The organism is Stenotrophomonas sp. CS3K5 (assembly GCF_059515225.1).
The window spans coordinates 56,782-172,124 of record NZ_JCAKRX010000003.1 but is presented as its reverse complement, the minus strand read 5'-3'; the positions used below and the strand labels follow the sequence as shown (position 1 = coordinate 172,124).

94 protein-coding genes, 1 tRNA gene and 1 pseudogene (2 of these 96 only partly in view) are annotated in these 115,343 nt (G+C 64.8%); 62 read left to right on the top strand and 34 right to left on the bottom strand.

The features are described 5' to 3' along the window. Together AC5YGJ_RS05825 and ykgO are read right to left on the bottom strand one after the other, a co-directional pair. Positions 1 to 73, bottom strand: partial view of a hypothetical protein gene (locus AC5YGJ_RS05825; RefSeq protein WP_249844266.1) — the 5' portion only. It extends 257 nt beyond the left edge of the window; only the first 73 of its 330 coding nucleotides appear in the window; it begins with the start codon at positions 71 to 73; its stop codon lies beyond the left edge, outside the window. A 145-nt stretch (positions 74 to 218) separates the two neighbouring features. Continuing rightward, complete coding sequence (gene ykgO, locus AC5YGJ_RS05820) at positions 219 to 344, bottom strand: type B 50S ribosomal protein L36 (RefSeq protein ID WP_005409283.1); 126 nt, start codon at positions 342 to 344, stop codon at positions 219 to 221. Between the two features lie 197 nt (positions 345 to 541). On the opposite strand from ykgO, the gene cmk reads away from it, so the two are divergent. The 8 genes from cmk (at position 542) to galU (ending at position 8,828) form a co-directional block, all read left to right on the top strand. Next, a complete protein-coding gene (gene cmk, locus AC5YGJ_RS05815) occupies positions 542 to 1,219 on the top strand; it encodes a (d)CMP kinase (protein WP_496186040.1) in 678 nt (225 codons plus the stop codon). A 198-nt stretch (positions 1,220 to 1,417) separates the two neighbouring features. After that, positions 1,418 to 3,103 (top strand): 30S ribosomal protein S1, encoded by a 1,686-nt coding sequence (gene rpsA, locus AC5YGJ_RS05810; RefSeq protein WP_057498113.1) that lies wholly within the window; start codon positions 1,418 to 1,420, stop codon positions 3,101 to 3,103. Between the two features lie 89 nt (positions 3,104 to 3,192). Beyond that, complete coding sequence (locus tag AC5YGJ_RS05805) at positions 3,193 to 3,498, top strand: integration host factor subunit beta (RefSeq protein ID WP_005409286.1); 306 nt, start codon at positions 3,193 to 3,195, stop codon at positions 3,496 to 3,498. Positions 3,499 to 3,573: 75 nt separating this feature from the next. Further along, positions 3,574 to 3,858 carry a LapA family protein gene (locus AC5YGJ_RS05800; protein ID WP_249844264.1) on the top strand — a complete coding sequence of 95 codons (285 nt, stop codon included), beginning with the start codon at positions 3,574 to 3,576 and terminating at the stop codon, positions 3,856 to 3,858. Positions 3,859 to 3,864: 6 nt separating this feature from the next. Beyond that, the gene (gene lapB / locus AC5YGJ_RS05795; protein WP_057498115.1) at positions 3,865 to 5,043 is read left to right on the top strand and encodes a lipopolysaccharide assembly protein LapB; all 1,179 of its coding nucleotides are present in this window, start codon (positions 3,865 to 3,867) and stop codon (positions 5,041 to 5,043) included. 3 nt (positions 5,044 to 5,046) lie between these two features. Further along, positions 5,047 to 6,036, top strand: a complete 990-nt coding sequence (locus AC5YGJ_RS05790; RefSeq protein ID WP_496186039.1) for an MraY family glycosyltransferase — start codon at positions 5,047 to 5,049, stop codon at positions 6,034 to 6,036. A gap of 3 nt (positions 6,037 to 6,039) precedes the next feature. Beyond that, entirely contained in the window at positions 6,040 to 7,953 is a 1,914-nt protein-coding gene (locus AC5YGJ_RS05785; protein WP_249844262.1) for a polysaccharide biosynthesis protein, read from the top strand. Beyond that, the gene (gene galU, locus AC5YGJ_RS05780; protein ID WP_496186038.1) at positions 7,950 to 8,828 is read left to right on the top strand and encodes a UTP--glucose-1-phosphate uridylyltransferase GalU; all 879 of its coding nucleotides are present in this window, start codon (positions 7,950 to 7,952) and stop codon (positions 8,826 to 8,828) included. The genes AC5YGJ_RS05785 and galU overlap by 4 nt, the downstream gene beginning before the upstream one ends. Before the next feature lie 478 nt (positions 8,829 to 9,306). Here galU and AC5YGJ_RS05775 read toward each other — a convergent pair whose 3' ends face one another. The 3 genes from AC5YGJ_RS05775 to AC5YGJ_RS05765 form a co-directional block, all read right to left on the bottom strand. Further along, complete coding sequence (locus AC5YGJ_RS05775; RefSeq protein WP_496186037.1) at positions 9,307 to 10,515, bottom strand: acetyl-CoA C-acyltransferase; 1,209 nt, start codon at positions 10,513 to 10,515, stop codon at positions 9,307 to 9,309. 69 nt (positions 10,516 to 10,584) lie between these two features. Continuing rightward, on the bottom strand, positions 10,585 to 12,957 hold the full coding sequence (locus tag AC5YGJ_RS05770; RefSeq protein WP_496186036.1) for a 3-hydroxyacyl-CoA dehydrogenase/enoyl-CoA hydratase family protein: 2,373 nt from the start codon (positions 12,955 to 12,957) through the stop codon (positions 10,585 to 10,587). 53 nt (positions 12,958 to 13,010) lie between these two features. Continuing rightward, positions 13,011 to 13,664, bottom strand: a complete 654-nt coding sequence (locus tag AC5YGJ_RS05765) for a TetR/AcrR family transcriptional regulator (protein ID WP_107232306.1) — start codon at positions 13,662 to 13,664, stop codon at positions 13,011 to 13,013. Between the two features lie 317 nt (positions 13,665 to 13,981). Between AC5YGJ_RS05765 and ndk the strand changes: the two genes are divergently transcribed. From ndk to AC5YGJ_RS05670, 19 genes are all read left to right on the top strand, one after another. Next, positions 13,982 to 14,407, top strand: a complete 426-nt coding sequence (ndk, locus tag AC5YGJ_RS05760; RefSeq protein ID WP_008265389.1) for a nucleoside-diphosphate kinase — start codon at positions 13,982 to 13,984, stop codon at positions 14,405 to 14,407. A gap of 10 nt (positions 14,408 to 14,417) precedes the next feature. Next, a complete protein-coding gene (gene rlmN / locus AC5YGJ_RS05755; protein WP_107232307.1) occupies positions 14,418 to 15,623 on the top strand; it encodes a dual-specificity RNA methyltransferase RlmN in 1,206 nt (401 codons plus the stop codon). Continuing rightward, positions 15,610 to 16,395 (top strand): type IV pilus biogenesis/stability protein PilW, encoded by a 786-nt coding sequence (gene pilW, locus AC5YGJ_RS05750; protein ID WP_107232308.1) that lies wholly within the window; start codon positions 15,610 to 15,612, stop codon positions 16,393 to 16,395. Before rlmN ends, pilW begins: the two co-directional genes overlap by 14 nt. 18 nt (positions 16,396 to 16,413) lie before the next feature. Then, on the top strand, positions 16,414 to 17,286 hold the full coding sequence (locus AC5YGJ_RS05745; RefSeq protein WP_249844258.1) for a RodZ domain-containing protein: 873 nt from the start codon (positions 16,414 to 16,416) through the stop codon (positions 17,284 to 17,286). 65 nt (positions 17,287 to 17,351) lie between these two features. Continuing rightward, on the top strand, positions 17,352 to 17,990 hold the full coding sequence (locus AC5YGJ_RS05740) for a YfgM family protein (RefSeq protein ID WP_496186035.1): 639 nt from the start codon (positions 17,352 to 17,354) through the stop codon (positions 17,988 to 17,990). After that, positions 17,990 to 19,198 carry an outer membrane protein assembly factor BamB gene (gene bamB / locus AC5YGJ_RS05735; RefSeq protein ID WP_249844257.1) on the top strand — a complete coding sequence of 403 codons (1,209 nt, stop codon included), beginning with the start codon at positions 17,990 to 17,992 and terminating at the stop codon, positions 19,196 to 19,198. Before AC5YGJ_RS05740 ends, bamB begins: the two co-directional genes overlap by 1 nt. A 17-nt stretch (positions 19,199 to 19,215) precedes the next feature. Then, positions 19,216 to 20,613: a ribosome biogenesis GTPase Der gene (gene der, locus AC5YGJ_RS05730; protein WP_107232312.1), complete on the top strand. Its 1,398-nt coding sequence runs from the start codon at positions 19,216 to 19,218 to the stop codon at positions 20,611 to 20,613. Between the two features lie 173 nt (positions 20,614 to 20,786). Further along, entirely contained in the window at positions 20,787 to 21,923 is a 1,137-nt protein-coding gene (gene moeB / locus AC5YGJ_RS05725; RefSeq protein WP_496186034.1) for a molybdopterin-synthase adenylyltransferase MoeB, read from the top strand. 249 nt (positions 21,924 to 22,172) lie between these two features. Next, positions 22,173 to 24,002, top strand: a complete 1,830-nt coding sequence (locus tag AC5YGJ_RS05720) for a monovalent cation:proton antiporter-2 (CPA2) family protein (RefSeq protein WP_496186033.1) — start codon at positions 22,173 to 22,175, stop codon at positions 24,000 to 24,002. 195 nt (positions 24,003 to 24,197) lie between these two features. Then, positions 24,198 to 25,076, top strand: a complete 879-nt coding sequence (gene folD, locus AC5YGJ_RS05715; protein ID WP_049402332.1) for a bifunctional methylenetetrahydrofolate dehydrogenase/methenyltetrahydrofolate cyclohydrolase FolD — start codon at positions 24,198 to 24,200, stop codon at positions 25,074 to 25,076. 201 nt (positions 25,077 to 25,277) lie between these two features. Beyond that, entirely contained in the window at positions 25,278 to 26,735 is a 1,458-nt protein-coding gene (gene guaB, locus AC5YGJ_RS05710) for an IMP dehydrogenase (RefSeq protein ID WP_005409308.1), read from the top strand. A gap of 107 nt (positions 26,736 to 26,842) precedes the next feature. Next, positions 26,843 to 27,322, top strand: a complete 480-nt coding sequence (locus AC5YGJ_RS05705) for a hypothetical protein (RefSeq protein WP_496186160.1) — start codon at positions 26,843 to 26,845, stop codon at positions 27,320 to 27,322. Beyond that, entirely contained in the window at positions 27,319 to 28,884 is a 1,566-nt protein-coding gene (guaA, locus tag AC5YGJ_RS05700; RefSeq protein WP_005413109.1) for a glutamine-hydrolyzing GMP synthase, read from the top strand. The genes AC5YGJ_RS05705 and guaA overlap by 4 nt, the downstream gene beginning before the upstream one ends. A gap of 774 nt (positions 28,885 to 29,658) precedes the next feature. After that, positions 29,659 to 32,496, top strand: coding sequence for a class I SAM-dependent DNA methyltransferase (locus tag AC5YGJ_RS05695; RefSeq protein WP_496186032.1), 2,838 nt, complete (start codon positions 29,659 to 29,661; stop codon positions 32,494 to 32,496). Then, the gene (locus tag AC5YGJ_RS05690; protein ID WP_496186031.1) at positions 32,493 to 32,963 is read left to right on the top strand and encodes a hypothetical protein; all 471 of its coding nucleotides are present in this window, start codon (positions 32,493 to 32,495) and stop codon (positions 32,961 to 32,963) included. Before AC5YGJ_RS05695 ends, AC5YGJ_RS05690 begins: the two co-directional genes overlap by 4 nt. Positions 32,964 to 33,006: 43 nt before the next feature. After that, positions 33,007 to 33,771, top strand: coding sequence for a hypothetical protein (locus tag AC5YGJ_RS05685; protein WP_496186030.1), 765 nt, complete (start codon positions 33,007 to 33,009; stop codon positions 33,769 to 33,771). Between the two features lie 542 nt (positions 33,772 to 34,313). After that, positions 34,314 to 36,623, top strand: coding sequence for an AAA family ATPase (locus tag AC5YGJ_RS05680; protein WP_496186029.1), 2,310 nt, complete (start codon positions 34,314 to 34,316; stop codon positions 36,621 to 36,623). Then, on the top strand, positions 36,620 to 38,569 hold the full coding sequence (locus AC5YGJ_RS05675; RefSeq protein ID WP_496186028.1) for a UvrD-helicase domain-containing protein: 1,950 nt from the start codon (positions 36,620 to 36,622) through the stop codon (positions 38,567 to 38,569). The genes AC5YGJ_RS05680 and AC5YGJ_RS05675 overlap by 4 nt, the downstream gene beginning before the upstream one ends. A 219-nt stretch (positions 38,570 to 38,788) precedes the next feature. After that, complete coding sequence (locus tag AC5YGJ_RS05670; RefSeq protein WP_496186027.1) at positions 38,789 to 39,352, top strand: hypothetical protein; 564 nt, start codon at positions 38,789 to 38,791, stop codon at positions 39,350 to 39,352. Between the two features lie 266 nt (positions 39,353 to 39,618). Here the strand turns inward: AC5YGJ_RS05670 and AC5YGJ_RS05665 are convergent, their stop codons facing one another. Next, complete coding sequence (locus AC5YGJ_RS05665; RefSeq protein WP_496186026.1) at positions 39,619 to 39,975, bottom strand: hypothetical protein; 357 nt, start codon at positions 39,973 to 39,975, stop codon at positions 39,619 to 39,621. A gap of 554 nt (positions 39,976 to 40,529) precedes the next feature. After that, entirely contained in the window at positions 40,530 to 41,453 is a 924-nt protein-coding gene (locus AC5YGJ_RS05660; RefSeq protein ID WP_496186025.1) for a LysR family transcriptional regulator, read from the bottom strand. Positions 41,454 to 41,550: 97 nt separating this feature from the next. Between AC5YGJ_RS05660 and AC5YGJ_RS05655 the strand changes: the two genes are divergently transcribed. The 3 genes from AC5YGJ_RS05655 to AC5YGJ_RS05645 all read left to right on the top strand — a co-directional run bounded on the left by AC5YGJ_RS05655 (position 41,551) and on the right by AC5YGJ_RS05645 (position 43,791). After that, complete coding sequence (locus AC5YGJ_RS05655; protein ID WP_496186024.1) at positions 41,551 to 42,390, top strand: type 1 glutamine amidotransferase domain-containing protein; 840 nt, start codon at positions 41,551 to 41,553, stop codon at positions 42,388 to 42,390. A gap of 98 nt (positions 42,391 to 42,488) precedes the next feature. Next, on the top strand, positions 42,489 to 43,226 hold the full coding sequence (locus AC5YGJ_RS05650) for a hypothetical protein (RefSeq protein WP_496186023.1): 738 nt from the start codon (positions 42,489 to 42,491) through the stop codon (positions 43,224 to 43,226). Between the two features lie 85 nt (positions 43,227 to 43,311). Beyond that, positions 43,312 to 43,791 (top strand): hypothetical protein, encoded by a 480-nt coding sequence (locus tag AC5YGJ_RS05645; protein ID WP_496186022.1) that lies wholly within the window; start codon positions 43,312 to 43,314, stop codon positions 43,789 to 43,791. A gap of 127 nt (positions 43,792 to 43,918) precedes the next feature. Here the strand turns inward: AC5YGJ_RS05645 and AC5YGJ_RS05640 are convergent, their stop codons facing one another. Further along, positions 43,919 to 45,295 (bottom strand): M1 aminopeptidase family protein, encoded by a 1,377-nt coding sequence (locus AC5YGJ_RS05640; RefSeq protein ID WP_496186021.1) that lies wholly within the window; start codon positions 45,293 to 45,295, stop codon positions 43,919 to 43,921. A gap of 127 nt (positions 45,296 to 45,422) precedes the next feature. Between AC5YGJ_RS05640 and AC5YGJ_RS05635 the strand changes: the two genes are divergently transcribed. Next, positions 45,423 to 46,205, top strand: coding sequence for a 3-hydroxybutyrate dehydrogenase (locus AC5YGJ_RS05635; RefSeq protein WP_496186020.1), 783 nt, complete (start codon positions 45,423 to 45,425; stop codon positions 46,203 to 46,205). Here AC5YGJ_RS05635 and AC5YGJ_RS05630 read toward each other — a convergent pair. The 7 genes from AC5YGJ_RS05630 to AC5YGJ_RS05600 all read right to left on the bottom strand — a co-directional run bounded on the left by AC5YGJ_RS05630 (position 46,202) and on the right by AC5YGJ_RS05600 (position 50,102). Further along, positions 46,202 to 46,966, bottom strand: coding sequence for a COG4705 family protein (locus tag AC5YGJ_RS05630; protein ID WP_496186019.1), 765 nt, complete (start codon positions 46,964 to 46,966; stop codon positions 46,202 to 46,204). The two genes, AC5YGJ_RS05635 and AC5YGJ_RS05630, sit on opposite strands and share 4 nt — an antisense overlap. A gap of 97 nt (positions 46,967 to 47,063) precedes the next feature. After that, a complete protein-coding gene (locus AC5YGJ_RS05625) occupies positions 47,064 to 47,441 on the bottom strand; it encodes a DUF4180 domain-containing protein (RefSeq protein WP_496186018.1) in 378 nt (125 codons plus the stop codon). Further along, complete coding sequence (locus AC5YGJ_RS05620) at positions 47,434 to 48,300, bottom strand: alpha/beta fold hydrolase (protein WP_496186017.1); 867 nt, start codon at positions 48,298 to 48,300, stop codon at positions 47,434 to 47,436. The genes AC5YGJ_RS05625 and AC5YGJ_RS05620 overlap by 8 nt, the downstream gene beginning before the upstream one ends. Beyond that, entirely contained in the window at positions 48,297 to 48,716 is a 420-nt protein-coding gene (locus tag AC5YGJ_RS05615; RefSeq protein ID WP_496186016.1) for a helix-turn-helix domain-containing protein, read from the bottom strand. The genes AC5YGJ_RS05620 and AC5YGJ_RS05615 overlap by 4 nt, the downstream gene beginning before the upstream one ends. 143 nt (positions 48,717 to 48,859) lie before the next feature. After that, positions 48,860 to 49,318 carry an SRPBCC family protein gene (locus tag AC5YGJ_RS05610; RefSeq protein ID WP_049436314.1) on the bottom strand — a complete coding sequence of 153 codons (459 nt, stop codon included), beginning with the start codon at positions 49,316 to 49,318 and terminating at the stop codon, positions 48,860 to 48,862. A gap of 2 nt (positions 49,319 to 49,320) precedes the next feature. Further along, the gene (locus AC5YGJ_RS05605) at positions 49,321 to 49,635 is read right to left on the bottom strand and encodes an ArsR/SmtB family transcription factor (protein WP_010484635.1); all 315 of its coding nucleotides are present in this window, start codon (positions 49,633 to 49,635) and stop codon (positions 49,321 to 49,323) included. Between the two features lie 11 nt (positions 49,636 to 49,646). Next, the gene (locus AC5YGJ_RS05600; protein ID WP_496186015.1) at positions 49,647 to 50,102 is read right to left on the bottom strand and encodes an SRPBCC family protein; all 456 of its coding nucleotides are present in this window, start codon (positions 50,100 to 50,102) and stop codon (positions 49,647 to 49,649) included. A 206-nt stretch (positions 50,103 to 50,308) separates the two neighbouring features. Here AC5YGJ_RS05600 and AC5YGJ_RS05595 point away from each other — a divergent pair, with 206 nt between their 5' ends. Next, positions 50,309 to 52,078 carry an oleate hydratase gene (locus AC5YGJ_RS05595; RefSeq protein ID WP_496186014.1) on the top strand — a complete coding sequence of 590 codons (1,770 nt, stop codon included), beginning with the start codon at positions 50,309 to 50,311 and terminating at the stop codon, positions 52,076 to 52,078. 57 nt (positions 52,079 to 52,135) lie between these two features. Here the strand turns inward: AC5YGJ_RS05595 and AC5YGJ_RS05590 are convergent, their stop codons facing one another. Together AC5YGJ_RS05590 and ftrA are read right to left on the bottom strand one after the other, a co-directional pair. After that, entirely contained in the window at positions 52,136 to 53,380 is a 1,245-nt protein-coding gene (locus tag AC5YGJ_RS05590) for a hypothetical protein (protein ID WP_496186013.1), read from the bottom strand. Between the two features lie 78 nt (positions 53,381 to 53,458). Then, complete coding sequence (gene ftrA, locus AC5YGJ_RS05585; RefSeq protein WP_496186012.1) at positions 53,459 to 54,460, bottom strand: transcriptional regulator FtrA; 1,002 nt, start codon at positions 54,458 to 54,460, stop codon at positions 53,459 to 53,461. Positions 54,461 to 54,807: 347 nt separating this feature from the next. Here ftrA and AC5YGJ_RS05580 point away from each other — a divergent pair, with 347 nt between their 5' ends. From AC5YGJ_RS05580 to AC5YGJ_RS05540, 9 genes are all read left to right on the top strand, one after another. Then, the gene (locus tag AC5YGJ_RS05580; RefSeq protein WP_496186011.1) at positions 54,808 to 57,384 is read left to right on the top strand and encodes a TonB-dependent receptor plug domain-containing protein; all 2,577 of its coding nucleotides are present in this window, start codon (positions 54,808 to 54,810) and stop codon (positions 57,382 to 57,384) included. A 52-nt stretch (positions 57,385 to 57,436) separates the two neighbouring features. Next, a complete protein-coding gene (gene msuE / locus AC5YGJ_RS05575) occupies positions 57,437 to 58,018 on the top strand; it encodes an FMN reductase (RefSeq protein WP_496186010.1) in 582 nt (193 codons plus the stop codon). 156 nt (positions 58,019 to 58,174) lie between these two features. Then, positions 58,175 to 58,537 (top strand): DUF3088 family protein, encoded by a 363-nt coding sequence (locus tag AC5YGJ_RS05570; protein WP_107232341.1) that lies wholly within the window; start codon positions 58,175 to 58,177, stop codon positions 58,535 to 58,537. A gap of 14 nt (positions 58,538 to 58,551) precedes the next feature. Continuing rightward, positions 58,552 to 59,529: an MsnO8 family LLM class oxidoreductase gene (locus tag AC5YGJ_RS05565; RefSeq protein WP_496186009.1), complete on the top strand. Its 978-nt coding sequence runs from the start codon at positions 58,552 to 58,554 to the stop codon at positions 59,527 to 59,529. 18 nt (positions 59,530 to 59,547) lie between these two features. Next, the gene (locus AC5YGJ_RS05560) at positions 59,548 to 60,891 is read left to right on the top strand and encodes an LLM class flavin-dependent oxidoreductase (protein WP_496186008.1); all 1,344 of its coding nucleotides are present in this window, start codon (positions 59,548 to 59,550) and stop codon (positions 60,889 to 60,891) included. Between the two features lie 4 nt (positions 60,892 to 60,895). After that, on the top strand, positions 60,896 to 62,116 hold the full coding sequence (locus AC5YGJ_RS05555; protein WP_496186007.1) for a M20 aminoacylase family protein: 1,221 nt from the start codon (positions 60,896 to 60,898) through the stop codon (positions 62,114 to 62,116). Continuing rightward, complete coding sequence (locus AC5YGJ_RS05550) at positions 62,113 to 62,664, top strand: GNAT family N-acetyltransferase (protein ID WP_107232345.1); 552 nt, start codon at positions 62,113 to 62,115, stop codon at positions 62,662 to 62,664. The genes AC5YGJ_RS05555 and AC5YGJ_RS05550 overlap by 4 nt, the downstream gene beginning before the upstream one ends. Beyond that, complete coding sequence (locus AC5YGJ_RS05545) at positions 62,661 to 64,406, top strand: amino acid ABC transporter permease/ATP-binding protein (protein ID WP_496186006.1); 1,746 nt, start codon at positions 62,661 to 62,663, stop codon at positions 64,404 to 64,406. Before AC5YGJ_RS05550 ends, AC5YGJ_RS05545 begins: the two co-directional genes overlap by 4 nt. Before the next feature lie 15 nt (positions 64,407 to 64,421). Then, positions 64,422 to 65,399, top strand: coding sequence for an ABC transporter substrate-binding protein (locus tag AC5YGJ_RS05540; RefSeq protein ID WP_496186005.1), 978 nt, complete (start codon positions 64,422 to 64,424; stop codon positions 65,397 to 65,399). Between the two features lie 59 nt (positions 65,400 to 65,458). Here the strand turns inward: AC5YGJ_RS05540 and AC5YGJ_RS05535 are convergent, their stop codons facing one another. Next, positions 65,459 to 68,578 (bottom strand): galactose-binding domain-containing protein, encoded by a 3,120-nt coding sequence (locus tag AC5YGJ_RS05535; protein ID WP_496186004.1) that lies wholly within the window; start codon positions 68,576 to 68,578, stop codon positions 65,459 to 65,461. A gap of 520 nt (positions 68,579 to 69,098) precedes the next feature. Between AC5YGJ_RS05535 and AC5YGJ_RS05530 the strand changes: the two genes are divergently transcribed. Further along, the gene (locus AC5YGJ_RS05530; protein WP_496186159.1) at positions 69,099 to 69,596 is read left to right on the top strand and encodes a helix-turn-helix transcriptional regulator; all 498 of its coding nucleotides are present in this window, start codon (positions 69,099 to 69,101) and stop codon (positions 69,594 to 69,596) included. Between the two features lie 38 nt (positions 69,597 to 69,634). Here AC5YGJ_RS05530 and AC5YGJ_RS05525 read toward each other — a convergent pair whose 3' ends face one another. Next, the gene (locus AC5YGJ_RS05525; protein WP_496186003.1) at positions 69,635 to 70,711 is read right to left on the bottom strand and encodes an MBL fold metallo-hydrolase; all 1,077 of its coding nucleotides are present in this window, start codon (positions 70,709 to 70,711) and stop codon (positions 69,635 to 69,637) included. Between the two features lie 105 nt (positions 70,712 to 70,816). Here AC5YGJ_RS05525 and AC5YGJ_RS05520 point away from each other — a divergent pair, with 105 nt between their 5' ends. Then, positions 70,817 to 71,428 carry a TetR/AcrR family transcriptional regulator gene (locus AC5YGJ_RS05520; protein WP_229557921.1) on the top strand — a complete coding sequence of 204 codons (612 nt, stop codon included), beginning with the start codon at positions 70,817 to 70,819 and terminating at the stop codon, positions 71,426 to 71,428. 10 nt (positions 71,429 to 71,438) lie between these two features. On the opposite strand, the gene AC5YGJ_RS05515 is transcribed toward AC5YGJ_RS05520, so the two are convergent. Continuing rightward, complete coding sequence (locus tag AC5YGJ_RS05515; protein ID WP_496186002.1) at positions 71,439 to 73,385, bottom strand: EAL domain-containing protein; 1,947 nt, start codon at positions 73,383 to 73,385, stop codon at positions 71,439 to 71,441. 96 nt (positions 73,386 to 73,481) lie between these two features. Then, positions 73,482 to 74,198 carry an SDR family NAD(P)-dependent oxidoreductase gene (locus AC5YGJ_RS05510; protein WP_496186001.1) on the bottom strand — a complete coding sequence of 239 codons (717 nt, stop codon included), beginning with the start codon at positions 74,196 to 74,198 and terminating at the stop codon, positions 73,482 to 73,484. Positions 74,199 to 74,427: 229 nt separating this feature from the next. Between AC5YGJ_RS05510 and AC5YGJ_RS05505 the strand changes: the two genes are divergently transcribed. The 4 genes from AC5YGJ_RS05505 (at position 74,428) to AC5YGJ_RS05490 (ending at position 78,008) form a co-directional block, all read left to right on the top strand. Further along, positions 74,428 to 75,201 carry an APH(3')-II family aminoglycoside O-phosphotransferase gene (locus AC5YGJ_RS05505; protein ID WP_409461437.1) on the top strand — a complete coding sequence of 258 codons (774 nt, stop codon included), beginning with the start codon at positions 74,428 to 74,430 and terminating at the stop codon, positions 75,199 to 75,201. 81 nt (positions 75,202 to 75,282) lie between these two features. Then, positions 75,283 to 75,873 (top strand): TetR/AcrR family transcriptional regulator, encoded by a 591-nt coding sequence (locus tag AC5YGJ_RS05500; protein WP_496186158.1) that lies wholly within the window; start codon positions 75,283 to 75,285, stop codon positions 75,871 to 75,873. After that, positions 75,870 to 76,934 carry a DUF418 domain-containing protein gene (locus tag AC5YGJ_RS05495; RefSeq protein ID WP_496186000.1) on the top strand — a complete coding sequence of 355 codons (1,065 nt, stop codon included), beginning with the start codon at positions 75,870 to 75,872 and terminating at the stop codon, positions 76,932 to 76,934. The genes AC5YGJ_RS05500 and AC5YGJ_RS05495 overlap by 4 nt, the downstream gene beginning before the upstream one ends. 69 nt (positions 76,935 to 77,003) lie before the next feature. Then, on the top strand, positions 77,004 to 78,008 hold the full coding sequence (locus AC5YGJ_RS05490; RefSeq protein WP_496185999.1) for a phosphotransferase: 1,005 nt from the start codon (positions 77,004 to 77,006) through the stop codon (positions 78,006 to 78,008). A 63-nt stretch (positions 78,009 to 78,071) separates the two neighbouring features. Here AC5YGJ_RS05490 and AC5YGJ_RS05485 read toward each other — a convergent pair whose 3' ends face one another. The 7 genes from AC5YGJ_RS05485 to amaB form a co-directional block, all read right to left on the bottom strand. After that, positions 78,072 to 78,959, bottom strand: a complete 888-nt coding sequence (locus AC5YGJ_RS05485) for a DMT family transporter (protein WP_309338650.1) — start codon at positions 78,957 to 78,959, stop codon at positions 78,072 to 78,074. A 32-nt stretch (positions 78,960 to 78,991) separates the two neighbouring features. Further along, complete coding sequence (murB, locus tag AC5YGJ_RS05480) at positions 78,992 to 80,053, bottom strand: UDP-N-acetylmuramate dehydrogenase (RefSeq protein ID WP_496185998.1); 1,062 nt, start codon at positions 80,051 to 80,053, stop codon at positions 78,992 to 78,994. Between the two features lie 8 nt (positions 80,054 to 80,061). After that, complete coding sequence (locus AC5YGJ_RS05475; RefSeq protein WP_496185997.1) at positions 80,062 to 81,117, bottom strand: quinone-dependent dihydroorotate dehydrogenase; 1,056 nt, start codon at positions 81,115 to 81,117, stop codon at positions 80,062 to 80,064. An 8-nt stretch (positions 81,118 to 81,125) separates the two neighbouring features. Continuing rightward, positions 81,126 to 81,896, bottom strand: coding sequence for a class I SAM-dependent methyltransferase (locus AC5YGJ_RS05470; RefSeq protein WP_496185996.1), 771 nt, complete (start codon positions 81,894 to 81,896; stop codon positions 81,126 to 81,128). Between the two features lie 7 nt (positions 81,897 to 81,903). After that, on the bottom strand, positions 81,904 to 82,188 hold the full coding sequence (locus AC5YGJ_RS05465; protein WP_107232363.1) for a DUF4190 domain-containing protein: 285 nt from the start codon (positions 82,186 to 82,188) through the stop codon (positions 81,904 to 81,906). A gap of 137 nt (positions 82,189 to 82,325) precedes the next feature. Continuing rightward, positions 82,326 to 83,165, bottom strand: a complete 840-nt coding sequence (locus AC5YGJ_RS05460) for an SDR family NAD(P)-dependent oxidoreductase (RefSeq protein ID WP_496185995.1) — start codon at positions 83,163 to 83,165, stop codon at positions 82,326 to 82,328. Beyond that, positions 83,165 to 84,697, bottom strand: coding sequence for an L-piperidine-6-carboxylate dehydrogenase (gene amaB, locus AC5YGJ_RS05455; RefSeq protein WP_249844222.1), 1,533 nt, complete (start codon positions 84,695 to 84,697; stop codon positions 83,165 to 83,167). Before amaB ends, AC5YGJ_RS05460 begins: the two co-directional genes overlap by 1 nt. 430 nt (positions 84,698 to 85,127) lie before the next feature. Here amaB and AC5YGJ_RS05450 point away from each other — a divergent pair, with 430 nt between their 5' ends. The 11 genes from AC5YGJ_RS05450 (at position 85,128) to AC5YGJ_RS05400 (ending at position 98,645) form a co-directional block, all read left to right on the top strand. Next, the gene (locus AC5YGJ_RS05450) at positions 85,128 to 86,585 is read left to right on the top strand and encodes an undecaprenyl-phosphate glucose phosphotransferase (RefSeq protein ID WP_496185994.1); all 1,458 of its coding nucleotides are present in this window, start codon (positions 85,128 to 85,130) and stop codon (positions 86,583 to 86,585) included. 153 nt (positions 86,586 to 86,738) lie between these two features. Then, positions 86,739 to 87,173 (top strand): low molecular weight protein-tyrosine-phosphatase, encoded by a 435-nt coding sequence (locus tag AC5YGJ_RS05445; RefSeq protein WP_496185993.1) that lies wholly within the window; start codon positions 86,739 to 86,741, stop codon positions 87,171 to 87,173. Between the two features lie 57 nt (positions 87,174 to 87,230). Beyond that, positions 87,231 to 89,441: a polysaccharide biosynthesis tyrosine autokinase gene (locus tag AC5YGJ_RS05440; RefSeq protein WP_496185992.1), complete on the top strand. Its 2,211-nt coding sequence runs from the start codon at positions 87,231 to 87,233 to the stop codon at positions 89,439 to 89,441. Positions 89,442 to 89,547: 106 nt separating this feature from the next. Continuing rightward, positions 89,548 to 90,681 (top strand): NAD-dependent epimerase/dehydratase family protein, encoded by a 1,134-nt coding sequence (locus AC5YGJ_RS05435; RefSeq protein WP_496185991.1) that lies wholly within the window; start codon positions 89,548 to 89,550, stop codon positions 90,679 to 90,681. Positions 90,682 to 90,710: 29 nt separating this feature from the next. Beyond that, positions 90,711 to 91,751, top strand: a complete 1,041-nt coding sequence (locus AC5YGJ_RS05430; RefSeq protein ID WP_496185990.1) for a WaaS/CpsH family glycosyltransferase — start codon at positions 90,711 to 90,713, stop codon at positions 91,749 to 91,751. Continuing rightward, positions 91,748 to 93,067: a hypothetical protein gene (locus AC5YGJ_RS05425; protein ID WP_496185989.1), complete on the top strand. Its 1,320-nt coding sequence runs from the start codon at positions 91,748 to 91,750 to the stop codon at positions 93,065 to 93,067. The genes AC5YGJ_RS05430 and AC5YGJ_RS05425 overlap by 4 nt, the downstream gene beginning before the upstream one ends. After that, entirely contained in the window at positions 93,064 to 95,613 is a 2,550-nt protein-coding gene (locus tag AC5YGJ_RS05420; RefSeq protein ID WP_496185988.1) for a lipopolysaccharide biosynthesis protein, read from the top strand. Before AC5YGJ_RS05425 ends, AC5YGJ_RS05420 begins: the two co-directional genes overlap by 4 nt. Before the next feature lie 4 nt (positions 95,614 to 95,617). Beyond that, positions 95,618 to 96,178, top strand: a complete 561-nt coding sequence (locus AC5YGJ_RS05415) for an acyltransferase (protein ID WP_496185987.1) — start codon at positions 95,618 to 95,620, stop codon at positions 96,176 to 96,178. 48 nt (positions 96,179 to 96,226) lie between these two features. After that, complete coding sequence (kdsA, locus tag AC5YGJ_RS05410) at positions 96,227 to 97,072, top strand: 3-deoxy-8-phosphooctulonate synthase (protein ID WP_329841134.1); 846 nt, start codon at positions 96,227 to 96,229, stop codon at positions 97,070 to 97,072. Between the two features lies 1 nt (position 97,073). Then, complete coding sequence (locus tag AC5YGJ_RS05405; protein ID WP_475286235.1) at positions 97,074 to 97,625, top strand: KdsC family phosphatase; 552 nt, start codon at positions 97,074 to 97,076, stop codon at positions 97,623 to 97,625. Positions 97,626 to 97,697: 72 nt separating this feature from the next. After that, on the top strand, positions 97,698 to 98,645 hold the full coding sequence (locus AC5YGJ_RS05400) for a KpsF/GutQ family sugar-phosphate isomerase (RefSeq protein WP_249844211.1): 948 nt from the start codon (positions 97,698 to 97,700) through the stop codon (positions 98,643 to 98,645). A 45-nt stretch (positions 98,646 to 98,690) separates the two neighbouring features. Here the strand turns inward: AC5YGJ_RS05400 and AC5YGJ_RS05395 are convergent, their stop codons facing one another. From AC5YGJ_RS05395 to AC5YGJ_RS05370, 6 genes are all read right to left on the bottom strand, one after another. Beyond that, positions 98,691 to 100,832, bottom strand: coding sequence for a YjbH domain-containing protein (locus AC5YGJ_RS05395; RefSeq protein WP_496185986.1), 2,142 nt, complete (start codon positions 100,830 to 100,832; stop codon positions 98,691 to 98,693). Next, complete coding sequence (locus AC5YGJ_RS05390; RefSeq protein WP_496185985.1) at positions 100,832 to 101,605, bottom strand: capsule biosynthesis GfcC family protein; 774 nt, start codon at positions 101,603 to 101,605, stop codon at positions 100,832 to 100,834. The genes AC5YGJ_RS05395 and AC5YGJ_RS05390 overlap by 1 nt, the downstream gene beginning before the upstream one ends. After that, a complete protein-coding gene (locus AC5YGJ_RS05385) occupies positions 101,602 to 102,261 on the bottom strand; it encodes a YjbF family lipoprotein (protein WP_496185984.1) in 660 nt (219 codons plus the stop codon). Before AC5YGJ_RS05385 ends, AC5YGJ_RS05390 begins: the two co-directional genes overlap by 4 nt. Before the next feature lie 38 nt (positions 102,262 to 102,299). Next, a complete protein-coding gene (locus AC5YGJ_RS05380; RefSeq protein WP_458242306.1) occupies positions 102,300 to 103,328 on the bottom strand; it encodes a polysaccharide biosynthesis/export family protein in 1,029 nt (342 codons plus the stop codon). A 167-nt stretch (positions 103,329 to 103,495) separates the two neighbouring features. Beyond that, the gene (locus AC5YGJ_RS05375) at positions 103,496 to 103,801 is read right to left on the bottom strand and encodes a hypothetical protein (protein ID WP_249844206.1); all 306 of its coding nucleotides are present in this window, start codon (positions 103,799 to 103,801) and stop codon (positions 103,496 to 103,498) included. A gap of 109 nt (positions 103,802 to 103,910) precedes the next feature. Beyond that, the gene (locus AC5YGJ_RS05370; RefSeq protein WP_496185983.1) at positions 103,911 to 104,501 is read right to left on the bottom strand and encodes a phosphatase PAP2 family protein; all 591 of its coding nucleotides are present in this window, start codon (positions 104,499 to 104,501) and stop codon (positions 103,911 to 103,913) included. Between the two features lie 112 nt (positions 104,502 to 104,613). Between AC5YGJ_RS05370 and AC5YGJ_RS05365 the strand changes: the two genes are divergently transcribed. The 4 genes and pseudogenes from AC5YGJ_RS05365 to AC5YGJ_RS05350 all read left to right on the top strand — a co-directional run. Then, positions 104,614 to 104,690 (top strand) — tRNA-Arg (locus tag AC5YGJ_RS05365). 292 nt (positions 104,691 to 104,982) lie between these two features. Further along, a pseudogene (locus AC5YGJ_RS05360) lies at positions 104,983 to 105,228 on the top strand (TetR/AcrR family transcriptional regulator); the annotation flags it as partial. Between the two features lie 442 nt (positions 105,229 to 105,670). Then, the gene (locus AC5YGJ_RS05355) at positions 105,671 to 111,751 is read left to right on the top strand and encodes a CshA/CshB family fibrillar adhesin-related protein (protein ID WP_496185982.1); all 6,081 of its coding nucleotides are present in this window, start codon (positions 105,671 to 105,673) and stop codon (positions 111,749 to 111,751) included. Next, a protein-coding gene (locus AC5YGJ_RS05350) for a TonB-dependent receptor (protein WP_496185981.1) crosses the window boundary here: on the top strand, positions 111,748 to 115,343 show its 5' portion. Its footprint extends 94 nt past the window's final position; 3,596 of the gene's 3,690 nt are visible here — the first part of the coding sequence; it begins with the start codon at positions 111,748 to 111,750; the stop codon falls past the right edge of the window. Before AC5YGJ_RS05355 ends, AC5YGJ_RS05350 begins: the two co-directional genes overlap by 4 nt.

The following is a 115,343-nucleotide window of genomic DNA, read 5'->3' as shown; positions in this document are numbered from 1 at the left end:
GGGTATCGGCCAGCGCCGGCGTGGCGGTGGCCAGGGTGGCCAGGACGGCCAATGCGGACAGGTAACGCTTCATCTCGATCTACTCCCCAGTGGTCAAGAAAGGCGATTACAGCAAAAACGGCAGGAAAAAGCCGCATAAACAAAAAACCGCCCGAAGGCGGTTTCTTGCATCGGGTCGGCCCCGCGCAGGGCCAGCCGCAGCCGGAAGGCTGTGAGGCTTAGCGCTGACGCGCCTTGAAACGCGGGTTCGACTTGCAGATGACGAAGATCTTGCCACGACGACGCACGACCTTGCAGTCACGGTGACGGGCCTTCGCCGACTTCAGGGAGGACAGGACTTTCATGGCATACCTCGGCGTAAACAGTAGTTGTTCGGGTGGAGCGTGGCCGCGATATGCGAAAGACAATCGGCAGTTGACGCTCGTTCAAGCCCGCCATTCTACCGGGCTTTTCCTCGTGGTTTCAAGTGGTTGCACAAAAGATCCCGTTGGGGGCGTCTGGCAGGGGCTAGAATGACCCCTTCACACGCTCTGGGACCCCCATGAATCCACTCGCTCCCGTCCTGACCATCGACGGCCCATCCGGGGCCGGCAAGGGTACCATCAGCCGCATTGTCGCGCGCCGGATGGGCTGGCATTACCTGGATTCGGGCGCGCTGTACCGGGCGGTGGGCGTGGCCGCCAGCTGGGCCGACATCGATACCTCCGACGCCTCGGCGCTGGTCCGCTGCACCTTCGACACCCACGTTCAGTTTGTCGAGCAGGGCGATGCCATGCGGGTCATGGTCAACGGCTCCGATGCCACCGACGAACTGCGCCTGGAGACCACCGGCGCCCTGGCCTCGGCCATTGCCGCCATTCCGGAGGTCCGGGCCGCCCTGAAAGAGCGCCAGCGCGTATTCAGGGAGATGCCGGGCCTGGTCGCCGACGGCCGCGACATGGGTACGGTGATCTTCCCGGACGCCCCCTACAAGGTGTTCCTGACCGCCAGTGCCGAGGAGCGCGCCGAGCGCCGGCATAAGCAGTTGAAAGACAAGGGGGTTTCTGTTAACTTTGATGACCTCCTGCGCGAGATCATGGCCCGCGACGCCCGTGATGCTCAGCGTACCGTGGCGCCCCTGAAGCCGGCAGACGATGCTGTCCTCATCGACACCACAGGCATCGGCATCGCAGATGTCGTTGCCAGAGTGATGGATCTGCTTCCGGTTCCGGCTGCCTGATCCGTTCGCGCAGGAGCACTGCCAGCAACACCGGTGGTGGTCGCGCACTGCAGTGCTGTACAAGCTCCGTCGCGCAATGATGCGTGGCGGTTTTCCTACTACACACGACCTGCGTTTCCGGGGTCGACCAACAGGCGGGCGGTCGCCATTCCCCTGAAGGGGACGCCACCGACCCATGTGTCCAACAGAGTAAATCTAATGACCGAATCATTTGCCGAACTGTTTGAAGCCAGCCAGGCCAATCTGGCCAAGCTGAAGCCGGGCGCCATCGTCAGCGGTACCGTTGTTGAAGTCCGCGGCGACGTCGTGGTGATCAACGCTGGCCTGAAGTCCGAAGGCATCGTGCCGATCGAACAGTTCCGTAACGACGCTGGCGAAATCGACGTCGCCGAAGGCGACATCGTCAAGGTCGCCCTCGACTCGATCGAGAACGGCTTCGGCGAAACCGTCCTGTCGCGCGAGAAGGCCAAGCGCGCGATGGTGTGGGACGAGCTGGAAGAAGCGTTGGAAAAGAACGAAACCATCACCGGCCGCATCAGCGGCAAGGTCAAGGGTGGTTTCACCGTGGACATCAAGGATGTCCGCGCCTTCCTGCCGGGTTCCCTGGTCGATGTGCGCCCGGTGCGCGATCCGGCCTACCTGGAAGGCAAGGAACTCGAGTTCAAGCTCATCAAGCTGGACCGCAAGCGTAACAACGTCGTGGTCTCGCGCCGCGCTGTCGTCGAAAGCGAGCACTCGGAAGAGCGCGAGCAGCTGATGGACAAGCTGCAGGAAGGCGCGATCCTGAAGGGTGTCGTCAAGAACCTGACCGACTACGGCGCGTTCGTGGACCTGGGCGGTATCGACGGCCTGCTGCACATCACCGACATGGCATGGAAGCGCGTGCGCCATCCGTCCGAAGTGGTCAACGTCGGCGACGAGCTGGACGTGCGCGTGCTGAAGTTCGACCGCGAGCGCAACCGCGTTTCGCTGGGCCTGAAGCAGCTGGGCGAAGATCCGTGGGATAACATCGCCCGTCGTTACCCGGCCAACAGCCGCGTCTTCGGCAAGGTCTCCAACGTCACCGATTACGGCGCGTTCGTTGAGATCGAGCCGGGCGTCGAAGGCCTGGTGCACGTCTCGGAGATGGATTGGACCAACAAGAACGTCAACCCGTCCAAGGTTGTGCAGGTGGGTGACGAAGTCGAAGTGATGGTGCTGGACGTCGATGAAGAGCGTCGCCGCATCTCGCTGGGCATGAAGCAGGTTGCCGCCAATCCGTGGGAAACCTTCGCTGCCACCCACAAGAAGGGTGACAAGGTGTCGGGCCAGATCAAGTCGATCACCGACTTCGGCATCTTCATCGGCCTGGACGGCGGCATCGACGGCCTGGTCCACCTGTCCGACATCAGCTGGAACACCACCGGCGAAGACGTCGTTCGCAACTTCAAGAAGGGCGACACCCTGGACGCCGTTGTCCTGGCCGTCGATCCGGAACGCGAGCGCATCTCCCTGGGCGTGAAGCAGCTGGAGCAGGATCCGTTCGGCCAGTACATGGCTGCCAATCCGAAGGGCTCCAAGGTCGAAGGCGTGGTGAAGGAAGTCGACGCCAAGGGCGCGATCATCGAGCTCGCTGACGGCATCGAAGGTTACGTCTCGGCACGCGACATCGCCAACGAGCGCGTTGACGACGCCACCCAGCACCTGAAGGTCGGCGACAAGGTCGAAGCCAAGTTCGTGGGCATGGACCGCAAGGGCCGCACCCTGCAGCTGTCGATCAAGGCCAAGGACGACGCTGAAATGCGCGAAGTGCTGGAGGAATACCAGTCCTCTTCGGCTTCCAGCGGCACCACCCAGCTGGGCGCGCTGCTGCGTGCACAGCTGAACGGCAACAAGTCCGAGTAATATCGGCCTGTAGCTGTTCGTTGTTTCCTGGACGGCCCGGGCATTGCCCGGGCCGTTTCAGGCTGAGTGACCCCTGATGTGAGCCGGCGATGACCAAATCCGAACTGATCGAAATCCTCGCGCGCCGCCAGGCGCACCTGAAGGCCGATGATGTCGATCTGGCGGTAAAGTCGTTGCTGGAAATGATGGGCGGTTCGCTGTCCGCCGGGGATCGCATCGAAATCCGTGGTTTTGGCAGCTTCTCGCTGCACTACCGGCCGCCGCGCCTGGGTCGCAACCCGAAGACCGGCGAATCGGTCGCCCTGCCGGGCAAGCACGTTCCCCATTTCAAGCCGGGCAAGGAACTGCGCGAGCGGGTCAGCAGCGTGCTGCCGCTGGACGCCGATCCGGCCTGAGCCCCGTCGCGCCACCGCGTGCGAATCCAGCCGCGAGTCGGATAAGCTACGGACTCCTGCCACTGGAGCTCTCGCATGAAGGTCTTTCGTCTGCTGGTCCTGCTGGCGGTGCTGATCCTTGGATTGATCATCGGTGCGGTCAACATGACCGCGATGTCGATCAACCTGCTGTTTACCCAATTGAATACCTCCGTTGGTGTGGCGCTGATTGCGGCCCTGCTGATCGGTGTCATCGTCGGTGCCGGCCTGGTGCTGGTGAGCGTGGTCATTCCGCTGTACAGCCAGCTGCGCCGCGCCAACAAGTCCGCTGCCGCCTCGCCGGCACCGGTTGCCTCCCCCCAATCCTTTGATGGACGCTGATCGAAGATGGATTTCGTCACCGAGTGGTTCTGGTTCTTCCTGTTCGTCCCGCTGGCCGCTCTGGCCGGATGGGTGATCGGACGGCGTGGCGGTCAGCGCCACGGTGACAACCAGGTCAGCCGCCTGTCCAGCACCTACTTCCGCGGCCTGAACTACCTGCTCAACGAGCAACCGGACAAGGCCATCGAGCTGTTCCTGCATATCGCCGAGCTGGACAAGGAAACCTTCGAGACCCAGGTCGCGCTGGGCCATCTGTTCCGCCGCCGCGGCGAAGTCGATCGTGCCATCCGCCTGCACCAGGGCCTGGTCAACCGCAGCGACCTCAGTGACGCGCAGCGTGTGCAGGCCCTGCTGGCGCTGGGCGAGGACTACATGAAGTCCGGTCTGCTGGATCGGGCCGAGACGGTCTTCACCGAACTGGCCCAGCTTGACCAGCGCGCACCGCAGGCGCTCAAGCATCTGATCGGCATCTACCAGGCCGAGCGTGACTGGGAAAAGGCGATCGACAACGCCACCCGTTTCGAAGACGTCACCGGCGAGCCGATGGGCAAGCTGATCGGGCAGTTCGAGTGCGAGCTGGCCGAGCGCTTCCGTGGCGCCGGCAAGCTGGAAGAGGCGAGGGCGGCCATCGCCCGCGCCTACCAGGCCGATGCGATGTCGGTGCGTGCCGGCATCATCGAAGGCCGCCTGGAAACCGATGCCGGTAATTCCGAAGCGGCCGTGCGCGCGTTCGAGCGTGCCGCCCGCAACGACCCCGAATACCTGCCCGAGCTGCTGCCGGCGCTGATGCAGAACTACCGCAAGGTGGGCGACCTGGCGGGCGCGCGTGCGTTCCTGTCGGAAATGACCGAGCACTACCGTGGCATCGCCCCGGTGCTGGCACTCACCCGCCTGATGGAAGAGCAGGAGGGCGTGGCGCCGGCACGGGCCTATCTCGGCCGCCAGTTGAAGGACCGCCCCTCGGTGCGCGGCGAGTCGGCGCTGATCGACCTGACCCTGGCCGAAGGTGCCGATTCCACGGCCACCCTGCACGACCTCAAGCACATCACCGACCAGCTGCTGGTACGCAACCCGGCTTACCGTTGCACGCGCTGCGGCTTCGGTGCGCGCACCCATCACTGGCAGTGCCCGAGCTGCAAGGAATGGGGTACGGTCAAGCCGCTGCTGAACTACGCGGTGCTCTGATCCATGCCGTGGCTTGTGATGGCGGCGCTGCTGGCGCTTGCGCTGCTCAGCGCGGCGCTGACCTGGGCGGCGCGCGGTTACGCCCTGCGCCGGCAGTTGCTGGACCAGCCCGGCGAGCGCCGCAGCCATAGCGTTGCCACGCCCCGCGGTGGCGGCATTGCCATTGTCATCAGCCTGCTGGTGGCCGCGGGCGCGGCCATGTGGGCCTGGCCGCAGGCCACGCCCAGCCTGCTGGTGGCCAGCCTCGGGCTGGTGCTGGTTGCCGGCATTGGTTGGTGGGATGACCACAGGCCGCTGCCGGCGATGCGCCGGCTGATGGTGCACTTCATCGCCGCCGCGCTGCTGGCGGGGCTGGTCAAGGTGCACGGCGGCAGCTGGCTGCTGGCGGTGCTGGTGCTGCTGTTCACCGCCTCGCTGATCAACATCTGGAACTTCATGGACGGCATCAACGGTATCGCCGCCAGCCAGGCAGTGGTGGCCACGCTGGGCCTGGCGCCGGTGCTGCCGTGGCCGTACTCGCTGGCGGCCATCGCTCTGGGCCTGGCCTGCCTGGGTTTCCTGCCGTTCAACTTCCCCCGGGCCCGGATCTTCATGGGCGATGTCGGTAGTGGCGCGCTCGGCTATGCGGTCGCCGTGGTGCTGGCCATCGCCAGCGTGCGTACCGACATCCACTGGATCCTGCTGCTGGTGCCCATTTCGCCGTTCCTCGTGGACGCAGGCTTCACACTGCTGGCGCGCATCATTTCCGGACAACGCTGGATGGAACCCCATACCCAGCACGTCTACCAGCGCGCGGTGCAGGCAGGAGCCAGTCACCCCCAGGTGACAGGGATGTACTTTGCTTTGGGCCTATTCAGTATTACAGTGTTCAATGTCTGCTCGAATCTGCAGCCGAGGTGGGAGGCTGTCGTGGCGGTCGCGTGGTTCATCGCGCTGACTGTCCTTTGGCTCCTCCTGCGCAATGGAATGCGCCATCGACAAGGAACTACCTGACTTATGGCTTCACCCTGGCGGGACAGAATTCTCGGCCTGATGCCGCGTTCGGCCATCGTCTGCCATGACCTGTTCATGGTCTGGGCATGCTGGCAGTTGCTCCATGCAGGTCGCTACTCGATCCTGCCCAACGCGCCTGCGTTGCCGCTCTGGAATGTCGATACCACCCTGGTGCTGCTGCTGCAGGGCCTGGTGTTCTGGCGGGTGGGCCTGTATCGCGGGCTGTGGCGTTTCGCCAGCGTCAGCGACCTGCTGAACATCTTCAAGGCCAGCTTCATCGGCATGGTCGCCATCGTCCTGGTGCTGATGTGGAAGCGCTTCGACGGCGTGCCGATGTCGGTGCTGGTGATCTATCCGTTCGCGCTGTCGGCGCTGCTGGGCGCACCGCGCCTGTTGTACCGGGCCTGGAAGGATTACCAGGCACTGCAGTCCGATTCCAGCGCGCGCCGGGTACTGATCCTGGGCGCCGGCCAGGCGGCCGAAACCCTGGTACGCGACCTGCGCCGCTCCGGCAATTTCGAGCCGGTCGGCCTGCTCGACGACGCCCCGCACCTGCGTGGGGCCAAGCTGCAGGGTCTGCCGATCCTGGGCACGCTGGACGATGCGCCGACCGTGGTGCGCGAAACCGCGGCCAAGCTGCTGGTCATCGCCATTCCATCGCTGGATGCCGCTGGCATGCAGCGGGTGGTCGCCATCTGTGAAAGCACCGGCGTGCCGTTCCGCACCGTGCCCAAGCTCAGCGACATCCTGCAGGGCCAGTCGTTGCCGGGCCAGCTGAAGGAAGTGGCGATCGAAGACCTGCTGGGGCGCAAGCCGATCATGCCGGACTGGAACCTGATCCGGGGCTGGCTGGGCGGACGCACCGTGATGGTGACCGGCGCCGGTGGCTCGATCGGCTCCGAGCTGTGCCGGCAGTGCGCACGACATGGGGCCGGCCGCATCATCCTGCTGGAAATCAGCGAGCTGCTGCTGTTGACCATCGAAGGCGAGCTGCGCCGCAGCTTTCCCGATGTCGAGATCGAGGCCGTACTCGGCGATTGCGGCGACCCGGCGGTGATCCGCCACGCGTTGTCGCTGCATCCGGTCGATACCGCCTTCCACGCCGCCGCCTACAAGCACGTGCCCGTGCTGGAGCGGCAGCTGCGCGAAGCGGTGCGCAACAACATCCTGGCGACCGAGAACGTGGCCCGCGCGTGCCTGGAGGCACGGGTGGAGCATTTCGTGTTCATCTCCACCGACAAGGCGGTCGATCCGGTCAATGCGCTGGGTGCGAGCAAGCGCTACGCCGAGATGATCTGCCAGAGCCTGGACCAGAAGTCCACGCACACCCGTTTCGTCACGGTCCGCTTCGGCAACGTGCTGGCCTCGGCCGGCAGCGTGGTGCCGCTGTTCCGCGAACAGATCCTGCGGGGTGGTCCGATCACCGTCACCGACCCGGAAGTCAGCCGGTACTTCATGACCATCCCCGAGGCCTGCCAGCTGATCCTGCAGGCAGCCGCCTCGGCGTCGCATGGCGCCATCTATACGCTGGACATGGGCGAGCCGGTGCCGATCCGCGTGCTGGCCGAGCAGATGATCCGTCTGACCGGCAAGCAGCCGTACAAGGACATCCAGATCATCTACACCGGCCTGCGCCCCGGCGAGAAGCTGCACGAGACGCTGTTCTATTCGGACGAGGATTATCGTTCGACCGCGCATCCAAAGATTCTCGAGGCCGGCGTGCGCGCGTTCTCGCGCGACCTGGTGCTGGGCAACGTGCCGCGTCTGCGCGAGGCGATCGCCAGCTACGACACCGCCAGCATCCAGGAAATTCTGTTCACGACGATGCCGGAATTCTCGCCGATCGAACAGGACGCTTACATTTCATCCGCTAAAGTCGTGCCTTTCCCGGCACGTGAGGCCAACAGGCACCAATGAGCAAGCGAATTCGCAAGGCGGTATTTCCCGTGGCAGGGCTGGGCACGCGTTTTCTGCCCGCAACCAAGACCGTGCCGAAGGAGATGCTGCCCATCATTGATCGTCCGCTGATCCAGTACGCGGTGGACGAAGCGATTGAAGCGGGCTGCGACACGCTGGTGTTCATCACCAACCGCTACAAGCACGCGGTGGCCGACTATTTCGACAAGGCCTACGAGCTGGAGCAGAAGCTCGAGCGCGCTGGCAAGCAGGAACAGCTGGAGATGATCCGCCACGTGCTGCCCAACGGCGTGCGCGCGATCTTCGTCACCCAGGCCGAAGCCCTCGGCCTGGGCCATGCGGTGCTCTGCGCCAAGGCGGTCATCGGCGACGAGCCCTTTGCCGTGCTGCTGCCGGACGACCTGATCTGGAACCGTGGCGACGGCGCGTTGAAGCAGATGGCCGATCTCAACGAAGCCAGTGGCGCCAGCGTGATCGCGGTGGAAGACGTGCCGCATGACAAGACCGCCAGCTATGGCATCGTCGCCACCGAGGCGTTCGATGGCCGCAAGGGACGCATCTCGCAGATCGTGGAGAAGCCCAAGCCGGAGGACGCGCCGAGTGATCTGGCCGTGGTCGGCCGCTATGTGCTGAGCCCGAAGATCTTCGAACTGCTGGAGCAGACCGGCAGCGGTGCCGGTGGCGAGATTCAGCTGACCGATGCGATCGCGCAGCTGCTGAAGACCGAACAGGTCGACGCCTATCGGTTCGAGGGCATCCGTTTCGACTGCGGTACGCACCTGGGTCTGGTCGAAGCGACGATCCGCTTCGCGCTGGACAACCCGAAGCTGGCCGGCCCGGCGCGGGAGAAGCTGGCGGCGATGCTGGCGGAGTAAGGTTTATCAAGCGCTCCGTGCAGCGCCTTGTTTGATACGCGGGGGAGGGGGCGGATGGCCCTCTCCAAAACACGCCAAAGCCCTTCCATGGTGCTCGATGGCGCCATCCATGGCGCCAACGGTTTTGGAGAGGGCCATCCGCCCCCTCTCGACAGTTTCCGTGTGGCGCGGACGGGAAGGGCGGAATCAAAGGCAGAAGCACACGCAAAAAAGGCAGCCATAGGCTGCCTTTTTTGCGTGTTGGGGTCAGATCCCTTTGCATCGCAAAGGGCTCTGATCCCGGCCTTTGACCCTGCCTTTGCTCATCCCTCCGCCGCGCGGAATGTTGGGTGGCGCGGGTGGGTGAGGCTGACTGGGACCGTTGGCGCCATGGATGGCGCCATCGAGCCCCCAGGGACGGGTTCACGGCGTGTCCCGGGCAACCTCACCCACCCGGGCCCCACAGCCAACCAATAATCAGCCGGCAACGCTTTGAAACTTACAGCGTCTCGAAAATACCCGCCGCGCCCATGCCGGTGCCGATGCACATGGTCACCATGCCGTACTTCTGCTGGCGACGACGCAGGCCGTGCAGCAGGGTGGCGGTACGGATCGCGCCGGTCGCACCCAGCGGGTGGCCCAGGGCGATCGCGCCGCCCAGCGGGTTGACCTTGCTCGGGTCCAGGCCGCAATCGCGGATCACCGCCAGCGACTGCGCGGCGAAGGCTTCGTTCAATTCGATCCAGTCCAGCTGATCCTGGGTCAGGCCGGCCTGCTTCAGCGCCTTCGGAATCGCGGCGATCGGGCCAATGCCCATCACTTCCGGACGCACGCCGGCCACCGAGAAGCTGACGAAGCGGGCCAGCGGGGTCAGGCCGTAATCCTTGATCGCCTGTTCCGAGGCCAGCAGCACCGCGCCGGCACCGTCGCTCATCTGCGAGGAGTTGCCGGCGGTGACGGTGCCACCGAACTGGCCGTTGCGGAACACCGGGCGCAGCTTGGCCAGGCCTTCAGCCGAGGAATCCGGGCGCGGGCCTTCGTCGGTGTCGGCCACCTTGTTGCGGGTGATGATGCGCTTGCCGTCGGCCAGGTCCGGCAGGTGCGAGACGATCTCGTACGGGCTGATCTCATCCTTGAACTCGCCGTTCTGGATCGCGGCCATGGCCTTCTGGTGCGAGGCCAGGGCGAACGCGTCCTGGTCTTCGCGCGAGACCTTCCACTCTTCGGCCACCTTCTCGGCGGTGATGCCCATGCCGTAGGCGATGGCCACGTGGTCGTTGTCGAACACGCTCGGTGCCATCGCGATCTTGTTGCCCATCATCGGCACCATCGACATCGACTCGGTGCCGCCGGCCAGCATCAGGTCGGCGTTGCCCAGGCGGATCGCATCGGCAGCCTGCGCCACCGCCTGCAGGCCGGAGGAACAGAAGCGGTTCACGGTCTGTGCGGCGATGGTGTTGGGCAGGCCGGCCAGCAGCACGCCGATGCGCGCCACGTTCATGCCCTGCTCGGCTTCCGGCATGGCGCAGCCGATGATCGCGTCATCGATGCGGTTGACGTCCACGCCCGGCGCCTGTGCGACGACGCTGCGCAGCACGTGCGCAAGCATGTCGTCGGGGCGGGTGTTGCGGAACATGCCCTTGGGCGCCTTGCCAACCGGGGTACGGGTGGCGGCGACGATGTAGGCGTCCTGGATTTGCTTGGTCATTGCAGTGATCTCTTGAATAGGGTTTGGAAGAGGTTGCCGGCCAGCGGCCGGCACTACCGATGTCTTCCGTCAGTTCCGCAGCGGCTTGCCGGTCTTGAGCATGTGCGCGATGCGGGCCTGGGTCTTTTCCTGCTGGGCCAGTTCAACGAAATGCTTGCGCTCCAGGGTCAGCAGCCACTCTTCGTCCACCAGAGTGCCGCGATCGACCTTGCCGCCGCACAGCACGGTGGCGATGCGCTCGGCGATCTCGTAGTCGTACGGGCTGATGAAACGGCCTTCCAGCATGTTGACCAGCATCATCTTGAAGGTGGCGATGCCCACGTCACCGGCCACCTGGATGCGGCGTGCCGGCAGCGGCGGGCGGTAACCGGCTTCGGCCAGTGCACGCGCTTCGGCCTTGGCGATGTACAGCGCCTCGTAGCTGTTGAACACTACCTTGTCGGTGCTGCGCAGCAGGCCCAGTTCCTGGGCATTGACTGCCGAGTTGGACACCTTGGCCATGGCCACGGTCTCGAAGGTCTTCTTCAGTTCGGCGAACACATCACCGCCCGGACCGGCAGCCTGCGAGGCGCGCACGGCCAGTTCCTTCAGGCCACCACCGGCCGGCAGCAGGCCGACGCCGGCCTCGACCAGGCCGATGTAGCTTTCCAGGAAGGCCACGGTCTTGGCGCTGTGCATCTGGAACTCGCAGCCGCCACCCAGGGCCAGGCCACGCACCGCGGCCACCACTGGCACCAGCGAGTACTTGATGCGCTGGCTGGTGCGCTGGAAGTTGGCGACCATTTCTTCGAACTGGTCGACCTTGCCGGCCTGCAGCAGGCCCAGCGCACCGGCCAGGTCGGCACCAGCGGAGAAGGGTTCCTTCTGTTGCCAGATCACCAGGCCCTGGAAGTCCTTCTCGGCGCGGCTGACGCATTCCTGCAGGCCATCCAGCACCTGGTCGGACACAGTGTTCATCTTGGTTTTGAAGCTGACCACGGCGATGCCATCGCCGTCATGCCACATGCGCAGGCCGTCGTTCTCGAACACCGTCTCGCCCGGCGCGAACTTCTCGCCCAGCAGCGGATCGGGGAAACGCTGGCGCTGGTACACCGGCAGCGACGAGCGCGGCAGCTTGGCGTTGCGCGACGGGCTGTAGCTGCCCTCGGCGGCGTGCACGCCGTCGCGGCCATCGAACACCCAGTCCGGCAGCGGGGCGTTGCTCATGCTCTTGCCGGCCACGATGTCATCGGCAATCCACTGCGCGACCTGCTTCCAGCCGGCAGCCTGCCAGGTTTCGAACGGGCCCAGCGACCAGCCGTAGCCCCAGCGGATGGCCAGGTCGACGTCACGCGCGGTCTCGGCGATATCGGCCAGGTGGTAGGCGCTGTAGTGGAACAGGTCGCGGAAGGTCGCCCACAGGAACTGCGCCTGCGGGTGCTGGCTCTCGCGCAGCTTGGCGAACTTCTCGGCCGGGTTCCTGATCTTCAGGATCTCGACCACTTCCGGTGCAGCGGTGCGGTCAGCCGGACGGTAGTCCTGCTTCTCCAGGTCCAGCACCACGATGTCCTTGCCGACCTTGCGGAAGATGCCGGCGCCGGTTTTCTGGCCCAGCGCGCCCTTGGCAATCAGCGCGTCCAGCCACTTCGGCGACTTGAAGAATTCATGCCACGGGTCGTTGGGCAGGGTGTCGCCCATGGTCTTGATGACGTGGGCCATGGTGTCCAGGCCGACCACGTCGGAGGTGCGGTAGGTGGCCGACTTCGGGCGGCCCACCAGCGGGCCGGTCAGGCCGTCCACTTCATCAAAGCCCAGGCCGAACTGCTGGGTATGGTGGATGGTGGACAGGATCGAGAACACGCCGATGCGGTTGCCGATGAAGTTCGGGGTGTCCTTGGCGTACACCACGCCCTTGCCCAGGGTGGTGACCAGGAACGCTTCCAGGCCTTCCAGCACGGCCTTGTCGGTGGTGGTGGCCGGAATCAGTTCGGCCAGGTGCATGTAGCGCGGCGGGTTGAAGAAGTGCACGCCGCAGAAGCGGTGGCGCAGCTGCTCGGGCAGCACGTCGGCCAGCTTGTTGATGCCCAGGCCGGAGGTGTTGGAGGCCAGCACCGCGTGATCGGCCACGAACGGGCCGATCTTCTTGTACAGGTCCTGCTTCCAGTCCATGCGCTCGGCGATGGCCTCGATGATCAGGTCGCAGTCCTTCAGCTGCTCCAGGCCGGACTCGTAGTTGGCCGGGGTGATGGCTTCGGCCAGCGACTTGCTGGCCAGCGGCGCCGGGCTCAGCTTGCCCAGGTTGGCGATCGCCTTCAGCACGATGCCGTCGGCCGGACCTTCCTTGGCGGGCAGGTCGAACAGCACGGTGTCGACGCCAGCGTTGGTGAGGTGGGCGGCGATCTGGGCACCCATGACGCCGGCACCCAGCACGGCGGCGCGGCGGACTAGCAGGGAATTGGACATGGTGTAGGGCCTTTGTTGGTCAGCAGTTACGGGGTGGGTCGCACCCGATGGAATTACGGAGAAGCGGGCAGGGCGCTGGCGCGTGCGGCGGCGCGGAACCCGGCTTCGGCGAAATGGATCAGTTCGTGGGCGGCATGGGCACGATGCGCCGCTTCGGTGACACCGGCGGGACGCTTGATCAGCCCGAAGTCGGCCATCGCATAGGTCAGCGAGCCGGCCAGGAAGTCCAGGCGCCAGTACAACTCTTCCTTGCTCAGGTCGGGAATGCACTCGCCGATGGCCTTGCCGAACGCACGCAGCACATGGCCGTAGTGGTCGGACAGGAACTTGCGCAGGTTGTCGTTCTTCTCGGCGTAGGCGCGGGCGATCACGCGCACGAAGGCGCCGCCGTTCTGGCGGTCCTGGGCCAGTGCCAGCGCCGGCTCGACGAAGGCGGCCAGCACCGGGCGCAGCTGGCCGGGGTGTTCGGCACGGGCGCGCTCGAGCTGTGACAGGCGGGCACCGGTCATCTCGTCCATGCGACGGCGGAACACCTCGTTGACCAGGTTTTCCTTGGAGCCGAAGTGGTAGTTGACCGCCGCGATGTTGACGTCGGCCTGGCTGGTGACCTGGCGCAGCGAGGTGCCGGCGAAGCCGTGCTGGGCGAACAGCTCCTCGGCGGCACCGAGGATCCGGTCCTTGGTCGAGAAGTGGGCGGGCTTGGCCATCGGCGGGCGGACCTTAATCAAACGATTGTTTGATACTAGAACCAGACGGTAGCGTATGGCATTTTGCAGTGCAGCAGAAATGCCCGGGGCGGTCAGAATCCGCTCAGGTGGGTGAATGGGCGCGGTGGGGTCGGATCCGCGCAGGGGCTCCGCCCCCTGGCGGCCACGGGTTGCCAGCCGGCGGCCGGCACTACCACGGCGCCGCTTTATCTTTTACAATTCGCCTACGTTTATCAGGCTAAGCCCGCGTCCCGACGCGGGTTTTTTTCATGTTACCCTTCGGGCCATCAGCGGCCCGATTCCATTGGAGACATCCCATGGCGCTGGAGCGCACCCTTTCGATCATCAAGCCGGACGCCGTTGCCAAGAACGTCATCGGCGAAATCTACGCCCGCTTCGAGAAGGCCGGCCTGAAGGTCGTGGCCGCCAAGTACAAGCAGCTGTCGCGCCGCGAAGCCGAAGGCTTCTACGCCGTGCACCGCGAGCGTCCGTTCTTCAACGCGCTGGTCGAGTTCATGATCTCCGGCCCGGTGATGATCCAGGCCCTGGAAGGCGAGAACGCCGTCCTGGCCCACCGCGACCTGCTGGGCGCCACCAACCCGAAGGAAGCCGCCGCCGGTACCATCCGCGCCGACTTCGCCGAATCCATCGATGCCAACGCCGCTCACGGCTCGGACTCGGTCGAGAATGCAGCGATTGAAATCGCCTACTTCTTCGCCGCCACCGAAGTCGTTTCGCGCTGAGAGTAATGCCGTGAACGAGGTCGTACAGTCCCCCGCCATCCAGCCGCTGCCCAAGTCGGCACCCACGGCTGGCAAGCAGAACCTGCTCGACCTCGATCGCGCGGGCCTGGAACAGTTTTTCGTCGAAAAACTCGGCGAAAAGAAGTTCCGTGCCCATCAGGTGATGAAGTGGATCCACCATCGCTACGTCACCGATTTCGATGAAATGACCGATCTCGGCAAGGTCCTGCGCGCCAAGCTGCAGGCCCATGCCGAGGTCGTTGTCCCCAACATCGTGTTCGACAAGCCCTCCGCCGACGGCACCCACAAGTGGCTGCTGGCGATGGGCGTGGATGGCAAGAACGCCATCGAGACCGTGTACATCCCGGACAAGACGCGCGGTACGCTGTGCGTGTCCTCGCAGGTCGGCTGCGGCCTGAACTGCACGTTCTGCTCCACCGCCACCCAGGGCTTCAACCGCAACCTGACCACCGCCGAGATCATCGGCCAGGTGTGGGTCGCCGCGCGCCACCTGGGCAACGTGCCGCACCAGATGCGCCGCCTCACCAACGTGGTGATGATGGGCATGGGCGAGCCGCTGATGAATTTCGACAACGTCGTGCGCGCCATGAGCGTGATGCGCGACGATCTGGGCTACGGCCTGGCCAACAAGCGCGTGACCCTGTCGACCTCCGGCCTGGTGCCGCAGATCGATCGCCTGTCCGCCGAAAGCGACGTGTCGCTGGCCGTTTCCCTGCATGCGCCGAATGACGCGCTGCGCGAAACGCTGGTGCCGTTGAACAAGAAGTACCCGATCGCTGAGCTGATGGCCTCGTGCGCACGCTACCTGCGCGCCAACAAGCGCCGCGAATCGGTCACCTTCGAGTACACCCTGATGAAGGGCATCAACGACAAGCCCGAGCATGCCCGCGAGCTGGCCCGGCTGATGCACCAGTTCGACAACGCGGTACAGGCCAGGGACTCGGGCAAGGTCAACCTGATTCCGTTCAACCCGTTCCCGGGCACCCGCTACGAGCGCTCCGAAGAGGCGCATATCCGCGCCTTCCAGAAGATCCTGCTCGACAGCAACGTGCTGACCATGGTCCGCCGCACCCGTGGCGACGACATCGACGCCGCCTGTGGCCAGCTCAAGGGCCAGGTGATGGACCGCACCCGCCGCCAGGCCGAGTTCAACAAGACGCTGCAGGCGGGGAAGGGGAGCGATGCCGCGGCCTGACCGCCTCTGGCTGGTCCTGTTCGCAGGCACGCTGGCCCTCGCGGTCGGCGGCTGCAAATCCCATCCCAAGGCCAGGCTCGGACCGAGCGAGGCGCCGGTGTATTCGGTGCGCGACCCGGACGGGGTGCGCCGCCAGGTGCGCCTGAACGACCTGCTCACGCTGGCGGCCCGCGACATGCAGGTCGGCAATCTCGACGGTGCCGAACGCAAGGCACGCGAAGCCATGAAACTGGCCCCGGGCGAACCGGACGCGCTGGTGCTGCTGGCCGGCATCGATGAGCGGCGTGGCCGTACCGTGCAGGCCGGCGAGGGCTTCCGTCGGGCCGCCGAGCTGGCCCCGACCCGGGGTGACGTGCTCAACAACTATGGCGCCTGGCTTTGCCAGCAGGGACGCCCGGCCGAATCGCTGGCGTGGTTCGACCGCGCCCTGCAGGCACCGGGCTATCCCACGCCGGCCGAAGCCCAGGCCAACGCCGGGGGCTGTGCGCTGGATGCCGGGCAGTTCGAGCGTGCCGAACGCGACCTGCGCGCCGCGCTGGCGACGGTGCCCGGCAACCCGGTTGCACTGGAGGCGATGGCACAACTGAGCTTCCGCCAGGGCCGCTACATGGAGGCTCGCGCCTTCGCCGAGCGCCGTATGGCGGCTGCACCGGCAACACGTTCCGTGTTACAACTTGCCTCTCAAATCGAAGCGCGGCTGGGCGATCGGGCGGCATCTGATCGCTATCTGCAGCGGATTCGACAGGAATTTCCGCAGGATGCGGGCTCCTAACTCCAGGGTTGATGCATTGTGATTGATGACCAGACTGTGAGCGCTCTCGAGACTGCGGCCGGCTGTGGCACCCGCCTTCGCCAGGCCCGTGAGGCGGCCGGACTGACCCTTGAAGACGTTGGCTCGCGCCTGCGCATGCCCGTCCAGGTGGTGAAGTCCCTGGAAGAAGAACAATGGCAGAAACTGGGGGCGCCGGTGTTCGTGCGCGGCCAGCTGCGCAGCTATGCGCGCCTGCTGAACGTGGATATCAGCCAGCTGCTCGAGCAGGCCCAGGTCGGGCCGGTAGTGCCGCCGACGCTGGTCAGCCATACCCATACCCCGCGCGCGCGCCGCATTGCCGAGAACCTTGGCCGGCGCGTGCTGTATGTCGGCATCACCGCGGTGCTGGCGGTGCCGGTGTGGTTCGCCACCCGCGGCCATTTCGATGGCAGTGCCAGCTCCTCGCCGAGCACCGCATCGCTGGATGCGATTCCGGCGGCGGTGCCAGTGGCCCCGTCCGCGGCCGGTGTCGAGCCTGCCGCGCCGGCCGATGCCGGCAGCGCGCCGGCCAGCAAGCCGGCAGCCACCCCGTACGTGGCCTCGCTGGCCCCGGTGCCGCGTCCTGCGCCGGCCCCGGCGGCGGCCGGCAACACGCTGGAGATGCAGTTCAGCGGCGACAGCTGGGTCGATATCGGTGGCCCGGACGGCGGCACCGTCGAGAAGGCACTGATCAAGTCCGGCGAGAGCCGCAGCTTCACCCCCGGCCAGGTGGCCCGGGTGACCCTGGGCAATGCCTCGGCGGTCCAGGTTCAGCAGAATGGCGCTATCGTCGATCTGACCCCCTACCAGCGAGCCAACGTGGCACGCTTTCAGGTATCCTCTGAAGGCTCCGTAGTCCCGGTTTCGCACTGAGGCGCGGTTTCACCACCTTCGATTAAACCCAATGGTCCCTCCCGATGGGCGGGGCGAGAGTACGCATGGCGATCGACGATCTGCTCGACGAGCACGAACAAAGTGAACGCGTCCGCAGCTGGCTGCGGAAGAATGGCGCCAGCATCCTCGGTGGCGTGGTCATCGCCATCGGTGCCATTGCCGGCTGGCAGTGGTACCAGAAGGATCAGGGCGGCAAGCTGGCCTCGGCCAACGTCGAGTACCAGAAGGCGCTCGAAGGCCTGCAGCAGAACAAGCTCGACGATGCCGCCAAGGCGGTCAAGGCGCTTGAGGCCGGCCCGTCCAGCATCTACGGCGACCTCGCGGCGCTGCAGCTGGCCAAGGCCCAGGTCGATGCCGGCAAGAACGAAGAAGCCCTGGCGACCCTGCGCGCGGTGAAGGTTGAAGGCGACCTGCAGCGCGTGGTCGACCAGCGCGTGGCGCGCCTGCTGGTGGCCACCGGCAAGAGCGATGAGGCGATCAAGCTGCTGGGCAGCGCCACCGACAGCAGCAGCCTGGAAATCCATGGCGATGCGCTGCTGGCGCAGGGCAAGCGTGATGACGCCCGTGCACAGTACGAAAAGGCGCTGAAGTCGCTGGACGTGGCAGCGCCGCAGCGGCGCGTGCTGGAAACCAAGGTTATGGACGCCGGCGGCACCGTCGCCGCCCCTGCGGAGTCGGTTTGATGAGTCAGAAGGTCATGATCACCCGCGTCGCCACCGTGCTCCTGATGGGCATGGCCCTGACCGGCTGCAGCACCATGAAGGGCTGGTTCGCCGGCAAGGACGCGGCAGCGAAGAAGGCGCAGGAGCCGGCTGAACTGGTCAAGTTCGAGCCGACCGTGAAGGTCAACAAGATCTGGTCGGTCAACCTGGGCAAGGGCGAGCGCCGTATCGGCGTGCGCCAGGGCCCGGCGGTGGCCAACGGCCACGTGTTCGCTGCGGCGATCACCGGTGGCGTGCATGCCATCGACCTGGAGACCGGCAAGAAGGCCTGGACCTGGGAGCCGAAGAAGGAAAAGAAGAAGGCCAAGCTGCGCCTGTCCGGCGGCCCGGGTGTCGGTGAGAACCTGGTCGTGGTCGGCACCCTGGATGGCCAGGTCATCGCCCTGGACATCAACGACGGCAGCGAGAAGTGGCGCGCCCGTGTTCCGGGTGAAGTCATTGCCGCACCGGCCGTGGCCCAGGGCCTGGTCTACGTGCGCAGCAACGATGGCCGCGTGACTGCCTTCGACGCCGGCAACGGCACCCAGAAGTGGTTCAACCCCAGCGAGCTGCCGGCGCTGACCGTGCGTGGCAACGCGCCGGTGGTGACCGGCCCGGGCGTGCTGTTCATCGGCAAGGACGAGGGTTCGGTTGCAGCCCTGGCCCAGCAGGATGGGCGTACCCTGTGGGAGCAGAACCTCGGCAACGGCGAAGGCCGTACCGAGCTGGAGCGCATGGCCGACGTCGACGGCGCGCCGGTGCTCGAGGGCAACACCCTGTATGTGAGCAGCTTCAAGAACCAGACCATGGCCATCGAAGGCCCGACCGGTCGCCCGCTGTGGGCGCGCGACCATGGCGGTGCCGGTGGCGTGGCGGTGTCGTCGGGCAATGTGTTCGTCACCGACAACAAGGGCGGCGTGTTCGGCCTGGACAAGGCCAGCGGCGCGGCCATGTGGTCGCAGACCGAGCTGGCGCGTCGTTCGCTGACCGGTCCGGCGCTGCACGGTGACTACGTGGTGGTCGGCGACTACAAGGGATACGTGCACTGGCTGCGCACCTCCGATGGTGCCATGGCGGCACGGGCCAAGAGCGGTGGCGATGCCCTGCTGGCCCAGCCGGTCGTGGCGGATGGGGTGCTGCTGGTGCAGAACGTGGATGGCAAGCTGACCGCCTTCCGGTTGGCAAACTAAAAATTGGAGTAATCGCGATGCTGCCTTTGGTCGCCCTGGTTGGACGGCCGAATGTCGGCAAGTCGACTATTTTCAATGCGCTTACGCGCACCCGTGACGCGCTGGTCCATGACCAGCCCGGCGTCACCCGTGACCGCAACTACGGCGTCTGCCGCCTCGACGAGGACAACCATTTCCTCGTCGTGGATACCGGCGGTATTGCCGGTGAGGACGAAGGCCTGGCCGGTGCCACTACGCGCCAGGCGCGGGCGGCTGCCGCCGAAGCCGATCTGATCCTGTTCGTCGTCGATGCCCGCGAGGGCACCTCGGCGCTGGACGACGAGATCCTGGCTTGGCTGCGCAAGCTGTCGCGCCCGACGCTGCTGCTGATCAACAAGATCGACGGCACCGACGAGGACAGCGTGCGTTCGGAGTTTGCCCGCTACGGCTTCGGCGAGATGCTGACCGTCTCGGCCGCCCATCGCCAGGGTCTGGACGACCTGCTGGACGAAGTGATCCAGCGCCTGCCCGAAGAAGGCAGCGGCGAAGAGCTGGACAACGATCCGAACCGCATCCGCATCGCCTTCGTCGGCCGCCCGAACGTGGGCAAGTCGACGCTGGTCAACCGCATCCTCGGCGAGGAGCGCATGATCGCCTCCGATGTGCCGGGCACCACCCGCGATTCGATCGCGGTGGACCTGGAGCGTGACGGCCGCGAATACCGCCTGATCGATACCGCCGGCCTGCGCCGCCGTTCGCGCGTGGACGAGGTCGTCGAGAAGTTCTCGGTGGTCAAGACCATGCAGTCGATCGAGCAGTGCCAGGTGGCGGTGCTGATGCTGGATGCCACCGAAGGCGTGACCGACCAGGACGCCACCGTGCTCGGTGCCGTGCTGGATGCCGGCCGCGCGCTGGTGATCGCCATCAACAAGTGGGATGGCCTGACCGAGTACCAGCGCGAGCAGGCCGAAACCATGCTGTCGCTGAAGCTCGGCTTCGTGCCGTGGGCCGAATCGGTGCGCATCTCGGCCAAGCATGGCTCAGGCCTGCGTGAGCTGTTCCGTGCCGTGCACCGCGCGCACGAATCGGCGAACAAGACCTTCACCACCAGCGAAGTGAACAAGGCGCTGGAAGTGGCGTACGAGACCAACCCGCCGCCGACCATCCGCGGCCATGTCTCCAAGCTGCGTTACGTGCACCCGGCCGGCGCCAACCCGCCGACCTTCATCGTGCACGGCACGCGCCTGAAGGAGCTGCAGGAATCGTACAAGCGCTACCTGGAGAACTTCTTCCGCAAGCGCTTCAAGCTGATCGGCACGCCGGTGAGCTTCATCTTCCGCGAGGGTGCCAACCCGTACGAGGGCAAGAAGAACGTCCTCACCGAGCGGCAGGTCAAGGCCAAGCGGCGCTTGATGAAGCACGTCAAGGGCAAGTGATTCACGAAACGGCGGCCGCAGGGCCGCCTTTTTCGTTTGTGGTAGTGCCGGCCGCTGGCCGGCAACCTCGCATCGTCTGATGTGTTGATGGCGTTGCCGGCCAGCGGCCGGCACTACCCCCTCGGAAACCCCGGGGCAGTCCCGCGCACAGCGTCTGCGCGATAATGCGGCCCATGAGCATCCAAGAGCTTTCCCCCGCGCAGGCACGAGAGCGCCTGGCCCATGGCGCCGTGCTGATCGATGTGCGCGAGGCGCACGAACGGGCCGGCGGCATGGCCGAGGGCGCGCGTGGCGTGGCCAAGGGCGAGTTGCAGGCCGACCCGGCGGCGCATCTGCCGCGGCACGACCAGGAAGTCCTGCTGATCTGCCAGAGCGGCAAGCGCTCGGCCGATGCGGCGCAGGTGCTGCTGGATGCGGGCTACACCAACGTGAGCTCGGTTGCTGGCGGCACCGTCGCCTGGCGCGAGCAGTCGCTGCCGCTGGTGCAGCCGCTTTCCAGCGCCGCCGACCGTGACTTCTACGATCGTTATTCGCGCCACCTGCTGCTGCCTCAAGTCGGCGAAGCCGGGCAGCGCCGGCTGCAGCAATCACGCGTGCTGGTGCTGGGGGCGGGCGGGTTGGGCGCGCCGGCTGGCTTCTATCTGGCGGCCGCTGGGGTAGGGCATCTGCGCTTTGCCGACCACGACCGCGTCGAGCGCAGCAACCTGCACCGGCAGATCGTGCACACCGAGGCCAGCGTCGGCCAGCTCAAGGTCGATTCGGCGCGCGAGCGGCTGCTGGCGCTGAACCCCTCCATCGAGGTCGAGGCGGTGCCCGAGCGGGTGACCTCCGAGAACGTGGATGCCCTGCTCGAGGGCGTGGACGTGGTGCTGGATGGCTCGGACAACTTCCCGCTGCGCTACCTGCTCAACGATGCCTGCATCAAGCACGCCAAGCCGCTGGTGTATGCCGCCATCGAGCGCTTTGATGGCCAGGTAAGCGTGTTTGACGCCGGCCGTCAGCGTGGCGTGGCGCCGTGCTACCGCTGCCTGTTCCCGGAGCCGCCGCCGCCGGAGTTCGCGCCGAACTGTTCCGAGGCCGGCGTGCTGGGCGTGCTTCCTGGCCTGGCCGGCGTGCTGCAGGCCACCGAAGTGCTGAAGCTGCTGCTGGGCATCGGTGAGCCGCTGGTGGGGCGGCTGCTGCGCTTCGACGCGCTGGGCATGCGCTTCCGCGAGACCGGCATCCGGCCCGACCCGCAGTGTCCGGTGTGCGCGCCGGGCGTGCCGTTCCCGGGGTATATCGATTACGCCGCGTTTTGCCGGGGTGGGTGAACCCGATCGGGGTGCGCATTGGTAGATGCCGACCTTGGTCGGCGCTCTTGTGCCAACCAAGGTTGGCACCTACCGGGGCGGGTGCATGGTTGGAAACGCCAAAGCGGATGCATGGTTTCGGGATGATGCTCGGGGTCACTACGGGCATCGTTCCACTTCCAAGACAATCCGGCGCAACATGCGTGCTATTGCCGTCATCGGCATTGCTCTATTGTTGAACCCGATTCTGGATCTTGGGGAAAACGCCGCATGGCGGTAGAAGCAGCGACCAGCGAGCTGGTCAAGGTCGTAGCCCTGCTGGGCGCGGCGGTGGTGATGGTGCCCCTGTTCCGCCGGGCCGGCCTGGGCTCGGTGCTGGGCTACTTCGCCGCCGGCCTGGCGATCGGGCCGTTCGGGCTGGGCTGGTTCTCCGACCCGCAGGCGATCCTGCATACCGCCGAGCTCGGTGTGGTGATGTTCCTGTTCGTGATCGGCCTGGAAATGCGGCCCTCGCACCTGTGGAGCCTGCGCAAGGAAATCTTCGGGCTGGGCACGCTGCAGATCGTCACCTGTGCGCTGGTGCTGACCAGCATCGCCAAGCTGTTCGGCCTGCCATGGCAGGTGGCCTTCATCGGCGCCACCGGTTTCGTGCTCACCTCCACTGCGGTGGTGATGCAGCTGCTGGCCGAGCGCGGCGACATCGCGCTGCCGTCGGGGCAGAAGATCGTCTCCATCCTGCTGTTCGAAGACCTGCTGATCGTGCCGTTGCTGGCGCTGGTGGCGTGGATGGGCCCGAGCGCGGGCAGCGCCGATGGCGAAGGCTCGCGCTGGCTGTCGGTGGCAATCGGCGTGGGTGCCATCGTCGGCCTGGTGCTGGTCGGCCGCTTCCTGCTCAATCCGCTGTTCCGCGTGCTGGCCGAATCGAAGGCGCGCGAGGTGATGACCGCCGCCGCACTGCTGGTGGTGCTGGGCGCGGCGCTGCTGATGCAGCTGTCCGGCCTGTCGATGGCGATGGGCGCGTTCCTGGCCGGTGTGCTGCTGAGCGAATCGACCTTTCGCCACCAGATCGAAGCGGACATCGAACCGTTCCGCGGCATCCTGCTCGGCCTGTTCTTCCTCAGCGTGGGCATGGCGCTGGACCTGGGCGTGGTGGCCGGCAACTGGCAGCTGATCCTCGGCCTGGTGCTGGCGTTGATGGCAGCCAAGGCGCTGTGCATCTACGTGGTGGCGCGTATCATGGGCAGCGATCACGCGCAGGCGCTGGACCGTGGCGTGCTGATGGCGCAGGGCGGCGAGTTCGCCTTCGTGCTGTTCTCCGCCGCCGCATCGGCCGGCGTGATCAACCTGGAGATCAATGCCAACTTCACCGCCGTGGTGGTGCTGTCGATGGCGCTGACTCCGCTGGTGGTGCTGCTCTACAAGCGCATCGCACCGAAGCCGACGGTCAACCTGGACGGCGTGGACGAGGCCGAGGGCCTGTCCGGCAGCGTGCTGCTGATCGGCTTCGGCCGCTTCGGCCAGGTCGCCAGCCAGTCGCTGCTGGCGCGCGACGTGGACGTGACCATCATCGACAACGATGTGGAGATGATCCAGAGCGCGGCGCGGTTCGGTTTCAAGATCTACTACGGCGACGGCACGCGGTTGGATGTGCTGCATGCCTCCGGCGCAGCCACTGCGCGCGCGATTGCGGTGTGCGTGGACAAGGCCGAGGCCGCCGACCGCATCGTTGAACTGGTGGCGCATGAGTTCCCGCAGGCCAAGCTGATGGTGCGTTCGTTCGACCGTGAGCATTCGCTGCGGTTGATTCATGCCGGCGTCGATTTCCAGATCCGCGAGACGTTTGAATCGGCGGTGCTGTTCGGCCAGGCCGCGCTGGTGGAACTGGGTGCGGATGAGGACGATGCGGTGGAGATTGCCGCCGAGATCCGTCGCCGCGACGCCGAGCGCTTCGAGCTGGAGATTGCCGGTGGGGGTTTGAATGCCGGCGCGCGGATGATTTACGGCAACAGCCCGCAGGGGGTACCGACGCCGACGCCGTTCACCGCGCCGAAGCGGGAGAGCAAGACGCTGAACCCGCAGGATGTGCCGGAAGAGGAATAGCGCCCGGTAGTGCCGGCCGCTGGCCGGCAGATACGGAAACGCTTCGACGTCGTGAGGTTGCCGGCCAGCGGCCGGCACTACCGGTGGGGAATTGCCGAAGCCGGCACTACCGGGTGGGGATTACCCAAGTTGGCGGTGGGCGAGGGCGCGTGAATCGGGGACAATAGCGTCCCCGCCGCCCCACGCCTGCTCCCGATGACCGATTCCGCCCCCCAGCATCCTGCCCGCATCCTTGATGGCCGCCGTATCGCCGAGGACCTGCTCGACAGCCTGAAGGTGCGCGTCGACGCCCGCGTGGCCGCCGGCGGCAGCCGTCCGGGCCTGGCCGTGGTGCTGGTCGGCGGCGACCCGGCCTCGACCGTGTACGTGCGCAACAAGCGCCGTGCCGCCGAGAAGGTCGGCATCGAGGCGCATGACTACGATCTGCCGGCCGGTACCACCGAGGCCGAGCTGCTTGACCTGATCGACCAGCTCAATGCCGACCCCAAGATCAACGGCATCCTGATCCAGCTGCCGCTGCCGGGCATTCCGGATGCTCGCCGGCTGATCCAGCGCATCGACCCGCGCAAGGACGTGGACGGCTTCCATCCGGAAAACGTCGGCCACCTGGCCCTGCGCGAGTTCGGCCTGCGCCCGTGCACCCCGCGCGGCATCACCACGCTGCTGGGCCACACCGACCAGCCGGTACGCGGCCGCAACGCCACCATCGTGGGCGTGAGCAACCACGTCGGCCGCCCGATGGGCCTGGAACTGCTGATTGCCGGCTGCACCGTGACCAGCTGCCACAAGTTCACCCCCAAGGACGTGCTGGAACAGGCCGTGCGCAACGCCGACATCCTGGTGGTGGCCGTGGGCCGCCCGGGCATCGTGCCGGGCGAGTGGGTGAAGCCGGGCGCGGTGGTGATCGACGTGGGTATCAACCGCTTGGATGACGGCCGCCTGGTGGGCGATGTTGGGTTTGAGGCCGCTGCGCAGCGGGCCAGCTGGATCACCCCGGTGCCGGGTGGCGTGGGCCCGATGACCGTGGCCACGTTGATGCAGAACACGTTGGAAGCGGCGGAAGCGCTGAGCTGACTGGTAGTGCCGGCCGCTGGCCGGCAATCCGGTAAGCCTTCCGAGGGTGCATGAGGTTGCCGGCCAGCGGCCGGCACTACCTGCTGTGGTGTGGCCCCTGAATGGATCACCGCCCGCGCGACACTGCGTCGCATCTACCCCCTGCCACGCGGCGCGAAAACAGGGTAAAATGTCGCGCTTCCCCACATCTCGGGTATGCCGATGCTGCGCATCCAGGCTGAAGCACTCACTTACGACGACGTCTCGCTCGTCCCCGCCCACTCGACCATCCTGCCCAAGGACGTCAACCTCGAAACGCGGTTGACTCGCGACCTGAAGCTCAAGCTTCCGATCCTGTCCGCAGCCATGGATACCGTCACCGAAGCCCGCCTGGCCATCGCCATGGCCCAGCTCGGCGGCATGGGCATCATCCACAAGAATCTCAGCCTGGAACAGCAGGCCGCGGAAGTGGCCAAGGTCAAGAAGTTCGAGGCCGGTGTCATCCGCGACCCGATCACCGTCGGCCCGGAAACCACCATCCGCGACGTGCTGGCCCTGACCCAGGCGCACAACATCTCCGGCGTGCCGGTGGTGGGCAGCGACGGCCTGCTGGCCGGCATCGTGACCCACCGCGACATGCGCTTCGAGACCGAGCTGGATGATCCGGTCCGCCACATCATGACCAAGAAGGATCGCCTGATCACGGTCAAGGAAGGCGCCGCGTCTGATGAAGTGCTGCAGCTGCTGCACCGCAACCGCATCGAAAAGGTGCTGGTGGTCAACGATTCGTTCGAACTGCGTGGCCTGATCACCGTCAAGGACATCCAGAAGAACACCGACTTCCCCAACGCTGCCAAGGATCTGTCGACCCGCCTGCTGGTCGGCGCTGCAGTCGGCGTGGGTGGCGATACCGATCGCCGCGTGGAAGCGCTGGTCGCCGCCGGCGTGGACGTGATCGTGGTCGATACCGCGCACGGCCACTCGCAGGGCGTGCTGGACCGCGTCAGCTGGGTCAAGAAGAACTTCCCGAACGTGCAGGTCATCGGTGGCAACATCTGCACCGGCGAAGCCGCACTGGCGCTGCTGGACAGCGGCGCGGACGCAGTCAAGGTCGGCATCGGCCCGGGCTCGATCTGCACCACCCGCGTCGTCGCCGGCGTCGGCGTGCCGCAGGTCACCGCGATCGACCTGGTGGCCGAAGCGCTGCAGGACCGCATCCCGCTGATCGCCGACGGTGGCATCCGCTACTCGGGCGACATCGGCAAGGCGCTGGCCGCCGGTGCCTCGACCATCATGGTCGGTGGCCTGCTCGCCGGTACCGAGGAATCGCCGGGCGAGACCGAGCTGTACCAAGGCCGTTCGTACAAGAGCTACCGCGGCATGGGTTCGCTGGCTGCGATGGAGAAGGGGTCGAAGGACCGCTACTTCCAGGACGCCGCCACCGCCGACAAGCTGGTGCCGGAAGGCATCGAAGGCCGCGTGCCGTACCGCGGCCCGGTGGGCGGCATCATCCACCAGCTGATGGGCGGCCTGCGCGCCACCATGGGCTATGTAGGTTGCGCCACCATTGAAGACATGCGCAGCAAGCCCAAGTTCGTGAAGATCAGCGGCGCCGGCCAGCGTGAGAGCCACGTCCACGACGTGACCATCACCAAAGAGCCGCCGAACTACCGCGCCTGATGCGCTTGCGAACTGCTCTTGCGATTACGGGCAGCCTGCTGATGGCAGGCTGTTCGTTGTCCGAACCGCCGCCGCGCTCCGGGTCTCCGGGCGCGGCGGTTTCGCAATTGCAGGACGTACAGGCGTGCCAGAACGCGTTCTCGCTGCCGAAGGGCTGGCAGGTGCAGGCCGCTGGCGAACAGCGCTGGCTGCTGAAGGGCACCGGCGAGCGCCCGCTGCAGGTCATCCTGCGGTGCGTTACCGATCTGGGTGACAGGCTTGAAGATCCTGTGGTCATCGCCGAGCTGGGGCCGCTGGAGCCGAAACGGATGAGCGCGCAGTCCGCGTTCTGGGGCAACGCCGTGGATTCCGGTTACCCGATGCACGCCATGCAACGGCGCATCGTGCCCGGCACCGAAGTGCAGGAAATCGCCGAACTGCCGCGCGCTGACCGCGCCAACCCCAACGCGCCGCACGGCCTGCTGATGCTGCGCTGGGATGAGGAAGACCCCTCACATATTCAACAACGCGAGGCGTTCATCGCCACGCTGACGCAGAGCCTTGAAGCGCCGGGCGCTGCGAAAAACACCACTGGAACGGCACCATGACCAACATCCATAACGACAAGATCCTCATCCTCGATTTCGGCGCGCAGTACACGCAGCTGATCGCCCGCCGCATCCGCGAGCTGGGCGTCTACTGCGAAATCTGGGCGTGGGACCACAACCCGGCCGAGATCGCCGCGTTTGGCGCCAAGGGCATCATCCTGTCCGGTGGCCCGGAATCGACCACGCTGCCGGGTGCCCCGGCCGCGCCGCAGGAAGTGTTCGACAGCGGCCTGCCGATCTTCGGCATTTGCTACGGCATGCAGACCCTGGCCGCGCAGCTGGGCGGTGCCACCGAAGCGGCGGATCAGCGCGAATTCGGCCACGCCGAAGTGAACGTGATCAACCCGGATGCACTGTTCAAGGGCCTGAGCGACCACGGCGGCGAGCCGAAGCTGAATGTCTGGATGAGCCACGGCGACCATGTCTCCGTTGCACCGCCGGGCTTCACCATCACCGCCACCACCGACCGCATTCCGGTGGCCGCCATGGCCAATGAAGAGAAGCGCTGGTACGGCGTGCAGTTCCACCCGGAAGTGACCCACACCCTGCAGGGCCAGGCGCTGCTGCGCCGCTTCGTGGTGGATGTGTGCGGCTGCCAGACCCTGTGGACCGCCGCCAACATCATCGACGACCAGATCGCCCGCGTGCGCGAACAGGTGGGCGATGACGAAGTGATCCTGGGTCTGTCCGGCGGCGTCGATTCGTCCGTGGTGGCCGCGCTGCTGCACAAGGCCATCGGCGAGAAGCTGACCTGCGTGTTCGTGGATACCGGCCTGCTGCGCTGGCAGGAAGGCGACCAGGTGATGGCGATGTTCGCCGAGCACATGGGCGTAAAGGTCGTGCGCGTGAATGCCGCCGACCGTTACTTTGCTGCGCTGGAAGGCGTGAGCGACCCGGAAGCCAAGCGCAAGATCATCGGCAACCTGTTCGTTGAGATCTTCGACGAAGAATCGAACAAGCTGAAGAATGCCAAGTGGCTGGCGCAGGGCACCATCTACCCGGACGTGATCGAGTCGGCTGGCAGCAAGACCGGCAAGGCACATGTGATCAAGAGCCACCACAACGTGGGCGGCCTGCCGGAGCACATGAAGCTGGGCCTGGTGGAGCCGCTGCGCGAGCTGTTCAAGGACGAAGTGCGCCGCCTGGGCGTCGAGCTGGGCCTGCCGCGCACCATGGTCTACCGCCACCCGTTCCCGGGCCCGGGCCTGGGCGTGCGTATCTTGGGTGAAGTGAAGCGCGAATACGCCGAGCTGCTGGCCAAGGCCGATGCCATCTTCATTGATGAGCTGCGCAAGGCGGATCTGTACGACAAGACCAGCCAGGCGTTTGCCGTGTTCCTGCCGGTGAAGTCGGTGGGCGTGGTGGGCGACGCGCGGGCTTATGAATGGGTGATTGCGCTGCGTGCGGTTGAGACGATTGATTTCATGACCGCGCATTGGGCCCATCTGCCGTATGAGTTCCTGGGTACGGTGAGCAACCGGATCATCAATGAGTTGCGGGGGGTGTCGCGGGTGGTCTATGACATCTCGGGGAAGCCGCCGGCGACCATTGAGTGGGAGTGAGTTGAAAGAACGAGGGCGCCGAGAGGCGCCCTTGTTGTTTGCGGATTCTACTCACACGTTCCCGTTGCGAGCCTTCTGGCGCATCGTACTGAACTTGTATCAGCCATAGGGGCTTTGCGTCGTTGAACGAGTTGTGGGTAGATCATCTGCTGGGCTGGGATGATTTAGCGCTGGCCTTGTGTGTAAGCGCTTTGGCCATTAATTGTTAGATACTTACGTGCTGTCGGATGTGGAAAGAATAGGGTGGGCGCACAAATGGTTGGGGTGAGTTCGATCATAATCTCCGTGCGAATGTGTCCTTGCACGTACCTGGCGAGGCACCGCTTTTTCGGCCACGCTCATCCTATGCATCTAAGGGGGAAGATGGCTGCTTGACACCGAGACGACATTCGGCGCTGAAAAGTAGATCTTTGTTGCTCGATGGCGCGCAAGACGCCTTATCGAGCTTGACCTAACGAGTGCAATGTTCAGGCGAGTGTTAAGGCTATACGATGGGCCACATAGGCTTGTTCCGTTCCCTGCGGATACCTACCCTGCTCCGTCGGAGTTCACTCTGTCGTGATGACGAGTAAGCCCTTGCACATGTCGCCGCGCAAGGTAATTCAGGAGCGGCCGCATGCTTCCTAGCGTCCACAGGCGGCCCTCTGGTTGGTAGTTGAGGGCCGGCAGGGTCCTTAGAGTATGGGCCATTGGGCGAGCCCAGAAGTCGGCATAGTGCTGGGACGGACTTAGCGATGCATAATCAGGTAACCTGGGAACAGAGTGCTGATCGGCATGACGCCACACGACTTTATCGCCAAGTGGAAGAACGGCGGCGACGAGCGCCGCGACTTTCAGCCTTTTTTTGAGGACCTGTGCCGGCTCCTGGGCCACAAGACCCCGCGCGAAGCGGATCCCAACCACGAGTGGTTCACATACGAGTACGGCGCTAGCAAGACTAGCGGGGGCAGTGGCTGGGCCGATGCGTGGAAAAAGGGGTGCTTCGGCTGGGAGGCGAAGGGTACACACAAGGATCTTGCGAAGGCCTACCAGCAATTGAAGATGTACGCCGACGCCTTGGAGAACCCGCCACTTCTTATCGTGTCCGACCTTCAACGCTTCGAGGTCCACACCAACTTCACAGCCACGGTAAAGAAGGTCTATGCGTTCACGGTCGAAGACCTTGCCGATCCGGAGGCGCGCCGGCTCCTGTCAGCGGCATTCAATGACCCGCATCAGTTGAAGCCTGGGACCAGTCGCGCCGCTATTACGGAAGAGGCGGCGGGGCTGTTTGCGGCGCTGGCCGAGGACCTGCGCAAGCGTCACCACGACCCTCACGCCGTGGCCCACTTCCTTAATAGGCTGTTGTTCTGCATGTTCGCCGAGGACATTGGCCTCCTACCCGAGCATGTGTTCACGAAGTTGGTCAACAGTTCGCAGGCGCAACCTGACAAGTTCGAGGCCCGAACGGCGGAACTGTTCGCGGCAATGAGGGATGGTGGTGATTTTGCCCTTAACACCATCGAGTGGTTCAATGGCGGCCTGTTCGAGGACGCGGCGACGCTGCGCCTCGAAGCCCCTGAGCTGGAAATCCTGAACACGGCGGCGAAACTGGACTGGTCCGAGATTGACCCTTCCATCTTCGGCACCCTGTTCGAGCGTGGTTTGGACCCCGCTAAGCGCAGTCAGTTAGGAGCCCACTATACCGATCCAGAAACGATTATGAAGATCGTCGGCCCGGTGGTGGTCGATCCACTGACAGCTGAGTGGGACAAGGAAAAGCGGGCCATTGCTGACATCTTGGCCAAGTCAAAGGTTCGCGGCATTCCTAAGGCTGCGCAGCAGCGCTTTAACGTCTTCTTGGAGCGTCTGCGTTCGTTCCGTGTACTGGACCCGGCCTGCGGGTCAGGCAACTTTCTCTTCGTCGCCCTACGCGCGTTGAAGGATCTGGAACAATACGTCATTTTTGATGCCGAAATCATGGGCTTGCCCCGTCAGGCGCCTGGCGTAGGACCGGCGAACGTCCTTGGCATTGAGCTGAACGAATACGCGGCGGAACTCGCGCGCATAACTGTCTGGATCGGCGAGATCCAGTGGATGATCTCCAATGGCTATGGGGCGCGTCGCAATCCGATCCTGCGCTCGCTTGGGAGCATCGAGAACCGCGATGCCTTGGTCAACGATGACGGAAGCGAGGCGCAATGGCCTCAAGCCGATGCCATTGTCGGCAATCCGCCGTTCGTGGGAAACAAGAAGTTAATCCGTGAGTTGACGCAGGAGTACATGGATAGGGTTCGCAAGGCGTACCAAGGCAGAGTTGAGGACGGAGTGGACCTCGTATGCTATTGGTTCGCGAAGGCGCACGATGCGCTGAGTACGAGAGTAGTTCAGCGGGCGGGTCTCGTCACAACGAATAGCATTCGCGGAGGAACCAACCGTGAGGTGATCAGGCGCATCGCTAAAGATGTTCCGATATTCGATGCATGGAGCGACGAAGATTGGTGGGATAGGGGAACGGCGGTCCGTGTTTCGATGGTTTGCTTTGGAAATTCTGGCCAATCGCCACGCTTGAACGGCATCGCTGTTTCGTCCATCTATCCCGATCTGACGGCAGGGGAGGCAGAAGGCGCTGATGTCACCCATGCAAAACGGCTAGCGGACAATGCGGGAGTCTGCTTCCAGGGCGCCAAGTTCGGAGGTCCATTCGAGGTCGACGCGGTTACCGGGTTGGCTTGGCTGGCCGAGCCGAATGTAAATGGGAGGCCCAACTGCAAAATTCTCCGACGTTGGGTCAACGGAATGGACATCGTTCGGCGGCCGGGCGATGGCTGGGTTATCGACTTCGGAACGGATACGACCGAAGAAGAGGCCGCATGCTTCGAGTTGCCGTATCGACACCTGAAGGAAGCGGTGGTGGTTGGGAGCGTGCGGCGAGAGGCCTCGGCCGCCAAGCTTTGGTGGCGCCATCAGCGGCCCCGACCTGAAATGCGGGCGGCGCTGCGTCCTCTGTCGAGATGGATTGCCACCCCTGAGGTGTCGAAACATCGCGTCTTCACTTTCATGACCGCTGAAGTTCTCCCCAGCGGCTCGGTCTATGCCATTGCTCGGGAGGATGACACCAGCTTCGGCATATTGCACTCGCGAATCCATGAACTTTGGTCCTTGAAGCAGGGCACCAGCCTGGAAGACCGTCCGCGCTACACGCCATCAACTACGTTTGAGACGTTCCCATTTCCTGCTGGCCTGACACTTGATCTCGCAGCCGGGGACTACGCCTCCGACGCTCGGGCCCAGCGCATCGCCGTGTGCACGAAGGCGCTGCTCGAAGCGCGAGATCGGTGGCTCAATCCTCCGGAGTGGGTGGAATGGGTTCGATCCGCTGATGAGGAAGCGGCCAATTTTCCGTTCCGTCCAGTCGCCAAGCCGGGCTGCGAGACCGCCCTGAAGAAGCGCACCTTAACCAACCTCTACAACGAGCGACCATCGTGGTTGTCTCATCTACACGCCAAGCTGGATGCGGTCGTAGCAGAGGCTTACGGCTGGGAATGGCCTCTATCGAATGAGGAAGTTCTTCGGCGGCTTTTCGCTCTGAATCAGGAACGGGCAGGGGGGGCAGTGCTAGTTTCGCGATGAAGCAACTCTCCCAGAACCTGAAAACAGCACTTCAAGAAGTCGGAGAGCTTTCCGCCCTTCTTTATCTTTCATTGTTAATCACGGAGGAGGGTGTTGAGGGATGGAAAGCTTTCCGAAACTACGTGGACGAAGGTTGCGACATTGTTGTCATTGGGCACGGAAAGCAAATCAATGTTGAGGTAAAGACGCGCCAAACAATCGCTGTCGCTGGGGATGAGAATGTTTGCCATTTTACGGTAACGGAGAAGGAAAGATTCTCGGCTCGGTTTCTTATTGCTTACTGGTTCAATAGATCAACATTCTTCATAGTACCAATGGAGGATCTTCGTCCAGTGAAAAGTGGCGGAGATACGTTGTACAAATTCGTCGCGCGCTACTCGGAGAAGAACATCAATTACACCAATTCTAGCCGCCGTTACGCACAGGATTGGGCCAGGATTATCGAGGCCGTCGTGGAGTGTGAGTAGTGGTTCATTCCAATTCCGGAGCCAGGTCAAAGAAATGAATACTATGCGTCAGTTGCTGAGAGAATTCTGGCTACCTTTCGCCATTGCACTATTTTGGACGATCATTAATGTTTGGGTGTCTAGAGAGGCAAGTTGGTCAATTACGAAGTTCGTGAACGTCGCAGCGCCAACGTTTTTTTTCGTCAGTTGGCTGACGGCGCAGTACTTTAGGGTCAAGAAGCAAGAGCACGTTTCAACCACGCTTACATCTATTGAGGCTCGCGTGTCTGATGCGATTGCACGTCTAGACACGCAAACAACCAACTTGGCAACGTTACTTAGCACCAAGCTGGTGCAAACCTTTGATGAGTGCATTGACTCCTTTCGGGAAGCTAAGGAAGAACTTGCCGATAGGAGTAGGCAAATAAAATCGTCGGCTGATATTGACGCCTCCGAGTTTATCCTGAACCGCGGTAATCCGTTTTATCCGGCCCGCAGATCCTTAGATATGCTAATCGGTTATGCGTCTTATGCTGCGACATTGGAACAAGAAGATCTGCTCAGGGAGCGCTTCACGCGTTGTAGCTACCACATTGAAGAACTTGCGGGTCATCTGGGCACGTTCATTGGGAGGCTTAATCATCAAAAGGTCGCGTGGAAGACTCCAAGAGCGGCAGGATTAATAAGTCAGATCACAGATAGTATCGAGCGATTTGAGCGAAATCTACTTTCGTACTCACGCTACGATAAGGAATTTTATAAGAATGGACAGAGTCTGAGGGAGCTCATGCAGAGCCAGGTCGTGCAACTGCGCAAAGCCTTGGCCTAACAATTCATTCATGCCGCCGACGCCTCTTGGGGGGGGGGGGCTTGATTTCACAGTGCTTCTACAAGCAGGATGTGTTGCGTTTCAAAATTGCTCTTTAGTGCAGGCTCTTTCGTATGAAGCGCGCGACGTTCCGTTGTGTCCAGAATTTCGCTTCTCGTGTTGCGCGACAGTGATCGGGTCGCGCAGTAGCACACTGCGGCTAGCGTGGCATCCGCCCAACGTGTTGCCGCGCCATTACCTGGCGAAACGCTGCGCTCGGCCATTGGCCTTCCAGCTGTTCGAATGCTCGCGTTGCACGGGATACTCGGAGTCAGCCTGATCAGGGTGGTCTGACTATATAAGCCGATGCAGTTGGCGATGCCTTACTCAGTCAGGCCAGCAAAAAGTGCGCTTCGCCGCCATCCAGGCAGATATGCCGCTGTCAACGCTAACCTGCTACATCGCTTTCGCAACCATTGGTAACATGAGCGCCTCCTCCCTCGGTGCCCTAGGTTTCTGCTTTATAGTAGTGCCTCACTAAGTTCCAGTTGAAAGGTGACTCAATGCTAGGCGCGGGCCCAATCATTCCGGTCTCCGGAGAAATCACACTTCGATTTATGGAGTTGTGCCAGTTCAGGCGCCTCGGTAAGGTTCAGCTGGACGTGGACAAGAAGACCACGATTCTGGTCGGAGCGAACAATAGCGGGAAGACTTCGGTACTCACCGCTCTCCGTCACTTCCTCGCGGAAAGTTCGTCCTTTGGCTCTTTTGACATCAGCCTCTCGCAATGGCCAATACTGCGAGCTCTTGGAAAATCATGGGAAGCCTTGGCGGAAGACCCCTTAACCATGCCAGATGACGAGGAACAGTGGAAACAGCAGCTTCATACTCTTCTCTCGACCATGCCAACGTTGGACCTCTGGTTCGATGCCGAGGCGGGCATGTATCACTATGTCGCACCATTCCTTTCCAAGTTTAGCTGGAAGGGTGGTGCGGTCGGTATCCGGCTTCGCTTGGAACCGGCGTCAACCATTGAAGAGCTAAAGCAACTTGCCTGGACATACCGCGCGGCGCGCGAACCCGTCAAGGAAATGGGCGCTGACTCGTTGGCTTGGCCAATAGATATTTTGGATTTTTGGCTCCGTGAACCTTCGAAACTTGGCCAGGTTCGGGCGTACAAGCTCGATGCGGAAAACAATCCGATAACCGGCTTCAAGACCTACGTCAGCCAAGCGCTTGCTGAAAACGCCAATTACATTGAACGGAAGCATCTGTCAAAGGTCATCAGGGTCGACTTTGTTGCGGCTCAGCGTGGGCTGGGCAGCGAGGAAGCTGAGTCGCGGTCCGCCTCCGGCCCACATCGAGTTGGCATGTTCTCCAACCAACTCCTCAAGTTCGCCCGTCAGCACTTGAACGTCGCCAGCACGGGGCATGGTCACCGAGCGGATCTCATCAAAGCGGTGGCAGAGGCGCAAAAAGACCTTGACAAGAAGATTCACGAAGCCATCGCTGATTCGGTTGAGGAAGTGAAGGAACTTGGCTATCCGGGACTGCATGACCCCCAGGAGATTCGTTTTCGCACGCGCATCCAGACGGCTGACCTGCTAGACCATGGAACTGCGGTGCAGTACAGCATGCAGAAGGAGTCGCTTGAAGAACTCCTCCCTGAACACTCCATTGGACTCGGCTACCAGAACCTCCAGTCCCTCAGTTACCAGCTTGTATCATTCAAGGCCGCCAGGCTAAAGCCAGATAGGGGGTCCCCCGCGCCCGTTCACCTTGTAATGATTGAAGAGCCTGAGGCACACCTTCATGTCCAAGTACAACGCATCTTCCCCGACAAGGCACACAAGCTTATAAGCCCGACTGGGGCAGATGCCTCAGCGCTCAAGAGCCAGTTGCTGATCAGCACCCACTCGAGCCATCTCGCGCACGCTGAGGACTTTGACCGCCTCCGGTATGTGCGGCGCATCGCAAAAAGCGCGGCGAGCCCAATGCCAACGACGGAAGTGGTCAATCTTGGGCAGATCTTTGGCGATGATAAGAAGACACGTCAGTTCGCAGAGCGGTACTTCCGTGTCCAACACACCGACCTGCTATTCGCCAATGCGGCCATCTTTGTGGAGGGCGTCGCTGAGCGCATGCTCATCCCTCTCTTCATTGAGCGGGATTTCAAGGACCTGAACAGTCGATATGTGTCCTTCCTCGATATTGGAGGGAGTCATGCCCACCGACTCAAGCCACTCGTCGAGAAGCTGCGGATTCCTACTGTCATCATCACCGACGTCGACCCTTGCGAGGAACAGGAGGGCAAGCCCAAGAAGAACGGCGAGCCAACCAAGAGGCTGGTCGCGGTTGCAAATACCGGTCAAGCCGGCCTCCACTGCGGCAACCCGACGCTCCGTGGTTGGCACCCGAAGCTTCAGAAGCTCGATGATTTCAAGAATCCGACCGACGCTCAGCTGGTATGGAGCGAGACCGCAGAAGGTCTCGTGCGATTCGCCTGGCAGCTGCCGGTTGCTGAAGCGGACGGCAGCTGGCCGAGCTCTTTTGAAGACTCCCTCGTTCTTACGAACATGCCATGGTTCAAGGGCCTCATGGAAGACAATGTTGATAATGATGGCGTGGAAGTGGAGCCACCAACTGGCGCACTTGGCTCTGTGGCAAAAGCAGCGGCAGGTGCCGGAAGCATTGCTGAGATGGTCAAGGCACTTCATACCGTAATGCATGGCTCACTCAACAAGGGCGAGTTTGCCGCAAGTATCTTCGAGCAGCTGTCTTCTGATGAGCCAGTCGCCTGCCCGAAGTACATTGCAGATGCCTTAGCCTGGCTACAGGCGCAGCTTGAGCCCAGCAAGGAGCCGGTGGCATGAGCGCGGTTGCCATCTCTGGCAACAACGAGCGCGATGCTGGGGTTGTCGAGGAAATCTGCGGCTATCTCACTGAGGAGCCGCCTCGCAGCTACTTCCTCTTTGCCGGCGCGGGGTCTGGAAAGACGCGCACCTTGGTCGAGGTGCTGCGTCGAATGACTGGCGTAGTGGAGCATGAAAAGGGTGGGCGGCTGGCTCGACGACTGCGAATGTATGGCCGTTCGATACGAGTGATTACATACACAAAGAACGCTGTCGCTGTCATCAATGGGCGGCTTGGGGAAAACGATCTAGTGGGTGTCTCCACAATCCACGCGTTCTGCTGGGAGCTCATCAGCGGATTCAACGATGACATCCGAGAGGCACTCGTCGCCATCAAGCAAGCTCAGCTCGAAAAGGAAACTGTAGAGGCGGCGGCCAAGCCGAGGGGAATCACCGTAGCAAAGCGACGGGACTTGGATGAGATAAAGGCAGACATTGACGCATTCCAGTTGACAGATGTATTCATCTACAACCCGGACCGCGAGACGCATGGCGCCGGCGCACTCGCCCATAAGCACGTGTTGGATGCGACAGCGTGGCTGCTGCAGCACAGACCTACGCTGCAAACTATTTTGATGGATCGCCACCCCATTATTCTTATCGATGAGTCGCAAGACACTATGAAGGGAATTCTGGATGCCTTGATGAGCTTCGCGGAGCCGAGGAGTTCCGGCCTCACCCTTGGACTGCTTGGCGACCATCGTCAGCGCATATATACCGACGGTCACTCGGACCTTCCGAGCCTGGTTCCGGTGAGCTGGGCGACGCCAGAGCTGCAAATGAACCATCGCAGCCAACGTCGAATCGTCACGCTCATCAACAGAATCTGGGAGGCAGAGATCGAGGGCCGAACGCAGCCTGCCAACGGTGTCATGCAGCATGCGCGAACTGAGAAGGCTAGTGGGGTGGTCCGTCTTTTTGTTGGCGACACAACGCTTCCGCCGGAGGACAAAGTTGCCGGCGAGCGCTGGTGCGCAGATCAGATGCGGCAAGCCTGCGGTTCTGATGCTTGGAGTCACGGTCAGTATCAGCTGCTTGCTTTGGAGCATAAGCTTGTCGCAACTCGCGGCTCGTTTCTCGATGCATACAGTGCAATGGTTTTAATCGACCCAAATTCGGCTGCGCCTACGGGTAGCGGCGAGAATAGGGGGCCCACTGCTGTGCAGATGCTTTTGAATGAGCTCGCGCAGTTGGAGGCCTGCGTCGGCGCCGATGGTGCGATAGACGAGCTCAAGGCCACCGAAGTCTTTCGCTGCTTCGGTCGTCTTGAGAACATGCCAGAGGACGAGGTCGAGCGTGCGAAGCGTTCCGGCGAGATACTTCAAGCCATTTCCATCTTCGCCACTGCCAGTCAGACCCCTGGCGCCACTGTTGAACAAGTTCTTACGCCGGTATTGGGCGCAAATCTGTTCGAGGTCGACCATCGTCTTTCAGCGGCCTTTGCCGACAAGTCTCCTGCGCCATCCGCTCCGGCCAGGGGCGAGGAGGAGTCCAATAAGGACCGCATACGTCGCGGTTGGTGTGCGCTGTTCGCCACCCCATGGAGTCAGCTGCAGAAGTACCGCACTTACCTCGCCGGAAGTTCAGTGCTTGCCACTCACCAAGTTGTCAAAGGCTCAGAGTTCGCTCACGTCATGGTTGTGATGGACGATAAGCTGGCCGGCGGCAATCAGATTTCGTACGACAAGATTTTTGGGGGCGCCCAGCTTAGTAAATTGGACCGGGAGAATGTGGTGAAGGGAAAGGAGACCACCATTGACCGCACATTGCGACTGCTGTATATGACCTGCAGCCGGGCTCAAGAATCGCTAGCCCTTGTGCTTTGGTCCTCTGACCCGGCGTCTGCGCTAAACAGAATAAGGGATGGCAATTGGTTCTCGGACGGTGAGTTTGCGGCGATTCAGTAGCTCGTTGCTCGATCGCATTGGCTACTTGTTGAAACTGATTCCTTGTCGAGACATCCAATCAGTGCGTGCACGTGTCGCTCTGGCGTCTTCTGCGATTGGCTTGCTTAAGTGGAATGGCTGCTCTTGGCCGACTGTGCTTGGGGTTTCAGCTGGTAAGCGCTAAGGTAGAGCTGACCGGTTTCCAATCTTTGGTCTATTGGAGCTTGGGGGGGCTAGATCATGTCTACAGTTGGTTTTCTTTCAGGCGAGTTCATTCTTAGTAATAGAGAGAATGGTGGGACTGCAGTGCTGTTGCGCTCACTTTGGGTGACAGTGCTGATTTGTGTCATTGTTCTTCCGATCAAGTCATACCTTGCAAAAGACACCGAGCTTGCGTTCTCCGCGTCTGAGCTCAAGGTCGAGCTTGGTCAGATGATCCCATGGTTTGGCGCAGTTTTTGCGGGTACATATGCAGCTTTCTATACCAGGTTCGCCGCTCAGTGGGGCTATCTGGCGTCGCTATACAATCAGATTATGGCGACCACGGCTGCTGGGCAGCCGGGGCAGTTTCCGAATCGAACATCTATTAATTGGAATGCAGCATTTATCGAGGACGCGCAGGACCTGCACCTTGCTCGCAAGTCAATGTTCGCATCAGTCATTAGGGAGCACCTGAAGGACCCGCATGTTGTTCGAGTCTTCTTGGATTCCGCTGAGAACGGTCAGCATCGACTCCGCGAGTTGGAGCGCCAACTAAATTGCACCGCAGTGGATCCTGCTGAGTCAGAGTTTTCAGAGGAATAGCTCATGCTGCCCGCTGCAAGAAGTCCGAGGATGCCTTCCTGTGACTTCCGTTGGCCCAAGGCATTCCGTATTCGCACCCTAGCTTCCTACCCAAGTATGCCCAGTGACAACGACTCTGTGGCTTGGGAGATCAAAAGTATGATGCGGTGCCCGGCACATAGTAAATGCTCCGTTAGACGCCTTTCGCCAAGTGTCCGCTTCTGGCGGAAAGCGGGCGTTGGCCGATGCCTCGCCCTATCAAATTTGCCGTGCTCGCTTGGGCTCAATCACTCCGGCCTTACCTCATGACAAGCCCACTCAACCAGCCCCCGGCAAGCCAGGAACAGCCCATCCACAACCCCCTCATCCAGATGTCGCTCCGGGTCCGCTGCCACCCGGCAGCGGTCTGCCGCGTGTAGCAGCTCCAGCACGGTCAGCGCTCCAACCATTGCGCGCTCGCTCCTGGCCAGGCTCACGCGGCGGCCGGGTGATACATCGGTTTCTGGCCAGGGATGCCCATCGGCTCCTTCGCAGCCGCGCATGCGCTTGAGGATGCCGAGGAGGTAGTTCAGGTCGGGCAGGGAAGCGTCGTCGTTGATGGGCTCAACAACGGTGTACGAAGAGAAGGTGTCGGATTCGTTCATGGCGTCGGTTTCCTTGGCTGTGCTCAACAGCGCCACCGCGTGAGCGGGTGGCGGACGATGCGTGGCTGCAAACCGGGATGATGTAGCGTCATAGAACCGGTGGGCCCGAAGACCCCCACGCACCGCCCGCCAGAGAGGCCGACGGATTGCCCGCCGGCACCGGTTAAGGACGGTGCCGACGGGCAAGCGCAAACTACAGACGCGTACATCAATGCGGGTTTGCAGACCCGGCCACCCCTTGTCGGTGGCGCGCCATGGTGTTTACGCCGCCGCTCCGAATGCCAATAGAAATTCGCGAAGGAATCGCGGAATTCGAGAGCGAAGAACTATTGTGGCACGCACCATTTGTGCAACACGCGACACTGCCAGACGCATTCGTGCAGCTGCGCTGTTGATTGCGATTAGAAATGACGCAATCGCCTGCACCACAAGCGAATAGCGCGACGGCCTTCTTTACAACAGTTCTTAGTTCGCCTCGGCAGGCAACAGCGCCCAATCAGTCGCAGGCCCCGAGAAGCGGTTCAAACACGACACCGCCAGCGAGCACCCCAGCCTCAACCAGCACCATCCCCCGACCCAGCTGCATTCCCCACCAACAGCTCAATCATCGCCCGCGCCGCAGCCGACTGCCGCCGATGCGGCGCGTAGATCACCGAGAACGGCCGCGATCGTCCCCTCAGCTGCGGCAGAACCTCCACCAGCTGCCCACGCTGCAACCGCTCGCGCACGATGAACTCATAGCTTTGGCAGATGCCGATGCCCTGTTCGGCCAGCGACACCACACCCAGCACATCGTCGGAAGTCTCGATGGACGAACGCGGCAGCCAGTCCACGTCGCGCCCGTCGTCGCGGAAGGTCCACGGCGCCAGCCGCCCGGTACGCGGCATCACGAAGGGCAGGCACAGGTGCTGCTGCAGGTCGTCCAGCGTCTGCGGCGTGCCACGGCGTTGCAGGTAGTCAGGCGCGGCCACCAGCAGCAGTGGCGCGTCTTCCAGCTTCCGCCCCACCAGCCCGCTGTCCGGCAGCTGGCCCAGACGGATGGCCAGATCGAAGCCTTCGGCCACCAGGTCCACGTTGCGGTTGGTGATGTTCAGTTCCAGCTGCACCTGCGGGTACTGCTGCGCAAAGCGCGCCAGCACGGGCGGCAGCCGGTAGTGGCCATAGGTGGTGGGCACGCTCAGGCGCACGCGGCCGGCCAGCGCGCCGTCCTGGGCCAGTACGTCGCGCTCGGCGTCATCCAGCAGGCCAAAGGCCGTGCGCACCTGTTCCAGATAGAGCCGCCCGGCGTCGGTCAGGCCCACGCGGCGGGTGGTCCGCTGCAGCAGCTGTCGTCCCAGCCGCGCTTCCAGGCGGGTGACCGCGCGGCTCAGCACCGAGGGCGTGGTGGACAGCGCCACCGCGCCCGCCGTGAACGAGCCGTGCTCGACCACCGCCAGGAACACCTCCACATCGCCCAGGTAGTCGAACTTGCGGCTCATTTGGCTCTCCGGGGAACAGATGTTTTGCGATGGGCCCAATTTATCGCCGTTGGAGCGATGAATAAAGTGGCGGCCATTCCCCGATAGGAGCTACCCCATGAACCTGATGACCCGGCTGGCCGCTGCGCTGGCCCTGACCCTGGCCGCGACCGGCGCGCAGGCCGCCAACGTGCTGGTGGTGCTGTCCGACGAAAACCACCTAGACCTGAAGGACGGCAAGGTGCTGTCCACCGGCTTCTATCTCAACGAGCTGATGCAGCCGGTCAAACTGCTGCTGGACGCGGGCCACGAGGTGACTTTCGCCACGCCGCAGGGGCGGGTGCCGACGGTGGATGCGTCCTCGGTGACGCCGGCGTACTTCGGCAACGATGCCGCGCAGTTGAAACTGCACAAGGACCTGCTGGAGAAGCTGGCGCTGACCTCGCCGACGGCCTCGCCGGTGGTCAGCCTGGCGCGCGTCGAGCAGCAGGGCTACGCGCACTTCGATGCGGTCTACATTCCCGGTGGCCACGCGCCCATGCAGGACCTGCTGAAGAGCCCGGCGCTGGGCCGGCTGCTGGCCGACTTCCACCAGCGCAACAAGACCACCGCGCTGGTCTGCCACGGGCCGATCGCGCTGCTGTCCACGCTGCCGGATGCGGGTGGGTTCGTGGCGAAGTTGGAGGTGGGTGCGATGCCGGCCACGCCGAAGTGGATCTACAGCGGCTACCAGATGACGGTGATCAGCAACCAGGAAGAAGAGCAGGCCAAGCCGATGCTGGGCGGCGGTGAGATGAAGTTCTACCCGCAGACCGCGCTGCAGCGAGCGGGTGCGAAGTTCAGCAGCAACACCACCCCGTGGACGGGGCATGTGGTGGTGGACCGCGAGCTGATTACCGGGCAGAACCCGGCTTCGGCGTTGGAAGTGGGGCAGCGGTTGGTGGAGCGGTTGAAGTAAGCCGGGTTCTGCATCGCGTGCGGTGCCGTGGCACCATGGCGGACTGGCCTCGTCCTCATGGGTGAGGCCGGTTTTCCAGGGAAGCCATTCAACACGACATGCGAACGTCCATCTTCTTCATTCTCTCCGCACTGTGCCTTGGTCTGCTGTCTGGCTGCGCCAGTGGGCCGGACTACCACCATTCCAATCGCGAGATTACCGGCGCGTTCGTGGCCGACGACGGCAAGCTGTACCTGCTGCCGGTGTATGACGAGCCGATGCGCTTCGATGGCGCGCCGTTCCGCGATTACCGCGCCTTGATGGACAGCCCGCTGCGCGAGGCCGTGGTCTGCGCGCAGATGTACTTCCGTGAGGACTGGCGCGTGCCGGCCGACAGGGCCAAGGTGCATGGCAGCTACGCGCTGCTGCTGCGGCCGGAGCAGGTGACGCCGGAACAGGCGGCGCAGTTCAAGCTGGAGCGGTTGGAGATCAGCCCGCGGGTGGCCAAGGCCATCGCTGCGTTGACGCGCCAGCCTTACATCCTTGAAGCCCGGAGCCGCTACGAGCTGGCGGCCAACCCGGACTGCAATCTTTCCAGGCAAGGTGGTAGCTACTACAGCGCGCTGTTCGAGAGTGATGGCGAGCGGGTGACGTTGCCGGACGCTGCGGTGCTCGCGGCGAAGGCGAAGCTGGCGCCGTCGATCACCGCGCGGGCCGAGCGGATCCGGCCGGACGATCCGGACGAGCCGGGTGTTGGGACGGCGGCCGGGAAGGTGCTGGGCGCGGCGTTGATCCCGGTGGCGGTGCCGGTGTTTGTGTTGAGCCTGCCGTTTTTGGGGCCGGATCATTGGAAGTGATGGGGCGGTGAGGCCAGAGCATCCACGCGTGGCGTGGATCTAGTCGGGCCTTGCAAGTGCCTGAACGTTCATCCTGGAGATCTGTGTGCCCAGCACGCTGGAAACTGTTTTGAAGACCGTAGGTTTCATTGTCCTTGCCGCACTTCCGTTGGTGATCCTCTGGTTTACCGTTCGGCGAATGTCGGCAACTGCTCGCTCGCCCGTGAAATCGGGGCTGCGTTTGGATCCTCCTCGCCGGATCTCCGGTACATCCATGACCTTGGTGATGGTGGATGACAAAGAGGATCGCGAGCACTATTTCTTTGATACAGAATCCTTCTACCTGCGGCGGGGCCCGGTACCCACGGCGGTTCCGCTTTCGCAGATCACCTCAGTCACACGAACGTCCGACAGGATCTACGGGCGGTATGTCTGGCAGGTGTGCTTCAGCAAGGCATCGGGCAGAAAGTGCGTGACGTTTACCAACAACCTGACGCTGTTCAACCGCGACTTCCTGCTGTTCCTGGAGGCGGTGCGGAAGGCCAATCCGCTGGCGACCGTTGAGCGAGCGGGTCTGTTCTTCTGATTGTGCGGCGATATCAGCGGCGCTGATTGGCAAATAGAGGGGCTAGGAGGGCGGGTTGCCTTGGACACAGTGCTGGATGATTCAGATATGCGGACGTTGAGGCAGTGAATCCACGCATGGCGTGCATCTACTGGCATCTCTGCCTGCCACCAGCCACACAGTTTGCCCGCCAATGCTCCCAGGTCTTGGCATCGATGCCGGCCTTCACTGCGATGGCCTGCAGCTCCTTCCAGTTCGTGGGGGAGGGCGCGGCCAGCAGCCCGCGCATGAAGGCCTGCATCTTCGCCTCACCCACCTGCTTTTCCAGCGAGAGCAGCAACAATGGGCCATAGACGTAGCGATAGATCTCACCCAGGTCCGCGCTGCCATCGATGGCATCGAATGCCGGCAGCGGCGTGCTCTGCTTGTCGAGGGCCGCCTGCAACCCGGCAACATAGCGGTCGGCCGCCGCATCGCCACTGATCTCGCGCAGGGCTTTGATCGACAGGAACTCGGCGCTGGATTCCAGCAGCACCCAGAAGTACGGCCCCTGCGGACGGTTCAGTGTGCCGAAGTAGTAGTGGCCCATTTCGTGCGCGATGTACTGCACGCGGCGGTCGGCCTTTTCGCCACCGGCCAGCAGAGAATCGGCCACGTTGCCGATGCTGCCGCTCATGGCGATGGTCGGCCAGGTGGCAAAGCCCCATTCGCTGCCTTCGCGGTCGCGCTCGATCTGGTTGAGCGTGACCATGCGCAGGAAGGTGGGGCGGTCGGCCAGCGGCACGCCCATGTAGCGGCTGTGCACGTCGGCCACTTTCTGCACGGTGCTGGACAGTGCATCGACCTTTGCCGCGGGCAGGGTCTCATTGAGGATGGTGACCTGCGCGGTGCGGGTGATCGGGCCGCTGCCGCCGAACAGCAAGACCGGTCGCGCGTTGTCGCTGCGGAACCGGCCCTGCGCGCCTTCGATGGCCGGGCTGCCGTTGAGGTACAGGAAGCGGCAGCCGGCGCAGTCCACCTGCAGATCGTAGCGGCTTTGGCTGCTGCGCACGCGGGCCTTGGGATCGAACGCCTGCGGCAGCCACGCGGACTGCTCGGTGAAACGGGCGCTGTCGCCGTTGAAGGCCATCATGCCTTTGAAATCGCCCAGGGCATCGTGCTTCGGGTACAGCGGGAATGCGCCGACGTACTGCACGCAGAGCGTGGTGGTGGGTTCGGCCAGGGTGTAGACGCGCGCTTCGCCATCCACGCCCGGGTCGTACCAGCCATCGAACCCGACGGGCTTGCCTTCGCCATCGGTGACCCGTGCCACGTTCAGGCCGGCGTTGAGCACGAAGTGGGCTTGGGCGTTGGGCGGGGCATTGGATACGCACACATCGCCATCCATGCGGCCGCTGGCGATATCCACCCGCACGCTGCCGGTGGTGAGCGGCGTGGCTGGCTGCGCGGGCTGGGCGGCCTGGCTGATGGCAGGGGCGAGCAGTGCGGCGACAACGGCGGGCAGCAGGGCCTTGCGGGGGTTCATCGAGCCATCCATGGGTGGATTGGGGTGAATATAGGGGGAATGTGGATTTTTGCCGAGGGGGAGCATCCACGCGTGACGTGGAGGCACGGGGCTACACTGGTGGCCTATGCCCGATGGAAGCTCACCCATGTTCTCTGGAAAGGTTGCGGTGGTTACCGGATCCACCAGCGGTATCGGTCTTGGCATCGCCACGGCGCTGGCGCGGCAGGGCGCCGATGTTGTGCTGAACGGCTTCGGCGACGCGGCGGAGATCGAACGCATTCGCACCGGACTGGAAGCCGAGTTCGGGGTGCGCGTGGCACATGACGGCGCGGACCTGTCGCGCGGCGAGGCGGTGCGCGGACTGATCGACCACGCCGTGGCGAAGATGGGCCGCATCGACATCCTGGTGAACAACGCCGGCATCCAGCACACCGCATCGATCGAGGAATTCCCGGTCGAAAAATGGGATGCGATCCTGGCGCTGAACCTGTCGGCGGTGTTCCATGCAACGGCGGCCGCCTTGCCGCACATGAAGCAGCAGGGCGCTGGCCGCATCATCAACATCGCGTCGGTACATGGGCTGGTGGGCTCGGTGAACAAGTCGGCCTATGTGGCGGCCAAGCATGGTGTGGTCGGGTTTACCAAGGTGACCGCGCTGGAGAATGCAGGCAGCGGCATCACCGCCAATGCCATCTGCCCGGGCTGGGTGCGAACCGCGCTGGTCGAGCAGCAGATCACCGCGTTGGCGCAGAAGGACGGCACGGATCAGGAAGCCGCTGCCCGTGCCCTGCTGGCCGAGAAGCAGCCCTCGTTGCAGTTCGTGACGCCCGAGCAGCTGGGCGAGATGGTGGTCTTTCTGGCCTCGGACGCCGCAGCGCAGATCACCGGCACGGCGCTGCCGGTGGATGGGGGTTGGACGGCGCGCTAGTGTGCCGGTTGCGTGCGCCGCTGCAGCATCGGCAGCGCCACCAGCGTTACCAGAATGGTGAACAGCACTAGCGACGAGCCCACGGTGCCGAAGCCCAGGCCGCCCTTTTCCAGCGGCTTGGTCCGTAGGTCGCCGAAGGTGGCGCCGAAGGGGCGGGTGAGCACGAAGGCGATCCAGAACAGGATGACCCGATTGATGCCCTTGATGCGCGTGGCCAGTGCGGTGAGCGCGATGACGCTGCCGATCAGCAGCGCGCCGCCGGTGAAGCCCAGGCCGGAATCGTCGGCGAGGAAGTCGCCCAGCGCGGTGCCGAGCGTGTTGGAGACCAACACGGCGGTCCAGTAGAAGCCTTCGGCGCGGCGCGATGCGATGTTGCTGACCGAGATCGACTTTTCCGACAGCCGCCAGGCCAGCAGCACCAGCGCCAGGCAACCGGCCAGCAGGCTGGCACCGGTGGCGTAACCCAGGCCGAGCGTGCGGTCGAGCAGGTCGGACATCGTCGTGCCGGCGGTGCTGGTGGCCAGCACCACCGACCAGAACAGCACAGGATGGAAGCGCCGTGCCGACAACTGCATGCCCAGCAGGCCGGCGAAGATGGTCAGCAGAATGGCCGAGCTGGCCACGTAACCCAGGTTGAGCGTCATCGACAGCAGGTCGCCGGCGGTCTCGCCGAGGGTGGTGGCGGCGATCTTCATCACCCAGAAGCCGAGGGTGACCGCCGCCACCTTGCTGTGCAGGGAATCGGTGTCTGAAGCACGCATCGAACGTCGCCCGGGGAGCCTGCCGGTGATGCTGTGGCGGGCGGCGTCGGAGTGCAGTCGGAAGCGGGTTCGGTGAGGGTGAGCGTGGGGCTGGCGTTCAGCCTACGCTGGCCGAGGCCGACAAGCGGGCCAGCAGGGCATCCCAGTCGGCAACGAAGCAGCCGTTCTGGCCTCGGTTGCATTCGGTGATCCACGCGTCCAGCGATTCACTCCGGGCGCGGTAGTCGCTGACATCGCCCAGCACGGCGAAGCGCACGCGGTAGTTCACCAGCATCTGCAGCCACTGACCGGCCATGCGGGAGCGCAGCACGAAGAAGTCTGGAGAGAGGCGCTGCACCGGGATGGCGATCCACTCGGCTTGATGCCCAAGAGCGTCGCCGACCAGATCGCGCAGGCCGTTGGCATCGAGTGCGGGGCCCTGCGGCGCGATGCGCAGGAGGCGGGTGGTGCCGATGTGTTCAATGGAATCATTCATGCTGGAGGTTCTGCAGTTGACGCAGCCGGGCGAGGATGTCTTCGCGCAGGCCGGGGATGTAGTGATAGGCGTCTGCGAGCAGGGTGACGTCCGCCGTCGGGACGAGCCGTTTCATGCGTTCGGCGGCGGCAGGGGTGTCGATGAGGGCATCCCGCGCGCCCATGACAAGAGCTACCGGCGGATGCAACGCAGCCAGCCGCTCGTCGCTGATGCGGGGAATGCGCAGCGGACGTGGCCGAACCTCGGCACGGATCAATGCCAACAGGTCGAGCAGCGGCTGCGCACGTGCAGGTGCATGTAGTGGCGCGGGACCCATGACCGCACGGCGAAGCCGCTCGCGTCCCCATCGGCCAAGCAGCAATAGAGGCAGCGCCTTGAGCAGGAATGCACGCTGGCGCCCGATACCCGAGGGGCTGACCAGGACCAGTGCGTTGACCCGGGCAGGCCTTCGCAGCGCGTAGTCCAGTGCCAGGAAACCGCCGAATGACAGACCCACGAATGCTGCACTTTCCACGCCAAGTGCGTCGAGGACATCATCCAGCCATTGCGCATGCGTATCGCTGTCCAGCCCAGGTTGCGCGCCTTCGCTGAGGCCCGGTTCGCCAATGATGTCGACGGCATGCACGCGGTAGTGCTCGCTCCAACGTTCGGCATCGAACATCCAGCTGGCGGCATTGCTGAGGGTGCCATGCAGCAGCACCAGGGCAGGGCCGTGTTCCGGGCCGCAGCTGACCACAAATGTGGAACCGGCACGGGTGGCGAGATGGTGCGATTCGTGTGGTCCCGGCCAGTCCGAAAGCACCTGGCGGTAGGCGGCAAGTACGTGCTGCGTGGGAATGCCGGGGCGCTGCCGCTTCATGCGCTGCGGTCCTGCAGCAGACGCTGCAGGCTGACCAGCAGCGCCGTGGAACCTGCCAGGCCACCGATCACGATCAGCTTGAGCACATCGTGCTCAGGCGAATAGATCGTCTCCATGCGCAGCGGCTCATCGTCGGCCTCGCGGCCGGTGACGCGCGCATGCAGGGCACGGGCCAGGTCGGCGGCACGTGTCGCACCGCATCCGGGAATGTCCACCATGGTGGTGAGCTGTGGGCGCGCAGCGGAGGGCTCACGCACGGTGCCGGTGAACATGTCGAGGTCTTCAACGGTGATGCGATAGGACTTGCCGATGCGTGTCGCGCGCAGTTGGCCGCTACGGATATGCCGCAGGACGGTTTTGGGGTGCAGGCTGAGCTGCTGGGCAGCCTGATCGACGGTTAGCAACGCGGGGGACATATCGGAACTCGAGAACCATGTGTTCCCTATTGTTCCATGAAATACAATTATTGGGGGCGATTTGGCGTTTTGCAGAGGCGGCGACAAGGGGGGGGCTCTCCTCCCCCCCCTGTGCCGCTCGCGAGGGCCAACCCTCCCGACGACTACGCCGGCTTCGCAAACACATCCAACCCCTTGCCCGTTTCCAACAGCGACTTCAGGCTTGACAGTACGATCGGCCAGCCCTGGCGGATGCCGGTGTCCATGCCACTGCCGGGTTCAAGCTCGTCGTGGGTAACGGTCAGCCGCACCATGTCCTGGTATGGCACGATCTCGAAAGTCACCCGGCTGTAGGCATCCGGGTTGTCGGCCTGCGAGGCGGCGGCCCAGGTGATGACCAGACGCGAGGGCGGGGTGCTTTCCACCACTTCGCCGACCAGCTCGACCGAGCGCGTTTCGTTGGCGCGCACGTGCTGCCAGCGCGAGCCGGGCTTCCAGTCCGAGACGTTTTCATGGCCCCAGTAGCGGCTGGCGATCTCGGGGCGGGTGATGGCCTCGAACACCTTCTGCGGTGTGGAGGCGATGTAGATCACGTGGATGAAGCGGGTGGTCTCTGCGGACATCGTCATTCTCCTTCCAGTTCGCGTTTCAGGTCATGCAGCAGGCTCAGGCGCTGCTGCTCGAACTTGCGTACCCAGCGTTCGTAGACTTCATGCAGCGGCACCGGGTTGATGAAGTGCAGCTTCTCGCGGCCACGGCGCACGGTGCTGATCAGGTTGGCGTCTTCCAGCAGGCCCAGGTGCTGGGTGACCGATTGCCGGGCCATGTCCAGGTGCTCGCAGAGCTGGCCCAAGGTCTGGCCGTTGTCTGCGCAGAGCAGGTCCAGCAGGGTTCTGCGCGTGGGGTCGGCCAAGGCCTTGAACACCTTGTCTGCATTCATGCGGGGCGTCTTCAGTTCCAGTTGTCGATCCTGATGTCGTGCGGGTTGGGCTGGCCCTTGCCGGTTTCCAGCAGCGCTTTGAGGCTCAACAGGAACACCGCCCACTTGGTGCTGCAGTGGGAGGTGAACTCGACGCGTTCCTTCCAGCCCTCGTGGGTGAACAGCACGATGCAGTAGTCGCCTTCCTGTTTCAGTGCGAAACGCGCATGCGTGCCGATCCATTCGGCAGGGCCGGCCAGGAACTGCCACAGCACGAGTTCGTCAGGAACCAGTTGTTCCAGCTGCATTTCCATGGCGCCGATTTCCTGGCCGTTGTTGGTGAAACGGACCTTCACCGTGCCGCCGACGTTGCGGTCGCCGTGGGTGTCTTCGGCCCACCAGGCGGCGACGCCTTCTGGGGTCGCCAGGGCCTGGTACACCTGTCTTGCAGGGGCCTTGATGCCGACCCGATGTGCGATATCCACCATTGGAGGTTCCTCGCGTGGGCGGGCAGGTGCCGCCGTCGAGTGGACTATATGCAGGCAAATGCCTGCATGTCAAATCTGGTCGTTTGGAGGGACTTGCCAGGCATGGCCTGGCACTACTGCGTCACTGGGTCGCAGGCGGACTGAAGCATGAGGGACACGGGTTCGGCGCTAGAGTGGGGTGGACCCCCTCCAGGAAGGAGCAGTGCATGTACTACAGCAGTGGCAACTACGAAGCCTTCGCGCGCCCGCGCAAGCCGGCCGGTGTGGATGGCAAGAGCGCCTGGTTTGTCGGCTCGGGGCTGGCTTCGCTGGCCGGTGCGGCGTTCCTGGTGCGCGACGGGCGCATGGCTGGTGAACGCATCACGATCCTTGAGCAGCAGCAGATTGCCGGCGGCGCGCTGGATGGCCTGAAGGTGCCGGAGAAGGGTTTCGTGATCCGCGGTGGCCGCGAAATGGAGAACCATTTCGAGTGCCTGTGGGATCTGTTCCGCTCGATTCCCTCGCTGGAGATGGACGATGCCAGCGTGCTGGACGAGTTCTACTGGTTGAACAAGGACGACCCGAACTACTCGCTGCAGCGCGCCACCATCAATCGCGGCGAGGATGCGCACACCGACGGTCTGTTCACCCTGACCGAGCAAGCGCAGAAGGACATCATCACGCTGTTCCTGGCCACCCGGCAGGAGATGGAGAACAAGCGCATCAACGAAGTGCTGGGCCGTGATTTCCTGGACAGCAACTTCTGGCTGTACTGGCGCACCATGTTTGCGTTCGAGGAGTGGCACTCGGCGCTGGAGATGAAGCTGTACCTGCATCGCTTCATCCACCATATCGGCGGGCTGCCGGACTTCTCGGCGCTGAAGTTCACCAAGTACAACCAGTACGAATCGCTGGTGCTGCCGCTGGTGAAGTGGCTGCAGGACCAGGGCGTGGTGTTCCAGTACGGCACCGAGGTGACCGACGTCGACTTCGATCTTCAGCCGGACCGCAAGCAGGCCACGCGCATCCATTGGCTGCGTGATGGTGTGGCCGGTGGGGTGGATCTGGGCGCGGACGATCTGCTGTTCATGACCATCGGTTCGCTGACCGAGAACTCGGACAACGGCGACCACCACACCGCAGCGCGCTTGAATGAAGGCCCGGCGCCGGCCTGGGACCTGTGGCGACGCATCGCCGAGAAGGATGCGGCGTTCGGGCGCCCGGATGTGTTCGGCGCGCACATACCGGAAACCAAGTGGGAGTCGGCGACGGTGACCACGCTGGATGCGCGCATTCCGGCTTACATCCAGAAGATCGCCAAGCGCGATCCGTTCAGCGGAAAGGTGGTCACCGGCGGCATTGTCAGCGTGCGCGACTCGCGCTGGCTGATGAGCTGGACGGTGAACCGCCAGCCGCATTTCAAGAACCAGCCGAAGGACCAGATCGTTGTCTGGGTGTATTCGCTGTTTGTGGATACGCCCGGCGATTACGTGAAGAAGCCGATGCAGGACTGTACCGGTGAGGAGATCACCCGCGAGTGGCTGTACCACCTGGGCGTGCCGGTGGAAGAAATCGACGTGCTGGCCGCGACCGGTGCGAAGACGGTGCCGGTGATGATGCCGTACATCACCGCGTTCTTCATGCCGCGCCAGGCCGGTGACCGCCCGGATGTGGTGCCGGACGGTGCGGTGAACTTCGCCTTCATCGGCCAGTTCGCCGAATCAAAGCAGCGCGACTGCATCTTCACCACCGAGTACTCGGTGCGCACGCCGATGGAAGCGGTGTACACGCTGCTGGATATCGAGCGCGGTGTGCCGGAGGTGTTCAATTCCACCTATGACGTGCGCTCGCTGCTGGCCGCGACCGGACGGCTGCGCGATGGCAAGGAACTGGATATTCCCGGGCCGGCCTTCCTGCGCAACCTTCTGATGAACAAGCTGGACAAGACCCAGATCGGTGGGTTGCTGCGCGAGTTCAAGCTGGTACAGGAGGACTGATCGGCGAGCGTAGCGACGGAGAGATGACACCAAGGCTGAGCGCGCGTGCCCCGCGGATCAGTCGGCCAGCACAGTGTCCGCACCTTCGCGGTAGCTCGCGCGGGCGCTGCCACACACCGCATGGGTGGCAGCACTGGGTGGCAGGCCGGTGGCCTTGATGCCGCGCAGTGTGTCGCCATCAAATACCTCGGCGTAGCGTTCGGCGGCCAGCGTGCTGTCGGGCAATACGTACAGCAGGACGCGCTGCAACGTGGATTGCCCCTGCAGGGGCAGCGGCTGCCGGAACGCAGGCACCTGCACGCGCGCGCTGTGCCAACGCGTCGGTGCATCGACGGTTTGCCAGCGCACCTGCAGGGGGGTGTCCAGCGACAACAATGCGGCGCCGAGGGGGTAGCCGTAGGCCGTGCAATCCGCGGGCACGGCTGGGATGCTCGCGATGGCCGTGTCACCGATGTCCAGTGCGGTGCCATTGACCTCCAACCGCACGATCGGTGCACCGCCGTAGTTGTGGATCTTGAACAGCACCAGGCCTTCGAAGCGGCTGCGTTCCAGATCGTCGGCAGCGAAGCCACTGAGGCGAGCGAGCGTGGGCGCGACCTCCACATGATCGCTGTAGTGGTAGTACAGGTGCACGAGCTCCGGCGCACCTGCGCGGCGCCATCCGACATTGAAGGGGGCGGTGTCCGGATAGGGCTGGCGTACCAGCGGCACATCGGTGACGGCACGATCTCCAGAGGGTGTGGCGTAGCGATAGTGGCCGACAGAGCGCTTCAGGTGCCCGTCCTCATATGGGAACGCTCCGTCTGCATCGGACTGTGCGTTCGGATAGCGGTGGAAGGCCATGAAGCGTTCCGGCGCGTCGCCTTGCATGGGCAGGTCCGGACCCGCACCGGAGCCGGCGGACGCATGCGGCGAGGTGTCCAGCCAAAGCGGCTGTCCGCTGAGGTTGACGTGCAGTTCTGCAATGGAGGCACGCGAGCCGCCGGCAAAGTTGGCCCAACTGCCCTGCAGGGAATGCCACAGCGGAATGATGAGCATGGCTGCGGCGGTCGGCACGAACATCAACGCGTGTATGCGACCGGGCACGCGCCCGCGCCGCTGCACCATGTAGCGCAGCCAAGCCAGCAGCAGGACCAGCAGCAACGGGAGGCCGACCCAGATCGCGACGGTGGCCAGCGCCACCACGCCCCAGCCCAGGTTGGGAGTGGCTACCGCAATGAGCGAGAGCGTGGCGATGAGCGCGGCCAGCAGCAGCGACACGCCGATGCCAACGCGGTAGTTCCGGTAGAGGTTGTCAGTCATCACCGTTCCATCGGCAGTGTGGGGCGTGCCCCTATCTTGCAGCGGTGATGACGGCGTGGAAAGTCGGGAAGAGGGGACTCAGCAGCCGACCAGGCGGTCGGCACCGATGCCATTGCGATGCTGGCTGCGGTATTCGGTTGGGCTGGCCTCGGCCTGGCTGCGGAAATGGCGGCGGAACGATTCCTGCGAACCGAAGCCGGCCTGCTCGGCGATCCACTGCAGCGGACGGTCGGTGGTTTCCAGCAGTTCGCGGGCGTAGGCCACGCGCTCGCGGATCAGCCAATCGATGGGCGACAGGCCGGTGGCTTCCAGGAACTGCCGCTGCAGGGTGCGTTGGCTGAGCGCGGCCTGCTCGGCGAGGCTGCCAAGCGAATGTGGCTCGCGCAGGTTGCGGCGCATCCACTCCATCAGCTTCGCCAACCGCGTGGGCTCGCCATTGGGGATGGCCCGGCTGACGCGTTGGCTGCGGCCGGCATCACGCCACGGTGCCAGCACCAGCCGTTCGGCCACCAGATTGGCCACGCGCGCGCCGTAATCCTTGCGCACCATGTGCAGCATCATGTCCATGCCGGTGGCCGAGCCGGCCGAGGTGATGATGCTGCCGGAATCCACATACAGCACATCCTCGCGCACATCGATGCGCGGGAACGCATGCGCCAGCGCTTCGGTGAGGCGCCAGTGGGTGGTGGCCTGGCGGCCATCGAGCAGGCCGGCCCAGGCCAGCACGAAGGCACCGGAGCAGATTGAAGCAATGCGCGCGCCACGTGCGTGGGCGCGGATGAGGGCATCGAGCAGCGCCTGCGGCGGACGCTCGCTGGGTTCGCGCCAGCCGGGGATGACGATGATGTCGGCGTCTTCGAGGGCATCGAGCGCGTAGGGCAGTTGTACCTGCGTGCCGCCGAGCATGCGCAATGCGCCGGGCTCACCTGCGCAGAGCTGGGTGCGGTACCAGGCCACGCCGAGTTCCGGCCGCACGGGTGCGAACAGGCCGACCGCACAGCCGAACTCGAACAGCCCCTGGCCGTTGCAGGCGACGATGGCGACGAGCGGCGCGGCGGGATCGGCGGATGGGCTGGTCATGGATTGATGCTACGGGCGGCGGTGCACCGCGCGCAGTGGTGTACGGGCATGAGGTGATGCCGGTGAAGCATGTGCGGCCCCGGGGGCGGATCCCTTCCTGTAGAGCCGCGCCCACGCTCGGCTCAAAAAATGGCAGGAGTGGATGCATCTGACGCCGTCGCGAAGAGCAGCCGAGCGTGGGCTCGGCTCTACAGACAGCAGTGCACCGGCGCGGGCTGCCTAACCTCATTACCAGCAGTCATGTGAGTGGCCGGATGTTACGGCTGGGTGACGCGATTCCGCCTGTCGCGGTGCGTGAACAGGCCCTTGAATGGAAGCGTGTCTCCGGCCCATCCCCACGAGCCCCCATGCCTGCCGCCCACACTCCTGTCCTGAGCTCTCTTGCCGTCCTGATTGCAGCCACGCTTGCTGCGTCGCCCAGCCATGCTGCTGAAGCCGATGCGGATCCTGCCAGCACTGCGGCCACCGCCAATGTTGCCGCCTCTACGCTGGATGCGGTGGTGGTGACCGGATCGCGCACCAGTACGCGCACGGTGAAAAACAGCTCCACGCCGATCGATGTGATCTCTGCGGAAGACCTCACCGCCACCGGCCAGGCCAACCTGCTCGAAGCGCTGCAGCGTGCGCTGCCCTCGCTCAGCCAGATTGGCGGCTACCAGAGTGATCAGGAGAGCCTGATCCGTGGTTACCAGCTGCGCAACCTGTCGCCCGGCTACACGCTGGTGCTGGTGAACGGCAAGCGCCGCAATGCCAGCGCCTACGTGAGTGGGGCAAACGGCGGTGGCTTCCCCGGCCATGCCTGGGCCGACCTGGCGCTGATTCCGGTCTCGGCCATCGACCATGTGGAAGTGCTGCGTGATGGTGCATCGGCCATCTATGGCTCGGATGCGATCACTGGTGTGGTCAATGTGATCTTGAAGTCGCAGGCACACGGCGGCGAATTCGCCGTGGAAAGCGGGCAGAGCGTGGATGGCGATGGTTCGCGCACCAGCGTGCGAGCGAATGTGGGCCTGCCGTGGGGCGCTGATGGCTTCGTCAATCTGTCCGGCGAGACCACGCGTCAGCATCATGCGATCCGCACTCGGCGCTATATCGATGGCTACCTGAGCTATCCAGCGGTGGATGCCAGCGGCAACCGGGTGGCCTTGCGCCCGAACAACCGGCTGCCGGCCGGCGCGTCGCCGAACCCGGCCGAGGCCACGCGTGATGCTGAGGCCAACACCATCCTCAGCTCGCCGTCGTATGCGCTGAAGGCGTTCGCGGTGAATGTCGGCCATGGGCTGGGTGAGAGCGCGCAGTTCTATGCCAATGCCACGGCCAGTGATCGCACGGCACAGGCAATCCAGAACTTCCGCCTGCCGGCAACGATCTTCACCACCTATAAAGCGCCCGGCGTGCTGAGCGTGTTTCCCGACGGCTTCCTGCCGGTACTGGAAACCAAGGAGAAGCAGTACACCGGCACTGCGGGGGTGAAGGGTCAGATTGCGGGCTGGGATTACGACGCCAGCCTGACCGGCAACCGCAGCACCGTGCGCACCTACACGCGCAACTCGGTGAACTACTCGCTGCCGTATCCCGGTTCGCCCACCGATTTCTACGACGGCAAGCTGGACTACCAGCAGGGCATCGCCAATCTGGACCTGCGCCGTGGTTTCGAGGTGGCCGCGTTCGCCTCGCCGCTGGAAGTGAGCGCCGGTGCGGAATACCAGCATGAACAGTACGAGCGCGGGGCCGGGCAGTGGGAGTCGTATACCGGCTTCGGTGCAGCCGCCTTCGTAGGCTACTCCACCGCCGATGCGGTGAAGGCCACCCGCAACAGCAAGGCGGTCTATGCGGGCGCGGCCACCAACATCACCTCGCGCTGGTACCTGGATGCGGCCGCGCGCTGGGAAGACCATTCCGACTTCGGCAGCGTGTCCACCGGCCGCCTGACCACGCGCTTGGACTTCACCGATGCGCTGGGTCTGCGCGCCACGGTCAGCAACGGTTTCCACGCGCCCAGCCTGGGCGCGCAGTTCTACCAGGCCACCGGTAGCTGCCCCTGCGGTACTACGCTGGTGGCGCAGGTGTCTTCACCGGCGGCGATCGCGCTGGGGGCAACGCCACTGAAGCCCGAGAAAGCCACCAACTACAGCCTGGGCGTGACCTGGGACCCCAGCCCGGCCTTCCACCTGGCGGTGGACGCGTACCAGATCGACATCCGTGGTCAGCTCGGCCAGTCCAGCCAGATCGGCTACAACGCGCAGGACCCGGCGCGCATCACCGACAACAGCGGCACCGTGCTGAGCGCGGCGCAGAAGAACACCATCGATGCGCTGCTGGGCTCGGCCGGCATCAGCATCCTGCCCGGTGATGCGTTCTACGCCAGCTACTTCACCAACGTGGGCAATACCCGTACGCGCGGGGTCGAGCTGACCCTGGAAGCGAACCAGGAAACGGCGTGGGGCAAGCTGCGCTGGAGCTATGCGGCCAACGTTGGTCGCACCACCATCCAGAAGGTCAGCGACATTCCGGCGGCGCTGCAGGGGCTGCCGAACATCAACCTGTTGACCAAGAGCAGCGAGTACGCGCTGCGCTTCCGCACACCGAGCTACACGCAGGTAGCCGGGCTGGGCTGGCAGAACGGGCGTTGGCGTTCGAACATCGATTTCACCTATTACGGCCCGATCAAACGCCTGAACAACGGCGTGGAGTACAAGCAGCCGCCGGTGCTGGTGACCAACCTTTCAGGTGCGGTGGAACTGGGAGCGGGCTGGAGCGCTGCGCTGGGCATCAACAACGTGTTCGACAAGCGCACGCGCAAGGTGCCGGAGTACGCGCGCAGCGCCACCGATGTGGCCAGCATCGAGACCACCTGGGATTCGGGCGATGTGCTGAGCCGGATCGGGGCGTTCTGGTATGGGCGGGTCAGTTACCGGTTCTGAGGTTCAGGCGAAGGCAGCCGAGCATGGCTCGGCTCTACAGAGGAGCAGGTCAATGTCAGGTGCATTGAAGGTGGTTGCGCTGGTGGGGTCGCCGACCAGTTCGGCGACGTCGCGCACGCTGTTGCTGGTGCGGCAACTGCTGGAGTCGCTGCAGCAGCGGGTGCACGCCAGCGTGGAACTGGTGGAGCTGGCGCCGATCGCGCGCTCGCTGGGGCAGGCGCTGTCGCGCGATGAGGCGGAGCCTTCGGTGGAGCAGGCGCTGCAGACGATCGAGGCGGCTGAACTGCTGGTGGTGGCGGCGCCTGTGTATCGCGGCTCGTATCCGGGGCTGTTCAAGCACCTGGTCGATTTCATCGGGCTGGAGGCGCTGGTGGATACGCCGGTACTGCTGGCGGCAACTGGCGGCAGCGAACGCCACGCGCTGGTGATCGATCACCAGTTGCGGCCGTTGTTCAGCTTCCTGCAGGCGCACACGCTGCCGATCGGGGTGTATGCAACGCCAGCGGATTTCGAAGGCGAGCGTATCCACAGCGCGGCCTTGCAGGCGCGGATTGCACTGGCGGCCGAGCGCGCGGTCGGGCATCTGGCCACGCAGGCACGGGCGCTGCCGGTGCCGCTGCGACGCATTGCCTGACGCCATAACCGGCGGCGCTTTGCTTATGGCCAAGGCGCATCTGCATGGCCGGATATGACCGCCGATTGTCGCCTGGAATCGCTGCAGCAGCCGCTGGCATCTCTAGCATCGAAGTTGAAGCGGCATCGCATTGCCGCCCCTTGTGAGGACATCCCCGTGGCGTTGGACGCAGCAAGCAAACCCATCCTGTTCCTGCTCGACCGTGAGTTCGAGGACGGCCAGATTCCCGGCCAGCGCTTCTTCTGCCGGCACAGCCTGCTGCTGGAAGGCGCGCTGTCGAGTATCGAGGGCTTGGACACTCAGCTGGACGTGCGCCGCATCGGCTTCGCGCGGCCACGCCACGAGGTGATCGCCGAGATCGGCGAGCAGGACCAGTCGCTGCCGAAGCTGGTGTTGCCGCAGGGCGTGCGCAGCGAATTGGCCAGTGGTGCCCACCAGGACCGCCAGTACATCTCCGGTGCCGAGCCGATCCTGGCCGCGCTGAACGGCCTGCTTGGCATTCCCGTGGCCCATCCCTGAGCGAGGACGCGAGCATGAGCTATCTGATCAGCGTATTGGACAAGAGCCCGGTGGCCGAGGGTGCGTCACCGGAGCAGGCGCTGCGCAACAGCCTGCAGCTGGCGCAGCGTGCCGAGCAGCTGGGCTACCACCGCTACTGGTTTGCCGAACACCATGCCGCGCCGACGCTGGCCAGTCCCGCACCGGAGGTGCTGGCGGCCTGGGTGCTGGCGCAGACCCGACGGATCCGCATCGGTAGTGGCGGGGTGATGCTGCGCCACTACGCGCCCTACAAGGTGGCGGAGAACTTCAACCTGCTGGCCGCGCTGGCACCGGGCCGCGTTGATCTCGGCGTGGGCAAGGCCCCCGGTGGTCTGCCAGCCTCGACGGCAGCGCTGGCGGCAGGGCGACCGGCGTTCGCTGACTTCGATCAGCAACTGCGGGACCTGGAAGGCTATCTGTCCGGCGCTGACACCGAGGCGCTGGCGCGCCCGATTCCGCAGCAGGCCCCGGAGCGCTTCCTGCTCGGGGCCAGCCCGCAGAGTGCGCGGCAGGCGGCCGAGCTGGGCTGGCGTTTCGTCTACGCCGCGCACTTCGACGGCGATCCGAAGCACATCGAGGCGGCGTTCGACGCCTACCGTAGTGTCTCCACGCAGGCACCGCTGCTGGCCACGGTGGCGTTCGCCGCACCTACCGCCGAAGCGGCCGCACGCCATATCGGCGCACTTCGGGTCTACAAGCTGCACCTCGGTCCCGGGCAGACGGTGAACCTGCCCAGCCCCGAGGCTGCTGCCGAGTACGCACGGCAGGTGGGTGTGGCCGACTTCCGCATTGAGGAAACACGCCCGAGTGTGCTCTCCGGCGATGCACAGCACGTGCGTGACGAGCTGCACGCGCTGCACCGGCGCTTCGGCGTGGGTGAATTCGTTCTCGACGCGCCGGTGGCCGACCTCGACGCACGCCTGACATCCCTTGAACTGCTGTCGCCCGCGCCGCGCGCGGCGGTGGCCTGACCTGCAGGAGCGATCCCCATGAGCACGACCCCGCGCCACATCCCGTTCGGCATCATGCTTCAGGGCCCCGGCAGCCATATGCATGCCTGGAAGCACCCGTCGAACCCGGCCGATGCCAGCGTCAACCTGCAGTTCTACATCGACATCGCGCGCACTGCCGAGGACAACGGCATCGCCTTTGGCTTCGTGGCCGACGGCCTGTACATCAACGAGAAGTCGATCCCGCACTTCCTCAACCGTTTCGAGCCGATCTCGCTGCTGTCGGCGCTGGCCACGGCAACCAGCAAGATCGGGTTGGCCGGTACTTTGTCGACCTCCTACAGCGATCCGTTCACGGTGGCGCGCCAGTTCGCCTCGCTGGACCTGCTCAGCGGCGGCCGTGCCGGTTGGAACGTGGTGACCTCGCCGCTGGAAGGATCGGGTCGCAATTACGGTCGCCCGCATCCGGAACATGCGCTGCGCTACCAGATTGCCGACGAGTACCTGGAGGTGGTGCAGGGGCTGTGGGATTCCTGGGATGACGACGCCTTCGTGCGCGAGCGCGACAGTGGCAGGTTCTTCGCGAAGGAAAAATTCCGCCGGCTCGACCACAAGGGACGCTTCTTCCAGGTGGAAGGCCCGCTCAACATCCAGCGTTCGCCACAGGGCCAGCCGGTGATCTTCCAGGCCGGTTCGTCTGATGATGGCATTGCATTGGCCGGCAAGTACGCCGATGCGGTGTTTACCCATTCGCCGTCGCTGGAAGAAACCCGCGCGTTCACCCAGAAGGTGAAGAACTCGGCGATCGCGCACGGCCGCAGCGGCAACGACGTGAAGATCTTCCCGGGCATCGGCCCGATTGTCGGCCGCACCGCCGAGGAGGCCGAGGCCAAATACCAGGCCATCGCCGCGCTGGCTACCCTGGAGGATGCGCTGGCGTACCTGGGGCGCTTCTTCGATCACCACGATTTCAGCCAGTACGACCCGGATGCACCTTTCCCGGAGCTGGGCGATATCGGCAGCAACTCGTTCCGTTCCACCACCGACCGCATCAAGCAGGACGCGCGCGAGAAAGGCCTGAGCCTGCGCCAGGTGGCGTTGGAAGCGGTGAGCCCACGGCCGAACTTCATCGGCACGGCCGAACATGTGGCCGACGAGCTGATCCGCTGGTTCGACGCCGGCGCCAGCGATGGCTTCATTCTCGGCTTCGCCGCACAGCGCGAAGGCCTGGACGATTTCGTGACCCAGGTGCTGCCGATCCTGCAGGCCCGTGGCTACCACCAGCGTGAACTGGAAGGTCAGACCCTGCGTGAGCATCTGGGCCTGCCGTTCAAGGCCAGCCGCTATGCGGCCGATGCCGAGCCGGCACGGAAGGTGGGGTAAGGCGATGAGCGGAGAAACCGCGCTAGCACCGGGCGACGTCCGGCAGAATCACCCAACAACCGGCGTGCTGGCCGAAATAGCCGCGCGTGCCGAGGCGGCCATCGCGATCCGCCATGATCTGCACCGGCACCCGGAACTGGCCTTTGAAGAGCATCGCACCAGCGCCCGCGTGGCCGAACTGCTGCAGCAATGGGGCTATGAGGTGACCACTGGCCTCGGCGGCACCGGCGTGGTCGGCACGCTGCGACGCGGGCAGGGCAGCCGTCGCCTGGGCCTGCGTGCGGACATCGATGCATTGCCGATCCAGGAAGACTCCGGGCTGGCCTACGCCAGCCAGACCGATGGCCTGATGCACGCCTGCGGCCACGATGGCCATACCGCGATCCTGCTGTCGGCGGCGCACTACCTGGCCCATCACGGGCGCATCGATGGCACCCTGCAGTTGGTGTTCCAGCCTGCAGAGGAAACCGGTTCGGGTGCGTCGAAGATGATTGCCGATGGCCTGTTCGAGCGCTTTCCGGTGGATGCGATCTATGGGCTGCACAACTGGCCGGGCGTGCCGGTGGGCCATTTCGGTTTCGTCGACGGGCCAGCGATGGCCTCGGTGGACTGGGCGCGACTGAAGGTGATCGGCAAGGGCGGCCACGGCGCCGAGCCGCAGGGCAGTGTCGACCCGATCGTGGTGGCGGCACATATCATCACCGCGCTGCAGAGCGTGGTCTCGCGCAATGTCGATCCGCGGCAGATGGGCGTGGTCACTGTCGGCTCGATCCATGGCGGGCAGGCGGCCAATGTGATTCCGGACGTGGTGGAGCTGAAGCTGACGGTGCGCGCCTACCTGCCCGAAGTGCGCGATACGCTGCGGCGCCGGGTTACCGACCTTGCCGAGCAGACCGCTGTTGCGTTCGGTGCGCGTGCCGAGATCGAGTTTCCGCGCGGCTTCCCCAGCGTGATCAACCACCCACAGCAGACCGCCTATATCCGCGAAGTCGCCGAGCGCGGATTCGGCGCTGGACAGGTGGTGCCCGATTTCGCGCCGCGCACGGCCAGCGAGGACTTTGCGTTCCTGCTGCAGGCGCGGCCCGGCAGCTTCGTGTTCGTCGGCAACGGCGACAGCGCGCCGCTGCACAGCCCGCGCTATGTGTTCAATGACGCGGCGATCGCACCCGCGGCCAGCCTGTGGGCGCGGCTGGCCGAAGACTATCTGGTGAAGGACGTAGCATGAGCAGCAACGAACGCTTCCTCTACACCTCGGTGGATGACCCGTTGGCCCGTCCGCTGTTTGACGGCCTGGAGCAGGAGTACGACAGCCGCTATGCCGACGTGCGCCGTCGCATCGGCGGCAGCGCCCGCGAAGAACTGCAACGCTATCCAGCGCAGGCCTTTGCCGCGCCGGTGGGGGCGTTCGTGCTGCTGCTGCGCGATGGTCTTGCCATCTCCGGTGGCGCCTTCATGCCACACCGGGACCCGGATACCGCCGAGTTCAAGCGCATCTGGACACTGCCCGGACTGCGCCGCCAAGGCATCGCGCGGCGCGTGCTGCAGGAACTGGAAGACCAGGCGCTGCGCCAGGGGTACCGCCGCGTGTTCCTGACCACCGGCTTCCGCCAGCCCGAAGCGGTGGGCCTGTACCTCAGCCATGGCTACACCGCGTTGTTCGACCTCCAGGCCGATCCGGAAACCGTCGCGCATCTGCCCTTCGAGAAGCACCTGCTCGCGCCGGCGGCGGTGATCGCACCTGCACCCGCCGCAGTGCACGGAGCCCACGCATGAGTACGCCCTCGACGGCACTGGGGGGCATCGCTGCACGGCCGGCACCGGCACCTGCGCTGAAGATCGTGCCGGCCCGGCATCCATTGCAGGTGTTCGGCACCGTGTTGGCGCTGGCCTTGATCCTGATCGGGCTGCAATCGGTGCTGGGCAACCCGCGTTGGGGTTGGGGCACCTTCGTCGAATGGTTCTTCGCGCGCCCGGTGCTGGAAGGGCTGGGCCGTACGCTGCTGCTGACCGCACTTGGCACTGGGCTGGGGTTTGCGCTGGGCACGCTGCTTGCGCTGGCGCGCGTGTCCGGTTCGCCGTTGCTGTCGGCGGTGTCCTGGGGCTATGTGTGGTTGTTCCGCTCGATTCCGCTGCTGGTGCTGTTGCTGCTGCTGAACAACCTGGGCTATCTGTACAGCACCATCGAACTGGGCGTGCCATTCACCGGCATCAGTCTGTTCTCGTACCCCACAACGCAGTTGATCGGCGTATTCACTGCTGCAGTGCTGGGCCTTACGCTGAACCAGGCCGCGTTCTCGGCCGAAGTGATCCGTGGCGGCATTCTGTCGGTCGACCAAGGACAATACGAGGCCGCCGCCGCGCTGGGCCTGCCGCGTGGCCGCCAGGTGCGCCGCATCATCCTGCCGCAGGCGATGCGCTCGATCCTGCCGGCCGCGTTCAATGATGTGATCGGCCTGGCCAAGAGCACCTCGGTGGTCTATGTGCTGGCGTTGCCGGAGCTGTTCTACACCGTGCAGGTGATCTACCGCCGCAATCTGGAAGTGGTGCCGCTGCTGATGGTGGCCACGGTCTGGTACCTGGTGATCCTGACCGTGCTGTCGCTGCTGCAGCGACGCGTGGAGCAGCGCTTCGCGCGCGGCCAACTGCAGCATGAGCGCTCGGTGTCGCGCGTGTCACCGCCGCTGCGCGCGCAGAGTGATGCCGCACCGCGCGTGATCAATCGCCCGCGCATCGTCACCCAGGTCGAAGCGGGCGAGGGTGCGGCGGTGTCGCTGTATGGCGTGGGCAAGGCATTCGGCGAGCAGCCGGTGCTGGAAGGTGTGAGCCTGGACCTGCGCGCTGGCAGCGTCACCGTGCTGATCGGCCCGTCCGGTGCCGGCAAGTCCACGCTGCTGCGGCTGATCAACCACCTCGAACGTGCCGACAGCGGTTATGTGACCGTTGGTGGTCAGCTGATCGGCTACCGTCGCGACGGTGACACGCTGTATGAGTTGCCTGAGCGCGAGATCCGCCGCCGTCGTGCCGAAGTCGGCATGGTGTTCCAGGGCTTCAACCTGTTCCCGCACCTGACCGCGCTGGAGAACATCGTCGAGGCACCGATCGCGGTGCGCGGCGTGCCGCGCGCGCAGGCCGAGCAGCAGGCACGCACGCTGCTGGAACGGGTCGGTCTGGCCGACAAGGCCGATGCCTTCCCGCGCCAGTTGTCCGGTGGCCAGCAGCAGCGCATTGCCATTGCCCGCGCGTTGGCGCTGCAGCCGAAGGTGCTGCTGTTCGATGAACCGACCTCGGCGCTGGACCCGGAACTGGTGGCCGAAGTGCTCAGCGTGATTGAAGAGCTGGCCCGCTCCGGCACCACGCTGGTGATCGTTACCCATGAGCTGGGCTTTGCCCGCCGCGTGGCCGACCACGTGGTGATGATGGACCAGGGCCGGGTGATCGAGCAGGGCACGCCCGACGCCGTGTTCGAGCGGCCGCGCCAGCAACGTACCGCCGATTTCCTGGCCAAGACTCTGTAACCCTGAAGGAATACCATGAGCGCTGCAGCCCCCCGTCGCCTCTCGCGCAGCACCCTGTTGATCGTGGGCGTGCTGGTCATCGGCATCGCCGGCATCGTCTATTCGCGCGTGCGCCAGGGCCCGGAGGCTGCAGTGGTGACCGCGACCAGCCTGGCCGGTACCAACACCGCCGTGCTGAAGGGCACCGCGGATCCCAAGGCACAGGCGTTGATTCCCGCCGGCTACCGCTTCGTCACGCCCGGTGCGTTCACCGTCGCCACCCACCCGGGGCAGCTGCCGCTGGCCGACTATGGTGCCGACAGCCGGGAGGTGGTCGGCATCGAGCCGGATATCGCCCGCCTGATCGCCGATGGGCTGGGCTTGAAGCTGGTGATCGTGCCGGTGGCCTGGGCCGACTGGCCACTGGGGCTGGAATCGGGCAAGTACGATGCGGTGCTGTCGAACGTGACGGTCACTGAAGAACGCAAGAAGAAGTTCGATTTCTCCAGTTACCGTTACGACCTGCTGGGCATCTACACGCGCAGCGATGGGCCGATCCAGAAGATCGAAAAGCCCGCCGATGTGGCCGGGTTGAAGGTGGTGGTCGGTGCCAGCACCAACCAGGACCAGATCCTGCGCCAGTGGGACCAGCAGAACATCGCCGCCGGCCTGAAGCCGGTGGAGTACCAGTACTTCGATGACGCGGTGGTTGGTCGGTTGGCGGTGATCACCGGGCGTGCCGATGTTTCATTCGAGCCCAATGCCACCGGCGCCTATTCCGCGCGAGATGGCAAGGTGCGGCGCGTGGGTCTGTTCCCGGGTGGCTGGCCGAATGCCGCGGCGATCTCGGTGACCACGCGCAAGGGCAGTGGCCTGGCTGATGCAGTCACGCAGGCACTGAACACGCAGATTGGCAGTGGCACCTATGCGCAGGCGTTGGCGCGCTGGAACGTGGCAGAGGAAGCCGTGCCGCAGTCGCAGACCAACCCACCGGGGTTGCCGACGCTGCAATGACGCCGGGCGTGGCCCGGCGCTACCTCCGCTTCTGTAGAGCCGAGCCATGCTCGGCTGCTCTACCAACGTGCCTCCAGCGTCTTGAATGGCTTTGCCAGGCGCACACCCTCGGCATCGAAGTTGGAAACGCTACGTCCATCCACACGCACCGTCTTCGGCATCGTGCGCGCCGGCCACCAGACCTTCACCGCTGTCCCGTTGCGCAGCCCCTCGCCAAGCGCCACCGTCAGCACTCCATCGCGCTGCCGTGCCTGCATCTGCAACGTGCCATACGCGGTCGGCAGGCGTTCCACCGCCAGCCCGTCACCTGCCATCCAGGACGGCGGCGTGCCGGGCAGCAGCGACAGCGCATCATCGTCTTCACGCATCAGCATGCCGAACAGCGTGCGGCCGTACTCGGCGCCGATCCAGGTGTGCGGCATGTCACCGAGATAGCGCGGGAACCGCAGCCGCGAATGCACCACTTCGGCCAGCACCTGCCACTCAAGCGGGCGCCGATCATGCAGCAGGCCCTGCAGCAGCTCGTCGGCCACCTGTGGTTGACCGAGGTGCACATAGCTCAGCACGTTGCGGATTTCGTACGGTGTGTACGCGTACAACGCGCCGGGCTGGCCGCGCTTGCGCACGTCCTCCAGGTAACGGGCGAAGGTGGTCTTCAACGCCTCGGCAGGCAGCACGCTCTGCGCCCCGGTCGGGTCCAGCGCGATCGATACTCCGGTGGGGTCACCATCGCCCAGATCGGCAGAGGAGGGGATGAAGTCGATGCCCTTCCACGCCATCGTCGCCCGGATCGATGCATGCAGCGCGTCGTACAACGCCTTGTACTGTTGGCGCGCCCACGCCGCAGTCTCGTGGTCGCCCAGTGACTCGGCCAGCCACGCGCCGTCGTGCCAGCCCTTCAGGCCCCAGTAGTCATCCCAGTAGCTATGAGTGGGCGAGGGGTAGCCTTCGTGGCTGATCGACGGCGCGAGAATGCCGGCGAAGCGTTCCCGTGCTGGCTGGTCGGCCTTGTAACCTTTCACCAGCGTGCGCTCGCGCAGTTCCTGCAGGAAGCGCAGGGCCGCTTTCACCTTCGGCAGATACGCGCGTACCGATTCTGGCCCGCCATCGAGGCGCGCCACATCGGCCACCAGTGCGACGTACTGGCCCTGGCTGTCGTACTCGATGTCCGAACCGAAGCCGGTGTTGACGCTGCCATCGTCGTTGAGGATGGGTGAGACCAGGCCGTTGGCGTGCACGCCGTGCTCGCTGTACCAGGCCAGGTAGTCGCGCGCGACCTTCGCCTCGCCCATGCGCAGCAGCACCGCCGAGGTGGCCATGCCATCACGGATGAAGGAACGGTTGTAGTTGCGCGGCCCCGGCTGCATGGCCGGGCCGGTCTGGTTGATCAGCATGTAGGCGGCCTGTGCGCGCAGCATGTCCACCAGTGAGGGATCGGGCAAGCGCAGGCCAACCTGGCCGAGTCGTGCCTGCCAGTCCGCCGAGGCCTGCGTGGCCAGTGTGTCGAAGGCGCTGCTGGCGTCGTCTGGCAGCGAAGCCAGATCGAGCGGTGGCGCTTCGGGCAAGCTGCCGTTGGCATCGGCCGCAGCGGTGCCCAGCGGGAAAGCCACCACGACCGATTGGCTGGCACCCGGCGCCAGCGAGATGGGATAGTCCAGCGCCGCTGCTGCAAGACCCTGGTCGTCGCGCGCCTGCTGTGCGGAAGGCAGTTGTCCGGCAGCAATGCCGGCGGTGATTTCGGTTGCACCGTCCTGGCCGAATGGCGCCGCACCGGACGCAGCCACCGGCGTGAGTGACTGCAGCAGCGTGCGCCCGTTGATGCGCACAGCCTGTCCGTTGATGACCACCTCGCGGATCGGCGACAGCCCGCCGTTCTGCCACGGTGGGTTCATCTGCATCGGGCGCACGACCAGGCTGAGTGTGCCTTCCACCCTGGTGCTGCCGGTGTTGTGCAGGCGGTGGCGCAGGAAGGTGACCGGCTGGCCAGCGCGTTCGATGGCGAACACTTCGCTGCGCAGTTCCAGCCCGGGCTGCGGCGACCAGGTGGCGGAGGGCATCGGCTTCCAGCCATCACGCAATGCATGCTGCACGTTCTGCCCGGCGGCACCTGCAGTTCTCCCATTGGCGCTGCGCCAGACCGGCTGCACCAGCGGCGCGCCCTTGAACGCTTCCAGGTTGCCGTACTCGTCGAAGATCGATTTCTGTCGCCCGGCATGCACACCAACAGCGGTCCAGTAGGTCTGCTGCATCTGCAGCGAGGCCGGGAACAACGCGCGTTGCGCACCGCTGGCGGCAATCTGGTACTGCTTCATCGGCGTCATCACCGCCTTCGGCCCGAGCAGGCGCAGGCGTGCCACCTTTGGTGCAGGACCATCCACGCTCAGGCGGAATGCACGCACGGATTGCGCAGTACTGGCGGCGAGCCAGCTCTGCTTGTGATCTGCCGCCTGCGCATCGTGGGCCAGTTCCTGCCAGCGGCCTTGGGCGTCCTGTGCCTGCAGGCGGGCCGCACCGCGCGCACCATCGGCCCATTCCACTGCCAGGCCAGCCGTGGATTGCGTGCGCGGCAGCGTGATGTCGAGCGTGTGGCTGCCACCTTTCCCGGTCGGCAGGGCGACCGGCCTGCCGCCCTGCCAGAGTGCGGCTGCCTGCGTCGCATCGACATCGCCGATGCGAGCGCTGAGTGTGCTGTCCAGTGGCTCCATCTCGAAGATCGACACGCCCCAATCGGAGGTGCGCTGCGGGCTGACCAGCCGCAGGTAGCGCGCCTGGCGTGGTGCGAAGTACAGCGTTTCCACATCCCCCAGCGAATCGGCCATGGTGTAGGCGGTCTGCCACTGCGTGCCGTCCAGCGAGGTCTGCAGTGAATAGCCTTCCGGGTTGGAGACATCCCAGGTGAGGCGGGCGCCGGCCAGCTCTGCCGGTGCGCCCAGATCGATCTGGAACCAGTGGCCGGGACTGAAGGCGCCGCCGGTGACGGTTTTCGCATCGCCATCGATCAGGTGGCTGATCGCCATGGCCGGCACCTGCTGCGAGGAACTGCTGGCCAGCCACTGGCTGCGCGGGGGAAGGGTCTGTGCGTGTGCGGCGGCGGCCAGGGCGGTGAGCAGCAGGGCCGCAGCAGGCCGCATCGGACGGGAGAGGGGAGTGAGCCTGGAACGTTCAGCGCGCAACGTCATTACGGACAGCCTCGCAGGTTCGGCCGGAATCTGGCGAGCACAACGCTAGCAAGGGATGTAATCGTTTACATGACGCGATGCAGTAACGTCGGTGTCGTTGCGGGCACGAGCCGGGCCGGCCGGCTGACGGGTATGGCTCTGGACGTGTCCGCACGATCGGCTAGGTTCGATGCACGCCACGGAGCTCGGGTGAGTTGTCATTTGACAATGTGCCCGGATAGGCACAGACTTCGGAGAACAGCGGATGTCTCGAGTGCGTCACCCTGACAAGGACATAGAAGCCGCGTTGCGTTTTGCCGAAACGCGGGGCTGGAGATTGCGCGTCGGCGGGAGCCATGCCTGGGGCCGGATGTACTGCCCCTACAACGACAGCGAATGCCGGTGCGGGGAGTTCTGCGTTGTGAGCATCTGGAGCACGCCGCGCAGTGGACGCAATCACGCCCGGGCGCTGCGTCGCGTTGTCGAGAACTGCAGCCGCGAGCAATGAGAAGCGGTCGAAGCCGAAACGAGGTGGGCAATGATGGAATTCAATTTCACCCTGAAGTACCGCGTGCCGGACGTGTACGACGATACCGATGTCCTGGAGCAGCGCCTGGCGGCATCGGGTTGCGACGACGCGCTGTTGGGCATCGGGCGTCCGGGCAGGATGGCGCTGGCGTTCTGCCGTGAGGCCCCGCGTGCCGATCAAGCGCTGCAGTCGGCGCTGGAGGATGTGCAGCAGGCGGTGCCGGGCGCCGAACTGGTTGAAGTAAGCCCCGATCTGGTGGGGCTGACCGATGTGGCCGACCTGCTGGGGATGTCGCGGCAGAACATGCGCCAGCTCATGCTGGCCCACCCGCAGTCGTTTCCGTCGCCGGTGCACGAAGGTAGTACGTCAATCTGGCACCTGGCCGACATCCTCGGCTGGTTGCAGGCGCGTGGCAGCGGCAAGGTCAGCTCGGAACTGGCCGAGCTGGCCACCGTTGCATTGCAGCTGAATCTGGCCCGCGAAGGGCGCAGGCTGCAGCCCAAGGCATAGTGCCGGGCAGGACCGGCACCCACCCGCAGCGGGCTGCGTTACAGCTGCACCTTTTCCCACCAGCGTGTACCGGCCCGCGGCGCCTGCATGTCCAGGACCTCGCCCATCATCGGCGTCGCTACCGACACGTTGCTGGCGGCGGCCAGCGCGGTGATGCGCTCGAACGGCTGCTGCCATTCGTGCAGGGCCAGATCGAAGGTGCCGTTGTGGATTGGCAGCAGCCACTTGCCGCGCAGGTCCAGATGCGCCTGCAGGGTCTGCTCGGGCTGCATGTGCACGAAGGCCCAGCGCGGGTCGTAGGCACCGGTTTCGATCATGGTCAGATCGAACGGGCCGTACTTCTCGCCTATGGCCTTGAAGCCGTCGAAGTAGCCGGTGTCGCCGCTGAAGAAGATGCGGAAGTCACCGTCCTGGATCACCCACGACGCCCACAGGCTGCGGTCACTGTCGCCCAGCCCGCGGCCGGAGAAGTGCTGGCCTGGCGTGGCGGTCAGGCGCAGGCCGTTGGCCTCGGTCGATTGCCACCAGTCCAGCTGTTCCACCTTGCCCGCGTCGATGCCCCAGGCGATCAACTGGTCACCCACGCCAAGCGGGGCGATGAAGCGCGCGGTCTTGCGATCCAGCTGCATCACTGCCGCGTGGTCGAGGTGGTCGTAATGGTTGTGCGAGAGAATCACGCCGGCGATCGGCGGCAGTTCATCGATGCTGATCGGCGGGGCATGGAAGCGCGCCGGGCCCATCCACTGCACCGGCGAGGCGCGCTCGGAGAACACCGGGTCGGTCAGCCAGTACTGGCCGCGCAGCTTCAGCAGGATCGTGGAATGGCCGATGCGGAACAGGCTGCGGTCGGGCGCGGCATCCAGCGTGGCGCGGTCCAGAGGCTGCACCGGGATGGGGTGGGCGGGCACGGTGCCCTTGGGCTTGTTGAACAGGAACGTCCACCAGATCTCCAGGCCGTCGCGCAGGCCCATCGCCGGCTTCGGCAGGGCATTGCGGAACTTGCCGTCGCGGTACTGCGGCGAGGCCGGGAAGTCGGGGAGGGACCAGGACTTGCAGAAGGTGTAGGCGGTCACGGCAAGGATTCCAAGCAGGAGGACAAGGAGCAGGCGCTTCATGGGTGACGTCCGCTGAGTACACTGCACAGTGTAGTTTCCTGTTTTTCAAAAGTACACTGCCGGGTGTAAAATGTGCGCATCCGTTCAGATTCCTGGTGCTCCGCCATGCCCCGTGCCCCGCAACGCCTGACCGACCGCAAACGCGAGGCCATCGTGCGCGCGGCGGTCGAGGAGTTCCGTGCAGCGGGCTACGAGGCCACCAGCATGGATCGCATTGCCGAAGTGGCGGGGGTGTCCAAGCGCACCGTCTACAACCACTTCCCGAGCAAGGAAGCGCTGTTCTCGATGATCCTGGAGGAGTTGTGGGAGCGCAGCGTTGCCAGCGACACACTGCCGTACCGCGCCGACCAGCCATTGGAGGCGCAGTTGCTTCAACTGCTGGGCCAGAAGCTGGAGCTGCTCAGCGACGCCAACTTCATCGACCTGGCGCGGGTGGCAATGGCCGAGATCATCCATTCCCCCGAGCGCGCGCAGGCCATCGTCTGCCGCATGGGCGAGAAGGAGAGCGGCGAGAGTGCCTGGATCCGCGCCGCGATGGCCGATGGCCGGCTGCGCGCGGTCGATCCGGAGTTTGCCGGCCACCAGCTGCACGGGCTGGTGAAGAGCTTTGCGTTCTGGCCGCAGGTGACGATGGGGCAGGCGCCGTTGAGTGCGGCCGAACGCACGCGCGTGGCCGAGTCGGCGGTGGCGATGTTCCTGGGCTTTTACGCGATCTGAACCCTGCCGGCTAGCGTGCCGCAAGCTGGCGGAACTCGGCGGCCGGCAGCGCCGCCGAGTACAGGTAGCCCTGACCGACATCCACCCCCAACGCACGCAGCTGCTGTTCCTGCGCCAGTGTTTCGGTGCCCTCGGCCACCACGATCGCGCCGCAGCGATGAGCAACCTCGACGATGAAGCGGACAATGGACTGCGATTTCGCATCGGCCAGTGTGGCGATCAGCGACTGCTCGATCTTGACCTCGGCGATGGCCAGCTGCGAAAGCAGGATGAGCGTGGAGTAGCCGGCACCGAAATCATCCAGCGACAACGTCACGCCGGCAGCGAGCAACTGGGCGATGTTGGCGTCGACGACGTCGCGCTCGACGATCTCCGTCCACTCGACGATCTCCAGGCGCAGCCTCGCACCGGCCACGGCATGCAGCTGCAGCAGCTCCTGCAGGCGCAGGCCGAAGTCGGGCAGGCGCAGTGATTCGGCCGAGACGTTGACGGCGATGGTCAGCGCGGCGACGTCCTGCTGGCTGTGCTGCAGGAAACGCACCGCCGAACGCAGCGTGGCCCACTCCAGGTCCGCCAGCCGGCCGTGCCGACGCACCAGCGCGATTACCCGCATCGGTGCGATGGCGCGCCCTTCACCATCGCGCATGCGCAGCAGCGCCTCGGCACCCACCAGCTGCCGATCGTGCAGGCGATGCTTGGGCTGGTAGCACAGCGGGGCGTCACCCTGCTGCAGCCAATGATCGAGCGCGCTCTCGATCAGGGCGTCGATCTCGCTGTCGCGCTGGATCGGATCATCGAAAAACACCACGCCTGATTCGATCGCACTCAGTGCCAGGGTGATCGCGCGGAACGGCAGATGGCCATCGTCGGCATCACCTGGGGGCTTCAGTTCCACCACCGCGCAACGGAACAGCGGCCGGAAGCCCGGCCAGTCCTGCGCAACCCGGTCGGCCAGGTTGGAGGCCAGTTCGGCAATCTGCGGCTGCACGCGCAGTTCGGGCAGCGACAGGCCCTGGATCAGGATCGCCAGCGCGGCGTCGCCAAACTGGTAGATCTCCACCCGTTCTACTGGCAGCGGCGGCAGCAGCCGACGCACGTCGTCGCTGCTGTCGCGTCGCCACAGTCCGCTGTCCTGCAACGGCCCATAGCGAAGGCGCAGGTCGCGCAGGTTGCCCATCTCGGCCACGATCAGGCAGGCCTTGCCGAGGCCGTCGTTGTCGCGCCAGACCTGCTGCAGGCGTTCGCCCAGTGCACGCATGTTCGGCAGCCCACTGATCGGATCGACGCGCAGCCAGGCCTGCTCGCGCTGACGCTGCGCGTCGATCTGCGCGTCGTTGTAGACCAGCGCGAATACCGCGCCGAGCATCAGCAGCGAAAGCGGCAACGCCAGCAAACGCTGGATTGCCAGTTCTTCCACCGGCAGGTGGGTGGCGCCGATGATCGCCACGCCCAGCGCCAGGCCAAGGGCGGTGACCACGATGCGCACCCCCCACGCCTGCAGGAGGATGCGCAGCGAGAGTTCGCCGAGCATGCGCGGGTGCAGGCGACTACGCAGCCAGATGCCGGCCAGCATCTGCAGGGTGGACTCGAGGCTGGCAGGCAGGAAGAACTGCGTACCCGAGAACTGGTAGCGCGCCATCAGGCTGCCGGCGAGACAGGCCAGGCCGCCGCGCCAGCCGCCGAGCAGACCACTGATCAACAGGATATCGAAGCCGAGGTGGAGCTTGACCACCCCCTGGGTATAGCGGGCCACGAACCAGGAATTGAACAGGTAGATCAGGCCCAGTGCCACGCCCACGTACAGCCGGCGGCCTTCGATGGCATGGCCGGCACGGCGGGTGGCGATCAGCAGAACGCCGATCATGCCGATCACCGCGGTGGCCTGCAGCAGGTACAGCGGCAGGCTGGGCAGGGCGCTGTCCAGGACCTGGGCCGCAACCCGTGAAAGCGCATCCATAGCAGGTTCCCGCCTGTGACCGACGGCCAGTGAGGAGCAGGGTAAACCACGGCCGCGCGCGCGGCCACTGAGGCCGCACGGCGCTGGCTGTCATGGTCAGTAGCGAGGGTCGGCGATGGCCGGCAGCACCAGTTCGCGTACGAAGCCGGACGGCGACAGCTGCAGCAGTGCACTCACCATGGCCACCACGTCGTGCACCGGTACCAGTTCACCTTGGCCACGTGCCGCCGCGTCAGCCACCGGTACCGACAGCGCATCGTCAGTATTGAGATAACCCAGCTGCAGGCTGGTCACCGCCAGGCGTCGATCACGGAAGCCTTCGCGCAATGCGTCGGCGATGCCATTGAGTGCGAATTTCGAGGCGCCGAACGCGACTTCCGGACGGCCGCTGCGCGGCAATGCCGAGGTCGAGCCGGTCAGCACCAGCTGCGGTCGCGGCGCGTTCAGTACGCGCGGCAACAGGCGCTGCAGCAGCACCAGCGTGGCGGTGATGTTGACGTCGACCAGCTGCGTGAGCGCCGCATCGCTTTCATCGAGGAAGGCGTACTCGTCGCTGAAAGCCTTCTCTTCCCAGATGCCCAGGTTGTGGATCAGGACGTCCAGATCGGCCGGTGCCTGCGCGGCAATGTGGTCGGCGGCAGTGGAGGGCTGGGCCAGGTCGGCCTCGATCCATTGCAGGGTGATTCCATCCGGGCATTGCAGGTCGCGCGGGCGGCTGCGGGAAACGCCGATGACCGTATCGCCGGGGCAGCACAGGCCTTCCACGAACGCCCGACCGAGGCCCCTGCTGGCGCCGATGACCATCAACTTCATGTTGCTTCCTTATATGGGAGAGTTGCAGCGAACGCCACTGCACACCGCCTGCGCGGCGCTGGCCACTGTGGACGTCAAGCCGGATCTCGTCCATCTCCCGGCGCCCCGACGTACGGATCCGGTTCAGCGCGGCCGAGCGCCTGCTGGAAGTGCGCGACAATCGCCCGCGTCACAGACTGAGGCAGGACTTCGCATGCGCATGGATGAAACCGGACCCACCCCGAGCGGGATGCCGTTGCCGCAGGCGTGGCGGCAGACTCTGGCCGAGGCCCGCATCGAACGGCAATCGATCGGCGCTTCGCGCGCGGAGGTTGCCCGCGTGCATCGGCACGGGCAGGCCGATGCTTTCCTGAAATCGGAAGTGATCGACGCCTTCAGCGAACTTGGCGATGAGATCGCACGCCTGCGCTGGTTGCAGGCACAGGGGCAGCCCGCGCCGACGGTGATCGCCACCATCGAGGAAGCAGGGCGCCGCTGGTTGCTGATGAGCGCGTTGCCTGGGCGAGATCTGGCGTCGTCGCCGGAGCTCGCGCCGCAGGCGTTGGTTGAGGTGCTGGCCGATGCCCTGCGTGGCCTGCACGCGCTGCCGGTTGCCGCCTGTCCCTTCGACCAGCGCATTGCGTTGCGTCTGCAGGCTGCGGCAGCGCGGGTGCAGGGTGGCCTGGTCGACGCCGACGATTTCGATGACGAACGCCTCGGCCAGAGCCCGCAGCAGGTGTTCGCCGACCTTCAGGCCACCCGGCCGGAACACGAAGACCTGGTGGTGAGCCATGGCGACGCCTGCCTGCCCAATCTGATGGCGGTCAATGGTCGCTTCAGCGGGTTCATCGACTGCGGGCGGCTCGGGGTGGCGGATCGTTACCAGGACCTGGCGTTGGCCGCGCGCAGTCTGGTCGACAATTTCGAAGGCACCCGTTGGGTGGCGCCCTTGTTCCAGCGCTATGGCCTGGTTGCCGATGAGCGGCGGCTGGCGTTCTACCGGTTGCTTGATGAATTCTTCTGAGGCGGCAGGGGGCTGAACAATGGCCTGCCGGCGTGCGCTGGATCCCTTGCAATGAACGAACGTTCGTTCAGTATCTGCGTCATGAGCCGCATCGACCGCAACCAGCAACGCATCGCCCAGATCCTGCAGGCGGCCCTGCAGTGCTTTCTGACCAAGGGCTTCCACCAGACCAGCATGCGTGACATCGCGCAGGCGGCCGGGGTCAGTCTGGGCAATCTCTACAACCACTTCCCGGGCAAGCAGGCGATCATCCTTGCGGTGGCGGTGGCCGAGAGCGAAGAGCTGGCGCCGCTGCTGGCCCGGTTGGCGGCAGCCGACGGTGAACGCACGCAGGTAGTGGCCTTCCTTGAGGCGTTCCACGCGCTGTGCCGGCAGCCGGAGTGGGCGACGCTTGCCGTCGAGGTCCTTGCCGAATGTGCGCGGACACCGGAAGTCGCCGCCGCGTTCAACGCCAATCGACGGCAGGTGCAGCAGGCGCTGGCCGATGCACTGCTGCGCATGGCACAGCGCGAACGCCGGCGACCTGCGCTGACACCGGCGCTGCAGGCGCAGGTGGTGCTGGATGCCATCGAGAGCGATGCACTGCGCCAGGGCCTTTTCCAGGCCGGTGGTACGCAGGGTGACGCGCTTGATCCTGGCCCGTTGCTGGCACTGCTTGGCGCACGCGGGTGAGTGGCGTCGAAAGGCGCATGCATGGCCTGGATCTGGCGCGCTATCTGGCTCTGGCCGGCATGGTGCTGGTCAACTTCCGGCTGGCCATGGCCGTTCCTGCGGAAGGTGACGGTTGGCTGGCGGGCTTCTTCCACCTGCTGGAGGGCAAGGCCTCGGCAACCTTCGTCACGCTGGCAGGGCTGGGCCTGGTGCTGGCCACGCAGCGCCAGCAATCGGGGCCGGCAACGCTGCAGACCTGGCGGCGCGCGATGGTCCTGCTGGTGTTGGGCCTGCTCAACCTGACCCTGTTTCCGGCCGACATTCTGCACTATTACGCGGTGTACTTCGTGCTTGCAGTGCTGTGGCTGCGCGCGTCGGCGAAGGTGTTGCTGGCCAGCATCGTCGGCCTGGCGGCGTGCTCGTTCTGGGCGCTGCTGCGCTGGGATTACAGTGAAGGCTGGAACTGGCAGACACTGGAGTACGCGGGCCTCTGGCAATGGCCTGGCGCGGTGCGCAACCTGCTGTTCAACGGTTTCCATCCAGTGCTGCCGTGGCTGTGCTTCTTCCTGCTGGGGATGCTGTTGGCGCGCCTGCCGCTGTCGCTACCCCGGGTGCAGCGGGCAGTGCTGATGCTGGGGCTTTTGCTGATCGTTGCCGGCCACGGTGTGCAGCATCTGGCGCAGGCAACGCCCTGGCAGGTGTGGCTGGGAACGCAGCCGATGCCACCCGGTCCGGCCTACCTGCTGACCGGCGCTGGTGCGGCGTGTTCGCTGATCGCCACCTGCCTGCTGCTCACGCGTCGATACCCGGGTGACTGGATGGAACCGTTCACCGCCGCAGGGCGCATGACCCTGACCCTGTATGCCGGCCACATCCTGCTGGGCATGGGCACACTGGAGAGCCTGGGCCTGCTGGACGGCAGCGCTTCGTTGGCGTCGGTGCTGTTGTGGGCGCTGCTGTTCCTGATGCTGGCGACGGGCGCAGCGTGGCTGTGGTCGTGGCGGTTTGCGCGTGGCCCGCTGGAAGCGTTGATGCGTCGCGTCGCGGGCCAGCCTTCCGCGCGCCCCGGCACGACGTTGTGACGGACATGTCTGTGTCTCGGCGAGGGCATCTGCGATAGTGGGCGCAGGTAATACTTTCCCCTTCCATTCATGTCATTCGCGTCGGCGCAGCATCTCGGCGAAGTTCTACAACAGTCCTACGGCATTACGGCGACCGCGGTGGTGCCACGCGCAGTGGGCGCCGACGCGGGCGCCAGCGTGTACCGTGTCGACGCGCGGCATGGCCAGTGGTGGCTGAAATGCCGTACCTACCAGGTCGATCCCACGGTGTGGGACAGCCTGCATTGGTTGCGCGGCACCTCCGGCATCGACGAGATCGTGGCGCCCTGGCCGGCACTCACCGGCGGCGCATCGGTTCAGCGCTGGGGCCTGCAGTTCACCCTGTTTCCCTATATCGAAGGTCAGTCCGGTTTCGAGGCCCCCTTGAGCCGCGCCCAGTGGAACCGGTTGGGCCAGGTGCTGCGGCGTCTGCACGAGGTGCAGCTGCCTGCGGAACTGCAGGGCGCATTGCCGCGGGTGCAGCTGGAGCCCGCAGCGCTGGAAACGGTGGGCCGCTGGCTGGCGGAGGGCGGCCTGCCGGCTGCTCAGGACGGGCTCAGTCGTGCGTTCGTCTCCATATGGCAGCAGCAACACGCGCGCATCGCCGCGCTGCACGCACACGCGCTGCAACTGTACGGCGCACTGCAGGGCGTTTCGGTGGACCTGCACCTGTGCCACACGGACCTGCACGCCGGCAACCTGCTGATGGGCAACGATGGCGGCCTGCACCTGATCGACTGGGACGGCCTGTCACTGGCACCGCGCGAACGTGACCTGATGTTCGTCGGTGCCGCCGTGGGAGGGCGTTGGGGCCGTGAGAACCCGGCGGGTTTCGGCGAAGGTTATGGCAGTGACCTGGGCGATCCTCGCTGGATCGCCTGGTATCGCCACTGGCGCATCCTGCAGGACCTGATTGAATTCCAGCAGGTGCTGCTGGCGCCAGGCGCGCTGGATCGTTCGCCCCAGCTGCGCCGGCAGTCGCTGCATTTCCTCAGCGAGCAGTTCGCTCCGGGCAACGTGTTTGATGCCGCCGAGCGCGCGTATCGCGCGCTGTAGATCCACGCCATGCGTGGATGGCGTGATCAGGCGGGAAGGTTGTTATCCACGCTTGGCGCGGATCTACTCGGCCGGTTTGGCTGCGGCCGAGGCGGCAGCGCTGGCCGCACGCCGCGACAGCACGGCTTCGCGATGGGCGATATAGGCATTGGCGGCGAGGATGATGCCGGCACCGAGGATCGTCCAGCGATCGACGGTTTCATTGAACAGCAGCCAGCCACACAGGGTCACCAGCGGAAGCTGCAGGAAGCTGATCGGGGTCAGCGCTGACACCTCGCCCAGGCGCAGTGCGCGCGTCCACAACAGTTGGCCCAGGGTGCCAAGCACGCCGGTGGCCAGCAGCCACAACCAGGCCACGCCGGTGGGCCAGACCCAGACGAACAGCGCCGGGACCAGCGACAGCGGCACCCAGAACACATAGGTGTAGAGCACCACGGTGTCGGCGCTGTCGATGCGGGTCAGCTGCTTGATCTGGATCGCCACCAGCGAACTGAGCACGGCCGCGCAGACCGCGACCAGGCTGCCAGCGGTGAAGCCCGCGGTGCCAGGGCGCACGATCACCAGCACGCCGATGAAGCCGACCACCACCGCCGCCCAGCGGCGTACGCGCACGGTTTCGCCCAGCCAAAGTACCGCGGCAATGGTGACGAACAGCGGCGTGGAGTATGAGAGCGAGACCGCCTGGGCCAACGGCAGGTGTCCCAGCGCCCAGAACGCACACAGCATCGACGCCAGGCCGATCGCACTGCGCACGAAATAGCGGGGCAGCTGCTGGGTCTTCAATGGCGCGCGGCCCGGCCGCAGCAGCATCGGCAGCAGTGCAAGCAGGCCGAAGGCGTTGCGGAAGAACGCCACTTCCTGGGTCGGCACGTAGCGCGTGGCGTAGCGGATGGCGACCGCCATCAGGCCAAAGGCCATCGTGCTGCCGAGCATCAGCAGCGCCGCCCGCATCGGGGTGGCGCCGGGGGATAGGGTGGGGCTGTTCACCACTGTGCGCCGAGCAGGCGGGGCTCCGGTTCGATCGGTACGCCGAATTTCTCCAGCACCGAGGCCGAGATGCGGCGCGCCAGTGCCAGCAGTTCGGCGCCGGTAGCGTTGCCGTGGTTGACCAGCACCAGCGCATGGCTCGGCGCCACGCCCGCATCGCCTTCGCGGAAGCCCTTCCATCCGCAGGACTCGATCATCCAGGCCGCCGAGACCTTGCGCTTGTCCTCCTGCTCGGCCGGAAACACCGGCAGCTCGGGAAAGTGCTGCAGCAACACGTCGACCTGCTCCAGCGGGAGCACCGGGTTCTTGAAGAAACTGCCGGCATTGCCCAGCACATCCGGGTCGGGCAGCTTGCGGCGGCGGATGGCGATCACTGCATTGGCCACGTCCACCGCGCCCGGTAGTTCCACGCCCTGAGCGTGCAGCTCCTCGCGGATCCCGGCGTAGTCCATGCGCAGGTCGTGCAGCAGCGGCAGCTTCAGCTCGATGGCGGTGATCAGGTAACGGTCCATCTGCTGCTTGAACACACTGTCGCGGTAGGCGAAGCCGCACTGCTCGTTGTCCAGGCGGACCCAGGCCTGCTGCTGGCAGTCCCACGCTTCGACGGCCTGGATGAACTCGCCGACCTGCACGCCATAGGCGCCGATGTTCTGGATGGGCGCGGCACCGGCGGTGCCGGGAATCAGTGCCAGATTTTCCAGCCCGGACAGGCCTTCCTGCAGCGACCACATCACCAGACCATGCCACGGTACACCGGCGCCGGCGCGGATCACCGCATGGTCGGCGCGGTGTTCGAGGAAGCTGATGTCGCGGTTGCCGAACACCAGCACGGTGCCGGGCAGGTCCTCGGCGATCAGCACATTGCTACCGCTGCCCAGTACCAGCAACGGGCCCTCAGCCACTTCGGGCAGCGCCAGTACCTCCGGCAACCGCGCCGGGTCGTGCAGTTCCAGCAGCTGTGCCGCGCTGGCCTGCACATGGAAGGTGTTCAGTGCCTGCAGCGGCGCATTGCGGGTGAGCGTCCAGCGCAGCGGTGCGGCGGCGTCGGTGGTATCCATGGGCGCGCTCACAGCGGCGCCACCGCGCCACGGCTCGGCGCTTCGCGGCGGCGACGGATCGCCTCCACGCATTCGGAGACCAGCGCCGGGCCACGGAAGATCAGGCCGCTGTAGCACTGCACCAGTGCGGCACCGGCAGCCATCTTGGCCACCGCGTCGGCACCGGACAGGATGCCGCCGACACCGACCAGCGGCACCGATTCGGGCAGGCGCGCGCGCAACCGGCGCAGCACCAGGGTGGACTGTTCCAGCACCGGTGCGCCGGACAGGCCGCCGGCTTCGTTGGCCAGCGGATCGCCGGCCACCTTGCTGTGGTCGACGGTGGTATTGGTGGCGATCACGCCGTCCACCTGAAGTTCGCCCAGCACACGCGCGGCGGCATCGATGTCGCGCTCGCTCAGGTCCGGTGCCACCTTCACCAGCATCGGCACGCGACGACCGTGCTGCGCGGCGAGGGTTTCCTGGCGGTCACGCAGCTGGCTGACCAGCTGGCGCAGCGCGGTCTCTTCCTGCAGTTCGCGCAGGCCGGCGGTGTTGGGCGAGGAAATGTTGACGGTGATGTAGTCGGCCAGCGGGTACACCTTGTCCATGCAGGCGATGTAGTCATCGGCCGCCTGTTCGTTGGCGGTGTCCTTGTTCTTGCCGATGTTGATGCCGAGCAGGCCACGGCGGTTGCGCGCGCGTTCGACATTGCGCACCAGCACGTCCACGCCGGCATTGTTGAAGCCCATGCGGTTGATGATGGCGTTATGTTCCGGCAGGCGGAACAGGCGCGGCTGCGGATTGCCGACCTGCGGGCGCGGGGTGATGGTGCCGATCTCGACGAAGCCGAAGCCCAGCGCGAACAGGGCATCGATGTGCTCGCCGTTCTTGTCCAGCCCCGCGGCCAGGCCGACCGGGTTGGGGAAATTCAGCCCGAATACGGTGCTCGGCATCGGCGCGATGCGGGCCGCCAGCAGCGGCGTGGTGCCGGTGCGCCAGGCCAGGTCCAGTGCGGACAGGCCGAGGCCGTGGGCGCGCTCGGCGTCGAGCGAGAACAGGAAGGGGCGGGCAAGCGAATACATGCGTCGGTTCAGTCCAGCGTGCCGAGGAAGGCTCGGGTTTGATATTCAAAGGCGACCTGGCCGTCGACCGCGTAGGCGGCGAACAGGTCCTGCAGCGCGGCGATCATCGGCGCGTGCCGCGGATGACCGGCCTGCGGTGCGTAGGACGAGGACAGCAGCCGCCCGCGCAGGGCGTCCAGATCCAGGTACTGCACGTTCGGCAGCTGCACCATGCCGCGCAGCCCCGTCCCGAACCATGCCCGCATCGTGGCGTCGTCCTGGTAGCGCTCGGCCACCGCGCTGTAGTCGGTACCGAAATCAAGCAGCAGCTGCTCGTAGCCCACCAGGAACGGGCTGGCATCGAGCAGGCGCGAATTCCAGTAGATCAGCGCCTGGCCACCAGGACGCAGGATGCGCTGCCACTCGGCGCGCACGGCCACGGTGTCGAACCAGTGGAAGGCTTGGGCGACGCTGACCAGATCGATGCTGGCATCATCCAGGCCGGTGGCTTCGGCGCGGCCATCGACCGCCCGGAACTGCGGATACTGCGGCCCCAGCCATTGCTCGGCGGCGGCGCGCATGGCCGCATTGGGTTCAACGGCAACAACGGGATGGCCGGTGGCCAGGAACAAGCGGCTGGAGATGCCAGTGCCGGCGCCGATGTCGGCGACCTGGACCTGATGGCCGACGCCCATCGGGCCATGCAGCCACTCCAGCAGGGCGGGTGGGTAGTCAGGCCGGTAACGGACGTAGTCGGCGACGCGGCTGCTGAAGCGTTCAGTGCTGTCGGAGGTCGTCATGGCGGGCTCAGTTCGACATCGCGGCGAGCCAGGCCAGGCCGCCGAAGAACAGGATGAAGACCACGATTGCGGCGATCACGGCGCCGACCATCAGCCAGCCCAGTACCAGGCCAGTGACGGCCAGACCGTCACCGTCAAGATCGTGCGGGCGGCGGCGGATCTCGGCGCGGGCCATGTGCCCGGTGACGATGGCCACGATGCTGGCCACGAACGGCAGGACGGTCCAGCTGGCGATGCCGGCGACCAGGCTCACTACGGCCAGGGCACTTGTCTGTCGGGGTGCCACGCTCATCGGGGTCCTCCTTGCAGTGTGCACATGATAGTGCCTCTGCCCGGGCAATCCCATGCCCGGAGGAAACGATGGCAGGCGTCGACCTTGGTCGACCAAAGGCATGCCAACCAAGGTTGGCCGCTACCGGAGTGCCGGCATCAGCCCATCAACACCTGGCCGCCATCGACATTGAGCACATGGCCGGTGATCCAGCGCGCCAGCGGCGAGCACAGGAACAGGGCGGCATCGGCGACCTCGCGTGGATGACCGAAGCGTCCGAACGGAATTTTCGCCAGGGTGCCGTGGTACAGCGCAGGATCTTCGGTGCGGCGACGGTCCCACAGGCCATCGTCGAACGCGATCGAGCCCGGTGCGATGGCGTTGACCCGGATGCGGTGCGGGGCCAACGCCAGCGCCTGCGAGGTGGTGTAGTGCGAAAGCGCGGCCTTGGCCGCGGCGTAGGGCGCGCCACCGGGGCGCGGCTGCTGCGCGGCGATCGAAGAGAGGTTGAGGATGCAGGCATCGCCGGACGCGCGCAGCCAGGGCAGTGCCAGGCGCGAGGCACGCACGGCCGCCATCAGGTCGATCTGCAGGCTGGCGGCCCAGCCATCCTCGTCATCGACCATGCCGTACCCGGTAGCATTGTTGACCAGCACGTCGACACCGCCGAGTGCGTCGGCAGCGGCGTCCAGCCACGCCTGGATCTGGCCGATGTCGGCCAGATCGGTGGCAAACGTGTGCAGCGGCGTGCCCTGGGCGCGGGCGTCGGCCTGCAGGGCATCCAGCCCGGCCTGGCCGCGGGCGCAGGCCGAAACCTGTGCACCGGCGGCGGCGAACGCCAGCGCCATTTCGCGGCCAATGCCCTTGCTGCCGCCGGCGATCAATACCCGGCGGTCGCTGAAGTCGAGGGTCGGAGCCCCTGCGGGGATCCGACCCTGGGCAGGGGTCAGATCCCCGGAGGGGCTCTGACCCGCAGGCATGGCCGAATCGTTCGCCATTACAGATCGAACTTGATGCCCTGGGCCAGCGGCAGCGAATCCGAATAGTTGATGGTGTTGGTCTGGCGACGCATGTAGACCTTCCACGCATCCGAGCCGGACTCGCGGCCACCGCCGGTGTCCTTCTCGCCACCGAAGGCGCCACCAATCTCCGCACCGGAGGTGCCGATGTTGATGTTGGCGATGCCGCAGTCGCTGCCGGCGGCCGACAGGAACTTCTCGGCGGTCTTCAGGTTCTGGGTGAAGATCGACGAGGACAGGCCCTGCGGCACCCCGTTCTGCATGTCGATGGCTTCATCGAGGCTGTCGTACGGCATCACGTACAGGATCGGCGCGAAGGTCTCGTGCTGGACCACGGCATCGCTGTTCTTCAGGCCGGAGACGATTGCCGGCAGCACGAAGTTGCCGGCGCGCTCGATGCGGGTGCCACCGGTTTCAATGGTGCCGCCGGCGGCCTTGGCCTGGGCGATGGCATCGAGGAACTGCTGCACGGCGCCGTCGCTGTTGAGCGGGCCCATCAGGTTGGCGGCATCGGTCGGGTCGCCGATCTTGCCTTCCACCTGCTTGTAGGCCTTGACCAGGGTGGCCAGCACGTCGGCGTAGATCGAGCGGTGCACGATCAGGCGGCGAGTGGTGGTGCAGCGCTGGCCGGCGGTACCGACCGCACCGAACACGATGCCCGGCACGGCCAGCTTCAGGTCGGCGGTTTCGTCCAGGATGATGGCGTTGTTGCCGCCGAGTTCGAGCAGGCAGCGGCCCAGGCGGCGTGCGACCTTCTCGTTGACGGTGCGGCCGACCTGGGTGGAGCCGGTGAAGCTGATCAGCGGCACACGGCGGTCATCGACCATCTTTTCCGACAGCGCGGTGCCGGCGTCGTTGATCAGGAAGAAGATGTCCGGGAAGCCGGCTTCGCGCAGGGCGTCGTTGCAGATCTTCAGCGAGGCGATTGCGGTCAGCGGGGTCTTGTTGGACGGCTTCCAGATGCAGACGTCGCCACAGATGGCGGCCAGGAACGAATTCCAGCTCCACACCGCGACCGGGAAGTTGAAGGCCGAGATGATGCCGACCAGGCCCAGCGGGTGGTACTGCTCGTACATGCGGTGGCCGGGACGCTCGGAGTGCATGGTGTAGCCGTACAGCATACGGCTCTGGCCCACGGCGAAATCGGCGATGTCGATCATCTCCTGCACTTCGCCGTCGCCTTCGGGCTTGCTCTTGCCCATTTCCAGGGCGACCAGCGAGCCGAGGGCGTCCTTGTGCTTGCGCAGTGCTTCACCGCACAGGCGAACGGCTTCGCCGCGGCGCGGCGCCGGCGTGGTGCGCCAGACCTTGAAGGCTTCCTGGGCCCGGGCGACGACGATGTCGTATTCGGCCTCGGTGGTCGCGCGGACCTGCGCGATCGGCTCGCCGGTGGTCGGGTTGACCGGGGTGATCAGCTCACCGCTGGTCGCGCTCGACCACTCCCCGTTGCCCAGGTAGGTGCCAGCGTTGATCGCGTCCAGGCCAAGGGACTTGAGCAGCTCGGAAGACATGCAGACTCCTGTGTTTCGTTACGTTGTTTGGCGCCATCGCGGGCAGGTGGGGGGCGCGATGAACAGAACCGCCGATGGTAGCAGAGGCCGGTTGCGCGGCTTTGATGCGGTGCGGGGTAGGGGGCGGCGGCGCGGGGTGTCAAGCGCTTGGCACCCTGTGAAGGCTTGTTGACGGTTTGTGACGCAAGGTGACGCATATCGACACCCTCCGAAACAAGCAAAAATAGGACTAGTTCTAATGACTTAGCTCCGCTCGACGCGGAAGGTGGGCGCCATTGAGTGACCGGGTTCCTATCTTTTGCGCGTGACATCATTCACAATCTCTGCACATTTAATTGACACAACACTCGACACTTCCGCGCGGGCTGGGGAGTCCCACGCGCGACAGCGAGCCGCTCGCTGTCAAGTCGGGTAGACATGGAGAAGTGCTTTGCTACATGGATCCGTAGAAGACCTTCCCGCCGAGCGGGCCCGGGCTGGCCGCCGCCGGGTCGAGGCCCGGGCTGCCCTGGAGCTGGGGCTGCGCCTGGGTGATCTGTTGCTGCTGCCTGGCATGGCGGTGCTCTCGCACGTGCTGTGCTACGCCACTGGGGCGCCCAGTCCCTCGCAGCGCATCGTGTTCGGCGCGGTGATTCTCAGCGCCATCGTCTGTTTCTCCATTGCCCCGGTCTATCGCAACTGGCGCGTGCGCGGCCTGCTCGCCGACCTGTGGCTGCTGCTGCTGGCCTGGTCCGGCACGTTCGCCCTGTTCTCGCTGTACGCAGTGCTGGTCGGCCTGGGTGACGCGGTGCCAGCGCAGTGGCTGGTGGGTTGGTACTTTACCGGCCTGGCCTCGATGGCGACTGTACGCGTGCTGCTGCGGGTGCAGCTGCATCGGCTGCGTTCGCGTGGCCTGGACCGGGAGCGGGTGTTGCTGGTCGGCCTGCGGGCGCCGGCGCTCAGGTTGCACCGCCTGCTGCGCGGCAAGCCGGAACTGGGCAAGGAAGTGGTCGGCTATTTCAGCAGTGCCGGCGACATCGCCACCCGCCGTGGCGGCGATGCGCCGCGCCGTCTGGGCGCTCTGGGCGACGTTCCGCAGTACATGGACCTACATCGGGGCGAATTCGACCATGTCTGGGTCTCGATGCCGATGGGCGACACCGCGCCGATCAAGGACATGCTCAAGCAGATCGAGCGCTTTCCCGTGCCTGTGCGTCTGATTCCCGATACCACCGGCCTGGGTGCATTGAATCCCGGAGTGCACCAGGTGGGCGATGTGCCGATGATCGGCGTTCGCCAGGGTCTGGCCGACCATCGCTTCCGGCTGTTCAAGCGTGTCGAGGACATCCTGGTGGCCGGCGTGGCGGTGGTGCTGCTGTCGCCGCTGTTGGTGGTGCTTGCGCTGGGGGTGAAGCTCAGTTCGCCCGGCCCGGTGCTGTTCCGGCAGCGGCGTCATGGGCTGGGTGGCAAGGAATTCTGGATGCTCAAGTTCCGCTCCATGCGCGTGCATGAAGAGGGTGCGGGGCAGCTGACCCAGGCCACGCGCGGCGATCCGCGGGTTACCCGGTTCGGTGCGTTCCTGCGCCGCAGCAGCCTGGATGAGCTGCCGCAGTTCTTCAACGTGCTGGGCGGCAACATGTCGGTGGTGGGGCCGCGGCCGCACGCGATCCAGCACAACAACCACTACGAGCGGGTGATCGAGCGCTACATGCATCGTCACTACGTCAAGCCGGGCATCACCGGCTGGGCACAGGTGCACGGGCTGCGTGGCGAGACCCCCGAGCTGCGCTCGATGAAGAAACGAGTGCAGTACGACATCGACTACATCCGCCGCTGGAGCCCGACGCTGGACGTGCGGATCATCGCGCTGACCGTGCTGAAGGTGCTGGGCCAGAAGTCGGCGTATTGAGTTCGCCGATGTGCGGAACTGCGACGTAATTCCATGAATCTGTTGGCGATTTCATCGCCTGTAATGCGCTTGTAAGGTATCCTGTGCGGCTGCCGCCGACCCATGCTTGTTCTGGTCGCGCGCGCCGCAAGGAATGCCACAGGATCCAGGTCAGTGTTCAAGAACGTTCTTTTTGTATGTGTAGGCAATATCTGCCGCAGCCCTTCGGCTGAAGTGATGCTCAGGCAGGCCGTGGCCGGCAAAGGCATCCAGGTGTCTTCGGCGGGCCTGGGTGCGCTGGTGGGGCATGGCATCGATGCCACCGCACAGGAGCTGCTGGTGGAGCAGGGCATGGATGGGTTGGCCCACCGCGCCCGCCAGATCGATGACGCCATCCTCGGCGCCGCCGATCTGGTGCTGACCATGGAGCGCAAGCACGTGCGCCGCATCGCCGAGATCGCGCCGCAGGCGTCCGGCAAGACCTTCCTGCTGGGCAAGTGGCAGCAGGATCGGGAGATTCCCGATCCCTACCGCCAGCAGCGTCCCGCGTTCGAGCATGTCTACACGCTGATGGCTGAGGGCGTGGAGAGTTGGGCGCGTCATCTCTGATTGCTGCCCGCTTCGCCGGATCGACCGACACTTCTTTCAATTTGAATCCAAGCGCACATGACCACTGATTCACGTTCCATCACTCAGGATGATGCAGAAGAGATCGATCTTCGCCAGCTGCTCGGTACCCTGGTCGATCACAAGTGGTGGATCCTGCTCATCACCGGCGCGTTCCTGGTCGCATCGGTCGCCTACGTTCTTCTGGCCACGCCGATCTATCGTGCCGACGCGATTGTGCAGGTTGAGCCGAAGACGCCCTCGCTGCCAGGCTTGACGGACTTGAGCCAATCGCTGGGCATCAATGCCGGCACCGCGGAAGCGGCAACAGAGATTGCATTGATCAAGTCCCGTGCGGTTGTCGGTAGTGCTGTGGATGCGCTGCGACTGGACATTGAGATCGTTCCCAGGCACCTCCCTTTGATGGGCGGGTACTTCGTGCGCCGCGCCGAGAAGCGCGCTCCAGGTGAGCTGGCGGACCCGCTGCTGGGTCTGTCGAGCTTCGGTTGGGGTGGTGAGCAGCTTCGGATCTTCCAGCTGGACGTTCCCACCGCTTTGCTGACCACCGATCTGGAGTTGGTGGCTGGGGAGGGTGGGCGCTACGAGCTGTATGACGAAGATGGTCAGCGCCTGCTGTCGGGCGTAGTGGGCAAGGCTGCCAGTGGCAAAGGCGTGACGATTCAGGTCGAGACGCTGAATGCTCATCCCGGCATGCGGTTCAAGGTGGTGCGTCATCGCCACCTCAGTGTCGTCAGCGACCTTCAGAAGGAAATTGGAGTGGGTGAGGCCGGAAAAGACTCCGGCATTCTCACGCTGACCTACGAGAATGCGGATTCCGACCTCGCCAGGAACTTCCTGCAGCAGGTGGCGCAGGCCTATGTTCGGCAGAACGTTGAGCGCAACTCTGCTGAAGCGTCTGCGCAGCTGACTTTCGTCAAGGAACAGTTGCCGAACGTCCGTAACCAGGTCGACTCCGCCCAGAAGGCACTGAGTGCGTATCAGATGCGCGCAAACTCCGTGGACCTGAGCCTGCAGACCAAGGGGCTGCTTGATCAGGAGGTGGCCGTTGAAACCAGCATCCAGCAGTTGCGCCTGCAACAGGCGGAAATGGACCGCAAGTTCACCAGGGACCATCCCGCGTACCAGGCCTTGATGCGTCAGATCGGCGATCTTGAGTCGCGCAAGCACGGCTTCCAGGGCCAGGTGAAACAGCTTCCCGAAGCCCAGCAGGAACTTCTGCGCTTGACCCGTGACCTGCAGGTCAGCAACGAGATGTACACCGCGATGCTGAATCAGGCGCAGCAGCTGGATGTTGCGCGTGCCGGCACGGTGGGCAACGTGCGCATCGTGGACGCTGCGGAAGTCGATGCCACCGAGCCGGTGAAGCCGCGAAAGGGCATGGTCGTGCTGGTAGGGGCGCTGTTGGGCGCCTTCCTCTCCATCGGTCTGGTTCTTCTGCGCCAGCTGCTCAACCGTGGTGTCGAAGACCCTTCCCAGATCGAAGAAATCGGCCTGCCGGTCTATGCCTCCATTCCTGTCAGCCCGGGGCAGCAGTCCGATTCGGTGCGCGGCAAGTTCCGCGCCGATGGCAAGCTGCACCTGCTGGCCATGAAGGATCCGGCAGACCTCGCTATCGAGGCGGTGCGCAGCCTGCGTACGAGCCTGCACTTCGCTCGGTTGGAGGCGAAGAACAACATCGTGCTGATCTCCGGCTCAAGCCCCAACGCCGGCAAGACCTTTGTCTCCTCGAACCTGGCGGCGGTCATCGCGCAGGCCGGCCAGCGTGTGCTGATCATCGATGCGGACATGCGAAAGGGCACGCTGCACAAGGCGCTGGGTGCAACCCAGACGCCGGGCCTGTCTGACGTGCTGGTTGGCAAGGCGACGCTGGAGGAGGCCATCCGCACCGTTGACGGCTTGGGGAATCTGAGCTTCATCTCGCGCGGTGACGTTCCGCCGAACCCATCCGAACTTCTGATGCACCGCAACTTCACGGAACTGCTTGAGCAGGTCGAGAAGCAGTTTGATCTGGTCATCATCGATACGCCGCCGATCCTGGCGGTGACCGACGCGGCGATCATTGCCCACCACGCCGGCACCTGTCTGCTGGTGGCACGTTTCGGCCTGAATCAGCCCAAGGAGCTGGCACTTGCCCGCAAGCGCTTCGAGCAGAACAACGTCCAGTTGAAGGGCGCGATCTTCAATGCGGTCGAGCGCCGTGCGACCGGCTACTACAGCTACGGCTACTACGAGTACAAGTCGACCCGGTGAGCGGGAACTGAGGCAGGGTGCCATTTGGCGCCCTGGGTGACACGGAAGTCACGGCTGCTGCAGAGCGCGGAACCGCGACGCAATTCGAGAGGCTGCGGAGATACACATGAAAGTACTGATTACCGGTGGTGCAGGGTTCATTGGTAGTGCCTTGGCGCGCGCGCTGGTTGCGCGCGGCGACCAGGTAACCATCCTGGACAACCTTTCGCCGCAGATCCACGGCGACAGCCCGGAAGACTCGGCGCTGCTGGGTTCGCTGCCGCCTGAGGCCGTCGTGGTCAAGGGCGACGTGCGCCTGCGCGAGGATTGGCTGAAAGTGCTTCCCGGCCAGGACGCAGTCGTCCACCTGGCGGCAGAAACGGGAACCGGTCAGTCCATGTACGAGATTGATCGCTACGTTGATGTAAACGTGCGCGGCACCTCGCTGTTCCTCGATCTGATCGGCAACAAGGTGCAGGGCTGCGGGTCGGTCAAGCGGGTCGTTGTCGCGTCTTCGCGCTCGATCTATGGCGAAGGCAAGTACAAGGGTGCCAACGGTCCGGTCTATCCGGGGGCGCGCCTCGACGCGGACCTGCAGGAGGGCATCTTTGAATGCCGCGATCCGGCAACGGGCGATCTGGTGGAGCCGCTGGCAACCGATGAAGACTCGCGCATCCATCCGAGCTCGATCTATGGCATCACCAAGCAGGTGCAGGAACAACTGGTGCTGGTGGGTGCTGCCGCCATCGGTATCCAGGGAATCGCCCTGCGCTATCAGAATGTCTACGGTCCGGGCCAGTCGCTGAAGAATCCCTACACCGGCATCCTGTCGATCTTCTCCACCCTGCTGCTGCAGGGCAAGGACGTGAACATCTTCGAGGACGGCAAGGAAACCCGCGATTTCGTCTTCATTGATGACGTGGTGGCGGCGACGCTGTCGGCCATCGACGCGGATGTCAGCGGGCAGGCCTTCAATGTGGGTACCGGCGAAGCGACCGATGTGATCACCGTTGCCAGTGCGCTGAAGGACGCATACGGCAAGGGCGGAGAGATCCGCATCTCCGGCAACTACCGCATTGGTGACATCCGGCACAACTTCGCCGATCTCAGTCGCGCTGAAGCTGCCATCGGCTATCGCCCGCGCGTGACCTTCGCCGAAGGCGTGAAGCGCTTTGCCGCGTGGGTACTGACCCAGCAGATTGAAGACTCCGGTTACCAGCGCTCGGTCGACGAGATGCGGGCAAAGGGACTGCTCAAGTGAAGGTTGAAGGGCGATCAGAGGAGCAGGTTGTGAGCGAATCCCTTGAAGGGAAGCGTGTGCTCTTCATCGCCCCGATGTTCTTCGGCTATGAGAAGCTCATCAAGGCCGAGCTGGAGCGGCAGGGCGCGCACGTTGATTTCCACCCTGATCGCCCGGGTGTGGATTTCCTCACCAAGGCCTTGATCCGCATTGATCGGCGCCTGCTTGCCCGGCGAATCGCCAAGCATTACCAGGGCATCGTCGAGGCTGCGGCTGGCACGCAGTACGATCATGTCCTGGTCATCCGTGGTGAAGCCATCTCGCCGCAGATCATTGCGCAGCTCCGTGCCACCCAGCCGGCCGCGAAGTTGACGCTGTATCTCTGGGACTCGATGCATTACAACCCGAACGCGCGCCTGATCAAGCCGTACTTCGATTCGGTCCTGTCGTTCGACCGGGTTGATGTGTCCGAGAACCCGGAGATCGAGTTCCTGCCGCTGTTCTTCGCCAACGAGTACGCGCGTGCTGCAGAGTGGCGCGGAGAGTACGAGTACGATGCCTGCTTCATCGGCACGATCCATACCGACCGTTACCGGATTCTGGAGAAACTGCTGGACGCTCTGGAGCGGGATGGCCGCCGGGTATTCGTGTACTGCTACTACCCCTCCAGGATTCTGCATCGCCTGCGCTCGCTGGTGGATCCCGGCTTCCGCAGATTCTCGAAGAAGTACGTGAACTTCGTTGGGTTGCCGTTGCCGAAGGTTGTTGATTACATCAGTGTGTCGCGTTGCGTGATCGACATCAATCGGCCTGATCAGAAGGGCCTGACGATGCGAACGATCGAGGCATTGGGTGCGCAGCGGAAGCTGATCACCACCAATGAGGATGTCAGCTCCTATGACATCTACACCAGTTCCGGGGTGAAGATCGTGGATCGCGATGCGCCGCGAGTGGCGGAGGAGTTCCTGGATTCCGAAGGAGTGCCGTACGACGAGGCGGTCAGGGCGCGCTACACGGTCGGGAATTGGGTAGAGCAGGTGCTGCAGGTGCGCGACTTCCGTGGAAGTCGTCTGAGAGTACGCAAAGAATGAGTATTTCAGTCGCTACGACGTCGATTCAAGGAGTGCGGAGGCTGGAGGGGAGCTGGCTTTCCGTGCTGGCCCTTTCGACGATCTTCATATCGGGAATCTACGTTCCAACGCCACTGGGAAACCTGTACTTTTCATACATCTGTATGATCGCAACCTATGCTCTGCTTGTTCTCAAGACCAGGAGCCTCGGTCTTCGGCGGGAGTATCTGGGCTTTGCCGCGGCTTTGGCCTGTCTGTCCCTCATGGGTGCGTTGTTCAACGATGCCGCAGCGGGTTCGCGGGCATCCGTGTTTCTGGTTTCCCTTGCGAAGATCATGCTTTTCATGTTCTTCGTTGTGTTCTTCACGTCCATCTATAATCTGCTGGGAAGATCCGTCAACAAGGTCTTCTCGATCTATCTGAAGGTTGCATACTTCTTTGCTGCATTAGGGGTGCTGCAGGAGCTGATCTTCGTCATGCTTGACGTCGACATGCTTGCTTTCCTGTCACCTGGATCGAAGAGGCTGGGCTCACATCTCGGAATCGCAGGCCTAAGCGTCGAGCCGGCGTTCTATGCATGTGCCCTCCTGCCCGCGGGTGCGTACCACGTTTCGCGATTCGTGCAGAGATTCCGAATCTCGTTCAAGGGCGCGATCACCGTGCTGGCCATCGTGCTCTCGACCTCAGCGCTCGGATACATCGGTCTGTTCGTTTCGGCCGCGGCGACGTTCATTGTGGGCTTTCATATTCGCCGATTCTGGATTCTGTTTCTCTCGGTTCCGCTCGTTCTTGTTCTGGCCATCAAGGTAAGCAGCCTTGACTTCTTTCAGTTGAGGTGGAACGACACTGTCTCAGTGCTGCAAGGCGGCGAGCTTACGATGGAGGACGGAATGAACCTCAGCACGTACTCGAATGCCGTCAATTCGCTGATATCCCTTCGTTCCTTCGCTGACAACTACGGCATAGGTATCGGTATGGGCATGTACAGCGCCGTCTTTGATGAGTACATCTCTGGCTACGAACTCCCGGCCTATCGAGATGACATTCCCGGTAGAGGCTCGGCAACTTCGCTGTTCGCACGTGTAACTGCGGAGCTCGGTCTGGCGGGCTGGCTGCTCCTGTTGACGGTGCTTTACTGGGCGTGGAAGAACATGCGGGCGGCCCATGACAAAGCGATGTCAATCGCCTATATCGCCACGCTCTCGATCATTCTGCTCCGGATGGGGGAGTACTACGCCAACGGTGTTGTACTGGTGTTGGTGATGATCTACCTCTCCCGGGCTGCGGATCGGCGAGTGCCACGGCTTCAGGGGAAGGGAACGGAACTGTCCCGATGAATCCTGGGCGTTTGATCTCGGTTCTGCGGACTCTGCTTCTGCGAGGGCTCGGTTCGGGCGTCTCGGTGCTCTTCACCGTGCTGGTTTCCCGCTATCTGGAGACCCCAGATGCTGCGTTGTTCTTCGTCCTTTTCAATGCCAGCGTCATTGCGGCGGTCTGCTTTCGTTGGGGTGTCGATGAAGTCGTCATTCGACGGGTCGCCGCCGCTCCTGTGGACAAGCGAAATGCCATCGCGGCCGGGTTGGTAGTCCAGGCGCATCGCCGGGTTCTGATCTGGGTGATAGCCGCATTTCTGCTGGGTCTTGTCCTCCTGCTGCCTTCGGTGCGGCATCACTTTGGTGGAGTCGGCTACCTGGACTTCGCCTTGATGGTGACGGCCTCAGCATTGATTGCGTGTGCTTCAGCTGCTGCTCGAGTTCTACAGGGCGAAGGCCGTACAGATGCTGCGACCTTCTATCTGAATATATGCACGCCATCTTTGGCATTGATCGGGCTGTTGTGCCTGGTTCTGCTCGACAATGCAGTCAGTGCCCGGCAGCTGCTCTGGTGCTACCTGCTGGCTGCTGTTGTCATGTATGGCGCGGTCGTGCCCATGCGTTTCGGCCGGAACGTTCTGCTTGGCCTGCTCCCGGGAGGGGCGAGGGTAGTTGCTGACGCTTCTGATCGTGCTGCCGCAAACCGCTTGGGTGCAGTTGTGCTGGCCCAGCAGGCGTTGGGCTGGAGCGCGGTTGCGATCATTCCGATCTTCTACGGTGATTCGGCTTATGCCGGCTTCGTGGTCTCGCAGAAGCTCGCAACGCTGATCAGCCTGCTGATGCTGGCGATCAATTTCACATTCTCTTCCCGGTTCGCAGCCCTGCATGCGCAAGGCAACCTGCAGGAGCTGTGGAAACTCGTCCGCCTTTCCTCCTGGGCGATTCTGATCGCCAGCGCGGCGATCCTTGCGGGGGCTTGGTTGTTCATGGGTCCTATCCTGGATTACGCCCGGGTCTCAACGGACTTCGGCGGCATCGTCATCATCATGATGATTGGACAAATGGCGTTCTCCATGGCTGCGCTGTACGCCGTTGTGCTGAGCATGTGCCATCAGGAGAAGTTCCTGCTTCGAATTCAATCGCAGACGGCATTTCTTTCCATTGTCGCGCTGACGCTTGCTTGCAGCATTCTCAGCCTTGATGCGGCTGTATGGGTCTTTGTGGTGGGCTATGGCGCTCCTGCAGTGCTGCTGTACGCGAAAGTCGCGCGAACGATTGGTCGCAGTGGAGAGGAATCTGGTGCTCTGCTGGGGAAGGGCGCTTGGAATGCCTCGGTGTTTGAGCGGGTGCAGAAACTCAAGGCCTCGCCTCGCTGTACCCTCGACGGAGTTAACTTTGGAAGGGTCGCTGCGCCCTACTTGTATGACTTCTCGCGCAAGGCGATCATCAAGCGGCTTTTGTTCTCGACATTGTTCTCGACCAGGCTTCTCACGCAGGGGGGGCATGGAAAGCGTGTTCTGATCTACTCCTGCCGTTCGAAGAATCGCACCGACTATGACTATATCGTCGATCGCAACCGAGCGGCGATGGGATCGGGGGCCACCTATGTGGAGGTTGTCGAGCGGTTGGATCTGATTCAGTGGGCGCGGTCGTTCGCAGTCCTTCCCAGTTCTCTTCGGATGGCCAACGACTGGAAGGGGGGCATTCTGCAGAAGCTCATAGTGGCTCTGCTCTTCGCGAAGTTCCGCTCTTCGTCACGTCCAGTCCTCGATGCAGCCATTCGCGGTGCGCGGCAGGTTGTGACGTTCTGCGATGCTCAGCCAACGGAGAATCTTGCCAGTCAGATTGGTCGCATGCACGGCGCGGTGACGTTTACAAATCAACACGGACAGTATCGTTACCTCGAGGCTCGGAATCTAAGCGAAGATGCCGAGGTGTATGCAAACTTTGTAAGTGACTACCTTCTGTGCTGGGGGGAGGCGACGATCTCCGAGTTCGCCCTCGCAGGGGTGGGGCGTGAACAGATGATCGTGACCGGGTGGCTGCGCAAGTGGCCTGGACTTGGTCTGCCGCAAAGCGCGTCCGCGTCAGAGGGAACGTTCGGCGTGATGCTGAATGGTGAGAACGGCCGCGAGTCCAATGCTGCGATGCTGGCTGTTGCAGAGGGGATCTCCAAGCAAACGGGCATGCGGTACCTGGTCAGGCTGCATCCTTGGAGCGATGCTGCTTCCTACCGTGGTCTTTGCGGTTCCGGCTGCGCAGGGTTGGAGAAGCTACCTCTGGATGCCTATCAGAGCCGGGTGAGCTTCAGTATCGCCCACATGTCTGGAGCGATCGTGGAGCTGCTTTGCTTCGATCAGGCAGTCTATCTGTTGGATGATGGCAAGCTGGCAGACGCATTCAGGATTCCTGGGCTAGCATTGAAGTCTCTTACGGATATCCTCAGCGCAGTGGCGGCGGATGAGGCAGATCCGCAGGCTGCCCGTGAGCGGCGCAGAAGGCTCGCTCGGTGGTACAACGATGATTCGGATCAAGACGAGCGGCTGAGAGAAGCCCTTCTGATGGAGTAGAACTGTGCATCTTCTGTTCAAAATGGCCTGGGTGCTGAGAGCGTTCGTCTATTCCTTTCTCTTCAAGGCGTTCCCTATGCCCGGGTATCTCGGGCCGCCCTGCTTCCTTTTGGGGGTGAGGCGGATGTCCTTCGGTCGCAGGGTTAGAATTTTCCCTGGACTCCGGGCCGAGTGCATCGGTGTTGGTACATTGACAATCGGAAACAACGTTTCTATTGGCCAGGGCTTCCATGTCATCGCCAAGAGCGATCTCAGAATTGGATCTGATGTCCTTATTTCGTCCAATGTGCTGATCACGGATACAGACCACTCGTACTCTGATGTGAATGTCCCCGTGTTGGATCAGATCGATGTGGTGTCATCAACGCAGATTGGAGATCGATGCTTCATCGGGGTCGGAGCATGTATCCAGGCTGGGACCATACTTGGTGATGGATGCGTCGTAGGCTCGCATGCGGTTGTCCGGGGTGTTTTTCCTCCCAACTCGGTAATTGTCGGTTCTCCAGCGGTGATCGCTCGTCAGTACGACGAATCAACGGCCCAATGGATGCGCGTTGCTCGCTGACGCGACGAACCAGAATCACGGTTCTTTCTGGAATTTGGAGTGCATACGATGAATGTGGTTGTCTCAAATGATGTCACGGTCGGCAACGACCTCCCCTTCGTCCTGTTCGGTGGCCTGAACGTCCTTGAGGACCTCGACTCCACGCTGTTTGCAGCGGAGAAGTACGTCGAGGTCACCGGCAAGCTCGGCATTCCCTACGTCTTCAAGGCTTCGTTCGACAAGGCCAATCGCTCGTCGATCAAGTCCTTCCGCGGCGTGGGCCTGGAAGAAGGTATCCGCATCTTCCAGGAAGTGAAGAACCGCTTCGGCGTGCCGGTGATCACCGACGTCCATGAAGTGGACCAGGCGGCTCCAGTGGCCGAAGTGGTCGACGTGCTGCAGATTCCCGCGTTCCTGGCGCGCCAGACCGATCTGGTCACCGCCATCGCGCGCACTGGCCGGGCGATCAACATCAAGAAGCCGCAGTTCCTCAGCCCGTCGCAGATGAAGAACATCGCCAGCAAGATCCGCGAGGCTGGCAACGAGCGGATCATCCTGTGCGAGCGTGGCGCGCAGTTCGGCTACGACAACCTGGTCGTGGACATGCTGGGCTTCCGCGAGATGATCGAGGCCACCGGTGGCCTGCCGGCCATCTTCGATGTGACCCACAGTCTGCAGCGCCGCGATTCCGGCAGTGAGGCCTCCGGTGGCCGCCGCCGTCAGGTGGTGGAGCTGGCGCGCGCGGGTATGGCGGTTGGCCTGGCCGGGCTGTTCCTGGAGGCACATCCGGACCCGGACAACGCGCGTTGCGATGGTCCGAGCGCGTTGCCGCTGAGCGCGCTTGAGCCGTTCCTGGCACAGATCAAGGCAGTCGATGATCTGGTCAAGTCGTTCCCGAAGCTCGACATCGCCTGACATGGAATCGGCGAAGTACCAGGGGCCGATCAAGCTGGTCCTGTTCGACGTGGACGGCGTACTGACCGATGGCGGCCTGCACATCGATGGCAAGGGCGAGCAGTTCAAGACGTTCAACGTCCGCGATGGCCTGGCTGTCGCGTTGCTGCGTGTGCATGGCATCCGGTGTGGCGTGTTGTCGGGCAAGGCGAGTCCCTCGCTGGACTTCCGGATCCAGCAGCTCGGCATGGATGTGGCGGTGACGGGTCGGCTCGAGAAGCTCGATGCGTTGGCCGCCATCTGTGGTGACCTTGGCATCGCTGAAGGTGAGATCGCCTATGTCGGCGACGATGTCGTTGACCTGCCATTGGCGGGCAGGGTGGGGCGCTTCTATGCGCCCGCCGACGCGCATCCGCTGGTTTTGGCTGCCGCTGATGTGGTCGCCGATACCTGTGGCGGCCGTGGCGTCGGGCGGGAAGTGGCCGAGCGCGTACTTGCCGAGGGTGGCATTGGCCTGCAGCAAGCGTACGCACCGCTGGTTGCAGGTTGGAGCGCCGCGGGAGCGGTGCAGTAACCGGCGCACGGTTGCGCGGGTAAGCGTGGCGCACGCAGGTGCGCCGCGAATGATCATCAGAAGGAAGCACGTATGTCCTCCGTGGTATCAGTTGCCGATCACATCGCATCGGCCAAACGCGTCCTGCAGATCGAAGCATCGGCCGTCGCCGCGCTTGCCGACAGGCTCGATGGGCAGTTCACCGAGGCGGTAGAGCAGGTGCTGGGCTCACAGGGCCGGGTCATCATCTGCGGCATGGGTAAGTCGGGCATCATCGGGCGCAAGATCGCCGCCACGTTGGCCAGCACGGGCACGCCCAGCTTCTTCATGCATCCAGGCGAGGCATTCCATGGCGATCTGGGCATGGTCACCGCCACCGATGTGTTCGTTGCGATCTCCTACTCCGGCGAAACCGAAGAGGTGGTGAAACTGCTGCCGTTCCTGAAGGACAACGGCAATTTCCTGGTGGCGATCACCGGCCGTGTGACCTCGACGCTGGCGCAGGCGGCCGATTGCCATCTGGATGCCGGTGTTGCGCAGGAAGCCTGTCCGCTGGCGCTGGCACCGACCGCATCGACGACCGCGACGCTGGCGATGGGCGATGCGCTGGCCGTTGCATTGATGGAGGCGCGGGGCTTCCAGCCGGAGAATTTCGCGCGTTTCCACCCGGGTGGCTCGCTGGGTCGGCGCCTGCTGTCGCGCGTGGAACACGAGATGATCGTTGGCGATCTGCCGGTGGTGGAGGCGGCAGCAACGATGATGGACGTTCTCCAGGCCATCACCCGCTCCAGCCTGGGATTGGCGATTGTACGGGCCGACTCGGGCTACGCGATCATTACCGATGGTGACGTGCGCCGTGCGCTCGAACGCCATGGTCGCGAGGTGTTCGACAGGTCTGCGGCCGAGCTGATGACCGCCTCACCTGCGCAGGTGAGTGTGGGGACGCGGGTTGAGGATGCGCTGGTACTGATGGAGCGGCGGCGGATCTCGTCGTTGCTGGTATTCGATGGCGACGTGCTGGCCGGCGTTTTCAAGAAGTAGAAAGAGGAAGGCGCCCTTGCAGGGCGCCTTCTTCATGTTCCGGCATCATTTTGCGATCGCATCGAAGTTCCGGTAGAAGATCTCCGAATCGCGCTCGGAGGTCAGCTGATAAAGGCTGTGCGAGTGTGAGAGGCGGGCGCCGCCGTCACGGTACAGGGGGTTCCACATGAAGTCGGCGCGGGCACGGGTCGAGCGCGGCAGCATGAAATCGAAAGGCACCGAGAAGTAGATGCCCTTGTCGAAACTGCCTTCGCCGAAGTCCCGCGATGAAACGTCGGTCTTGGTGGCGTAGGCGCCCATGGTCACGCCGTTGTCGAACAGGCGGGCCACCGATACCGTCGCGCCCCAGTCCTTGGCCAGGTAGCGACCCGCGCTGACCGCGCTGATGAGACGACGCTGATCACCCCACAGGTAATAGAGCGTGGCGTGGCCGGTGGTGACGCTGTAGTCGCGGAAGCTGAAACGCTGATCGAAATCGCGCTGCTTGACCCAGTTCAGTTCGGCGCCCAGCGCCCAGCGTTCGTCCATCGGGCGATACAGGAGCTCACCGCCGACGCCGCCATACATGTACTCCAGCATGCCGGCATAGGCCATGCCGTACAGGTCGCGGCCGAGCTGCTTGGTGCCGGTCAGCTGCAGGTTGGGCAGGGTGAAGTCCGAGGTGGTCAGATACTGGCGCACGTAGGTGCGCACGCGCGGCAGCCTGCTGGGGGCGTCGTACTTGAACTTGTCGTAGTTGTTGTAGGCGTTGTAGCTGGCGGTGCCGCTCAGCCAGAGGTTCTCGTTGAAGCGGAGGGTCGCACCGTACATCGCCGCAACCTGGAACAGGATGAAGCCGTCGGGGCCGCCCACGCTCTGCCGATAGCCGACGTTGAACGCACCGTCGAAGCGCTTCAGTGGCGCTTCGTACAGCGTTTCCGAGCGCCTCGCATAGGGGGCGTTCATCTCGACGTGGCGGCTGACGGTTGCCAGATCGGTCCGGTCGTCCAGGTACTGGTTGAAGGTCTTCCGCTCCAGGCTGGTCTCGACCACCGGCAGGCCGAGGCGGACGTTGCGCAATGTCCACCAGCTGACATCCTGTGGCGTCTGCGGATCAAGAATGCGCGCCGCGCGACCAATGCCCTGTGCCGGGTAGATGAAGCGGCGCTGCTCGGCACTGACGATCAGTTCCTGGCCGCTTCGATCAATGCGCTTCACGCGCAGGCCGGCATTTTCCTCCAGCTCGTGGGCAATGGATGACCAATCGGTGGGGGTTGCCGCCTCGGTTGCAGCGACGGTCTGCGGCTCATTCTGTGCGGTAGGCTTCCTGGCAACCGGCGGTGGGTCCATCAGCTTGGCCATGGGCTTGGCCTGGGCCAGGTTGGAATGCAGCGTGATGCCGACCATGGCCGTGTTCCCGCGCTCCCAGCCCAGGTGCAGCAGCACGCTGTTGTTCACTGCGAACACGGCACCCAGATTGATGGGCGAGGACTGCTTCTGGTTGTTCCGTTGCGGCTCGTGGCGGTAGTCGTTGCCGTCATACTCGAGCTTCAGCTGCAGGCGGTCCCAGGGCGTCTGGTAGCTGACGCCGCCAAACACACCGAGCCGGCCGCGGAACATCGCGCTGGTATTGAAGTCGCCGGGCGTGTTGACGCCGGGGCGCTCCTTGAAGCGGTCGTCGATCGCGCCCAGCGGATTGTCGAGATCGCCACGGTTGCCGATATAGCCGGTCGCCACGCCAAGGCTTGCGTCGAACGCGCCGAAACGCTTGCTGGCAACGACGTACTCGCTTGAGAACAGACCGGTACCGCCGAGATCGCGCGCGCCGACCGACACTTCCGGAAGCCAGCGACCTTCCTGCCACAGGCGCAGCTTGAGGTCGATCGACTTGTCCTTGTAGTTCTGGTTGCCGCTGAGCCACTCCGAGCCATAACGGCGGTTGGCCACCGAGATGTAACGGAATGATCCTTCCACCCACGGCAGGGGTTGCATCACCACCGTGTACCGACTGTAGGGCGAAGTGTGGCTGGCGGTGAGGCTGAGCTCGCCTTCCTCGCTCATACGGGCGCTGGGTGTCTGCAGCAGGCCGATGCCACCCCAGTCGCTGGCGGTGGGAGCTGGACCTTCCTGGGCGTACAGGGCTGCGCTGATGCTGAGGCTCAACAGGGCGATGCCGGCGCGAGCCAGCGGCAATCGGTTACGGCACATCACTCTGGAACTCCGGGCGCATCCAGCACCTGGGTGGCGAGGAAGCGCGCGGCTTCTTCGTTGATATCGGGGGTGGTGGAGCGCACGGCGGGTCCGGCAATGGGGACGTAGACGACCGCCCCCGGCGCCAAGGGGGTCCGTGCACTGCGGTTCCACAACGCAATGCCGATCTTCGTGACCCGGCCGTCGGGTTGGATCACATAGAGATCGTCAGGGCTGGCGGCGGGCAACAGTTCACACTGGTTGCGGTAGATGCGCGCATCCTGCATCGCCGCATGCGGCACCGCGCATGGCTGGGTAACCGCACCGGTGACAGTCACGGTCTGTGGTCGCGACGGGTAGACCAGCCGGTCGCCGGGTCGTGCCGATCGATCCTGTGGGCGGTCGGCCTCCAGCGAGCGCGGTTGGAGCAGTTGCGGTTCGCGGCCGGTGACCGGAAGTGCGCCGAACTCGCGGGCCATCCGGGCGGCGGCGTCGGCGATGTCGGGCGCGTCGTCAAGGGCGGCCAGTGTCTCAAGGTCGAACAGCACGCCAGCCTTCAGGCGCGTCTGTTGTGCCGTGTTGTCCGCGCGCAGCAGGGCGGCGCCTGCAAAGTAGGCATGCTCGTCCGGAGCGGCGGCAAGGGCCGCGGCGCTCAGGCGCGCGTTGCCTGCCAGGGTATGTGGGCCTGGGGCGCGTACCTGGCCATAGGCCTCAACCACGATTGGAGGCGCCGCTTGGACGGTGCCGGCAAGTACGGCGCCAAGGGCCATGACGATAAGGTGCCGCGTCATCGGGGCTGCAGGTCCGGCGAATAGGGTTTGAGCTGGATGATGTCCAGATGGGTATCCGGCGCGATGGCCTGGCGGCTTTTCCAGATGAAGCCGTTGGCCGGGTCCACCCAGAAGTGGTTGTCCTGCTTCCAGCCCTCACCGCGCAGCTGCTCGCGGATGTGCAGCAGCTCGAGCGTGCGCCCCAGGATATCGACGCGCTCGGTGCCCAGCGGGTGCAGGGTGCCGGTCACTTCCATGCCGAAGCGATAGCCGGGCATGAGGTCATAGCGTCGTTGCACGACCTGGCCCTCGTGCACCTTGCGCAGGTCGAGGAAAGGGTTCGGCCCGACGATCTGCATCTGCTGCAGCTCGGGCGCACCGCCGTGGGTCGCTTCGATCAGCCCGTTGCGCAGGAACACGATGCTGCGTTCGCTGCTGTACCAGGCCTGGCGGCCGTCATCCACTGCGCCAAGCACCAGCACGGCGCCGCCTGCCGGTCCATTGACCTTGATCTGCGGGTAGCGGTTGCGGGCAACGTCCTGGGCAGTGGGCTGAACATCCGGTGTGCCCAGCACGGCCAGTTGCACGGCCTTGACGCTGCTGCGGCTGACGACGCCGCAGCCGGCTGCCGAGACCGCGATGGCAGCCAGCAGGCCCAGGCGGAAACTCCGGAGCATGAGGCCGGAGCGAGCGTTCCTGCTCATCTGAAGCCTCGTCAATTGTCCAGATCGTTGCGCGCGCTGGCCGCGTTGCTGATGATGGCGGTGAAGGGCAGCAGCTGGTTCACGAAGCGGCTCCAGCGCGTCACGCCGGCTGCACCGACGAACACGACATCACCCGGCTGCAGGTTGAACTGGCTGGCAACGGCGAACGCGGAGGGCGACTTCGCTTCCAGGTGGAACACCTGCGACGGCGCATCCTGCAGGTCGTTCGAGCCGCGGATCACATACACCGCGTTGCCATTGGAGGTGGTCTGCAGCAGGCCACGGGCGCGGCCCAGCGCCTGGCTCAATGAAATCTCGCCGGTCTTGAAGCTCATGGCGCCAGGCTGATTCACTTCGCCGACAACAAAGACTTCCTTGCGGTCCAGGTACGGCACATACAGATGATCGCCGGCCTTCAGGAAGACGTTCGTATCGCCGCCGCCATTACGGCCCAGCGCGTCAAGGTCGATGGTATAGGTGGTGCCGTCACGGGTGAGGCGAACGCCGGACAGGTCTGCCTGTGCCGGGTCCAGGCCGGCCTGGCTGACGGCATCGCCCAGGGTGAGCGGGGTGACCGTCAGTGGCACCGTGGCCGGCTGGCGCGAGGCGCCGGTGACCCACACGCGCTGGCTGGCGTAGGTCAGCATCGAGACATCCACCTGCGGCGCTTCGATGTAGCGGGCCAGGCGGGTGGTGATCTCATCACGCAGCTCGGCCGGCGTCTTGCCGGCGGCGGTGACCTTGCCGATGTAGGGGTAGAACAGCGTGCCGTCGGACTGCACCAGGCGGCCGGCAGCGCTGAGCTGCTGCTGCGGGCCAGCCGGAACGGTCAGTTCGGGGTGGTCCCAGACCGTGATGTACAGGATGTCGCCTGCGCCGATCTGGTAAGGACCCGGCTGGTACTGCATCAACGAGGCCGGAATGCCGGGCGCGCTCTTTTCGGCGCGTTCCATGGCGATGAGCTTGGGCGTGATCGGAATCAGCTCGATCTGATCGTTGCCAACCTGCTGGCTGCTACCCATCAGGGAATTGGAGCGCATGTGCTGGCCCGGGGCCCACATGCAACCTGACATGGTAAGGGTGAACGCCATGGCGGCGACGAGACGCTTGCAGTCCATCGTTAATCATTCCTGGCCCGAACGGGCATGAAAAAGCCCTCGCCGAACTGCCGCCCGGCGAGGGCGTGGGTACTACAACGGCGTCCCGATCAGCGGGTGCCGGTGGTGCCGGTGGTACCGGTGGTGCCGGTGGTGCCGCCCGGCGGGTTGGTGGTGCCGCCATTGTTGTTGCCAGCATCGTCGCTGCTGCTGTCGGCGGCGACGCTGTAAACGACCGCGGCCGCTGCGACGCCGAGACCGATGGTCGCAGCCGTGGTCAGGGTGCCAGCGGCAGTGGCGCCGGCGGCTTCAGCGCCTGCAATTTCAGCGCTGGTTTCGGCGGCTACAGGAGCTTCCTGAGCGAACACCGGCGAGGACAGGCCCAGCAGGGCCAGGGCGGCAATCATCTTCTTCATCTACGGGGTCTCCTACTCCGTGAGGGAAATTTTTCCGCTGCTATGGTGGTGTCTGTTCATTTGCCCTGTCAAGGTATGTGAAGGAAATGTGGAGTCGTCTTCGCGGTTTTCAGGGGTGCTGGAAGATTTCAGCCTTCCCCGAGATGAGCTTTGCCAGTGCGATGACCAGCTGATGCGTCTGGATGTCGGGTAGGGTGAGGGGCAGGATCAGTCCGGCAAGCACGGCGGCTGTGGCCGTCACGGCAGTCGGTCGGCGGGCGGGCAGTGCGCCGCGCAGCACGTATGCACTGCAGCCCAGCCCGAGCATCAGCCCTGCGATGACTTCAGACAGGCTGTGCGCGTGCAGGGGGATGCGCGACCAGGCGATGGCGATCGCCAGCAGCACGCCAGTCATCAGGCCGATTGCGCGCGCGGGTCTGCCGGGGCCGGCCAGCAGCACACCCACCAGCGGGTACACAACGCTGGACAGTGCCGCATGACCGGAAAACCCGGTGAAGTGCAGGCGGCTGATGCCGATGCCCCAGCCCATGAAGGCCAGCTTTGAGGCGAGTGTCACGCCGGCGGCAACGGCGACGGCGCTCAACCATGGCCCTTTCAGGTCGCTGTCGGTGCGCGGCAGGGTGAGCAGCAACACCAGTGCCATCGGCAGGAGCCAGCGGCTGTCACCGAGGGCGGAGAGGGACAACCAGAGGTTCTGCATCGATCAGTCATGCGCGAGCGGGAAGCCCTCAGCTTAGGCGTGATTGCCTGTCCGCGGCCTTTCGATGGCTTGGTCCATTCAGCTGGACGCGGTATGCTTCGCAGCTGCCAATGGCCCCGTAGCTCAGCTGGATAGAGCGTCCCCCTCCTAAGGGGAAGGTCGCCCGTTCGAATCGGGCCGGGGTCACCATTGGCACTGCCGGTGGTGCGTCCACACTGCCCAGCTGGCGCGGCCCGAGCCTTTGCAGTTCGTCCGCCACAAGCGCCTTGTCATCTCCGCGAAGTCCCAGCAGTGGTCGTGGCAGGCAGTCATCACTGCACAGTCCATCAGCGCCTGCACACGCCATCACACGGATACCGCCGAAGCGGTCAACAGGGCTGATAGCGGCGCCAGTTCATGGATAACGCCTGTTCCGTCTCGATCTCACCGCCAAGCGCTGTGTGCGCGATCTGCGGCGATACCTGGGGAAACAGTCCGCTGACGCCACGGGGACCTGCATCTGCTGCCGGCGCGCTGGGCGCCGCTGGGCGAGCGTTTCGAAGCTTTTTTCCTGCGTGGACAGACCGCAGGCGTGTTCAACGTCGGCTTCTCCGCCGTGTGGCTGGCCGACTTCTACTGGCCCTGCTTCTACCGCATCACCTGGTCGCTGGCCCGCGGCCGGCTGGCCCCGGCCACCGCGGCATCCACGTTGCTGGCGTCGTTCCAGAATGGGGCGATGAAGCCCTGAGCCGCAGCCAGGTCTGTCGCTGCTGCCGAATCTGCGTGGCGTTTTGCCGGAAAGTGGGGGCGGGGTGCCGGATTCGTGCCGAGACGGTCCATCCCCGGTGGCTATAACTGTGGTCGTGGGGCTTGGCGCCAAAGTCCGCAAACTTGAATGTGACGGACATCACATAATTGTTTGTAATGTGTTATCTTAGTCACAGAATTAGGTGCCTGACCAACGGGGTCCAGGGACGAAAGTGATTGCCACGGAGCCGGCAGGACACGCAATCGGGTGTGCCGCCGTCCCGCGGAATTCGTCGCTGGCCGCCCACTGACCATCGGCCCGGCATGGGCCGACGACGGGGAAATCAACCATGTGGCAGTCGACGACGTCGCGCGCAAGCGCGGGCGGTGAACGCGTTCATCCCGAAAATGATGCCCGGTCGGGCCGATCCAGCCGCTGGCTGGTGGCGGGCCTGCTGGCCCTGGTGTCACTGCTGGTGCCCTCGCTGGCCTGGGCGGCGGCCTACGCCACCGGCGGCAGCAGCCCCTACCGCAATACGGTGCTGTGGCTGACCTGGGGGGGCGGCGCCAACGGGGTGAACAACGTCGTGCTCAACGACGGCGCGACCTCGTCGATCGACATGCCGGTCGCAGCCGGAGTGAACCTGCGCGTCGATTGCCGCCTGAACACGGCCGAGACCAACGTGCTGCGCAGCTATCGTCCCGGCAACTTCGGCGGCGACAGCCTCGACGATCTGTACAACATCGGCGGTACCGGTACCAGCAACCAGCTGATTGCCGGCATCGCGCGCGCCAGTGGCACCTCCAGCTTCAGCATCACCTGTACCTCGACCCTCGGTGGTGCGCCGTACCGCCTGCGCGGCGTGGTGATGGCCGACGCCGAGTCGATCAACAACAGCGGTGAATTCGTCGAGGCCAGCGCGCAGGGCACCTGGAACGTGGTCGAGGTCCGCAAGAACCTGGCCAACACCACGCCCTATCTGGTGAACAAGTCGACCAGCGGTGCAAACCAGGTGATCCGTTTCGGCCCCGGCAACGATGACAACACCGCGGCGGTCACCTTCCTCAGTTTCGACAACGCGGCTCACGCGCCGGGCAACCTGGCGGTGAACATGGGCTTCTCGATGCGCGGCGGCGGCACCACCGCCATCGCCATCGGCCTGCTGGTGCCGTATGCCGACTTCGGCGATGCGCCGGCCAGCTATGGCGACGCCATGCACGTGGTGGACGATCTGCAGTTCCGCTCCGACGGCATTCCGGCCGGCGCCAGCAACTTCAACATCAACACCGCCGGCTACACGCCCGGTGGCCTGGCACCGCCGCTGACCGATTTCCTCGGCAGCCTGGGCCCTGATACCGAGCAGCGCAGCAGCTACAGCGCCGATGCACTGGGCGACGACAACTCGCCGCAGGCCGGCAGCCGCGAGGAAGACGGGTGGCCAACGAGCTACCGCCTGACCGTGATGCAGGCCGGTACGCTGATCAACCAGCCGGTGGCCTGCGTGGGCAACGGCAGCGTGGCCGGCTGGATCGACTTCAACCGCAATGGCCAGTTCGACGCCAACGAGCGCAGCAACACCGCGCTGTGCAGTGGCGGCCAGGCCAACCTGAGCTGGACCGTGCCGGCGGCGGTCAGTGCCGGCACCAGCTACGTGCGCCTGCGTTACGCCAGCCTGGCCACGCAGATCCAGAACCCGACCGGTGTGGCCGATGATGGTGAGGTGGAAGACCACCGGGTCACCATCACCGCGCCGTCGCTGAAGGTGGTCAAGGGCAACAACGCCACCGGCGGCGTCTGGAACTATGGCCAGGCCGGTACCACCTACACGCTGACCGTGAGCAACACCACCGATGTGCCGACCGGCAATCCGCCGAATGTGCCGGCCGCGGCCATCGTGGTGCGCGACCAGCTGCCGGCCGGCATCGTGCCGAACTGGACGGGCACCCATGTGAGCGGCAGCTGGAGTTGTACCGCCAGCGGCCAGGATGTGACCTGCACCAGCGGCCAGGTGCTGGCCGCCGCGGGCAGCCCCGGCTCCAGCTCGGCCTTCACCCTGCCGGTGACCGTCACCGCCGCTGCCACCGGTGTGCTGACCAACCATGCCAGCGTGGGCGGCGGGCACGACCCGTTCAACAACGGCACGCCGCCGGCGCCGGGTGTGGGCTGCACCGATGCTGACCACTGCACGCGCAGTGACGTCACCGTGCCGGTGACGCGCGTGAGCTACGCCAAGCGTTCGAACACTGCCGGTCCGGTCGCGGTGGGGGCGACGGTCAGCTACACGGTGGATGTCACCGTGGCCGACGGCAACACCCGCGATGTGCTGACCCTGACCGATACCCTGGGCACCGGCCTGGATTTCGCCAGCGTCAGCAGCCCCGGTGCATTCACCTGCAATGCCGCCAATCCGCTGGTGTGCACGCTGCCGGCTGGCACCGCACCGGGCACCTACAGCCTGGGCTACACGGCCACGGTCAACGCGCAGGCCAGCGGGCAGGTGGTCAACACCGTGGTCGGCACCGGTACCGACACGCCCACCTGCAGCGGCAGCTGCACCACCACCACGCCGGTGGCGGTGCCGCGCATCTCGGTGTCCAAGGCCAGCAGCACCGCCGGGCCGGTTGCCATCGGTGACAGCGTGGCCTACACAGTGACCGTGCTGGTGGCTGATTCGCGCACCACGGCGGTGACCACGCTGACCGATACGCTGGGCACCGGCCTGGACTTCGGCAGCATCACCAGCGCCGGCAGCTTCAGCTGCGTGCCGGGCAATCCGCTGGTCTGCACGCTGCCGGCCGGTACCGTGCCGGGCAGCTATGCGTTCTCCTACACCGGCGTGGTCAACGTGCAGGCCAGCGGCCAGGTGCGCAACGCGGTGGTGCCCAGCGGCACCGACAACCCGTCCTGCGTGGGTGCGTGCGATACCACCACGCCGATGGCCAGCGCGCAGGTGGTCTACGCCAAGCAGGCCTCCACCGGCGGCCCGGTGCGCGTGGGTGACCGCATCGACTACACCCTGACGGCAACGGTGACGCGCGCGCGCACCAGCGCCGTGGTCACGCTGACCGATACCCTGGGCAGTGGCCTGGACTTCGCCGGTGTCAGCAGCGCGGGCAACTTCACCTGCAACGCCGCCAATCCACTGGTGTGCACGCTGCCGGCCGGCACCGTGCCGGGCACCTACAGCCTCACCTATGGCGCCACCGTCAACGCACAGGCCAGCGGCAGCGTGCGCAACGCCGTACTCGGCAGTGGCACCGACAACCCGTCGTGCAGCGTGAACTGCGATACCACCACGCCGGTGGCGACGCCGGGCGTGAGCTATGCCAAGTCGGTGAACAGCACCGGCCCGGTCGCCGTGGGTGATCGGCTGACCTATACCCTGACCACGGTGGTGACCAACTCGCGCACTACCGACGTGGTGACCCTGACCGATACCCTGGGCACCGGCCTGGACTTCGGTGCGGTGACCAGCGCGGGCGCCTACACCTGCAATGCCGCCAATCCGCTGGTGTGCACCCTGCCGGCCGGGACCGTGCCGGGCAGCTACAGCCTGTCCTACACCGCCGTGGTGAACGCGCAGGCCACCGGCCAGGTCACCAACGCCGTGCTTGGCAGCGGTGGCGACAACCCCTCGTGTACCGCCAACTGCGGTACCACCACGCCGGTGACCGGCAGCGCCATCGATTACCGCAAGACCTCGGCGGCAGCCGGTGCGGTGAAGGTGGGCGACAGCATCGCCTACACGCTCACCGCAGTGGTCAGCAACTCGCGCACCACGGCAGTGTTCACCCTTACCGACACCATGGGCACCGGCCTGGACTTCGGTGCGGTGACCGCCAGCCAGGGCTTCAGCTGCAATGCGGCCAACCCGCTGGTGTGCACGCTGCCGGCCGGCACCGTGCCGGGCACCTACACGGTGAACTACACCGCCACGGTGAACGCACAGGCAAAGGGCAGCGTCAGCAATGCGGTCCTGGGTGGCGGCACGGGCGTCACCACCTGCACCAGCAACTGCGGCACCACCACGCCGGTGCTGGCGGCCGTGGTGACCTACCGCAAGCAGTCGGCCACCGTGGCCCCGGTCGATATCGGCGATGCGGTGGACTACACGGTGGAAGTGACCGTGGCCAATTCGCAGACCGCCGATGTGGTCACCCTGACCGATACGCTCGGCCGGGGCCTGGACCTGCAGGCGGTCACCCAGCCCGGTCCGTTCACCTGCAACGGCGCCAACCCGCTGGTATGCACGCTGCCGGCCGCAACGGCCCCAGGCACCTACACGCTGGGGTATCGCGCGGTGGTCAATGCGCAGGCCAGCGGCAGTGTCCGCAATGCGGTGCTGGGCAGTGGCGGTGACACGCCGACCTGCAGCGGCGACTGCAGCACCGAGCACGCACTGGCCGACCCGCGCGTCGTGCTGGAGAAGCTGTCCGGTCCGGCCAGCGGTGCCGAAGTACGGCCGGGCGATCGCCTGCGCTACACGCTGGTGGCCACCGTCGAGCGGGCAGCGCTGCGCCAGCCGCTGCAGCTGGTGGATACCCCGGACGCAGGCCTGAGCATCGAGAGCCTGCCGGCGGGCTGTGCACAGCAGGGCGCGGACATCGTCTGCACCGTGCCCAGCGGAACCCCGATAGGTCGCCACGAATACGTCTATCAGGCCATCGTCAACCAGGAAGCCCGCACCGAAGTGCTGAACCGGCTGCGGGGCCAGTATCCGGACGGCTCGCCGCCGCCGGAATGCACCACCTGCGAGACGCGCCACAAGGTGGTGTCCGACTTTGCGCTGCGCATCACCAAGACGGCCAACCCGCGCCGTGTGAAGGTGGGCGACCTGGTGCGCTACCAGCTGGTGGTGGAGAACGTGGGCGGCAGCCACTGGCGCGATGGCGTGGTGGTGGACACGCCGCCGCCGGGCTTCAGCTACGTGGATGGCTCGATGCGGGTGGCCGACGATGACGGGGCGTTCGCCCTGGCCAGCAGCCAGTCGCCGTTGCGCATCGGCGCGGTGGATATTGCTGTGGGCCGCAGCGCGACCATCACCTACCTGCTGCGGGTGGGCGCTGGCGTGCGTGCCGGTACCCATGTGAACCAGGCCGTGGCGACGGCGGAAGACGGAAGCCCCGTGTCGAACGTGGCCACCGCCGAAGTGGCGATGGACGCCGACCCGTTGCTGGAAGACAGCCTGGTGTTCGGCACCGTGTTCGATGATCGCGACGGCGACGGCTGGCAGGACAGCGCCGAGCTGACCGGGGTGCGCGTGCAGGGTGGCTTCGCCGCGTCGGCCTATGTGCCGGGCTCGACCACGCTGGATCGCGGCGAAGGTCCGCAGCCGGTGGCCGACGCCAGTGCGCCGTTGCTGCATGGCGTGCAGATCGGCGTGGTGCATGGCCGCGCGTCGACCTCCGACACGGCCGAAATGCATCAGGTGGTGCTGCGCCAGCGTTTGCGCGAGCTGACGTTTACCGATGACTTCGTGCTGGAAAGCGCACAGGGCCATCGCCTGCGGATGGATGCACAGGGCGTCACGCGTGTGGAGCGCAGTGGCGAGGCCGGCAAGGGCCTGACCGCAGCCGAACCGAGCGTGCGCCGCGAGATCGCCCGCGTCGCCGAGGGCTACGAGGTGGCCTATGTGATCGGCAACGACGGTATCCAGGAGCAGGGCATCCCCGGCGTGCGCCTGGCTACGGTGGAAGGCCTGCTGGTGGAGACCGATCCGTTCGGCCGCTATCACCTGGCTGATGTACACGGAGGTGACGCGCGCCTGGGCCGCAACTTCATCATCAAGCTGGATCCGGCGACGTTGCCGGGCGGTGCCGAGCTGACCACCGAAAACCCGCTGCTGCGTCGGGTGACGCAGGGCGTGCCGACCCGCTTCAGCTTCGGCGTGCGCCTGCCGCCGTCGCCGCAGGCCGGCGCCGAGCGCATGGAGATTGCGCTGGGCGAGGTGCTGTTCGCACCGGGCAGCAGCGAGCTGCAGTCCAGCTATCGCCCGGTGCTGAAGAAGATGGCCGAGGTGGTGGACCGCTACCAGGGCGGCGATGTGGTGATCGCTGCCAATGGCGAGAGCCAGGCACTGGCCTTTGCCCGCGCCGCAGCGGTACGCGATGCGCTGCAGGACGAGGTGGCCGAGAGCGCACGCGCCGGCCTGACCGTGCAGCTGCGCACCGACGTGCAGGATCCGCACTCGCTGCTGGCCGGCGTGGATGCCGGTGGCGCACTGCTCGGCAACGTGCTGTTCGACACCGACAAGGCCACCGTGCGTGAGGAGTTCAAGCCGTTGCTGGCCGCCATCGCCGCACGCCTGGAGGCGCTGGGCGGCGGCCAGGTCAGCCTGGTCGGTCACACCGATGTGCGCGGCAGCCATGCCTACAACCAGGCGCTGGGCCTGCGTCGTGCCAACGCCGTGTTCGAGGCGCTGCGCAGCCAGCTCAGTCCCGCCGTGCAGCAACGCCTGCGCGTACGCAACGAGGAGAGCGCCGCCACCCGCGCGGCCGCCCGCCAACAGGAGGCCCGCCGATGAGCGCGCATCACTCTGCCGCCCGCCGTGCGGCCCGCCTGCCGCGCGCTGCCCTGTACCAGGCGCTGTTGCTGGGCCTGGCCGCAACGGCCCAGGCGGCCCCGCCGGCTGCTGAACCGACGCCGATCCGCTGTGACGGCACCCAGTGCAACGCCGAGGGCGAACTGTTGTTCAGCCTGCGCTCGCGCAGCTATGACGAACCCGTCACCGAGGGCACCTCGGCGCGTTCCGGCTCGCAGGCACTGCAGCCGGATCGCCGGGTCAGCCTGGCCATCGATGAGCCGGGCAAGGCCACCGTGCGCGGTGAGTTCATGATCCGCCTGCCGGAAGGTGGCGCGATCTGGGCCACCGAGGATCCGGCGATGGGCCAGCCCGAGCTGTCGGTGTCGGCGCCGGGCATGGTCGCCTTCGATGAAGGCCGCATCGTGCGGCCGGTCGAGTTCTACGTGCGCGGCAACTACACCGCCTTCATCCAGCGCCTGGAAGTCAGCGTCTACCGCGGCAGCGACACGGATCGTGTGGCAGCACTGGCGACCTTCGAGCTGCCGGTGGCGGCGGTGTCGCAGGGATACTGGGACGGGACGATGCCAGCCTCGACGCCGCTGCGCCGGGGCGATCGCCTGGTCTATGTGCTGCGCGCCTTCGACGCTGATGGCAACGTGGATGAAACCACCGCGCAGTCGATGCAGCTGGTGACGCCGGCGGAGTTCGAGCGTGGCAACCAGCAGTTGCGTGACGCGCTGGAAGACCGTCGCGGCAGCTCGGTGGACGCCAGCCAGGCCGCGTCGCTGTCGTTGCTGCAGCAGGTGTTCGACGGCAATGGCCTGCGCCAGCAGAACATTCCGGTGTACGGCTCGCGGGTCCGCCTGCGTGGTCGCGACCTGCCGCTGGGTGCCGCACTGAAGATCAACGGTGACAGCTACCCACTGGACCAGGACCGCAAGTTCGCCGCCGAGTACCTGATGCCGATCGGCCACCACGCCTTCGACGTGCGTGTGGAGCGGCCGGATGCCCCGGCCATCGCGCGTACGCTGGAGGTTGATGTCAGTGGCCAGTACCTGTTCGGTGTCGGCCTGGCCGACATCACCGTGTACCAGAACAAGGCCAGCGGGGCAGGGCAGGACCTGGCCCGTGGCGAGCGCAATGACGATGTGCTCAGCGATGGCCGCCTGGCGTTCTACCTGAAGGCCAAGACGCGCGGCCGCTACCTGTTGACCGCGCAGGCCGACACCCAGAACCGTCCGCTGGACGAGCTGTTCACCGGCTTCACCACTGCCGACCCGCGCGACCTGTTCCGCAGCCTGGACCCGGACCTGTATTACCCGACCTATGGCGATGACTCGCTGACCCAGCGCGACGTGGACAGCATGGGCCGCTTCTACCTGCGCATGGACTGGGACAAGAACCAGGCGCTGTGGGGCAACTACAACACCGGCCTGACCGGCACCGAGTACGCGCAGTACGTGCGTTCGCTGTACGGTGCGGCACTGTCGTGGCGTTCGCGTGGTGCCAACGCCTGGGGCGATGCGCGCAGCGAGCTGCGCCTGTTCGGCTCGCAGGCCGAGACGGCGCCGGGCCACAGCGAGTTCATCGGTACCGGCGGCAGCCTGTACTACCTGCGCCACGCCAGCATTCTCAGTGGCTCGGACCAGGTGGTGCTGGAAATCCGTGACCGCACCACCGGCCGCGTGGAGCAGCGCGTGCCGATGGTGCGTGGCGCCGACTACGAGATCGACGCCCTGCAGGGCCGCATCCTGTTGACCCGGCCGCTGGCCCAGGTCAGTCGCGAGAACCTGCGCCGGATCAGCCGCGACGTGCCGCTGGACGGCTATGAGCAGCGCTTGATCGTGGACTACGAGTGGGTGCCGACCGGCTTCGACAGCGACGACATCACCGCCGGCGTGCGCGGCAAGCACTGGTTCGGCGATCACGTGGCCCTCGGCGCTACCTACGTGGACGAGCAGCGCTCCGGTCAGGACTATTCGCTGAAGGGCGCGGACCTGACCCTGCAGGCCGGCCGTGGCACCTACCTGAAGGTGGAACACAGCCGCAGCGAAGCCACCAGTGCGCCGGTGTTCTTCTCCGACAACGGCGGCCTGAGCTTCAGTCGCCTCAATCCGGAAGGGCCGCGCGAAGGCGAGGCGACAGCTGTGGAAGCGCGCATCAACCTGCGCGAGCTGGGCTGGACCCAGCGCGACTGGAGTGCCGGGGCCTGGTGGCGCCAGGTCGACGGCGGCTACTCGGTGGGGCGCTTCGATACCGGCCAGCGCGTGCGCGAACAGGGTGCCGAGCTGCTGGGTTACGTGACCGACGACTTCAGTCTGTACGCCCGCTACAGCGAGGCGCGCCGTGGCAGCGAGTCGCTGATCCAGGCACAGGCCACCGCCGAGTGGCGGATCGGCGAGAACGATCGCCTGTCGGCCGAGCTGCGTCGCGTGCAGGAAGACCGTGGTACCGGCGGCAACGTAGCCGGTGTGCTGGCCGCCGCCCGCTACACGCACCGCATCGGCACCTCGCTGGATGTGTACGGAGGCGGCCAGCTGACCGTGGATGATGACCATGGCCGCTACGCCGACAACGATGCGGTGGTGGCCGGTGGTACCTGGACCTTCGCCAACCTGTCCACCGTTGGTGCCGAGGTGAGCGATGGCGACCGTGGCACCGCAGCGCAGGTCAATGCCGAGTACCGGCTGACCCCGCAGCACAGCTTCTATGGCGCCTTTACCCAGTCCACCGATCGCAGCGAGTACGACCCGTTGTTCAGCCCGAACGCGCAGGATGGCTGGACGCTGGGTCAGCGCTGGCGCCTGTCCGACCAGGTCAATGTGTTCAATGAAAGCCAGTTCCTCAAATCCGGGCAGGACTCCGGGCTGGCGCATACTTTCGGCATGGATTTCTACCCGGCGGTGGGGTGGAATGCCGGCTTCACTCTCAGCGACGGCAAGCTCGATTCCAGCAGTGGCCAAGTGGACCGCAAGGCGGTGAGCCTGTCAGGCGGGCGGACCTCCCCCGGCACCGAATGGCAGAGCAAGCTGGAATGGCGCCGCGATACCGGTGCCGAGCGACGCACGCAATGGGTCAGCACCAACCGCCTGAGCCATCGTCTCAACGACAGCTGGCGGATCGCGGCGCGCTTCAACTACGCCGACACCGATGATGCGATCAACCCGGTGGCAGGCGCGCGCTTCATCGAAGGCAACCTGGGCTTCGCCTACCGCCCGTGGGACAACGACCGCTGGGCGTTGTTCGGCCGCTACAGCTACCTGTATGACCTGTCCACGATGGGTCAGGTCAATGGTGTGGATTACGACCAGCGCACCCAGGTGCTGTCGCTGGAAGGTGTCTACCGCATCGACCAGCGCTGGGAAGTGGCGGCCAAGGCGGCGCGCCGCGAGGGCGAGGTGCGCTATGGGCGCGGCACCGGGCCGTGGTTCGATTCGGCCACCAACTTTGCTTCGGGCCAGCTGCGCTACGACCTGTACTACCAGTGGCATGGCCTGCTGGAGTATCGCCTGCTGGACGTGCGCGATGGCGGTCGCCGGCAGGGCTGGCTGGCCGGTGTCGATCGCGATATCGGGCGCAACTTCCGCGTCGG

Coding starts and splice junctions, on each gene's coding strand:
- ykgO (WP_005409283.1), bottom strand. CDS start 344: ATGAAAGTCCTGTCCTCCCTGAAGTCGGCGAAGGCCCGTCACCGTGAC.
- cmk (WP_496186040.1), top strand. CDS start 542: ATGAATCCACTCGCTCCCGTCCTGACCATCGACGGCCCATCCGGGGCC.
- rpsA (WP_057498113.1), top strand. CDS start 1,418: ATGACCGAATCATTTGCCGAACTGTTTGAAGCCAGCCAGGCCAATCTG.
- AC5YGJ_RS05805 (WP_005409286.1), top strand. CDS start 3,193: ATGACCAAATCCGAACTGATCGAAATCCTCGCGCGCCGCCAGGCGCAC.
- AC5YGJ_RS05800 (WP_249844264.1), top strand. CDS start 3,574: ATGAAGGTCTTTCGTCTGCTGGTCCTGCTGGCGGTGCTGATCCTTGGA.
- lapB (WP_057498115.1), top strand. CDS start 3,865: ATGGATTTCGTCACCGAGTGGTTCTGGTTCTTCCTGTTCGTCCCGCTG.
- AC5YGJ_RS05790 (WP_496186039.1), top strand. CDS start 5,047: ATGCCGTGGCTTGTGATGGCGGCGCTGCTGGCGCTTGCGCTGCTCAGC.
- AC5YGJ_RS05785 (WP_249844262.1), top strand. CDS start 6,040: ATGGCTTCACCCTGGCGGGACAGAATTCTCGGCCTGATGCCGCGTTCG.
- galU (WP_496186038.1), top strand. CDS start 7,950: ATGAGCAAGCGAATTCGCAAGGCGGTATTTCCCGTGGCAGGGCTGGGC.
- AC5YGJ_RS05775 (WP_496186037.1), bottom strand. CDS start 10,515: ATGACCAAGCAAATCCAGGACGCCTACATCGTCGCCGCCACCCGTACC.
- AC5YGJ_RS05770 (WP_496186036.1), bottom strand. CDS start 12,957: ATGTCCAATTCCCTGCTAGTCCGCCGCGCCGCCGTGCTGGGTGCCGGC.
- AC5YGJ_RS05765 (WP_107232306.1), bottom strand. CDS start 13,664: ATGGCCAAGCCCGCCCACTTCTCGACCAAGGACCGGATCCTCGGTGCC.
- ndk (WP_008265389.1), top strand. CDS start 13,982: ATGGCGCTGGAGCGCACCCTTTCGATCATCAAGCCGGACGCCGTTGCC.
- pilW (WP_107232308.1), top strand. CDS start 15,610: ATGCCGCGGCCTGACCGCCTCTGGCTGGTCCTGTTCGCAGGCACGCTG.
- AC5YGJ_RS05740 (WP_496186035.1), top strand. CDS start 17,352: ATGGCGATCGACGATCTGCTCGACGAGCACGAACAAAGTGAACGCGTC.
- bamB (WP_249844257.1), top strand. CDS start 17,990: ATGAGTCAGAAGGTCATGATCACCCGCGTCGCCACCGTGCTCCTGATG.
- der (WP_107232312.1), top strand. CDS start 19,216: ATGCTGCCTTTGGTCGCCCTGGTTGGACGGCCGAATGTCGGCAAGTCG.
- moeB (WP_496186034.1), top strand. CDS start 20,787: ATGAGCATCCAAGAGCTTTCCCCCGCGCAGGCACGAGAGCGCCTGGCC.
- AC5YGJ_RS05720 (WP_496186033.1), top strand. CDS start 22,173: ATGGCGGTAGAAGCAGCGACCAGCGAGCTGGTCAAGGTCGTAGCCCTG.
- folD (WP_049402332.1), top strand. CDS start 24,198: ATGACCGATTCCGCCCCCCAGCATCCTGCCCGCATCCTTGATGGCCGC.
- guaB (WP_005409308.1), top strand. CDS start 25,278: ATGCTGCGCATCCAGGCTGAAGCACTCACTTACGACGACGTCTCGCTC.
- guaA (WP_005413109.1), top strand. CDS start 27,319: ATGACCAACATCCATAACGACAAGATCCTCATCCTCGATTTCGGCGCG.
- AC5YGJ_RS05695 (WP_496186032.1), top strand. CDS start 29,659: ATGACGCCACACGACTTTATCGCCAAGTGGAAGAACGGCGGCGACGAG.
- AC5YGJ_RS05690 (WP_496186031.1), top strand. CDS start 32,493: ATGAAGCAACTCTCCCAGAACCTGAAAACAGCACTTCAAGAAGTCGGA.
- AC5YGJ_RS05685 (WP_496186030.1), top strand. CDS start 33,007: ATGCGTCAGTTGCTGAGAGAATTCTGGCTACCTTTCGCCATTGCACTA.
- AC5YGJ_RS05680 (WP_496186029.1), top strand. CDS start 34,314: ATGCTAGGCGCGGGCCCAATCATTCCGGTCTCCGGAGAAATCACACTT.
- AC5YGJ_RS05675 (WP_496186028.1), top strand. CDS start 36,620: ATGAGCGCGGTTGCCATCTCTGGCAACAACGAGCGCGATGCTGGGGTT.
- AC5YGJ_RS05670 (WP_496186027.1), top strand. CDS start 38,789: ATGTCTACAGTTGGTTTTCTTTCAGGCGAGTTCATTCTTAGTAATAGA.
- AC5YGJ_RS05665 (WP_496186026.1), bottom strand. CDS start 39,975: ATGAACGAATCCGACACCTTCTCTTCGTACACCGTTGTTGAGCCCATC.
- AC5YGJ_RS05660 (WP_496186025.1), bottom strand. CDS start 41,453: ATGAGCCGCAAGTTCGACTACCTGGGCGATGTGGAGGTGTTCCTGGCG.
- AC5YGJ_RS05655 (WP_496186024.1), top strand. CDS start 41,551: ATGAACCTGATGACCCGGCTGGCCGCTGCGCTGGCCCTGACCCTGGCC.
- AC5YGJ_RS05650 (WP_496186023.1), top strand. CDS start 42,489: ATGCGAACGTCCATCTTCTTCATTCTCTCCGCACTGTGCCTTGGTCTG.
- AC5YGJ_RS05640 (WP_496186021.1), bottom strand. CDS start 45,295: ATGAACCCCCGCAAGGCCCTGCTGCCCGCCGTTGTCGCCGCACTGCTC.
- AC5YGJ_RS05635 (WP_496186020.1), top strand. CDS start 45,423: ATGTTCTCTGGAAAGGTTGCGGTGGTTACCGGATCCACCAGCGGTATC.
- AC5YGJ_RS05630 (WP_496186019.1), bottom strand. CDS start 46,966: ATGCGTGCTTCAGACACCGATTCCCTGCACAGCAAGGTGGCGGCGGTC.
- AC5YGJ_RS05625 (WP_496186018.1), bottom strand. CDS start 47,441: ATGAATGATTCCATTGAACACATCGGCACCACCCGCCTCCTGCGCATC.
- AC5YGJ_RS05620 (WP_496186017.1), bottom strand. CDS start 48,300: ATGAAGCGGCAGCGCCCCGGCATTCCCACGCAGCACGTACTTGCCGCC.
- AC5YGJ_RS05615 (WP_496186016.1), bottom strand. CDS start 48,716: ATGTCCCCCGCGTTGCTAACCGTCGATCAGGCTGCCCAGCAGCTCAGC.
- AC5YGJ_RS05610 (WP_049436314.1), bottom strand. CDS start 49,318: ATGTCCGCAGAGACCACCCGCTTCATCCACGTGATCTACATCGCCTCC.
- AC5YGJ_RS05605 (WP_010484635.1), bottom strand. CDS start 49,635: ATGAATGCAGACAAGGTGTTCAAGGCCTTGGCCGACCCCACGCGCAGA.
- AC5YGJ_RS05600 (WP_496186015.1), bottom strand. CDS start 50,102: ATGGTGGATATCGCACATCGGGTCGGCATCAAGGCCCCTGCAAGACAG.
- AC5YGJ_RS05595 (WP_496186014.1), top strand. CDS start 50,309: ATGTACTACAGCAGTGGCAACTACGAAGCCTTCGCGCGCCCGCGCAAG.
- AC5YGJ_RS05590 (WP_496186013.1), bottom strand. CDS start 53,380: ATGACTGACAACCTCTACCGGAACTACCGCGTTGGCATCGGCGTGTCG.
- ftrA (WP_496186012.1), bottom strand. CDS start 54,460: ATGACCAGCCCATCCGCCGATCCCGCCGCGCCGCTCGTCGCCATCGTC.
- AC5YGJ_RS05580 (WP_496186011.1), top strand. CDS start 54,808: ATGCCTGCCGCCCACACTCCTGTCCTGAGCTCTCTTGCCGTCCTGATT.
- msuE (WP_496186010.1), top strand. CDS start 57,437: ATGTCAGGTGCATTGAAGGTGGTTGCGCTGGTGGGGTCGCCGACCAGT.
- AC5YGJ_RS05565 (WP_496186009.1), top strand. CDS start 58,552: ATGAGCTATCTGATCAGCGTATTGGACAAGAGCCCGGTGGCCGAGGGT.
- AC5YGJ_RS05560 (WP_496186008.1), top strand. CDS start 59,548: ATGAGCACGACCCCGCGCCACATCCCGTTCGGCATCATGCTTCAGGGC.
- AC5YGJ_RS05555 (WP_496186007.1), top strand. CDS start 60,896: ATGAGCGGAGAAACCGCGCTAGCACCGGGCGACGTCCGGCAGAATCAC.
- AC5YGJ_RS05550 (WP_107232345.1), top strand. CDS start 62,113: ATGAGCAGCAACGAACGCTTCCTCTACACCTCGGTGGATGACCCGTTG.
- AC5YGJ_RS05545 (WP_496186006.1), top strand. CDS start 62,661: ATGAGTACGCCCTCGACGGCACTGGGGGGCATCGCTGCACGGCCGGCA.
- AC5YGJ_RS05540 (WP_496186005.1), top strand. CDS start 64,422: ATGAGCGCTGCAGCCCCCCGTCGCCTCTCGCGCAGCACCCTGTTGATC.
- AC5YGJ_RS05535 (WP_496186004.1), bottom strand. CDS start 68,578: ATGACGTTGCGCGCTGAACGTTCCAGGCTCACTCCCCTCTCCCGTCCG.
- AC5YGJ_RS05530 (WP_496186159.1), top strand. CDS start 69,099: ATGGAATTCAATTTCACCCTGAAGTACCGCGTGCCGGACGTGTACGAC.
- AC5YGJ_RS05525 (WP_496186003.1), bottom strand. CDS start 70,711: ATGAAGCGCCTGCTCCTTGTCCTCCTGCTTGGAATCCTTGCCGTGACC.
- AC5YGJ_RS05520 (WP_229557921.1), top strand. CDS start 70,817: ATGCCCCGTGCCCCGCAACGCCTGACCGACCGCAAACGCGAGGCCATC.
- AC5YGJ_RS05515 (WP_496186002.1), bottom strand. CDS start 73,385: ATGGATGCGCTTTCACGGGTTGCGGCCCAGGTCCTGGACAGCGCCCTG.
- AC5YGJ_RS05510 (WP_496186001.1), bottom strand. CDS start 74,198: ATGAAGTTGATGGTCATCGGCGCCAGCAGGGGCCTCGGTCGGGCGTTC.
- AC5YGJ_RS05505 (WP_409461437.1), top strand. CDS start 74,428: ATGCCGTTGCCGCAGGCGTGGCGGCAGACTCTGGCCGAGGCCCGCATC.
- AC5YGJ_RS05500 (WP_496186158.1), top strand. CDS start 75,283: ATGAGCCGCATCGACCGCAACCAGCAACGCATCGCCCAGATCCTGCAG.
- AC5YGJ_RS05490 (WP_496185999.1), top strand. CDS start 77,004: ATGTCATTCGCGTCGGCGCAGCATCTCGGCGAAGTTCTACAACAGTCC.
- AC5YGJ_RS05485 (WP_309338650.1), bottom strand. CDS start 78,959: ATGCGGGCGGCGCTGCTGATGCTCGGCAGCACGATGGCCTTTGGCCTG.
- murB (WP_496185998.1), bottom strand. CDS start 80,053: ATGGATACCACCGACGCCGCCGCACCGCTGCGCTGGACGCTCACCCGC.
- AC5YGJ_RS05475 (WP_496185997.1), bottom strand. CDS start 81,117: ATGTATTCGCTTGCCCGCCCCTTCCTGTTCTCGCTCGACGCCGAGCGC.
- AC5YGJ_RS05470 (WP_496185996.1), bottom strand. CDS start 81,896: ATGACGACCTCCGACAGCACTGAACGCTTCAGCAGCCGCGTCGCCGAC.
- AC5YGJ_RS05465 (WP_107232363.1), bottom strand. CDS start 82,188: ATGAGCGTGGCACCCCGACAGACAAGTGCCCTGGCCGTAGTGAGCCTG.
- AC5YGJ_RS05460 (WP_496185995.1), bottom strand. CDS start 83,165: ATGGCGAACGATTCGGCCATGCCTGCGGGTCAGAGCCCCTCCGGGGAT.
- amaB (WP_249844222.1), bottom strand. CDS start 84,697: ATGTCTTCCGAGCTGCTCAAGTCCCTTGGCCTGGACGCGATCAACGCT.
- AC5YGJ_RS05440 (WP_496185992.1), top strand. CDS start 87,231: ATGACCACTGATTCACGTTCCATCACTCAGGATGATGCAGAAGAGATC.
- AC5YGJ_RS05435 (WP_496185991.1), top strand. CDS start 89,548: ATGAAAGTACTGATTACCGGTGGTGCAGGGTTCATTGGTAGTGCCTTG.
- AC5YGJ_RS05425 (WP_496185989.1), top strand. CDS start 91,748: ATGAGTATTTCAGTCGCTACGACGTCGATTCAAGGAGTGCGGAGGCTG.
- AC5YGJ_RS05420 (WP_496185988.1), top strand. CDS start 93,064: ATGAATCCTGGGCGTTTGATCTCGGTTCTGCGGACTCTGCTTCTGCGA.
- kdsA (WP_329841134.1), top strand. CDS start 96,227: ATGAATGTGGTTGTCTCAAATGATGTCACGGTCGGCAACGACCTCCCC.
- AC5YGJ_RS05405 (WP_475286235.1), top strand. CDS start 97,074: ATGGAATCGGCGAAGTACCAGGGGCCGATCAAGCTGGTCCTGTTCGAC.
- AC5YGJ_RS05400 (WP_249844211.1), top strand. CDS start 97,698: ATGTCCTCCGTGGTATCAGTTGCCGATCACATCGCATCGGCCAAACGC.
- AC5YGJ_RS05395 (WP_496185986.1), bottom strand. CDS start 100,832: ATGTGCCGTAACCGATTGCCGCTGGCTCGCGCCGGCATCGCCCTGTTG.
- AC5YGJ_RS05390 (WP_496185985.1), bottom strand. CDS start 101,605: ATGACGCGGCACCTTATCGTCATGGCCCTTGGCGCCGTACTTGCCGGC.
- AC5YGJ_RS05385 (WP_496185984.1), bottom strand. CDS start 102,261: ATGCTCCGGAGTTTCCGCCTGGGCCTGCTGGCTGCCATCGCGGTCTCG.
- AC5YGJ_RS05380 (WP_458242306.1), bottom strand. CDS start 103,328: ATGCGCTCCAATTCCCTGATGGGTAGCAGCCAGCAGGTTGGCAACGAT.
- AC5YGJ_RS05375 (WP_249844206.1), bottom strand. CDS start 103,801: ATGAAGAAGATGATTGCCGCCCTGGCCCTGCTGGGCCTGTCCTCGCCG.
- AC5YGJ_RS05370 (WP_496185983.1), bottom strand. CDS start 104,501: ATGCAGAACCTCTGGTTGTCCCTCTCCGCCCTCGGTGACAGCCGCTGG.